The 115,343-nt window shown below is 40.6% G+C and carries 94 protein-coding genes and 1 other annotated feature (1 of these 95 running past the window's edge); of the genes, 58 read left to right on the top strand and 36 right to left on the bottom strand.

The window, feature by feature from the left end; all coding sequences use genetic code 11:
- From serB to nadR, 3 genes are all read left to right on the top strand, one after another.
- Nucleotides 1–20: the final stretch of a phosphoserine phosphatase gene (serB, locus tag ACIPUA_RS11875; protein ID WP_042847010.1), read on the top strand. The gene continues 958 nt to the left of window position 1, outside the view; only the last 20 of its 978 coding nucleotides appear in the window; its start codon lies beyond the left edge, outside the window; the stop codon is at nt 18–20.
- Nucleotides 21–610: 590 nt separating this feature from the next.
- On the top strand, nt 611–1,996 hold the full coding sequence (radA, locus tag ACIPUA_RS11870) for a DNA repair protein RadA (RefSeq protein ID WP_042847009.1): 1,386 nt from the start codon (nt 611–613) through the stop codon (nt 1,994–1,996).
- Between the two features lie 31 nt (nt 1,997–2,027).
- On the top strand, nt 2,028–3,263 hold the full coding sequence (gene nadR, locus ACIPUA_RS11865) for a multifunctional transcriptional regulator/nicotinamide-nucleotide adenylyltransferase/ribosylnicotinamide kinase NadR (protein ID WP_042847008.1): 1,236 nt from the start codon (nt 2,028–2,030) through the stop codon (nt 3,261–3,263).
- 189 nt (nt 3,264–3,452) lie between these two features.
- On the opposite strand, the gene ettA is transcribed toward nadR, so the two are convergent.
- The gene (gene ettA, locus ACIPUA_RS11860; protein ID WP_042847007.1) at nt 3,453–5,120 is read right to left on the bottom strand and encodes an energy-dependent translational throttle protein EttA; all 1,668 of its coding nucleotides are present in this window, start codon (nt 5,118–5,120) and stop codon (nt 3,453–3,455) included.
- A 669-nt stretch (nt 5,121–5,789) separates the two neighbouring features.
- Here ettA and sltY point away from each other — a divergent pair.
- Nucleotides 5,790–7,703: a murein transglycosylase gene (sltY, locus tag ACIPUA_RS11855; protein ID WP_042847006.1), complete on the top strand. Its 1,914-nt coding sequence runs from the start codon at nt 5,790–5,792 to the stop codon at nt 7,701–7,703.
- A gap of 343 nt (nt 7,704–8,046) precedes the next feature.
- Nucleotides 8,047–8,364: a trp operon repressor gene (trpR, locus tag ACIPUA_RS11850; protein ID WP_042847005.1), complete on the top strand. Its 318-nt coding sequence runs from the start codon at nt 8,047–8,049 to the stop codon at nt 8,362–8,364.
- A 626-nt stretch (nt 8,365–8,990) separates the two neighbouring features.
- Here trpR and yjjX read toward each other — a convergent pair.
- Nucleotides 8,991–9,527, bottom strand: coding sequence for an inosine/xanthosine triphosphatase (gene yjjX, locus ACIPUA_RS11845; RefSeq protein WP_004914743.1), 537 nt, complete (start codon nt 9,525–9,527; stop codon nt 8,991–8,993).
- A gap of 52 nt (nt 9,528–9,579) precedes the next feature.
- On the opposite strand from yjjX, the gene gpmB reads away from it, so the two are divergent.
- A complete protein-coding gene (gene gpmB, locus ACIPUA_RS11840; protein WP_042847004.1) occupies nt 9,580–10,227 on the top strand; it encodes a 2,3-diphosphoglycerate-dependent phosphoglycerate mutase GpmB in 648 nt (215 codons plus the stop codon).
- Between the two features lie 44 nt (nt 10,228–10,271).
- Here the strand turns inward: gpmB and robA are convergent, their stop codons facing one another.
- On the bottom strand, nt 10,272–11,186 hold the full coding sequence (gene robA / locus ACIPUA_RS11835; protein ID WP_042847003.1) for an MDR efflux pump AcrAB transcriptional activator RobA: 915 nt from the start codon (nt 11,184–11,186) through the stop codon (nt 10,272–10,274).
- 184 nt (nt 11,187–11,370) lie between these two features.
- Between robA and creA the strand changes: the two genes are divergently transcribed.
- The gene (gene creA, locus ACIPUA_RS11830; protein WP_042847002.1) at nt 11,371–11,847 is read left to right on the top strand and encodes a protein CreA; all 477 of its coding nucleotides are present in this window, start codon (nt 11,371–11,373) and stop codon (nt 11,845–11,847) included.
- A gap of 118 nt (nt 11,848–11,965) precedes the next feature.
- Here creA and arcA read toward each other — a convergent pair whose 3' ends face one another.
- Nucleotides 11,966–12,682 (bottom strand): two-component system response regulator ArcA, encoded by a 717-nt coding sequence (gene arcA / locus ACIPUA_RS11825; protein ID WP_004905684.1) that lies wholly within the window; start codon nt 12,680–12,682, stop codon nt 11,966–11,968.
- A 1,154-nt stretch (nt 12,683–13,836) separates the two neighbouring features.
- Here arcA and thrL point away from each other — a divergent pair.
- The 4 genes from thrL (at nt 13,837) to thrC (ending at nt 18,681) form a co-directional block, all read left to right on the top strand.
- Nucleotides 13,837–13,905, top strand: coding sequence for a thr operon leader peptide (gene thrL, locus ACIPUA_RS11820; RefSeq protein WP_071548816.1), 69 nt, complete (start codon nt 13,837–13,839; stop codon nt 13,903–13,905).
- Nucleotides 13,844–13,965 (top strand) — a sequence feature (Thr leader region). It overlaps the preceding gene by 62 nt.
- Nucleotides 13,966–13,989: 24 nt before the next feature.
- Nucleotides 13,990–16,449, top strand: coding sequence for a bifunctional aspartate kinase/homoserine dehydrogenase I (gene thrA / locus ACIPUA_RS11815; RefSeq protein ID WP_042847001.1), 2,460 nt, complete (start codon nt 13,990–13,992; stop codon nt 16,447–16,449).
- A 3-nt stretch (nt 16,450–16,452) separates the two neighbouring features.
- Nucleotides 16,453–17,382: a homoserine kinase gene (gene thrB / locus ACIPUA_RS11810; protein ID WP_048608446.1), complete on the top strand. Its 930-nt coding sequence runs from the start codon at nt 16,453–16,455 to the stop codon at nt 17,380–17,382.
- Between the two features lie 3 nt (nt 17,383–17,385).
- Complete coding sequence (gene thrC / locus ACIPUA_RS11805) at nt 17,386–18,681, top strand: threonine synthase (RefSeq protein ID WP_048608444.1); 1,296 nt, start codon at nt 17,386–17,388, stop codon at nt 18,679–18,681.
- An 81-nt stretch (nt 18,682–18,762) separates the two neighbouring features.
- Here the strand turns inward: thrC and ACIPUA_RS11800 are convergent, their stop codons facing one another.
- The 3 genes from ACIPUA_RS11800 to ACIPUA_RS11790 form a co-directional block, all read right to left on the bottom strand.
- On the bottom strand, nt 18,763–19,230 hold the full coding sequence (locus ACIPUA_RS11800) for a hypothetical protein (protein WP_048608443.1): 468 nt from the start codon (nt 19,228–19,230) through the stop codon (nt 18,763–18,765).
- 129 nt (nt 19,231–19,359) lie between these two features.
- Nucleotides 19,360–20,748, bottom strand: coding sequence for a Cu(+)/Ag(+) sensor histidine kinase (locus ACIPUA_RS11795; protein WP_166686982.1), 1,389 nt, complete (start codon nt 20,746–20,748; stop codon nt 19,360–19,362).
- Complete coding sequence (locus ACIPUA_RS11790) at nt 20,741–21,424, bottom strand: heavy metal response regulator transcription factor (protein ID WP_048608439.1); 684 nt, start codon at nt 21,422–21,424, stop codon at nt 20,741–20,743. The genes ACIPUA_RS11795 and ACIPUA_RS11790 overlap by 8 nt, the downstream gene beginning before the upstream one ends.
- Nucleotides 21,425–21,586: 162 nt before the next feature.
- Between ACIPUA_RS11790 and ACIPUA_RS11785 the strand changes: the two genes are divergently transcribed.
- The 5 genes from ACIPUA_RS11785 to ACIPUA_RS11765 are packed head-to-tail and all read left to right on the top strand — an operon-like array spanning nt 21,587 to nt 28,218.
- Nucleotides 21,587–22,981, top strand: coding sequence for an efflux transporter outer membrane subunit (locus ACIPUA_RS11785; protein WP_048608437.1), 1,395 nt, complete (start codon nt 21,587–21,589; stop codon nt 22,979–22,981).
- A gap of 2 nt (nt 22,982–22,983) precedes the next feature.
- Nucleotides 22,984–23,325, top strand: coding sequence for a copper-binding protein (locus ACIPUA_RS11780; RefSeq protein WP_042846995.1), 342 nt, complete (start codon nt 22,984–22,986; stop codon nt 23,323–23,325).
- 17 nt (nt 23,326–23,342) lie between these two features.
- The gene (locus ACIPUA_RS11775) at nt 23,343–24,611 is read left to right on the top strand and encodes an efflux RND transporter periplasmic adaptor subunit (RefSeq protein WP_042846994.1); all 1,269 of its coding nucleotides are present in this window, start codon (nt 23,343–23,345) and stop codon (nt 24,609–24,611) included.
- A 3-nt stretch (nt 24,612–24,614) separates the two neighbouring features.
- A complete protein-coding gene (locus tag ACIPUA_RS11770) occupies nt 24,615–27,752 on the top strand; it encodes an efflux RND transporter permease subunit (protein WP_048608436.1) in 3,138 nt (1,045 codons plus the stop codon).
- A gap of 43 nt (nt 27,753–27,795) precedes the next feature.
- Complete coding sequence (locus ACIPUA_RS11765) at nt 27,796–28,218, top strand: DUF411 domain-containing protein (RefSeq protein ID WP_042846992.1); 423 nt, start codon at nt 27,796–27,798, stop codon at nt 28,216–28,218.
- Between the two features lie 54 nt (nt 28,219–28,272).
- On the opposite strand, the gene ACIPUA_RS11760 is transcribed toward ACIPUA_RS11765, so the two are convergent.
- Together ACIPUA_RS11760 and yaaA are read right to left on the bottom strand one after the other, a co-directional pair.
- Nucleotides 28,273–29,268, bottom strand: coding sequence for an aldo/keto reductase (locus tag ACIPUA_RS11760; RefSeq protein ID WP_042846991.1), 996 nt, complete (start codon nt 29,266–29,268; stop codon nt 28,273–28,275).
- Nucleotides 29,269–29,455: 187 nt separating this feature from the next.
- Complete coding sequence (gene yaaA / locus ACIPUA_RS11755) at nt 29,456–30,232, bottom strand: peroxide stress protein YaaA (protein WP_048608432.1); 777 nt, start codon at nt 30,230–30,232, stop codon at nt 29,456–29,458.
- A gap of 353 nt (nt 30,233–30,585) precedes the next feature.
- Here yaaA and tal point away from each other — a divergent pair, with 353 nt between their 5' ends.
- Both tal and mog read left to right on the top strand, forming a co-directional pair.
- Nucleotides 30,586–31,539, top strand: coding sequence for a transaldolase (tal, locus tag ACIPUA_RS11750; protein ID WP_042846989.1), 954 nt, complete (start codon nt 30,586–30,588; stop codon nt 31,537–31,539).
- 187 nt (nt 31,540–31,726) lie between these two features.
- Complete coding sequence (gene mog, locus ACIPUA_RS11745; protein ID WP_042847030.1) at nt 31,727–32,308, top strand: molybdopterin adenylyltransferase; 582 nt, start codon at nt 31,727–31,729, stop codon at nt 32,306–32,308.
- A 94-nt stretch (nt 32,309–32,402) separates the two neighbouring features.
- On the opposite strand, the gene satP is transcribed toward mog, so the two are convergent.
- Nucleotides 32,403–32,969, bottom strand: coding sequence for an acetate uptake transporter (gene satP / locus ACIPUA_RS11740; protein ID WP_042846988.1), 567 nt, complete (start codon nt 32,967–32,969; stop codon nt 32,403–32,405).
- A gap of 336 nt (nt 32,970–33,305) precedes the next feature.
- Here satP and dnaK point away from each other — a divergent pair, with 336 nt between their 5' ends.
- Both dnaK and dnaJ read left to right on the top strand, forming a co-directional pair.
- Nucleotides 33,306–35,222, top strand: coding sequence for a molecular chaperone DnaK (dnaK, locus tag ACIPUA_RS11735; protein WP_048608428.1), 1,917 nt, complete (start codon nt 33,306–33,308; stop codon nt 35,220–35,222).
- A gap of 105 nt (nt 35,223–35,327) precedes the next feature.
- Nucleotides 35,328–36,461, top strand: coding sequence for a molecular chaperone DnaJ (dnaJ, locus tag ACIPUA_RS11730; RefSeq protein WP_042846986.1), 1,134 nt, complete (start codon nt 35,328–35,330; stop codon nt 36,459–36,461).
- Between the two features lie 70 nt (nt 36,462–36,531).
- Here the strand turns inward: dnaJ and ACIPUA_RS11725 are convergent, their stop codons facing one another.
- Both ACIPUA_RS11725 and ACIPUA_RS11720 read right to left on the bottom strand, forming a co-directional pair.
- The gene (locus tag ACIPUA_RS11725) at nt 36,532–37,932 is read right to left on the bottom strand and encodes an amidohydrolase (protein ID WP_449059696.1); all 1,401 of its coding nucleotides are present in this window, start codon (nt 37,930–37,932) and stop codon (nt 36,532–36,534) included.
- Nucleotides 37,933–38,107: 175 nt separating this feature from the next.
- A complete protein-coding gene (locus ACIPUA_RS11720) occupies nt 38,108–38,956 on the bottom strand; it encodes an EamA family transporter (RefSeq protein WP_129466869.1) in 849 nt (282 codons plus the stop codon).
- Nucleotides 38,957–39,346: 390 nt separating this feature from the next.
- On the opposite strand from ACIPUA_RS11720, the gene nhaA reads away from it, so the two are divergent.
- Together nhaA and nhaR are read left to right on the top strand one after the other, a co-directional pair.
- On the top strand, nt 39,347–40,522 hold the full coding sequence (gene nhaA, locus ACIPUA_RS11715) for a Na+/H+ antiporter NhaA (RefSeq protein ID WP_048608421.1): 1,176 nt from the start codon (nt 39,347–39,349) through the stop codon (nt 40,520–40,522).
- Nucleotides 40,523–40,709: 187 nt separating this feature from the next.
- Entirely contained in the window at nt 40,710–41,633 is a 924-nt protein-coding gene (gene nhaR, locus ACIPUA_RS11710) for a transcriptional activator NhaR (RefSeq protein WP_048608452.1), read from the top strand.
- 52 nt (nt 41,634–41,685) lie between these two features.
- Here nhaR and rpsT read toward each other — a convergent pair whose 3' ends face one another.
- A complete protein-coding gene (rpsT, locus tag ACIPUA_RS11705; protein WP_042846982.1) occupies nt 41,686–41,946 on the bottom strand; it encodes a 30S ribosomal protein S20 in 261 nt (86 codons plus the stop codon).
- A 588-nt stretch (nt 41,947–42,534) separates the two neighbouring features.
- On the opposite strand from rpsT, the gene ribF reads away from it, so the two are divergent.
- The 9 genes from ribF (at nt 42,535) to ACIPUA_RS11660 (ending at nt 55,437) form a co-directional block, all read left to right on the top strand.
- The gene (ribF, locus tag ACIPUA_RS11700; RefSeq protein WP_042846981.1) at nt 42,535–43,473 is read left to right on the top strand and encodes a bifunctional riboflavin kinase/FAD synthetase; all 939 of its coding nucleotides are present in this window, start codon (nt 42,535–42,537) and stop codon (nt 43,471–43,473) included.
- Nucleotides 43,474–43,501: 28 nt separating this feature from the next.
- Nucleotides 43,502–46,312, top strand: coding sequence for an isoleucine--tRNA ligase (gene ileS / locus ACIPUA_RS11695; protein WP_042846980.1), 2,811 nt, complete (start codon nt 43,502–43,504; stop codon nt 46,310–46,312).
- On the top strand, nt 46,312–46,815 hold the full coding sequence (gene lspA / locus ACIPUA_RS11690) for a signal peptidase II (protein ID WP_042846979.1): 504 nt from the start codon (nt 46,312–46,314) through the stop codon (nt 46,813–46,815). Before ileS ends, lspA begins: the two co-directional genes overlap by 1 nt.
- 83 nt (nt 46,816–46,898) lie before the next feature.
- On the top strand, nt 46,899–47,369 hold the full coding sequence (gene fkpB / locus ACIPUA_RS11685) for an FKBP-type peptidyl-prolyl cis-trans isomerase (RefSeq protein ID WP_042846978.1): 471 nt from the start codon (nt 46,899–46,901) through the stop codon (nt 47,367–47,369).
- A complete protein-coding gene (gene ispH, locus ACIPUA_RS11680; RefSeq protein WP_071547700.1) occupies nt 47,350–48,303 on the top strand; it encodes a 4-hydroxy-3-methylbut-2-enyl diphosphate reductase in 954 nt (317 codons plus the stop codon). Before fkpB ends, ispH begins: the two co-directional genes overlap by 20 nt.
- A 283-nt stretch (nt 48,304–48,586) precedes the next feature.
- A complete protein-coding gene (gene dapB / locus ACIPUA_RS11675; protein ID WP_042846976.1) occupies nt 48,587–49,408 on the top strand; it encodes a 4-hydroxy-tetrahydrodipicolinate reductase in 822 nt (273 codons plus the stop codon).
- Nucleotides 49,409–49,852: 444 nt separating this feature from the next.
- Nucleotides 49,853–51,016, top strand: coding sequence for a glutamine-hydrolyzing carbamoyl-phosphate synthase small subunit (gene carA, locus ACIPUA_RS11670; protein ID WP_048608414.1), 1,164 nt, complete (start codon nt 49,853–49,855; stop codon nt 51,014–51,016).
- Between the two features lie 14 nt (nt 51,017–51,030).
- Nucleotides 51,031–54,252: a carbamoyl-phosphate synthase large subunit gene (gene carB, locus ACIPUA_RS11665; RefSeq protein WP_042846974.1), complete on the top strand. Its 3,222-nt coding sequence runs from the start codon at nt 51,031–51,033 to the stop codon at nt 54,250–54,252.
- 159 nt (nt 54,253–54,411) lie between these two features.
- Nucleotides 54,412–55,437, top strand: coding sequence for a MerR family transcriptional regulator (locus tag ACIPUA_RS11660; RefSeq protein WP_042846972.1), 1,026 nt, complete (start codon nt 54,412–54,414; stop codon nt 55,435–55,437).
- Between the two features lie 205 nt (nt 55,438–55,642).
- Here the strand turns inward: ACIPUA_RS11660 and ACIPUA_RS11655 are convergent, their stop codons facing one another.
- The gene (locus ACIPUA_RS11655; RefSeq protein ID WP_042846971.1) at nt 55,643–56,311 is read right to left on the bottom strand and encodes a DedA family protein; all 669 of its coding nucleotides are present in this window, start codon (nt 56,309–56,311) and stop codon (nt 55,643–55,645) included.
- 173 nt (nt 56,312–56,484) lie between these two features.
- A complete protein-coding gene (gene metC, locus ACIPUA_RS11650) occupies nt 56,485–57,669 on the bottom strand; it encodes a cystathionine beta-lyase (RefSeq protein WP_129466865.1) in 1,185 nt (394 codons plus the stop codon).
- Between the two features lie 444 nt (nt 57,670–58,113).
- Here metC and exbB point away from each other — a divergent pair, with 444 nt between their 5' ends.
- The 4 genes from exbB (at nt 58,114) to yedF (ending at nt 62,559) form a co-directional block, all read left to right on the top strand.
- Nucleotides 58,114–59,058: a tonB-system energizer ExbB gene (gene exbB, locus ACIPUA_RS11645; RefSeq protein WP_042846969.1), complete on the top strand. Its 945-nt coding sequence runs from the start codon at nt 58,114–58,116 to the stop codon at nt 59,056–59,058.
- 5 nt (nt 59,059–59,063) lie between these two features.
- Entirely contained in the window at nt 59,064–59,492 is a 429-nt protein-coding gene (gene exbD, locus ACIPUA_RS11640; RefSeq protein WP_042846968.1) for a TonB system transport protein ExbD, read from the top strand.
- Between the two features lie 1,616 nt (nt 59,493–61,108).
- Nucleotides 61,109–62,323 (top strand): selenium metabolism membrane protein YedE/FdhT, encoded by a 1,215-nt coding sequence (gene yedE, locus ACIPUA_RS11635; RefSeq protein ID WP_042846967.1) that lies wholly within the window; start codon nt 61,109–61,111, stop codon nt 62,321–62,323.
- Complete coding sequence (gene yedF / locus ACIPUA_RS11630) at nt 62,320–62,559, top strand: sulfurtransferase-like selenium metabolism protein YedF (RefSeq protein WP_042846966.1); 240 nt, start codon at nt 62,320–62,322, stop codon at nt 62,557–62,559. Before yedE ends, yedF begins: the two co-directional genes overlap by 4 nt.
- A gap of 207 nt (nt 62,560–62,766) precedes the next feature.
- Here yedF and ACIPUA_RS11625 read toward each other — a convergent pair whose 3' ends face one another.
- A complete protein-coding gene (locus ACIPUA_RS11625) occupies nt 62,767–63,276 on the bottom strand; it encodes a GNAT family N-acetyltransferase (RefSeq protein WP_042846965.1) in 510 nt (169 codons plus the stop codon).
- 239 nt (nt 63,277–63,515) lie between these two features.
- Entirely contained in the window at nt 63,516–64,421 is a 906-nt protein-coding gene (gene rdgC, locus ACIPUA_RS11620; protein WP_071547702.1) for a recombination-associated protein RdgC, read from the bottom strand.
- Nucleotides 64,422–64,610: 189 nt separating this feature from the next.
- Here rdgC and mak point away from each other — a divergent pair, with 189 nt between their 5' ends.
- A complete protein-coding gene (gene mak, locus ACIPUA_RS11615) occupies nt 64,611–65,516 on the top strand; it encodes a fructokinase (RefSeq protein ID WP_042847028.1) in 906 nt (301 codons plus the stop codon).
- A 607-nt stretch (nt 65,517–66,123) separates the two neighbouring features.
- On the top strand, nt 66,124–68,073 hold the full coding sequence (locus tag ACIPUA_RS11610; protein ID WP_042846963.1) for a bifunctional 2',3'-cyclic-nucleotide 2'-phosphodiesterase/3'-nucleotidase: 1,950 nt from the start codon (nt 66,124–66,126) through the stop codon (nt 68,071–68,073).
- 204 nt (nt 68,074–68,277) lie between these two features.
- On the opposite strand, the gene ACIPUA_RS11605 is transcribed toward ACIPUA_RS11610, so the two are convergent.
- The 4 genes from ACIPUA_RS11605 to sbcD form a co-directional block, all read right to left on the bottom strand.
- The gene (locus ACIPUA_RS11605) at nt 68,278–68,577 is read right to left on the bottom strand and encodes a hypothetical protein (RefSeq protein ID WP_048608407.1); all 300 of its coding nucleotides are present in this window, start codon (nt 68,575–68,577) and stop codon (nt 68,278–68,280) included.
- 430 nt (nt 68,578–69,007) lie between these two features.
- Nucleotides 69,008–69,607 (bottom strand): nitroreductase family protein, encoded by a 600-nt coding sequence (locus ACIPUA_RS11600; protein WP_042846961.1) that lies wholly within the window; start codon nt 69,605–69,607, stop codon nt 69,008–69,010.
- Between the two features lie 607 nt (nt 69,608–70,214).
- Nucleotides 70,215–73,898, bottom strand: a complete 3,684-nt coding sequence (locus ACIPUA_RS11595; protein ID WP_449059695.1) for an AAA family ATPase — start codon at nt 73,896–73,898, stop codon at nt 70,215–70,217.
- A gap of 11 nt (nt 73,899–73,909) precedes the next feature.
- Nucleotides 73,910–75,115, bottom strand: a complete 1,206-nt coding sequence (gene sbcD, locus ACIPUA_RS11590) for an exonuclease subunit SbcD (RefSeq protein WP_042846959.1) — start codon at nt 75,113–75,115, stop codon at nt 73,910–73,912.
- 248 nt (nt 75,116–75,363) lie between these two features.
- Between sbcD and phoB the strand changes: the two genes are divergently transcribed.
- The 3 genes from phoB to brnQ all read left to right on the top strand — a co-directional run bounded on the left by phoB (nt 75,364) and on the right by brnQ (nt 79,204).
- On the top strand, nt 75,364–76,053 hold the full coding sequence (gene phoB / locus ACIPUA_RS11585) for a phosphate regulon transcriptional regulator PhoB (protein WP_042846958.1): 690 nt from the start codon (nt 75,364–75,366) through the stop codon (nt 76,051–76,053).
- 23 nt (nt 76,054–76,076) lie between these two features.
- Entirely contained in the window at nt 76,077–77,387 is a 1,311-nt protein-coding gene (gene phoR, locus ACIPUA_RS11580) for a phosphate regulon sensor histidine kinase PhoR (RefSeq protein WP_042846957.1), read from the top strand.
- 491 nt (nt 77,388–77,878) lie between these two features.
- A complete protein-coding gene (gene brnQ, locus ACIPUA_RS11575) occupies nt 77,879–79,204 on the top strand; it encodes a branched-chain amino acid transport system II carrier protein (RefSeq protein ID WP_048608400.1) in 1,326 nt (441 codons plus the stop codon).
- 116 nt (nt 79,205–79,320) lie between these two features.
- Here the strand turns inward: brnQ and ggt are convergent, their stop codons facing one another.
- The 4 genes from ggt to ACIPUA_RS11555 all read right to left on the bottom strand — a co-directional run bounded on the left by ggt (nt 79,321) and on the right by ACIPUA_RS11555 (nt 83,623).
- Nucleotides 79,321–81,087, bottom strand: coding sequence for a gamma-glutamyltransferase (gene ggt / locus ACIPUA_RS11570; RefSeq protein ID WP_449059694.1), 1,767 nt, complete (start codon nt 81,085–81,087; stop codon nt 79,321–79,323).
- 210 nt (nt 81,088–81,297) lie between these two features.
- Entirely contained in the window at nt 81,298–81,918 is a 621-nt protein-coding gene (locus tag ACIPUA_RS11565; RefSeq protein WP_042846954.1) for a hypothetical protein, read from the bottom strand.
- 270 nt (nt 81,919–82,188) lie between these two features.
- Nucleotides 82,189–82,791 carry a peroxiredoxin C gene (locus ACIPUA_RS11560; protein WP_042846953.1) on the bottom strand — a complete coding sequence of 201 codons (603 nt, stop codon included), beginning with the start codon at nt 82,789–82,791 and terminating at the stop codon, nt 82,189–82,191.
- A 223-nt stretch (nt 82,792–83,014) separates the two neighbouring features.
- Nucleotides 83,015–83,623 carry an acyl carrier protein phosphodiesterase gene (locus ACIPUA_RS11555; protein WP_042846952.1) on the bottom strand — a complete coding sequence of 203 codons (609 nt, stop codon included), beginning with the start codon at nt 83,621–83,623 and terminating at the stop codon, nt 83,015–83,017.
- Between the two features lie 483 nt (nt 83,624–84,106).
- Here ACIPUA_RS11555 and queA point away from each other — a divergent pair, with 483 nt between their 5' ends.
- From queA to pgpA, 11 genes are all read left to right on the top strand, one after another.
- Complete coding sequence (queA, locus tag ACIPUA_RS11550) at nt 84,107–85,177, top strand: tRNA preQ1(34) S-adenosylmethionine ribosyltransferase-isomerase QueA (protein ID WP_042846951.1); 1,071 nt, start codon at nt 84,107–84,109, stop codon at nt 85,175–85,177.
- A gap of 88 nt (nt 85,178–85,265) precedes the next feature.
- Nucleotides 85,266–86,393 carry a tRNA guanosine(34) transglycosylase Tgt gene (gene tgt / locus ACIPUA_RS11545; protein ID WP_042846950.1) on the top strand — a complete coding sequence of 376 codons (1,128 nt, stop codon included), beginning with the start codon at nt 85,266–85,268 and terminating at the stop codon, nt 86,391–86,393.
- A 151-nt stretch (nt 86,394–86,544) separates the two neighbouring features.
- Nucleotides 86,545–86,877: a preprotein translocase subunit YajC gene (yajC, locus tag ACIPUA_RS11540; RefSeq protein ID WP_004905542.1), complete on the top strand. Its 333-nt coding sequence runs from the start codon at nt 86,545–86,547 to the stop codon at nt 86,875–86,877.
- A 26-nt stretch (nt 86,878–86,903) separates the two neighbouring features.
- Nucleotides 86,904–88,751, top strand: coding sequence for a protein translocase subunit SecD (secD, locus tag ACIPUA_RS11535; protein ID WP_071547706.1), 1,848 nt, complete (start codon nt 86,904–86,906; stop codon nt 88,749–88,751).
- Between the two features lie 10 nt (nt 88,752–88,761).
- On the top strand, nt 88,762–89,730 hold the full coding sequence (secF, locus tag ACIPUA_RS11530; RefSeq protein WP_042846948.1) for a protein translocase subunit SecF: 969 nt from the start codon (nt 88,762–88,764) through the stop codon (nt 89,728–89,730).
- 239 nt (nt 89,731–89,969) lie between these two features.
- Entirely contained in the window at nt 89,970–90,419 is a 450-nt protein-coding gene (gene nrdR / locus ACIPUA_RS11525) for a transcriptional regulator NrdR (RefSeq protein WP_042846947.1), read from the top strand.
- Between the two features lie 5 nt (nt 90,420–90,424).
- The gene (ribD, locus tag ACIPUA_RS11520) at nt 90,425–91,540 is read left to right on the top strand and encodes a bifunctional diaminohydroxyphosphoribosylaminopyrimidine deaminase/5-amino-6-(5-phosphoribosylamino)uracil reductase RibD (protein WP_449059693.1); all 1,116 of its coding nucleotides are present in this window, start codon (nt 90,425–90,427) and stop codon (nt 91,538–91,540) included.
- Between the two features lie 90 nt (nt 91,541–91,630).
- Nucleotides 91,631–92,104 carry a 6,7-dimethyl-8-ribityllumazine synthase gene (gene ribH / locus ACIPUA_RS11515; RefSeq protein ID WP_042846945.1) on the top strand — a complete coding sequence of 158 codons (474 nt, stop codon included), beginning with the start codon at nt 91,631–91,633 and terminating at the stop codon, nt 92,102–92,104.
- Nucleotides 92,105–92,230: 126 nt separating this feature from the next.
- Nucleotides 92,231–92,647, top strand: a complete 417-nt coding sequence (gene nusB, locus ACIPUA_RS11510; RefSeq protein ID WP_042846944.1) for a transcription antitermination factor NusB — start codon at nt 92,231–92,233, stop codon at nt 92,645–92,647.
- Between the two features lie 202 nt (nt 92,648–92,849).
- Nucleotides 92,850–93,833, top strand: coding sequence for a thiamine-phosphate kinase (gene thiL, locus ACIPUA_RS11505; RefSeq protein WP_449059692.1), 984 nt, complete (start codon nt 92,850–92,852; stop codon nt 93,831–93,833).
- Between the two features lies 1 nt (nt 93,834).
- On the top strand, nt 93,835–94,353 hold the full coding sequence (pgpA, locus tag ACIPUA_RS11500) for a phosphatidylglycerophosphatase A (protein WP_042846942.1): 519 nt from the start codon (nt 93,835–93,837) through the stop codon (nt 94,351–94,353).
- A 292-nt stretch (nt 94,354–94,645) separates the two neighbouring features.
- Here the strand turns inward: pgpA and ACIPUA_RS11495 are convergent, their stop codons facing one another.
- The 5 genes from ACIPUA_RS11495 to fixA all read right to left on the bottom strand — a co-directional run bounded on the left by ACIPUA_RS11495 (nt 94,646) and on the right by fixA (nt 99,395).
- Nucleotides 94,646–95,971 (bottom strand): MFS transporter, encoded by a 1,326-nt coding sequence (locus tag ACIPUA_RS11495; RefSeq protein WP_042846941.1) that lies wholly within the window; start codon nt 95,969–95,971, stop codon nt 94,646–94,648.
- 77 nt (nt 95,972–96,048) lie between these two features.
- Entirely contained in the window at nt 96,049–96,336 is a 288-nt protein-coding gene (gene fixX, locus ACIPUA_RS11490; protein ID WP_042846940.1) for a ferredoxin-like protein FixX, read from the bottom strand.
- Nucleotides 96,333–97,619 (bottom strand): FAD-dependent oxidoreductase FixC, encoded by a 1,287-nt coding sequence (gene fixC, locus ACIPUA_RS11485; RefSeq protein WP_042846939.1) that lies wholly within the window; start codon nt 97,617–97,619, stop codon nt 96,333–96,335. The genes fixX and fixC overlap by 4 nt, the downstream gene beginning before the upstream one ends.
- A gap of 52 nt (nt 97,620–97,671) precedes the next feature.
- Nucleotides 97,672–98,613: an FAD-binding protein gene (locus tag ACIPUA_RS11480; protein ID WP_129466861.1), complete on the bottom strand. Its 942-nt coding sequence runs from the start codon at nt 98,611–98,613 to the stop codon at nt 97,672–97,674.
- Nucleotides 98,614–98,624: 11 nt separating this feature from the next.
- On the bottom strand, nt 98,625–99,395 hold the full coding sequence (fixA, locus tag ACIPUA_RS11475; protein ID WP_042846937.1) for a putative electron transfer flavoprotein FixA: 771 nt from the start codon (nt 99,393–99,395) through the stop codon (nt 98,625–98,627).
- Nucleotides 99,396–99,899: 504 nt separating this feature from the next.
- Here fixA and caiT point away from each other — a divergent pair.
- The 6 genes from caiT to caiE all read left to right on the top strand — a co-directional run bounded on the left by caiT (nt 99,900) and on the right by caiE (nt 106,998).
- Nucleotides 99,900–101,417, top strand: a complete 1,518-nt coding sequence (gene caiT, locus ACIPUA_RS11470) for an L-carnitine/gamma-butyrobetaine antiporter (RefSeq protein WP_048608388.1) — start codon at nt 99,900–99,902, stop codon at nt 101,415–101,417.
- Nucleotides 101,418–101,451: 34 nt separating this feature from the next.
- Nucleotides 101,452–102,594 (top strand): crotonobetainyl-CoA dehydrogenase, encoded by a 1,143-nt coding sequence (caiA, locus tag ACIPUA_RS11465; protein ID WP_042846935.1) that lies wholly within the window; start codon nt 101,452–101,454, stop codon nt 102,592–102,594.
- Between the two features lie 63 nt (nt 102,595–102,657).
- Nucleotides 102,658–103,878, top strand: a complete 1,221-nt coding sequence (caiB, locus tag ACIPUA_RS11460) for an L-carnitine CoA-transferase (protein ID WP_042846934.1) — start codon at nt 102,658–102,660, stop codon at nt 103,876–103,878.
- 70 nt (nt 103,879–103,948) lie between these two features.
- A complete protein-coding gene (gene caiC, locus ACIPUA_RS11455; RefSeq protein ID WP_449059691.1) occupies nt 103,949–105,508 on the top strand; it encodes a crotonobetaine/carnitine-CoA ligase in 1,560 nt (519 codons plus the stop codon).
- An 87-nt stretch (nt 105,509–105,595) separates the two neighbouring features.
- Entirely contained in the window at nt 105,596–106,381 is a 786-nt protein-coding gene (gene caiD / locus ACIPUA_RS11450) for a crotonobetainyl-CoA hydratase (RefSeq protein ID WP_449059690.1), read from the top strand.
- Nucleotides 106,382–106,404: 23 nt separating this feature from the next.
- Nucleotides 106,405–106,998 carry a carnitine operon protein CaiE gene (gene caiE, locus ACIPUA_RS11445; RefSeq protein ID WP_042846932.1) on the top strand — a complete coding sequence of 198 codons (594 nt, stop codon included), beginning with the start codon at nt 106,405–106,407 and terminating at the stop codon, nt 106,996–106,998.
- Nucleotides 106,999–107,069: 71 nt separating this feature from the next.
- Here the strand turns inward: caiE and ACIPUA_RS11440 are convergent, their stop codons facing one another.
- From ACIPUA_RS11440 to xseB, 5 genes are all read right to left on the bottom strand, one after another.
- Nucleotides 107,070–108,383: an SEL1-like repeat protein gene (locus ACIPUA_RS11440; protein ID WP_449059689.1), complete on the bottom strand. Its 1,314-nt coding sequence runs from the start codon at nt 108,381–108,383 to the stop codon at nt 107,070–107,072.
- Between the two features lie 353 nt (nt 108,384–108,736).
- Nucleotides 108,737–109,129 carry a carnitine metabolism transcriptional regulator CaiF gene (caiF, locus tag ACIPUA_RS11435; RefSeq protein ID WP_042846931.1) on the bottom strand — a complete coding sequence of 131 codons (393 nt, stop codon included), beginning with the start codon at nt 109,127–109,129 and terminating at the stop codon, nt 108,737–108,739.
- A 615-nt stretch (nt 109,130–109,744) separates the two neighbouring features.
- Nucleotides 109,745–111,610: a 1-deoxy-D-xylulose-5-phosphate synthase gene (gene dxs / locus ACIPUA_RS11430; protein WP_449059688.1), complete on the bottom strand. Its 1,866-nt coding sequence runs from the start codon at nt 111,608–111,610 to the stop codon at nt 109,745–109,747.
- Nucleotides 111,611–111,862: 252 nt separating this feature from the next.
- The gene (ispA, locus tag ACIPUA_RS11425; RefSeq protein ID WP_449059687.1) at nt 111,863–112,780 is read right to left on the bottom strand and encodes a (2E,6E)-farnesyl diphosphate synthase; all 918 of its coding nucleotides are present in this window, start codon (nt 112,778–112,780) and stop codon (nt 111,863–111,865) included.
- Between the two features lie 3 nt (nt 112,781–112,783).
- Entirely contained in the window at nt 112,784–113,035 is a 252-nt protein-coding gene (xseB, locus tag ACIPUA_RS11420) for an exodeoxyribonuclease VII small subunit (RefSeq protein ID WP_042846928.1), read from the bottom strand.
- Between the two features lie 219 nt (nt 113,036–113,254).
- Here xseB and thiI point away from each other — a divergent pair, with 219 nt between their 5' ends.
- Complete coding sequence (gene thiI / locus ACIPUA_RS11415) at nt 113,255–114,706, top strand: tRNA uracil 4-sulfurtransferase ThiI (RefSeq protein WP_042846927.1); 1,452 nt, start codon at nt 113,255–113,257, stop codon at nt 114,704–114,706.
- 69 nt (nt 114,707–114,775) lie between these two features.
- On the opposite strand, the gene ACIPUA_RS11410 is transcribed toward thiI, so the two are convergent.
- Entirely contained in the window at nt 114,776–114,919 is a 144-nt protein-coding gene (locus tag ACIPUA_RS11410) for a Hok/Gef family protein (RefSeq protein WP_004914564.1), read from the bottom strand.
- Nucleotides 114,920–115,343 lie beyond the last annotated feature (424 nt).

Below are 115,343 nucleotides of genomic sequence, written 5' to 3'. Positions count from 1 at the left end.
TGAAGCACGAGGAACGCTAAATATTCGTTATATTTCGTGCTGTGGCGGTGTTGGCTGCACTCGGCTGCTTGGGTCACATACTTTTGTATGCTCCCCAAGACATCCTCTTTTGCCGCCTAGCCACAACCCGAACTATTTTGAATATTGATATCGATATTTTATGGTTTGCGCTGTAGTGGTGTTGGCCGCGCTCGCTAACCCTAGTCACATACTGATGTATGCTCCTAGGGCTTAGCTTTACTTGCCGCCTTGCTACAACACAACCCATTTTGAATATCAAAAATATTCGTTATATTTCGTGCTGTGGCGGTGTTGGCTGCGCTCGGCTGCTTGGGTCACATACTTTTGTATGCTCCCCAAGACATCCTCTTTTGCCGCCTAGCCACAACCCGAACTATTTTGAATATTGGTATCTATATTTTATGGTTTGTGCTGTGGCGGTGTTGGCTGCACTCGGCTGCTTGGGTCACATACTTTTGTATGCTCCCCAAGACATCCTCTTTTGCCGCCTAGCCACAACCCGAACTATTTTGAATATTGGTATCTATATTTTATGGTTTGTGAGATAGCAATAATCTAAAACTAAGTTAATTATCAAGAGGAGTTTGCTGTGGCGAAAGGGGTAAAAAGGGCGTTTGTCTGTAATGAATGCGGGGCGGATTATCCACGTTGGCAAGGGCAGTGTAGTGCTTGCCATGCATGGAATACCATTACAGAAGTGCGTCTGGCCTCAACAAGCTCTTCATCACGTAATGACCGTTTAACGGGCTATGCAGGGAATGCGGCTGGGGTAAGTAAGGTTCAGAAATTATCTGAAATCAGCCTCGAAGAACTTCCTCGTTTTACTACAGGTTTTAAAGAATTTGATAGGGTGCTAGGCGGAGGCGTTGTGCCGGGTAGTGCCATTTTAATTGGCGGGAACCCGGGGGCGGGTAAAAGTACATTATTGCTACAAACCATGTGCTTGCTTTCACGTGAAATGAAAACCCTCTATGTCACTGGGGAAGAGTCATTGCAACAAGTGGCGATGCGTGCGCATCGACTTGGTTTGCCAACAGATTCGCTCAATATGCTATCCGAAACCAGTATTGAACAAATTTGTTTAACCGCGGAACAAGAACAGCCGAAACTAATGGTAATAGACTCCATCCAAGTGATGCATATGGCCGATATCCAATCATCACCGGGCAGTGTGGCGCAAGTTCGTGAAACAGCCGCGTATCTGACTCGCTTTGCGAAAACCCGCGGTGTTGCGATTATTATGGTAGGCCATGTCACAAAGGATGGTTCACTTGCGGGGCCAAAAGTCCTTGAGCACTGTATTGACTGTTCTATCATGCTTGATGGTGATGCCGATAACCGTTTTCGCACGTTACGTAGCCATAAAAACCGTTTTGGTGCCGTTAATGAACTCGGGGTATTTGCTATGACGGAGCAAGGGCTTAAAGAGGTCAATAACCCATCGGCAATTTTCTTAAGTCGTGGTGATGAAGTGACCTCTGGCAGTTCCGTTATGGTGGTCTGGGAAGGAACGAGGCCATTGCTGGTGGAGATCCAAGCCCTAGTTGACCATTCGATGATGTCTAATCCACGTCGGGTTGCTGTCGGGCTTGAACAAAACCGCTTAGCAATTTTGCTGGCCGTGTTGCACCGTCATGGTGGCTTACAAATGTCGGACCAAGATGTTTTTGTGAATGTGGTGGGTGGCGTCAAAGTGACTGAGACCAGTGCTGATTTGGCGTTATTGCTTTCTTTAGTTTCAAGTTTTCGAGACCGGCCGTTACCTAGGGATCTTGTGGTGTTTGGCGAAGTTGGGCTAGCAGGGGAAATCCGTCCGGTTCCAAGCGGGCAAGAGCGTATCTCTGAGGCGGCAAAACACGGTTTTAAACGTGCGATTGTGCCTCATGCTAATATGCCCAAAAAATCGCCGCCAGACATGAAAGTCTACGGGGTGAAAAAGTTGGCGGATGCGCTCAGCATTTTAGATGAGCTATAACGCTTATTACTAAGAGTAAAAAGGAAAATAAATGGCTGAATTTGACTATCTTAAAAACGCAATCAAACGAGCGGGTTACACTCTCCAGCAAGTGGCTGATGCGACAGATATGACCAAAGGCTACCTCAGCCAGTTGATAAACGATAAAATCAAGAGCCCAAGTGCCCAAAAAATAGCGGCTCTTCATCGTTTTTTAGGCCTTGAATATCCCAATAAGCAAAAAACGATCGGCGTGGTGTTTGGCAAATTTTACCCATTACACACAGGGCATATTTATTTGATCCAACGTGCTTGCAGCCAAGTGGATGAACTGCATGTAATCCTTTGCCATGATGAACCTCGTGATAAAGACCTGTTTATTAATAGTTCAATGTCACAACAACCAACTGTCAGTGACCGGCTGCGTTGGTTACTGCAAACCTTTAAATATCAAAAAAACATTCACATTCATTCATTTGATGAAAATGGTATAGAGCCTTATCCACACGGCTGGGAAGTGTGGAGCGATGGTATGAAAGGCTTTTTGAAAAAGCACAATATCCACCCTAGTTTTATTTATTCAGGGGAGGCAAACGATGCTCCTCGCTACAAAAAATATTTAGGTATTGAAACTGTTTTGGTTGACCCTGAGCGCACCTTTATGAATATCAGTGGTAACCAAATTCGTCAGGCACCGTTTCGCTATTGGGATTACATTCCAACGGAAGTTAAACCTTTCTTTGTCCGGAAGGTGGCGATTTTAGGAGGCGAATCAAGTGGGAAATCTACCTTAGTTAACAAATTAGCCAACATTTTTAATACCAGTAGTGCATGGGAGTATGGGCGCGATTATGTTTTTAGCCATTTAGGTGGTGACGAAATGGCATTGCAATATTCAGATTACGATAAAATCGCCTTGGGTCATGCGCAATATATTGATTTTGCAGTAAAATATGCCAATAAAGTGGCGTTTATTGATACGGACTTTGTGACAACGCAAGCCTTCTGTTTACGCTATGAAGGCAAAGAGCATCCATTCGTTCAGGCACTGATCGATGAATACCGATTTGATTTGGTGATAGTACTGGAAAATAACACGCCGTGGGTGGCTGATGGTTTAAGAAGTTTAGGAAGCGATAAAGACCGCAAAGCTTTCCAAAACTTACTCATTGAAATGCTTAAGAAAAATAATATTGAGTTTGTACGTGTAGAGTCCTCTGATTACGATACGCGTTTCTTAGAATGCGTAACCCTCGTTCAGCAGTTATTGATGTTGGATGACTTATAAATAAAGTCACCCAATAAAAAACGGCATCGAATGATGCCGTTTTGATTCTATCTATATGATATCGATCCCTTAAATAATTTGAATTATAGGTAGGCGGCAAGAGAGTGAGTCCCTAGGAGCATACACCAGTATGTGACTAGGTCTCACAAAAGCAGCCAACACCGCTATAATTCTAAATTATGACAAGGATTATTTGGTCATACGCTTATACTTCATACGATGTGGCTGCAGCGCTTCGGCACCTAATGTGCGTTTCTTGTAATCTTCATATTCAGAGAAGTTACCTTCGAAGAAGCTGATATTCCCTTCATCTTGATAATCAATGATATGTGTTGCAATACGGTCAAGGAACCAACGGTCATGGGAAATAACCATTGCGCAGCCTGGGAACTCTAATAGGGCGTTTTCCAACGCACGTAAAGTTTCTACGTCGAGGTCGTTGGTTGGTTCATCGAGTAGCAAGACGTTACCGCCCACTTGCAGTAGTTTAGCTAAGTGTAAACGACCACGTTCACCACCAGATAACTCACCGACGCGCTTACCTTGGTCAATGCCTTTAAAGTTAAAGCGGCCAACATAAGCACGGCTAGGAATTTCAAAGTTACCGATACGCATGATGTCCTGACCGTTAGAAATCTCTTCCCAAACAGTTTTGCTGTCATCCATGGAATCACGGAACTGATCAACAGAGGCAATCTTCACGGTTTCACCAACAGTGATGGAGCCAGAATCAGGCTGTTCTTGCCCTGAAATCATCCGAAATAGTGTTGATTTACCCGCACCGTTCGGCCCGATAATCCCAACAATTGCCCCTTTAGGAATGGAGAAGCTCAGGTTATCAATCAGAACGCGGTCGCCATATGATTTGCTTAGGTTTTCAACATCAATAACCTTATCACCTAAACGTGGACCTGGTGGAATAAATAGCTCACTGGTCTCGTTACGTTTTTGATATTCAACGTTATTAAGTTCTTCAAAACGCGCCAGACGCGCTTTCCCTTTCGATTGGCGGCCTTTAGGGTTTTGACGTATCCACTCAAGCTCTTTCTCGATAGACTTACGGCGAGCCGCTTCAGTTGAGGCCTCTTGGGCTAAACGAGCATCTTTTTGCTCAAGCCAAGAAGAATAGTTACCTTCCCAAGGAATGCCCTCACCACGGTCAAGCTCAAGGATCCAACCTGCTACGTTATCAAGGAAGTAACGGTCATGCGTGATAGCTACGACGGTACCTTCATAGTCGTGTAAGAAGCGCTCTAACCACGCCACAGACTCTGCGTCTAAGTGGTTGGTTGGCTCATCGAGTAACAGCATATCTGGTTTTTCTAGCAGCAGGCGGCAAATCGCCACTCGGCGGCGCTCCCCCCCAGATAGATTCTCTATTTTTGCATCCCAAGGGGGAAGACGTAATGCATCAGCAGCACGTTCTAGTTGGTTATCAAGGTTGTGGCCATCTTGCGCAGAAATAATGGCTTCTAACTCGCCTTGTTCTTTGGCCAGTTTATCAAAATCCGCGCCTTCTTCTGCATAAGCCGCATAGACTTCATCTAAGCGGGTCAATGCACGTTTAACCTCACCAACGGCCTCTTCAACGGCTTCACGCACTGTGTGTTCAAGGTTGAGTTTTGGTTCTTGTGGTAGGTAACCAATTTTTAGACCTGGTTGAGGACGCGCTTCACCCTCGATATCGGTATCAATACCTGCCATGATACGCAGTAATGTTGATTTACCCGCCCCGTTTAGACCTAAAACACCGATCTTAGCCCCCGGAAAGAAGCTCAGAGAGATATTTTTTAAAATATGACGTTTCGGTGGAACAATTTTTCCAACCCGATACATACTATAAACGTATTGAGCCAATTTATTTACCTTTTGATTTATAAAGGGAACTTTAGTTTTTTAGTTTATTTTGCTTTAACAAGCTTAGGCTGAAAAGCATTTAATAAACAGCCATATAATTTTCTAGAACTATACCTGAACATCAGGAGATCATCCATCCCTCCCTCTCAGTGAGACAAGCTTGATGACTTTCTATTATCAACTCATGGGGATGTAGTGATGTGATGCGCTATACAGGGAGTTACCCATGATAAAAAGTTTTAAACATAAAGGAATTTAATACTTTTTTAAAATGGGCGTTACGTCAGGTATTTAATCGAAACACATAACAAAATTACGAATACAACTGATTGCGCTGAATATTGCCGAGGGGCAAAGACTTTAAATCATTCATAAAGTGGCTGATACGTAAAAGACTGTAAAGTCGAAATAATCAAGAACTCTCCGCTGTTACTAAATAAAAACTTTCGGTAGCATTCATAGTATTGATATATGCTTAATATACCCGTAATCCTTCAAGTTGCAGTGGTGTTAACTGCGCTCAGCTAGCCGAGTCACATAGTTTATCTATGCTCTCTGTCTATCTTCGCTTGTCGCCTACCTACAACTCGAATTATTTGGGATATGTGTATATATAGGTTAAGGTTTTCCCTGTAGTTTGACTTTAGTTTAGCGATGGAGCGAGTGAATATGAAAGGTTGGTTAGCGGCAGTACCAGTAACAATGTTGCTGGTTTCCAGCACCGTATGGGCTGATTCCTTACAAGCGCAGCGGGAGCGCTATCAGGCAATTAAGGTTGCATGGGATGCCAATAAAATGGATGAAGTCGAGCGCTTACTGCCGACCTTGCATGATTATCCACTTTACCCTTATCTTGCTTATCGTGAGCTAACTCAAGACTTAGATATTGTATCACCTCGCCAAGTTCAGGAATTTATTAACACTTACCCGACGCTACCTGTCGCAAAAAATTTAAAAACTCGCTTTGTTAATGAATTAGCACGCCGCCAAGAATGGAAATCATTGTTGGAATTTAGTCCTGAAGCTCCAAAGCCGGCTGAAGCACAATGTAATTTTTATTTTGCAAATTGGGCAGTAGGTAACAAGCAAGTTGCTTGGCAAGGTGCAGAGAAAGCGTGGTTAAACGGCCGTTCTATGCCATCAGCGTGTGATAAGCTTTTCAATGAATGGGAAAAAGAAGGTTATTTAACCCCTGAAATGACCCTTGAGCGTATTAGTTTGGCAATTAAAGAAGGGAATACTTCGATTGCGAGCTATTTGGCTAAACGTTTACCACCGAGTTATAAAACGATAGGCGATGCGCTGATTAAACTACAAAATGACCCAGCGTCTGTTGTCACTTTTGCTAAAACAGTAACTCCTACCGACTTTACTCGCCAAGCCACGACAGCAGGCTTTAGCCGCTATGCACGTCAATCCCCAGATGCAGCTCGTGCAGTATTAAATACGGTAAGTTCTGCACAAAAAATGAATATGACAGAAAGCCAAGCGCTTAAAGATAGTATCGCATGGCAATATATGGGGGATGTCACGCCAGAACAGGCGCAATGGCGCGATGAAACTATTCAGGAAAGTCATTCATCATCATTGAAAGAACGCCGAGTCCGCCTTGCTTTAGGGGCAGGGGATAAAACCGGAGTAGCCGCGTGGCTGAGGCAATTACCTGCTGATGTGAAAAATAAAGAAGAATGGCAATACTGGCAGGCTATTACGCTCATTGATGCGGGTAAGAAAGCCGAGGGTGAAGCAAAGCTTCGTGAATTAACCAAGAAACGTGGTTTTTACCCAATGGTTGCTGCGCAGGTTTTAAATATTGAATACCCTGTCTATGTCAATACTGCCGCTAAGCCTGATGCCAGTATTAATCAGTTACCTGAAGTGCAACGCGTGCGTGAGTTAATGTACTGGGAACTGGAAAATCTTGCGCGTTCTGAATGGGTTAGCTTAGTGGCTTCTCTCCCTGCTAATCAACAAGAACAGCTTGCGCGTTATGCATTTGATAACAAGTGGCCCGATCTTAGCGTTCAAGCTACGATCACAGCAAAATTGTGGGATCACTTGGAAGAGCGCTTCCCATTGGCGTGGGATAAAGAATTTAGCCTCTATACAAAATCAAAAGATATTCCAAAGAGTTATGCCATGGCAATTGCTCGCCAAGAAAGCGCTTGGAACCCACAAGCACGCTCACCCGTAGGGGCTACAGGTTTAATGCAGTTAATGCCAGCAACAGCGAAACATACCGCTAAAAAGCAAGGTATTAATTATGTGAATACGAGTCAGTTGACTAATCCAACTACCAATATCGAGTTGGGAACTGCCTATCTTGAAGATGTATACCAGCAGTTTGGAAATAACCGTATTTTAGCCAGCGCAGCCTATAATGCAGGCCCTTCAAGGGTAACTCGTTGGTTAGGTAATAGTGGCGGACGCATTGATGCAATTGCATTTGTTGAAAGTATTCCGTTTTCTGAAACCCGTGGTTATGTGAAAAACGTTTTATCCTATGACTTGTTTTATCGCCATTTTATGGGGCAAAAAGGTATGAAGATTTTGCTTCCTAATGAATGGAATATGAAATACTAAAGATACTCTTCATATTTCGAATTGTAGGGGTGTTGGCTACGTTTGCTAACCCTAGTCACATACTTGTGTATGCTCCTAGGGCTTAGCATCACTTGCCTCCTACCTACAATCCGAACTATTTTGAGTATTCATATTTTTTATATTTCGTTTTATTGGGGCTTCGTGTTACATACAGGTGTATGCTCCCCGAGCTATCCTCGCTGATCGCCTTGCTACAGTACGAATGCTTTAGCGTATAACTCACATTATTTGGCATCTTGGCAATCGCTTTGTGTTTGGTTGATGATTTCTAATAAGAGTGTGTTATTATCTGTACTAGTTAAATAGTATGGATGGATAGACGATGACAGCAAATCAACAATATGACCCGGCTTTGACCGCGGATGAGAACGCTGACTGGCTGCGCTTTGTGAATTTATTACAATTGGCATTTGAACAAGATATCCATTTGCCAGTTCTTCAGTTATTACTTACGCCAGATGAGCGTACAGCCTTATCGACCCGAGTTAAAATAGTGCAAGAGCTAATGCGCGGCGAAATGAGCCAAAGAGAACTTAAAAATGAACTCGGAGTGGGGATAGCGACCATAACGCGAGGTTCGAATAGTTTAAAATCGGCTCCATTGGATGTGAAGGCTTGGCTCGAGTCTCAACTTCTCTAAAATACTCTTCATATTTCAAATTGTAGGGGTGTTGGCTGCGCTTGCTAACCCTAGTCACATACTTATGTATGCTCCTAGGGCTTAGCGCGACTTGCCGCCTACCTACAATTCGAACTATTTTGAGTATTGGCATTTATCTATTTTAAAATTGTAGGGGTGTTAGCTGCATTTGCTAACCCTAGTCACATACTTATGTATGCTCCTAGGGCTTAGCGCAACTTGCCGCCTACCTACAATTCGAACTATTTTGAGTATTGGCATTTATCTATTTTAAAATTGTAGGGGTGTTAGCTGCATTTGCTAACCCTAGCCACATACTTATGTATGCTCCTAGGGCTTAGCGCGACTTGCCGCCTACCTACAATTCGAACTATTTTGAGTATTGGCATTTATCTATTTTAAAATTGTAGGGGTGTTAGTTGCATTTGCTAACCCTAGCCACATACTTATGTATGCTCCTAGGGCTTAGTGCGACTTGCCGCCTACCTACAATTCGAACTATTTTGAGTATTGGCATTTATCTATTTTTAAAACAAATAGACACAAAAAAAGTATGGTTTCCCATACTTTAGTGTGAAAAGCGTGATGTTTAATCGCACATGCAATTTTAATTATTTTAAGTATAATTAGTCTTCTACTTGGTTTAGCTCTTTATAAATTTCATGCTTAATGGGAACTAAGGCCAAAATTAAGGCTTGTTGGTAAACACTTGTGCGGGTTAATACCCCGTCGGTGAAAAAACCAATAGCGCCACCTTGTTGTTTGATATTATCAATACCGGTCAAAAAGGCCATTTCATCGCCAAGTTCACGACCTTCACGAATACCTGCCAGAATTTTTTCTGGGATCATAATACTCGCAGAGCGAGACTCGCCGCGTATTTGCTTATGTTCAATAACTATCCAAGCAAAAGTCATATCATCTTCAATGCCTGCTTCGATACCGACCCAAAAGTCTGCTTCAGGGCGAACTTGTCTTGAAGCCATTACGCGTTGTCTAGCCCCTGTACGGGTTTCATTATTACCGATAGGTTGCTGTGGAACACTGCTATCGACATTAATATCTTCAATTTGATAACTGCCAGCCCCAAATACAGCATCGAAAGCTAGATGGATCGCTTTAATTTTGGCAGGATTAGTCGTTGCAGCTATAACTTGGTACATTAATTATTTTCCTTTGAACACATACTTCGAAAAGTAATAACGGAACACATCTATGTTACAGGTTTATCTTGTTCGCCATGGCGAAACTGAATGGAATTTAGCTCGTCGCATCCAGGGACAATCCGATAGCCCTCTGACAGCCACTGGACGACTGCAAGCAAGGCAGGTGGCTGAAAGGATAAAATCAGAAGGCATTACCCATATTATCACTAGTGATATGGGACGCACACTGGAAACTGCACAAATAATTGCAAGTGTATGCGGATGTGAAATTACCACAGAACCGCGTCTACGTGAACTAAATATGGGGGTTCTTGAACAAAGAGCGATTGAGTCGTTAACCTCAGAAGAAGAACAGTGGCGTAAAAGCTTGATTGACGGCACTCGTGGTGGTCGAATCCCTGAGGGGGAATCGATGGAAGAACTCTATACGCGTATGTTTGCGGCATTAAATAGTTGCTTAGATCTCCCCGAAGGGAGTCGACCCCTGCTTGTAAGCCATGGCATCGCACTAAGTACTTTAATTAGCCGTATTATGGGGGTTCCTGCGTATTCAGAGCGCCGCTTACGTTTACGTAATTGCTCATTATCTCGAGTAGACTACCAAAACAGCCCATGGCTTGCGAATGGGTGGATAGTCGAAACTGCGGGGGAAGTGACTCATTTAACGCAGCCAGCCCTTGATGAACAACAAGGCTAATTATTGAAAAGTAAGGAGTTTCAATATAATGAAACTCCCTCAGCTTAGCGTGCTTTAGTACCGTCTGCTTTGATAGGAACATAATAATCAAACGTATCGATATGCGTTTTAGGGTCATCACTTTCTGGGGTGATATTATGCAAGTCGATATTTTTTAGTCGGTAATGTTCAATATCATACCCAGGGCGACGCGTTAAATTGAGTTTGGGTAAATAAACACCATAAATTTGGTATAAAAACTCCTGTAACGCATTTCGGGTAGGCACGCCATTAAATGAAAATTTCACATACTTACCACTCGGTAATGTCAAATTGGTATACTGATTAGTATTGAAACTTGCATCTTCAGGCCTAACTGCGGTGGTATAGAACACAGTTTGCTCGTCTTCTTTTTCAGGGTTATGGATTGCATGATGCAGCCCGAACACCTCAGAAGCAATCTTGGTGGTATTATCTAAATAATAATGCCAAAACGTTTGGCGCATTTCTGAACATGCGGTTGACCATTCCTCTAAAGCATAAGAACAGCTTTGCTCCAAACCGACCAATTGCAGTTCAGGCATTTGCATAAATTCATGTTCAATATTTATATGATTATCTAAGATAATCGGTGGGCAAATCCCAGTAGCACACCACTCCTCACTACGGCGGTAGAAAGCCGGTGTCAGGTTAAACTGTTTTTTAAATGCGCGAGTAAAAGTTTGTTGCGAGTCAAAGCGATACTGTAGCGCAATATCAAGAATTGGGCGGCTTGTTAAGCGCAGTGCAACCGCAGCACGAGAAAGTCTTCTGGCTCGAATATAAGCACCAATCGCTTGGTCAGTGACTTCTTTAAACATTCTTTGTAAATGCCACTTAGAGTAGCCTGCTTTTGCGGCAACATTATCCAGCGAGAGTGGTTTATCAAGGTTGTCATCTATCCAGCGAAGCAAGTCGCGAATAATATTAGTTTGATCCATGTATATCCCCAGCCAATGCGACTTATAGTACAGATATAATCTATCAATGAATCGCTATTCTATATCAAGTTACCTTTTTCGTTTATAGTAAATGAGTTGTATTTGAGAATTAGTTAGAAAAGTGAATAATTAACCTTGTATTGATACGAGGTTTACCGATTGTGAGTTGAATAGGAAACCCAGTATGCGTTGTTCCAGATTAAAAAATATTGTTCTCGCGTCATTATTATCAGCGTTGCCTTGTATTACTTTCGCTGAAGAAATCGGTTCAGTCGATACTGTATTTAAGATTTTCGGCCCTGACCATAAAATTGTCGTGGAAGCATTCGATGACCCTGATGTTGATAACGTTACCTGTTATTTGAGTCGCTCAAAAACGGGTGGTATCAAAGGGGGGTTGGGGTTAGCGGAAGATACTTCTGATGCTGCTATTTCATGTCAGCAAGTTGGTCCGATTGAACTGAGCGACCGTGTAAAGCGTAAACCAACAAAAGGCCAAGTTGTTTTTCAAAAGCGCACATCGTTAGTTTTCAAAAAACTGCAAGTGGTTCGTTTTTATGACCCGAAACGTAACACACTGGTTTATTTAACGTATTCAGACAAAATGATCGACGGCTCACCGAAAAATGCGTTAAGTGCTGTACCGATCATGCCGTGGTGATTATGACGAGTGTTTGGGCTGCAATCCTCTGATAGTATGGATACCACTCATAAAAAAAATCCGCTGCTTAAAAGACAGCGGATTTCGATAACTATAATGCAAATAATTAGGTTGTTAATTATTCGTCTAAATCACCACAGAAACGGTAACCTTCACCGTGGATAGTGGCAATAATTTCTGGTGTGTCAGGCGTAGATTCGAAGTGCTTACGAATACGACGGATAGTCACGTCAACAGTCCTGTCATGAGGTTTTAATTCACGGCCAGTCATTTTCTTCAGTAAGTCAGCTCGAGTCTGAATTTTCCCTGGGTTTTCACAGAAATGCAGCATTGCACGGAACTCACTGCGCGGCAATTTGTAGTGTTCACCAGCAGGGCTAACTAATGAACGGCTATTAATGTCTAATTCCCAACCATTAAATTTATAGCTTTCAACCAAACGACGCTCTTCAGTACCGCCAGCCAAATTCATGGTACGTGACAGCAAGTTACGCGCACGAATAGTTAATTCGCGTGGGTTAAATGGTTTGGTGATATAGTCATCAGCACCGATTTCCAGACCGAGAATTTTATCAACTTCGTTATCACGGCCAGTTAAGAACATTAACGCAATACTTTCTTGCTCACGTAATTCACGAGCAAGTAATAAGCCATTTTTACCTGGTAAGTTAATATCCATGATGACTAAATTGATGTCATGTTCGGAGAGAACGTTGTTCATCTCTTCGCCATCAGTTGCCTCATGAACCACATAGCCTTCAGCTTCAAAGATACTTTTCAGCGTATTGCGTGTGACTATTTCGTCTTCAACAATCAAAATGTGTGGGGTCTGCATAGTTGCTACCTAAAGTATTAAAATAAAAATACTGAACTCACAAGCCGTTTTCAGTTAGGTGGTTATTATATTTTTCTCTGAAAAAACACGTTTATGAGTATAAATTTGTTTCAAAATCCAACAGTGACATTATGTTGCTTTTGCAGCAAATGGCTCTAAAAAACTAGCCAAAATATAAGCACTTTCCCAATATTGGGCTGTTAACAGCAATATAACAGCTAATACTGCATTTACCACCTAAAAAACTAACTTTTGTTGATACATATCAAAATCAATTGTAGCACGTTAACAAAAATTGTTAGGTACATAATTATATAAATTAACATGCGATTTAGATATCAGATAGTCGGTCAAAATGCAGAAGACGAATATGAGGGTTGTTGCTTTGACTTGAAATTAAAGAATTAAATCTGCAATTCCCCCAATATACCATCAAAAATAATGTCTGATTTGTGACTCATCTCGAATTTTGACAGGTTGTTTTGTTTAAATGATAGAGAGCAAACGCTTCTAAACTAGAAGTAAAGTGTCTATGCAGTAATATGATGAGTCGTTTATGATTGTAAATAAGTAAATATACTTATGTTATTTTAAGGGTGAAGAAATTTACTAACAATATTTTTACATTTAAATAAAGCATAAATTGGTGGAGATTATGCTAAACAACGAATATGAGTGTAAATGTAGAGAGTGATATCAGATATTTTCAGATTAAGCCCATATGATAACGATCAACTTTCCCGGTAAATCACAAAACCCCATGCATTGATCTACAACTAGAAATAAGTCTCTATCAGGTTAATTGGAACATGGGTTTTTTCTGACTCATCTTGGTGGAAATTCCTGTTTATTTTTAGTGGTACATAACTTTTATCAAATCCCATCATTGTATTTATTTGCTCATTTAATAAACAAATAAGCCATTAAAATCGCAAAAAATTATTCATCTGGTAATTTAAATTATTTTGGTTGTTAAAGCTGGCACTGGTGGGATTTTTGTTTTTTTATGAAGATTTTTTCCCTTTTCCTAGAGGGGTTTTTATTGAAAAACTGTTTTGTTAAAGGGGTTAGAATCAAATAAATTTGACAAATTATGCAGATTGCTTTAACCGTATAGGGAGAAACCCAAAAGATCTAAGAGACAGACAGAATTTATGCGTAATATCAGCCTGACTATTATTATTACCACCACCACCGTAACCACAGGAAACGGGGCGGGCTGACGCATCCAAAAAATAAAAATGAAAAAGCCCGCATCCCCATAAGATGCGGGCTTTTTTTTGGTGTTAATTCAGGAGAGAAATACCATGCGTGTGCTTAAATTTGGCGGTACTTCGGTTGCAAATGACGAACGGGTACTAAATGTTGCTGACATCGCTGAAAGTAAATTAGCAGATGGGCAAGTGGCACTGGTGCTATCAGCACCAGCAAAAATCACTAACCATCTGGTTGCTATGATTGAAAAAACGGTTGCAGGTCAAGATGTCATCACGCATGTAAATGATGCCGAAATGATTTTTGCTAACCTTTTAAAAGGATTGAAAGAAAAACAGCCTGGTTTCGAATATGACAAGCTGAAAAAACTTACAGAACAAGAATTCGCACAAATCAAACAAGTACTGCATGGTATTACTCTCCTAGGTCAATGCCCTGATAGCATCAACGCTACAATTATCTGCCGTGGTGAAAAGCTCTCTATTGCTATTATGGAATCTGTATTAAAAGCTCGTGGTCATAATGTGACAGTGATTAATCCAGTTGAAAGCCTATTAGCAAAAGGGCATTACCTTGAATCTACTGTTGATATAAATGAATCGACAAAACGTATTGCTGCTTTAAATATTCCCAAAGATCACTTTGTCTTAATGGCAGGTTTTACCGCTGGGAATGATAAAGGCGAACTAGTGGTGTTAGGCCGCAATGGTTCTGATTACTCCGCCGCGGTATTGGCAGCTTGCTTACGTGCAGATTGTTGTGAAATTTGGACTGATGTTGATGGTGTGTATACTTGTGACCCGCGTTTAGTACCTGACGCACGCTTATTGAAGGGGATGTCTTATCAAGAAGCCATGGAGTTATCTTATTTTGGCGCCAAAGTTCTCCATCCTCGTACAATCGCTCCTATCGCCCAATTCCAAATACCTTGCCTAATTAAAAATACCACTAACCTAAGTGCTCCCGGTACTCTGATTGGGGATGGTCAAACGGATGACAGCACACCAGTTAAGGGGATCACTAACTTAAATAACATGGCAATGATCAACGTATCGGGGCCTGGTATGAAAGGAATGGTGGGCATGGCTGCACGTATTTTCTCTGTCATGTCACGTAAAGGCATTTCAGTCGTGTTGATCACCCAATCTTCATCGGAGTACAGCATCAGTTTCTGTGTGCCACATAATGAACTACAGCGTGCTCGCGCTGCACTAGAAGATGAATTCTATTTAGAGTTGAAAGATGGCGTATTAGACCCACTGGGCGTGATGGAGCAATTAGCGATTATTTCTGTAGTCGGTGATGGCATGCGTACATTGAAAGGTATTTCAGCGCGCTTTTTCTCTGCATTGACCCGTGGCAATATCAATATTGTTGCTATTGCACAAGGCTCATCTGAGCGCTCTATTTCAGCCGTAATTGCGAACGAGGCGGGAACCACGGCGGTACGTCTTTGTCACCAAATGTTGTTCAATGCAGAGCAAGTGATTGAAGCCTTTATCATCGGAGTCGGTGGGGTGGGAAATGCATTGATTGAACAAATACACCGTCAGCAACAATGGTTGAAGCAAAAGCATATCGACCTGCGTGTGTGTGGTATCGCAAACTCACGTGCAATGTTAACGGATATGCAAGGCATTGATTTAGCTAACTGGAAAGCTGAATTAGCGGAAGCAAAAGAACCTTTTAGCTTAAGCCGTTTGATCCGTTTAGAACGCGAGTATCATTTCTTAAACCCTGTGATTATCGATTGTACTTCCAATCAAGAAATTGCAGAGCAATATGTGAATTTCTTAAAAGATGGTTTTAACGTCGTCACGCCAAATAAAAAAGCCAATACATTATCCATGGATTACTACCACCAATTGCGTGGCGCAGCAGAAAGCTCGAAACGTAAATTTCTCTATGATACAAACGTTGGTGCGGGCTTACCTGTTATTGAAAATTTACAAAATTTGCTCAATGCAGGGGATGAATTAGTTCACTTTAGTGGTATTTTATCGGGCTCACTGTCCTTTATCTTTGGTAAGCTTGATGAGGGCATGTCTTTATCTGAGGCAACGGCGCTGGCAAAAGAGAAAGGCTTTACAGAACCAGACCCTCGCGATGATTTATCCGGTATGGACGTAGCACGTAAATTATTGATTTTAGCCCGCGAAGCAGGTTATGACTTAGAGCTACAAGATATTGAAATTGAACCTGTTTTACCTATGGATTTCGATAGCAGCGGCTCTGTTGCTGAATTTATGGCTCGTTTACCACAATTAGATGTACAGTTTGCTCAGCGTATAAAAGCCGCAGAAGCAGAAGAAAAAGTGTTACGCTATGTTGGGTTAATTGAAGAAGGGCGCTGTCAGGTTAAAATTGTTGCTGTTGATGGCAATGACCCACTCTTCAAGGTTAAAAATGGCGAAAATGCACTGGCTTTCTATACACGCTATTACCAACCAATTCCTTTAGTCTTAAGGGGTTATGGCGCAGGTAATGATGTTACTGCTGCTGGTGTATTTGCAGATATGCTGCGTACCCTTTCATGGAAATTGGGAGTTTAAGAAGTGATTAAAGTTTATGCACCAGCTTCAATAGGTAATGTTAGCGTTGGGTTTGATGTCCTTGGAGCGGCGGTCTCCCCTGCGGATGGCTCATTATTAGGTGATTGTGTCACCGTTGAAGCTGCGGATACTTTCTCGCTAACGAACAAAGGTAAATTCGTTGCTAAGTTACCGAAAAAGAACGAACACAATATTGTCTACCAATGTTGGCAGCTGTTTTGTGAACGCCTTGGCAAACAGTTGAATGTTGCAATGACCCTTGAAAAAAATATGCCAATAGGTTCTGGTCTTGGTTCAAGTGCATGTTCCGTGGTTGCCGCGTTAATGGCATTAAATGAGTTTGCGGACAAGCCATTTGATGATACGCAATTATTAGGCATGATGGGCGAATTAGAAGGGCGAATTTCTGGTAGCGTGCATTACGATAATGTAGCGCCTTGTTTCTTAGGTGGGCTACAGTTGATCATCGAACAAAATGGCATTATTTCCCAACCTGTGCCTGCATTTGAAAACTGGTATTGGGTAATGGCGTATCCGGGAATTAAAGTATCGACAGCAGAAGCGCGTGCTATTCTCCCTGATAGCTACCCACGCCATGACATTGTAAATCATGGCCGGTATTTATCTGGTTTTATCCATGCATGCCATACTAACCAACCATTACTTGCTGCAACAATGATCCAAGATGTCGTGGCTGAGCCTTATCGCACTCAGCTACTGCCAGGGTTTGCAGAGGCACGTAAAAATGCCAAAGAAATTGGTGCGTTAGCATGTGGTATTTCCGGTTCGGGGCCGACACTGTTTGCCATTTGCGATGATAAACAAATCGCTGAAAATATGGCGGATTACTTGCAACAACATTATATTCAGAATGATGAAGGCTTTGTGCATATCTGCCGTTTGGATCTCGCAGGGGCAAGGACAATAGGGTAAATAATGAAACTGTATAATTTAAAAGATAATAACGAACAAGTAAGTTTTGCACAGGCAGTTAAGCAGGGGCTTGGTAAACAACAAGGCTTATTTTTTCCGCAAGACCTGCCAGAGTTTAGTGCAAGCGAAATTGAAGAACTATTAAAATTAGATTTCGTGACACGTAGTAGCCGTATTTTAAATGCCTTTATTGGTGATGAAATTCCTCAAGAAGAATTAGCTGCACGCGTGAAAGCCGCATTTGCCTTCCCTGCACCAGTGTCTAAGGTTGAGGAAGATATCGCGACTTTAGAGCTTTATCACGGCCCTACGCTAGCATTTAAAGACTTTGGTGGGCGTTTTATGGCTCAAGCTTTAGGGCAAGTCGCAGGTGACCAACCAGTTACTATCTTAACGGCAACCTCCGGTGATACAGGGGCAGCAGTTGCACATGCATTTTATCGTTTAAAAAATGTGCAGGTTGTTATTTTATACCCAGAAGGGAAAATCAGCCCGTTACAAGAAAAGCTATTCTGTACACTGGGTGACAATATTCATACCGTTGCTATCAAAGATGATTTCGATGCTTGCCAAGCATTAGTCAAACAATCATTTGATGATGAAGCACTGAAAAAGGCCCTATACCTTAACTCAGCTAACTCGATCAATATTAGCCGCTTACTGGCTCAGATTTGTTATTATTTTGAAGCCGTTGCACAGATCCCAGCTGAAAAACGTGATCAACTCGTGATCTCTGTACCAAGTGGTAACTTTGGGGATCTAACCGCAGGTTTATTAGCTAAATCAATGGGGTTACCTGTTAAGCGTTTTATTGCAGCGACTAACGTGAATGATACTGTCCCACGCTATCTTGTTGAAGGCGAGTGGAAACCACATCAAACCGTAGCTACTTTGTCGAACGCTATGGATGTTAGCCAACCAAATAACTGGCCACGCATTGAGGAATTATTCCGCCGTAAAGGCTGGTCACTGAAAGATCTTGGTTATGGCACGGTTAATGATGATGTGACAAAAGAAACCGTACGTGAATTGGATAAAAAAGGTTATCTATCAGAACCACATGCTGCTGTTGCTTATCGTGTTTTACGTGATCAGCTACAACAAGGGGAATACGGACTATTTTTAGGAACGGCTCACCCAGCTAAGTTTAAAGAAAGTGTCGAGGAAATCTTAGGTAAACAGATCCCTTTACCAAAAGAGCTTGCTGAGCGTGCTGAACTTCCGCTGTTATCGCATTTCTTACCTTCTGATTTTGCAGAGTTGCGTACATTCTTGATGAAATTAGCACCTAAGCAATAAGAGTAAATAGCATATTAATAAATAACGGAGGCTCTGGCCTCCGTTATTTATTCAAGTGAATGAACAATTAAATTTAATCTATTAATTGAGCTGCTCTAAATGACGGTTAATTTCATTTTGAATACTCGCTGAGGAACTATTTTTATTAAACTTCAGCATAGTAATTGCCTTCTCATGTTCATTCATATCGGTAAATAATGTTGAGCTCAAAGGCTTTGATTGTTGAAAATCTTTAGATTGGCTTTTGTGATTTAAAATTGCTTGCCTCATTGTTGGTGACGTATTGTTTTTAGTAAAACTAAGGGCAACAGCCGCTTTAGCATGGCTATCTAATTCAGAAAAACTTAATCCTTGGTTAATGGCTTTTTTTGTATTAATTCCAGCTTGATTAAGGTGGTTATTAATCGCCTTTTGAGTCGATGCAGATGTGCTATTCTCAGTAAATGAAAGCGCCGTTGCCGCATTTTTATGTATATTATTTTCAGGTTTTGCGTAAGCCATATTAGCAGTGACAACGATAAGCCCTAAAGTCAAAATAACTTTTTTCATGATAAATCCTTATTAAAATAAAACAGAATAACTTTCTATATGGTTATAATAAGGGTTTATTTCTGTCTAATACCTGACAGAAAAATGACAAATCTGCCATTTTTCTTTTTTAACTCTAAATGAGAAATTTTATATATTATTAGGAAGGAAAATTGTAAAACGGGTAGAATACTCATCTGAAGCAATCTGAATAGATCCTTTATGTGCAAGTATAATTGATTTCACAATCGCTAAACCAATTCCACTTCCCTCATTTTTTCTTTGCCTTGATTTATCCACCCGATAAAAGCGATCAAATAACTTAGGGAGATGTTCTTCAGGGATTTTTTTACCTGGGTTACTAATGATAATCTCAATTCCACCTTTGACATTTGCCAAATTTATACTGACGGAATCACCTTTTGGCGTATAGCGGATGCCATTCGAAATTAAATTGGTAATTGCTCGACGAAGCATGTTTTTATCTGCAAAAATAGGGTTTGCTTCACCAATAAGTTTTAATTGAATTTCATTGTCTTCTGCTAAAAACTCAAAGTAATCAAGAATTAAAGTTATTTCCTCCTTAAGATTGATCTGTTTTTTCTCTGGGATCAATCGGTTATCATCGGCTTGCGCCAGAAATAACATGTCTGAGATCATCCGTGATAGTCGATTATATTCTTCCAAGTTTGAATAAAGCACCTCGACTAATTCTTCCTTTGTTCGATTTTTATTTAAAGATATTTGTGTTTCAGTCATTAAATTAGTGATAGGAGTGCGCATTTCATGAGCTATATCCGCTGAAAAATTGGTTTGCCTGACAAAAACATCTTCAATTTTAACCAACATTTGGTTAAATGAAATAGTTAATTGTTTTAGTTCTTTAGGGACAGCGGTTGGGTCTAAGCGAATACTTAAATTCTCTGAGGTGACATTTTTTATTTCATCACTGACATCTTTAAGTGGTTTCAACCCTTTGATAACAAGAAAATAAACAATAGAAACGGTTAAAAAACATAGCAAAACCGCACTGATAATTAAATTATTTATTAGTGAATTAAGGTAATCATGATGGAAATTTAAGGATAAAGCTGTTACTAGCCGATATTTTTTTGCTTCTGAAGGGCCACTGATTTGAATATAGCTTTCTGACAGGCGGTAATTTTTAAGGTAGAGGTCTTTATTGCTTTTGTTAGGGTCATAATTTTTTAAGTGGGAAATAAGTTCTGTTGTTGCATTCGGTGATGTTAATACCTTTCCATTATTGTCACTCAAATAAACCACAATATCTTGATGTTCATTAATAATAGTTCTGATCAGTGTATATTGCTCATCTTGTGAGCCAGCATTTTCGTTTAATAAACTGTGGATCGTTAAATTAATTTGGTTGAGTGTATATTCATCTTGCTGTTTAAAATGCAAAACGACAGAGTTGATCATAAGCCAGCTAAATAATAACAATGCAAGGGAAAGGGTGATGCTGATCAAGAAAATAAGCCGAGCAGAAATAGAGATCGGGGAGCGAAATAGCTTATTCATTTTCTGGGATCTCAAGTAAATACCCCATACCCCTAATGGTATGGATCAGTTTCGGTTCGTAATTATGATCGATTTTTGATCTTAAACGCTTAATCGCGACATCAATAACATTGGTGTCGCTATCAAAATTCATGTCCCATACTTTTGATGCAATTAAAGAGCGTGATAGCACTTCGCCTTGATGTAGAACAAAAAGCTCAAGCAAAGCAAATTCTTTACTCGTTAAATTAATTTTTTCATTAGACCGAGTGACTCGTCTTTTAATTAAATCAACATGCAAATCAGCAATAGAAAATTGAGTTTTTTGAATATTATTATTTCCTCGACGTAAAAGAGTTCTAACACGAGCAAGTAATTCAGAAAAATCGAAAGGTTTTACAAGATAATCGTCAGCGCCAAGTTCAAGGCCTTTCACTCGATGCTCAACATTACCTAATGCAGTTAACATTAATATAGGAGTGTTTTTGCCAATAGTACGTAGGTTTTTCGCTATTTCCCAACCGTTAATATCAGGCAACATGACATCAAGGATGATGAGGTCATACTCTTCTGTTGTTGCCATATGAAGCCCCGTAATACCATTTTCTATCGCATCGACAATAAAACCAGATTCAGTTAAGCCTTTTGATAAATATTCTCTGGTTTTATGTTCATCTTCTACAATAAGTAATTTCACAAGTACCTCAAAGCTGAGTTGGAGCTATTTTATCCAGCTTTATTCTAAGCATTGAAACCAACAAATGTAAAATGACAAATTTGTCATTTTCATGTCATGAATCTAACAGGAGGTGTTTTTTACCATAGCAATAATTTTAATTACTAGGGGCGTGGCTATACCATGTTTTCACCAAAAATATTACTGATAGCTCATGCTCTAATTTTAACAGGGTGCGTCTCTCTCGCTCCTGAATATCAGCGCCCAAAGTCTAATGTACCAGAACAATTACATTCTGATTTAACGGCCGCTAGCAGAACAAGGGAATCGACATTTTCTATACCTAGCTGGCAAGCATTTATTCAAGACCCGCAAATGAAAAGGGTGATACAGACAGCCCTTGAAAAGAACAGTGACCTTTATCTTGCCGCATTAGATGTGGAAGAAGCTCGTGTTCGTTTTGGCTTGTCTCAGGCTGAAAAGTACCCACAAATTAGCTCATCAGCGAGTGGTGATTATAACCAGTCACTGAATTCTGATTCATCTCTGAATAAAAAATACAGTGCGGGTATTGATATTAGTTATGAGCTCGATTTTTTTGGTCGTATTAAGAATTTATCAGAAGCTGATAAAGCAAAATTCCTTTCTTCTAAAGAAATGAGCCGAGCTACACAAATTTTAACGATTAAGGCTGTCGCTGACGCATATTTAGATGTGGTATACAACCAACAACTTTTATTAATTGCTCAAGAAACAAAAAACAGTTATCTCAACAGCCAATCTATTGTGAGGCAAAAAGTTGCAGCAGGAAATGCGACACTATCAGATTTAGAGCAAGCGAAAGGGCAAGTTCAATCCATTGAAATTAGTATAGAAAAAATTAATAGTGAAATAGTAAGAAATGAAAACTTAGTCAATTTCTTGACGCATGATTACGCTGAGAAAATAAAAATAGCCTCAACGAGCTATGAGCCAAAGTATCCACTTATTATAACCCCCTCAAATATACCTTCTGAAATGTTATTAAAAAGGCCTGATATTATGGCGGCAGAGCAAAATATTATTTCAGAAAATGCGAATATTGGTGTAGCAAGAGCGGCATTCTTCCCTTCTATTTCTTTCAATACTGGCATTGAGAATAGTAATGACTCTTTGTCGGGACTATTTGATTCCTCGAATGGTATTTGGAATTTTATTCCTAAAATTACACTCCCTATTTTTACTGGTGGTACAAATAGCCGAAATTTAGAGCTAGCGACTATTCGCAAAAATAAAGCAATTGTTAATTACGAGAAAAATATCCAAGTGGCTTTTCGTGAAGTGAAAGATGCGTTGGTGATTAAATCTAGTTTAGAAAAACAAATATTCTCTCAAAAGCAGTATGTCAAAACGTTAGAACATGTATTGGCTCAAAAACAAGCTAGTTACCAATATGGCAGTTTAAGCTATTTAGATGTTCTTGAATCACAAAGAATTTTATTTACAGAACAACAGAATTTATTGATGTTGAAAATAGAGCAGCAGAAAAATGAAGTGAATTTATTCTCTGCATTAGGTGGCGGACAAATAGGATCGTAAATATGAAAAATTTGAATAAAGTTATTTTTGCCCTTTCGATAGGGATGTTCACAACGATAGGTTACGCAAATACAGCGGAGCACGATCATTCTGTTTACCCAGAAAAAGTTGCTGAGCCGGTTATTAACACAGAAGGTAAGTTAATTGCGATTGATAAAGCGAATAAAAAACTAACAATTAACCACCAAGCAATTGAAAGTATTGGTTGGCCACCAATGACTATGCGTTTTACCTATGAAGATGAAAATATGATTAAAGGTTTACAAGAGAATGATGAACTAACGTTTTCTTTTTCTCAAAAAGGCAACCTTTCCATATTGAAATCAATCGAAAAGATAAATTAAATAGATAGAGAGATGTTATGTCATTAGTCAACCTGGCCAAATTACTGCTTGTGGTTATTTTATCGAGTGCGATTTCAATTTTATTTTACCGTTATTTCTTTGTAGATGAAAAACTGGTACAGGAAACTGAAAAACAAGAGCGCACCGTTTTATATTGGTATGACCCGATGTACCCAAATACTAAATTTGAGCAGCCGGGTAAGTCTCCTTTTATGGATATGGACTTAGTACCTAAATATGCGGATGAGAATTTAGCTTCAGCAGATAGTAAAGGGGTCACTATTAACCCAACACAAACGCAAAATTTAGGTGTAAAAACAGTGGCTGTGAAATGGGGAAAATTAAACTATGACTTAACATTTCCTGCTGAAATTGTATTTAATGACCACCAATTTGCCATCGTACAAGCACGGGAAAGTGGTTTTGTCGAAAAAGTTTATCCATTTACGGTGGGCGAGCAGATCCAAAAAGGAGAAGCTATCGCTGAGTTAACCATCCCTGCATGGGTCGAAGCTCAAAGTGAATATCTCGCCTTGAAGCAGATGGGCGTTCCACAAACAGATCTTAATAGCGTGCTTGAACGCCTACGTTTAAATGGCATGCCAGAAAATTCAATTGCTCAATTTATTAAAAGTAGCAAAGTTCAAACTCGTTTTATCATCAAAGCGCCTATTTCAGGGGTGATTACAGCACTAAACCTACGCCTTGGAATGAATGTGACAAAAGAAGGAGTTATTGCTCAAATTCAAGGAACAACTCCATTATGGTTGAATGCATCTATTTCACAATCAACAGCAGAATTGTTGAATAAAGAGGTTCAATTTTCTGTTGCTATTCCTGCTTATCCTAATCACCAATTTAAAGTAAATAACTGGTTGATATTACCGAGTGCTGATGCGGCTAGCCGGACTATTAATATTCGTGCAGAAATTACAAATGGAGAAAATTTATTAAAACCTGGGATGACTGCTTATTTAAATTTAGTCGCTGAAGATAAAGAAAGTCTATTAATTCCTTCTCAGGCGATAGTGGATTCAGGTAAAGAACAACATGTGATTGCGGTAGGGAAAGACGGTGAGTTTATCCCGAAAAAAGTTCGGGTCATCAAGGAATCTCAACAAATGACAGCCATATCTGAAGGTTTACAAGTTGGAGAGCCTATAGTGACTCAAGGTATTTTCCTTATTGATTCTGAAGCCAATATTGCTGGTGCATTAGCACGAATGGAAGCACTTTCTGAGCAAGCCACACCATCTAATCATTCATCACATAAATCTCAGGAGTAGACTATGTTGGAATGGATTATAAGACGCTCAGTAGCTAATCGGTTCTTGGTATTAATGGGGGTAGTTTTTTTAGTTATTGCAGGCCTCTGGAGTATTCGCCATACACCAGTTGATGCCTTGCCTGACTTATCCGATGTTCAAGTCATTATTAAAACGACCTATCCGGGTCAGGCTCCACAGTTAGTTGAAAACCAAGTTACTTACCCAATAACTACCACGATGTTATCTGTACCAGGTGCCAAAACAGTACGAGGTTTTTCTGCATTTGGTGATTCATATGTTTATGTTATTTTTGAAGATAATACTGATTTGTACTGGGCTCGTTCAAGGGTTTTGGAGTATTTAAATCAGGTTCAAACTAAGTTACCTAAAGGGGCAGTCGCATCGATTGGACCAGATGCGACAGGGGTAGGCTGGGTTTTTGAATATGCTTTAGTCGATAAAACTGGAAAGCATAATCTAGCTGAATTACGTTCATTACAAGATTGGTTTTTGAAGTATGAATTAAAAGCGCTGCCTAATGTTTCGGAAGTAGCAACCGTTGGTGGTGTGGTGAAATCATACCAAATAGTGGTTGACCCTCTGAAGCTTGCCCAGTTCTCAATTACTTTACCTGAGATAAAACAATCGGTAGAGATGGCTAACCAAGAAGCTGGGGGCTCTTCAATTGAGATTGCTGAAGCTGAGTATATGGTTAGAGCTAGTGGCTATCTTCAGTCACTGGATGATTTTAATAAAATTTACCTGAAAACATCTGAAAGTGGCATCCCTATTTATTTACAAGATGTTGCTCGAGTACAAGAAGGCCCTGAGATGCGCCGTGGGGTCGCGGAGCTGAATGGTGAGGGGGAAGTTGTTGGTGGAATAATTTTACTTCGCTCAGGTGAAAATGCACGTGATGTTATCCAAGATGTAAAACAAAAACTTGATGATTTAAAAGCTAGCTTACCCGAAGGTATTGAAATCATCACAACCTATGATAGAAGCATATTAATTGATAATGCTATAGATAATTTAAGTTATAAATTACTGGAAGAATTTATTGTTGTAGCCCTCGTCTGTGCCGTTTTTTTATGGCACTTTCGTTCGGCATTAGTGGCTATTATTTCTTTACCGCTTGGTTTATTTATTGCTTTTATTGTAATGCGCTATCAAGGAATAAATGCAAATATTATGTCGTTAGGGGGGATTGCAATTGCGATTGGTGCGATGGTTGACGCTGCAATCGTGATGATAGAGAACGCCCATAAAAAATTAGAAAAATGGCAACACCAAAATGAAGGTAAAATACTCGATAATGCTCAGCGTTGGAAACTTATAACTGATTCCGCTGTGGAAGTTGGGCCTGCCTTATTCATTAGTTTATTAATTATCACTCTTTCTTTTATCCCTATTTTTACGTTAGAAGGGCAAGAAGGACGGTTATTTGGACCACTTGCGTTTACAAAAACCTATGCAATGGCTGGGGCAGCTGCCTTAGCATTAATAGTGATCCCCATTTTAATGGGGTATTGGATCCGCGGTAATATTCCAAATGAAAATAAAAACCCACTTAACCGTTGGCTTATCTCACTGTATAGCCCTATTTTGCTTAAGGTTTTAGCATGGCCGAAAACGACATTATTAATCGGTTTTTTAACACTATTTACCGTGATATGGCCGTTAAAGCATTTAGGCGGTGAATTCTTACCATCAATTAATGAAGGCGACTTGTTATATATGCCTTCAACATTGCCGGGGGTTTCACCCGCTCAAGCTGCATTTTTATTACAGAACACCGATAAGCTTATAAAAACCATTCCTGAAGTAGACACTGTATTTGGCAAAGTTGGTAAAGCTGAGACGGCAACAGACTCCGCTCCTATGGAAATGATTGAAACGACAATTCGTTTGAAACCACAATCACAGTGGCGAGAAGGGATGACGCTTGAAAAAATCATTGACGAATTAGATGAAACAGTTCGTTTACCAGGGGTTGCAAACCTATGGGTTCCACCAATTCGTAACCGGATCGATATGCTTTCAACGGGGGTAAAAAGCCCTATCGGGATTAAAGTTTCAGGTAAAGATCTCCAAGAAATTGATGCTTTAGCGCAAGAAATTGAAAAAGTAACTAAATCTGTGCCCGGTGTTGTTTCTGTATTAGCAGAAAGGTTGGTTGGTGGCCGCTATATTGATGTCAAGATTGATAGAGAAAAAGCCGCCCGTTATGGAATGAGTATTAGCGATGTACAAGTGTATATATCGATGGCGACAGGGGGGGAAATGATTGGTGAAACGGTAGAAGGTATTGAACGTTATCCCATAAGTCTAAGATATCCACAGGATCATCGAAATAGTGTTTCCGCATTGAAATTATTACCGATTTTAACGCCAAGTAAGCAACAAATTGTACTGAGTGATGTCGCCGATGTGGCTGTCAATATGGGGGCACCTATGTTGAAAACAGAAAATGCACGTCCAACAAGTTGGATTTATATTGACGCACGAGACCGCGATATGGTTTCTGTTATTAAAGATATTGATGCCGCAATAAAAGATAACATCCAAATGAAGCCGGGGTTGAGTTATTCATTTACAGGGCAATTTGAATTATTAGAAAGAGCTAACCAAAAGCTTATGCTAATGGTACCCGCAACTATTATGATCATTTTTGTGTTGTTGTATTTAGCTTTTAGGCGTTTCAGTGAAGCATTACTTATTTTACTCAGCCTACCTTTTGCTTTAGTCGGGGCTATTTGGTTCCTTTATTGGATGAATTTTAATTTATCCGTTGCGACGGGAACGGGGTTCATTGCATTGGCGGGCGTAGCCGCTGAGTTCGGTGTTGTTATGTTGATTTATTTAAGACATGCTATTGAAGATAAAGAAAAAGTGCAAGGAATTAACCAGTTATCAAAACAAGATTTAGATAGTGCATTATATGAAGGTGCAGTACTTAGAGTCAGACCTAAAGCCATGACGGTTGCGGTAATTTTAGCAGGTTTATTACCTATTTTATTAGGTACTGGAGTTGGCTCTGAAGTGATGAGTCGGATTGCAGCCCCCATGATTGGAGGAATGATCACTGCACCATTATTATCGTTATTTATTATTCCTGCTGCATACAAACTAATTTGTCAGGCGCGCAATAAAAAATAGATTTTTATAAATATTATTAGTGATTATTTAAAAGGTGAACTGGATGAAAAAACTAATTTTAAGTGGAATGTTATTACTGTCATTTTCGGCTTTTTCGCAAGCAGAAAGCGTACAATTGTATAAAGATGCAAACTGTGGCTGCTGCCAGTTATGGGGGGAAGCAATTAATAAAGCGGGCTATGATGTTGTTATTAATGAGATAAGTTATGATGAATTAAGCCAGTTAAATGATAAATTAAAGGTGCCTTATAATTTACGTAGCTGCCATATTGCTAAATATAAAGGGAAAGTGATTGTTGGTCATGTCCCTGTAAGTAGTCTTGACGCTATTGAATCACTCCCCGCGGATGTCGTTGGCATTTCGGTGCCGGGGATGCCAATTGGCAGTTTAGGGATGGAACAACCGGATGGCAGAACCCAGCCATATTCCGTCGTCCAATTTAAAGCGAATGGTGAATACCGTTAGTTTTTATTATTATCAAGTTGCAGATATACTCTGCAACTTGCCTTAAGAAGCAATTTATATTGAATCCTCTAAAATCAATTCAATAGTTTTAAGTTCCTGTTGCGTAAAAGCGCGATTTTTCAATATCCCCATAGCATCATCAATTTGGCTAATACGACTAGCACCAATCAATACCGAGGTGATTCGGTCATGACGAAGTAGCCATGCTAAGGCCATTTGGTTGAGTTTTTGACCTCTTTTTTCCGCAAGTTCGTTCAACTGTTTGACTTTAGATAAAACACTTGAAGTGAGCCTTTCTGGCGGTAGTGAAGGGTTACCGGCAGCCCGTGAATCGGCAGGGATACCGTTTAAATAGCGGTCAGTTAAAATTCCACCAGCCAGTGGTGAATAAGCGATAGAGCCAACCCCTTCTTCTTCCAGTAAATCAAGGAGTCCTTCTTCGGGCGTGCGTTCTAACATGGAATATTTAGGTTGATGGATAAGACATGGAGTACCTAATTTATTGAGGATACTGATGGCCTCCTTTGCTACATCTGTAGGGTAATTAGATATACCTACGTATAATGCTTTACCTTGGCGCACAATGAGGTTAAGAGCCCCCATGGTTTCTTCTAAAGGGGTGTTTGGATCAGGGCGGTGATGATAAAAAATATCGACATAATCAAGTCCCATCCGTTTCAAACTTTGATTTAGGCTTGCAATAAGATATTTTTTACTTCCCCAATCACCATAAGGGCCATCCCACATGGTATAACCTGCTTTTGAAGAAATAATCATTTCATCACGATAAGGTAGGAAATCTTGTTGTAAGATCCGACCAAATTTGCTTTCCGCAGCACCGGGTGGTGGGCCATAATTATTGGCGAGATCAAAATGGGTGATCCCAAGGTCAAATGCGTGCCGAAGCATGGCTTGGCAATTATCAAAAGGTTTGTTATCGCCGAAATTATGCCATAACCCTAATGAAATCATTGGTAAACGTAACCCGCTACGGCCACATGAACGATACTCCATTTCAGTATAGCGCTTTGATGATGCAACATAAGGCATACTTTACCTCCAAAATAGTGGGTAAAACTTAACCTATGTTGTCATAAACTGAAACCGTAAACTGAGTAATCGATGCGAATTTTTGTGAGTATGCAGGCTTTATTATTAAACTGTGATGGGGTACGAAAAAATAAAACATCTTGAAATAATCAGGTATTGACCTTATGGCAATACCTGAATTTGAGTTTTAAGGCTGTTCTGAGCGGGTAAAGACTAACTCATTACCTTTAGACTGGCTTTCATCAAATTGATAACCATCTAAATTAAAATCAGAAAGCTGATCTGTTTTCGTTAATTTATTTTGGATAATAAACCGGCTCATTAAACCACGAGCTTTCTTTGCATAAAAACTGATGACTTTATATTTACCGTTTTTTTCATCAAGAAAAATAGGTTTAATGATTTCGCCATCCAGTTTTTTAGTGTTCACTGATTTAAAATATTCATCGGATGCAAGGTTGACGAGCACTTGGTCTTTTTGCTCTGCAAGTGCTTGGTTAAGCTGTTTGGTGATAATGTCTCCCCAAAATTCATACAAATCTTTGCCACGGGTGTTTTTTAAACGAATGCCCATTTCTAAGCGATATGGCTGCATCAAATCTAAAGGCCTTAATACGCCATACAGACCAGATAAAATACGCAAGTGAGATTGGGCAAATTCAAAATCTGCTTGAGAAAAGCTTTCGGCTTGCATGCCAGTATAGACATCACCTTTAAACGCTAAAATAGCTTGCCTTGCATTGTCAGGTGTAAAATCAGCATGCCACTCTGCGAAACGAGCGGCATTGAGCCCTGCTAGCTTATCACTAATTTTCATTAAACTTGCAATATCAGCGGGGGTTAGCTTACGGCATACATTAATCAGTTTCTGTGATTCAGCCAATAGCTCGGGTTGTGTGAATTGCTGGGTTGCCAGGGGGCTTTCGTAGTCTAATGTTTTTGCAGGTGAAATAGTAATCAGCATGACTTGACCCTTTTTAAACAATGATAGCCGTTACTTTAGCAAAAATTCATCCTTAATGGCTAATTGATATAATAAGCCAAACCAATATTGTTTTTTGTTATTCTTTAATCAATGATGTTTAGCTAAAAGGATTCAGTTTTATATCAAGGGGCGAAACCGATTGCCAATCAAATAGTTGCTTCTGACTGGATTTCCTTGCTTGCAGCAATGTGGATGCATGATATTATCTGTATACGGTGCGGCTATAGCCACAATTCCTTTATAATACGCAAAGTAATTCAAATTGTAGGTAGGTGGTAAGCAAACACCACTACAGCTTGAAGTATGACGGGTATAACAACGAGATTAAAGAAATGACCGATAAACTAACCTCCTTACGTAGTCTGACAACCGTTGTTGCTGATACTGGCGACATCGAAGCGATGAAGCTATACAAACCACAAGATGCGACAACTAATCCGTCGCTGATCTTAAATGCTGCACAAATGCCTGAATACCGCAAACTAATCGATGAAGCGGTAGAGTGGGCGCGTAAGCAAAGCAGCAACCGCGAGCAACAAATTGTTGATGCTTGTGACAAACTGGCAGTTAATATCGGTCTGGAAATTCTGAAATTAGTTCCGGGTCGTATTTCTACTGAAGTTGATGCGCGTCTTTCTTATGACGAAGAAGCTTGTATTGCTAAAGCTCGTCATTTAATCAAAATGTACAACGATGCTGGCATCAGCAATGACCGTATTCTGATTAAACTCGCTTCAACTTGGCAAGGTATCCGTGCTGCGGAGAAACTAGAAAAAGAAGGCATTAACTGTAACCTAACCTTATTATTCTCTTTTGCTCAAGCTCGTGCTTGTGCGGAAGCGGGGGTTTACCTAATTTCCCCATTTGTAGGCCGTATCCTTGACTGGTACAAAGCCAATACGGATAAAAAAGAATTTGCGCCACAAGAAGACCCAGGTGTGATTTCTGTGACTGAAATCTATAACTACTACAAAGCTCATGGCTATAAAACAGTAGTGATGGGTGCAAGCTTCCGTAATGTTGGTGAAATCATCGAATTAGCAGGTTGTGACCGTCTAACAATCTCTCCGGGCTTACTGAAAGAGTTATCTGAATCACAAGGTGAATTAGTTCGTAAACTGACTGATGCGGGTAAAACTCAAGAGCCAGGTGAAAAACTGACTGAAGCTGAGTTCTACTGGCAGCATAACCAAGACCCAATGGCGGTTGATAAACTGTCTGATGGTATTCGTAAGTTTGCGGTAGACCAAGAAAAACTGGAAAAAATGATTGCAGATTTACTGTAATATTACCTTTTTCTATTCAAACCCAGCTTACGAGCTGGGTTTTTTTATGAAAATTTTTCATTGAGTTAGTTCTCAATTTCAATATATAAAATTGAGGGCGCTGTATGAAAAAACGCATCATGATATGATAAGAGCCTGTTTACCCATGAGTAAACAGCTTCTGATTGATCAATTTTTTGAGGTTTATATGAATGAATTGCGCATAGGTCTGGTTTCAGTATCTGATCGTGCTTCGAGTGGTATTTATGAAGATAAAGGTATTCCTGCATTAGAAGAGTGGTTAGCAAAAACGCTGACAACGCCTTTTCGTATTGAAACTCGCCTGATCCCTGATGAGCAAATCATGATTGAGCAAACACTGTGTGAGCTGGTGGATGAATTTGCTTGCCACTTGGTTCTAACAACAGGTGGTACTGGGCCAGCTCGCCGTGATGTGACTCCAGATGCAACTCTTGCGGTTTCAGACCGTGAAATGCCCGGGTTTGGTGAACAAATGCGCCAAATTAGTTTGAAGTTTGTCCCTACGGCGATTTTATCCCGCCAAGTTGGTGTGATCCGTAATCAAGCTTTAATTTTGAACTTGCCAGGGCAGCCGAAAGCAATTGCCGAGACTCTTGAGGGGTTAAAAGATAAAGACGGTAATGTATTAGTCTCTGGGATTTTTGCCAGTATTCCATATTGCATTCAATTACTTGACGGCCCATATGTGGAAACTGACCCTGCAATAGTCAAAGCTTTTAGGCCTAAATCGGCGATCCGGTCAGAATAGTTATCGTGAGAAGTGTCATTGAACGTAATCAGGTGAGTGTTCCCCACCTGATTAAAACGATTTAAGGTAAATAATTAAAAACTATTCTTTATCATTAACTGCGCTGCCCTATAGGTAATACTGTTTTGCCATATTGTTCATTTAAAATCTCAGCAACAGCTAAGTAAAATGCACTGGCGCCGCAGATAATGCCCTCAAAACCTGCAAATTTCAGTAATGTGGCATTGCCTGTTATATTTCCAATGGCTAATAGCGCGAATAAAACCGTTAAGCTACCAAAGACAAATTGCAGTGCTAAGTTTGCTTTAAAGGTTCCTAAGAACATAAAAAAGGTAAAGACTCCCCAAATAGCGAGAAAGACGCCTAAAAACTCAGGGGAAGTTGCTTCGGCTAACCCTAATGTTGGTAAAAATAATAAACCAACTAATGAAATCCAAAACATGCCGTAGGAGGTAAATGCGGTTGCACCAAATGTATTGCCTTTTTTATACTCAATCAGTCCAGCAATAAATTGAGCAAGCCCACCGTAGAAAATCCCCATACTTAAAATAACAGATGAAAGAGGAAAGAAACCTGCATTATGGATATTTAGCAGGATGGTTGTCATACCAAAGCCGAGTAAACCAAGCGGGCCTGGATTTGCAAGAGAGCTAGGCTGCATATAACCTCTAGTAAAATATATAAAATTCAAGTAGATATAAGTTGATTAATGCTGCCTGGTTAGCAGCAACGGCGGATCATACGCAGTTTCAATTGCTCAAACCATGATCACAAGACAGGTTTTTTTGCAATAAATGCAAATTTTTTTTAATTCCCCCCTTGATGAATGGATTTGTGACCCCATCTTTAAGACATCGACGGATATCAATCAGAATTATTGCGTATTTAAAAATAATTTTGAGCTCAGAGTGAAAACTCCCTTGAAAATGAAATATTGAGCCACATATAGATTGATATCGAAATCATAGTGAAAAGAATTCCTTTGGAGGCGTTTTAGATGGGTAAAATTATTGGTATCGACTTGGGTACAACAAACTCATGCGTTGCAATTATGGATGGTACTACAGCTCGTGTTCTGGAGAACAGCGAAGGTGATAGAACTACTCCTTCCATCATTGCGTACACTCAAGATGGTGAAATTTTAGTTGGTCAGCCAGCAAAACGTCAGGCTGTGACTAACCCTGAAAATACTTTATTTGCAATCAAACGTTTGATTGGTCGTCGTTTCCAAGACGAAGAAGTTCAACGCGACGTTTCTATCATGCCATATAAAATTATTGCGGCTGATAACGGCGACGCTTGGTTAGATGTGAAAGGCCAAAAAATGGCTCCACCACAAGTTTCAGCTGAAGTTCTGAAAAAAATGAAGAAAACAGCAGAAGACTATTTAGGTGAGCCTGTAACAGAAGCTGTTATCACTGTTCCTGCATACTTTAATGATGCACAACGTCAAGCAACTAAAGATGCGGGTCGTATCGCTGGTTTAGAAGTAAAACGTATCATTAACGAACCAACAGCTGCTGCTCTGGCCTATGGTTTAGATAGAGAAGTTGGTAACCGTACTATTGCGGTTTATGACTTAGGTGGTGGTACATTCGACTTATCAATTATCGAAATCGATGAAGTTGATGGCGAAAAAACATATGAAGTACTGGCAACCAACGGTGATACTCACTTAGGTGGTGAAGACTTCGATACTCGTTTAATCAATTACTTAGTTGAAGAATTTAAGAAAGAACAAGGTGTTGACCTGCGTAACGACCCGTTAGCAATGCAACGTCTGAAAGAATCTGCAGAAAAAGCAAAAATTGAGCTGTCTTCTGCACAACAAACTGATGTTAACCTGCCGTATATTACTGCGGATGCAACAGGTCCTAAACATATGAATATCAAAGTGACTCGTGCGAAATTAGAGTCACTGGTAGAAGATTTAGTTAAGCGTTCAATGGAGCCAGTTAAAGTTGCTCTACAAGACGCAGGTTTAAGCGTGAGTGAAATCAACGACGTTATTTTAGTTGGTGGTCAAACACGTATGCCAATGGTACAAAAAGTTGTTGCTGATTTCTTCGGTAAAGAGCCACGTAAAGACGTGAACCCAGACGAAGCAGTGGCAATGGGTGCAGCAGTACAAGGTGGTGTTTTAGCGGGTGATGTTAAAGACGTTCTGTTACTTGACGTAACGCCTCTGTCTTTAGGTATCGAAACTATGGGCGGTGTGATGACTTCGTTAATCTCGAAGAACACGACTATCCCAACGAAACACAGCCAAGTATTCTCAACCGCTGAAGATAACCAAGCTGCAGTAACTATCCATGTTCTGCAAGGTGAGCGTAAACGTGCAAGTGATAACAAATCACTGGGTCAGTTTAACTTAGATGGTATCCAAGCAGCACCACGTGGTATGCCACAAATTGAAGTTACTTTCGACATTGATGCTGATGGTATCTTGCATGTTTCTGCGAAAGATAAAAACAGTGGTCGTGAGCAAAATATCACTATTAAAGCTTCCTCTGGTCTGAATGACGAGGAAATCGAAAAAATGGTACGTGACGCAGAAGCGAACGCTGAATCTGACCGTAAATTTGAAGAGTTGGTTCAAGTTCGTAATCAAGCTGACCAACTGGTGCATGGTACTCGTAAACAAATCGAAGAAGCCGGTGATAAACTCCCAGCGGAAGATAAAGCGAATATCGAAAAAGCAACTTCTGAGTTAGAAGCAGCATCTAAAGGTGAAGATAAAGCAGATATTGAAGCGAAAATCCAAGCCTTAGTAACTGCATCTGCGAAACTTTTAGAAATTGCACAACAACAAGCTCAAGCTGGTGGCGCAGATGCAACTGGTGCTGAAGCTAAGAAAGATGATGATGTTGTTGATGCTGAATTCGAAGAAGTTAACGACAAAGACAAAAAATAATGCCCTTAGCGGGCGCAGTAGCTGTAGCAAATGATAGTTACTGATACCGGATACGGGCGTCGAGGAAACTCTACGCCCGTTCCGCATGTTAAGGGTAAATAGAGAATGGCAAAAAGAGACTTTTATGAGGTTCTAGGCCTCGAGAAAAATGCTTCCGAAAAAGATATTAAGCGGGCTTATAAGCGCTTAGCAATGAAGTATCACCCTGACCGTAATCAGGGGAATAAAGACGAATCCGAAGTCAAATTTAAAGAAATTAAAGAGGCTTACGAAGTTCTATCTGACGATCAAAAACGTGCGGCTTATGACCAATATGGCCATGCGGCGTTTGAACAAGGTGGAATGGGCGGCGGTGGTTTCGGCGGTGGTGCTGACTTTAGCGATATCTTTGGTGACGTCTTCGGTGATATTTTTGGAGGCGGCCGCAGACAGCAACGCCCAAGCCGTGGTTCTGACCTGCAATACAACATGGAACTGACTCTTGAAGAAGCCGTCCGTGGAGTGACCAAAGAAATTCGTATTCCAACACTGGAAACCTGTGATGTGTGCCATGGAAATGGTGCTAAACCAGGGACCAGTGCAGATACCTGCTCAACCTGTCATGGGATGGGGCAAGTACATATGCGCCAAGGCTTTTTCTCAGTACAACAGCCTTGCCCAACCTGTCATGGTCGCGGTAAAGTGATTAAAGACCCATGCAATAAATGTCATGGTCATGGTCGAGTTGAAAGGTATAAAACCTTATCAGTAAAAATCCCTGCAGGGGTTGATACAGGTGACCGCGTTCGCTTATCTGGCGAAGGTGAGGCCGGTGAAAATGGGGCGCCATCAGGGGATTTATTCGTTCAGGTTCATGTATTACCTCATAATATTTTTGAGCGTGATGGTAATAACTTGCATTGTGAAGTGCCTATTAACTTCGCTGACGCTGCACTTGGAGGGGAAATTGAAGTCCCAACTCTTGATGGGCGTGTGAAACTAAAAATCCCGGCAGAAACTCAGACCGGTAAAATTTTCCGCATGAAAGGGAAAGGGGTGAAATCCGTTCGTGGGGGCTTACAAGGTGATTTAATGTGCCACATTGTGGTCGAAACACCAGTCAAACTGAATGAGAAACAAAAAGCATTACTGCAAGAGTTTGGTGAGTCGTTAGGTGGAAAAGGGGGAGAAAAGAATAGCCCTCGTTCTAAAAGTTTTTTAGATGGTGTTAAAAAATTCTTTGATGATTTAACTAAATAAATAATTAGTTAATAATAAATCAAGCTGGATGGCTGACTTTACATATGGTGAAGTCAGCCATTTTTATACCTTATTTAACAACTTCTCCGCTAGCAATCACCGTTTTACGTACTTGGTTAGCAAAATCTTGGGCCTCTGCAATAATTGACCCCTCATTTGCGGTCAGTAATTGGCGATCTTTCATCAATAGCTTACCATCAACAATAGTATGGCGAACATTCGAGCCATTGGCTCCATACACTAAAGCAGCATATGGGCTATACATAGGAACCATATTTGGTGATTTAGTATCAATAACAATAATGTCTGCCAACTTACCTTCTTCAAGGGAACCTAATTTATCTTCCATATGTAGTGCTCGAGCAGAACCCATTGTTGCCATTTCAACAACGGTAATAGGTGGCATAGCAGCTCTATCTTTATTTTCGAGTTTGTGAATTTTACCGACCAAATTGAGTTCATTTAAGGTGGTTAGCGTGTTGCTCGACATCGGCCCATCGGTCCCTAGACCTACCCGAATTCCTTTTTCTAGCATAGTTGTTACGGGAGCAACTCCCTTAGCTGATTTAGTATTCGCACTAATATTATGTGCGATACCTACATCATATTGCTTTAATAAATCCATGTCTTTTTCATCGACCATAATGGCATGGGCGGCGATAACTTTATTATTCAATGCGCCAATATCAGCCATGTATTGAACAGGGCTTTTACCACCAGTGCGTTTCGCAATTTCTTCTTGTTCACGGTCTGTTTCGGCGAGGTGGATCATCACTGGCACATTCAGTTCTTGAGATAACTTAGCAATTTTCTGCAAATGTTCAGTTGAATTGGTATAGGGAGCATGAGGGGCGAAAGCTGGTGTAATACGTGGATGATTTTTATATTGGTTAATAAAGTTAACGGCATATTCAATGCCTTCATCGGCATTTTTCGCATCAGCCACAGGGAATTTGATGACTGACTCCCCTAGTACCGCCCTTAAACCAATTTTATCTACTGTTTTAGCGACTTCATCCTCAAAATAATACATATCAACGTATGTGGTAACACCACCTTTAATCATTTCGATATTGGCGAGATTTGCCCCAATACGTACCATCTCACGAGATACCATTTTGCTTTCTAATGGGAAAATATAGCGATGTAAGCGGTCAGGCACATCATCGGCTAAAGAGCGAAATACAGTCATAGAGGCGTGAGTATGGGTATTAATTAGCCCAGGCATAACAATATCACCATTAACATTTAGAACATCTGATGCTTGATAATTTTTTGCTAGCTCAGGCCCCCCAACAGCTATGATTTTGTTGTCTTTAACCACAACGGTTCCGTGGTCGATAACTTGTTTTTTATTATCCATAGTGAGGACAGTACCATCAACAATCATGATATCAGCGGGCGTAGCAGCAAAGCTGGTGAAAGAAGCGCTGATAACAGTTAGTGCTAGTAAGGATTTTGAGAATGACATTATTGCCTCATATCTAAATGAAAAATTAGCTGCGTTTTTTATATATCGTTTCAGGGTGTTTGAGAGTGAAGTTAATTGCAATCACTCTGGGTATTTTGATATACCAATGATAGTTTACAGAGACTATTATAAAAACTAATAGTTATTTTATTAGTAATATCAGTGTATTAGTATATTAGGTGCTGAGTTTAGCGAGTAAGACACCAAATAAAATAACGACACAGGCAATGACCCGCATCATATTGAACTTTTCTTTCAGAAAAACAATCGATAAAAACATGGCAAACAGAACGCTGGTTTCTCTAATGGCAGCAACGACGACAATAGGTGCTTGGCTCATTGCCCATATTGCAATCCCGTAACTGATAAGTTGCATTAACCCACCTAATAGCCCTGAACGCCAATATTGCTGAACCCCGCTCAATAAACGACGACGGTATTTAATGATGCCAGGTACGATTAATACGACCCCATTTAATAAAAATAACCAAAGTGTATACACCACAGGGTCTTCGCTAGATCGAGAACCATGACCATCTGATAGGGTATAGCAAGCCGTAAAAAAAGCGGTACATAAAGCGAAGGTGAGCGCCTTCCCATTGATATTTAAGGTGAATTTTTTCCCTGCAAAAGCAATTAAGACAACACCACTTATAATTAATAGGATGCCAATAAACCCCATTAATGGTATTAACTCATTGAATAATAAAGCACTAAGTAGAGCCGTTATTAAAGGTGCAGACCCACGAGATATTGGGTAAATCTGCCCTAGATCGCCGTATGTATAAGCCTGACTCAAAAAGTAGGTATAACCAATATGAAACAGTACCGATAACGCAAGCCAATGGATGGCCTCAGGCGAAGGTAAACCAAGCCAAAGTATTGCAGGTATGGTTAATACCCCTGAAAAAAAAGAAATCATCACAAGGCCGAAGAAACGGTCACTGCCAAATTTAACTAGGGCATTCCAAGTCGCATGGCAAAAAGCAGCGAAAAGTACGGCAAATAGTACGTAAGTTGTCATCGTTAAATAGTAATCGTTAGTGTTTTATTGGCAAATTAACCACATCGTTTTTGAGAAGCGCTTGGCAACTATTTTATTAGCAGTCTCCCACATTTAACTTTTTTGCGAAAGGAATCGAATAAAGAAAGGAGGAAGCTTTTATCAGGACATAAAGAAATGTAGATTTTGTACTGTAATAAAAGTTGAATTTATAAAGTTTATTTTTAACAAAAGTTATTATTTGTTTTTATAAAAATTGTCTATAGTAAAATTAACGTTTCTTTATCATTTAGCGTGATCATCGCCCTTAAAACATCGTCTATTCCGAGTGGTAATGGATAAATAAACGATTTTTTACGAATTAATAATTAGCATAGTATTAACATTCAAAAAAATACTGGGGTTATATATATGACAGCAATTATTCGTAAATTTTTAAGGTTAGAAGCAGCAGGGGGCTTACTTCTGATTATTGCTGCCATAGTCGCTTTAGTAATGGCTAATTCACCATTACAAGGGGCTTATCAGCAATTTTTAGATATCCCCGTGTCCATTAAAATATCAGAGTTTGGTTTGGATAAGCCATTGATATTATGGATTAATGACTTCTTAATGGCGATCTTCTTTTTGGTGGTCGGCCTTGAAGTAAAGCGTGAATTATTAGAAGGATCTCTTGCTGGACGAGATAAAGCCATATTTCCAGCAATTGCAGCACTTGGAGGAATGTTAGCACCTGCATTAATTTACCTTTTATTTAATGGCGGTGACAGTGTTACTCAACAAGGTTGGGCGATACCTGCTGCAACTGATATTGCATTTGCATTGGGAGTGATGGCGCTATTAGGAAAGCGTGTACCAACAGAATTAAAAGTGTTCTTATTAGCACTAGCCATTATTGATGATCTTGGTGTCATTGTTATTATTGCATTTTTCTATACAAGTTCTGTATCTCTGATTGCCTTAGGTTTATCAGCATTATGTATCGCCTTGTTATGTGTAATGAATTGGCGTAGGGTTGAGAATACTGCCGCATATTTGGTTATTGGTATCATACTGTGGGTGTGCATATTAAAATCAGGTGTTCATGCTACATTAGCGGGTGTTATTGTTGGCTTCTTAATTCCATTACATGGTACGAATAAGACTAAGCCTTCTGAAGAATTAGAGCATGTTTTACACCCATGGGTTGTCTATCTAATTTTACCTATATTTGCTTTTGCGAATTCGGGCGTTCAGCTACAAGGCGTCACTTTTGAAGGGTTACTCAGCCCATTGCCATTAGGTGTCGCTGCGGGGCTTATTCTCGGTAAACCAATTGGGATTTTTCTGTTTAGTTGGGTTTCGGTAAAACTTGGGTTTGCAAAATTACCTGAGTCGATTAACTTAAAGCAAGTCTTTGCTGTTTCGGTTCTATGTGGGATCGGTTTTACTATGTCTATTTTTATAACGGGTCTCGCATTTGATGGGCTTGATGAGGTGTATAGTACCTATTCACGCCTAGGGATCTTAATTGGCTCTACATTAGCAGCATTCTTAGGTTATTTTATGTTAAGGGTAGTCTTACCGAAGCAAAAAGAGTCAGTATAGTTCATACTATCGAAATAATTTTTCAAATTATTAGTAAGAATTTCCGAGCTAATACTCTATGATATGCCGCAGTATATTGTGAATATACTGCGGCATTTAAATGAAAGCTCCTGAGTTATGGGGTACAGGTAAACGTGTATAACCAGCAGCGCGGATGATTACTGTTGGCGGTGCAAAAGGAATAGATATGCGGGTTTCACATCTTAATTTTAACCACCTTTACTACTTTTGGCATGTATGCAAAGAAGGTTCTGTAGTTGGAGCAGCGGAAGCACTTTACCTGACTCCTCAAACAATTACAGGGCAAATAAAAGCACTAGAAGAGCGTTTAGGGGGGAAATTGTTTAAGCGGCAGGGGCGTGGGTTAGTTCCTTCCGAGCTTGGGCAATTAATTTTTCGCTATGCAGACAAAATGTTTATGCTTAGCCAAGAAATGTTAGATATCGTCAATTATAGTCGGGAATCTAACCTACTGTTTGATGTAGGAGTGGCAGATACACTATCAAAACAGTTAGTCAGTAAAATATTAGAAACTACAGTTGTTGAGCATGAGCAAATTCATTTGCGCTGCTTTGAGTCAACGCATGAGCTGCTATTAGAACAACTTAGTCAACATAAGCTCGATATGATTTTATCGGATTGCCCTGTTGACTCATCTCAACAAGAAGGCTTGTTCTCGGTAAAACTCGGGGAGTGCAGCATGAGCTTCTTTTGCCGTCAGCCTATCCCTAAAAAACCCTTTCCTGAATGTTTAGAAGAACGTCGTTTACTAATACCGGGACGGCGCTATCTATTAGGTCGGCATATACTCGCTTGGATACGGAATAAAAATTTACAAGTGGAAGTGTTAGGTGAGTTTGATGATGCTGCATTAATGAAAGCATTTGGTATGCATTATAATGCAATTTTTGTCGCTCCATCTCAATATACACCTGATCTTTTAGGTGGTGATGATATTGTGGAGTTAGGGCGTTTAGAAAGTGTAAAAGAAGAGTATTATGTTATTTTTGCCGAAAGGATGATCCAGCACCCTGCGGTACAACGTGTCTGTAATAAAGATTTTTCTGATCTATTCTCGGTTCCATTTAATAGCGTAGAGAAAAAAGCTTAGCAGACAAAAAAACCGGCAAAAGCCGGTTTTTTTAGCTAATCAAGAAGCAAAATTACATTGCTTTAATTTGAGCAACTAAGTTAGCTTTATGACGTGCTGCTTTATTCTTGTGGATCAGGCCTTTACTTGCATGGCGATCAACAATAGGTTGCATGTCATTGAATGCTTTCTGAGCAGCTTCTTTATCGCCAGCAGCGATAGCAAGGTAAACTTTCTTGATAAAAGTACGTACCATAGAGCGACGGCTAGCGTTGTGCTGGCGACGTTTCTCTGCCTGAACGGCACGTTTCTTAGCTGATTTGATATTAGCCAAGGTCCAACTCCCAAATGTATTCTATTGAGGACAATTCAAAGGTCGAGGAATATGCCCTTTCGCCCTTCATTTGTCAATGGATTTGTGCAAATAAACATCGTGTACTTCGATGCTAATGCGTTGTGAATGGTGCAAGATTCTATCAGCAAATATGAGAAGAATACAGATCTTAGCGTGAAAAAATGCGTAATTGATGGCAGATATTTGAAAAAAATGAAAACTAAAAAAAAATTTGGCCTATCAATCAGTGGGTAGTATGAAATTTACCCGGTTATTGGTTGCTTATTAATCGTAATCTATGTTTAGCTATAGGCATTGATGAGAAAACGATAAAAATTTAATATTTTTAGAGACCTCGGAACAAATTTGTTGTATTGATAATCCATTGGTTATCCCAACGTTTTTGATATTCGTGCCTAACAGCTCTGTTTGGGTAGCATTATAACCGACTAATCACATAAAATGGGTCGGTAATAAATCGTGTAGAGATCAAAAAAATAGGGTTTAATGAAACCTTTTGCGAACTAAGGTTAACCTTAGGCGTCGTACAAGGTATAATCCTGCAATTTCCTCGGTATTGAGCCTGTTATGGAGCTAATTCGCGGTATACAGAATATCCGGGCGTGCCATCATGGTTGCGTGCTGACTATTGGTAATTTTGACGGTGTCCATCGTGGGCATCAGGTTTTACTTCAAAATTTGAAGCTCAAAGGTGCGGAGTTAGGGCTACCAACGGTAGTGATGATTTTTGAACCACAACCTCTTGAGTTTTTTATTGGTGACAAAGCGCCTGCGCGTTTGACACGTTTGCGAGACAAAGTGAAATATCTTGCAGATAGTGGTATTGATTACCTCTTATGTGTTGAATTCAACCAGCACTTTGCGTCATTGACTCCGGCTGAGTTTGTATTGGACTTACTTGTCAACAAACTAGGCGTGAAGTACCTTGCTATTGGCGATGATTTCCGTTTTGGGAAAAATCGTATGGGTGACTTTACCTTTTTAAAACAAGCGGGTCATGAATTCGGTTTTGAGGTTGCAGATACAGAAAGCTTTTGTGATTCGGGTCTTCGTATCAGTAGCACGGCTATTAGAAAAGCGATACAAGACAATGACCTTGAATTGGCAGAAAATCTGTTAGGGCATACTTATCGTATTAGCGGGCGGGTCGTACATGGTAACCAGCTCGGTAGGACAATCGGTTTTCCCACAGCTAACTTGCCGTTAAAACGTTTAGTCACACCAGTTACAGGTGTGTATGCTGTAGAAGTTTATGGTTTAGGCGATAAGCCTTTACCTGGTGTGGCGAATATCGGCACACGACCGACTGTATCTGGAAAAGGAACGCAGTTAGAAGTTCATCTGATTGATGCAAGTATGGATTTATACGGGCGTCATATTGATGTAGTGTTACGTAAAAAATTACGTGATGAGCAGCGGTTTGCTTCGTTGGAAGCGCTTAAGGAGCAAATTGCTAATGATGTAATTGCAGCGAGAGAATATCTTACTGCAATAGGAATCAGATAATTTAGCGGAAAATTGGAACTGAGAATCGATGAGTGATTATAAAAATACCCTGAATCTACCAGAAACAGGGTTCCCAATGCGTGGCGATCTCGCTAAACGCGAACCACAGATGTTAGAGCGCTGGTACAAAGAAGGTTTGTATCAGGCAATCCGTAAAGCAAAATCGGGCAAGAAAACGTTTATTCTGCACGATGGCCCTCCATATGCGAACGGTAGTATTCATATTGGTCACTCAGTTAACAAAATTCTCAAAGATATTATTATTAAATCCAAAGGGTTGTCGGGTTATGATTCCCCGTATATTCCTGGTTGGGATTGCCACGGATTACCTATTGAACATAAAGTTGAACAAATCGTAGGTAAACCGGGCGAAAAAGTTTCTGCCGCTGAATTTCGTGCACAATGCCGTCAATATGCAAAAGAGCAAATTGAAGGGCAAAAAGCTGATTTTATACGTTTAGGGGTTTTAGGTGAGTGGGATAAACCTTACCTAACGATGGATTTTAAAACTGAGGCTCATATCATTAGGGCATTGGCAAAAACCATCGAAAATGGCCATTTAGTGAAAGGGGCTAAACCTGTTCACTGGTGTACTGCGTGTGGTTCATCACTTGCAGAAGCTGAAGTGGAATATTATGACAAAACGTCCCCTTCTATCTACGTTCGCTTCCCTGCGGTAGATGGCAAAGCCGTATGCGAAAAATTTGGCATTGTTAGTGAAAAAACACCTTCATTAGTTATCTGGACGACGACCCCTTGGACTTTGCCTGCTAACCGTGCAATTTCTTTGAATCCTGAATTCAAATACAATTTAGTTGAAGCAAATGGCGAATTAGTCATTTTAGCTGCCGACCTCGTAGAAGATGTGATGAAAACATCCGGTATCGAGTCGTGGAAAGTGTTAGGTGAGTGTGAAGGCACTGCGCTGGAATTGCTGCGCTTCCAACATCCATTTATGGGCTTTGATGTTCCAGCAATTTTGGGCGACCACGTGACATTAGACGCCGGTACAGGAGCCGTTCATACGGCGCCAGGCCACGGTCCTGAAGACTACATTGTTGGTCAAAAATATGGTTTAGAAACAGCGAACCCAGTGGGTCCAGATGGCTGTTTCCTACCAAATACCTACCCAACATTGGATGGGTTATTTATTTTTAAAGCGAATGACCTGATCGTTGAATTACTCGATGAAAAAGGGGCATTGCTCTATAAACAAGCAATTCAACATAGCTACCCATGCTGTTGGCGCCATAAAACTCCTGTTATTTTCCGTGCGACACCTCAATGGTTTATCGGTATGGATAAAAACGGCTTACGTGAACAATCATTGAAGGAAATTGATATTGTTCAATGGATTCCTGGCTGGGGTCGTGCTCGTATTGAGGCAATGGTTGAAAATCGCCCTGATTGGTGTATTTCTCGTCAGCGTACATGGGGCACACCAATGTCTCTGTTCGTTCATAAAGACACTGAAGAGTTGCACCCTCGTACATTAGAATTAATGGAAGAGGTTGCTAAGCGTGTTGAGGTCGATGGTATTCAAGCATGGTGGGATCTTGACCCAGAAGAGCTATTAGGCGCTGAAGCGGAGACTTACCGAAAAGTCCCTGACACATTAGATGTGTGGTTTGATTCTGGTTCGACACATTTTGCAGTGGTTGATGCTCGCCCTGAGTTCCACGGTAATTCAGCGGATATGTACCTTGAAGGTTCAGACCAACATCGTGGTTGGTTTATGTCTTCATTAATGCTATCAACTGCGATGAAAGGTAAAGCACCTTACCGCCAAGTTCTGACACACGGCTTTACTGTTGATGGCCAAGGCCGCAAAATGTCTAAATCGTTAGGCAATACAGTGAGCCCACAAGATGTCATGAACAAACTGGGTGCGGATATCTTACGTTTATGGGTGGCATCAACCGATTATACGGGCGAAATCGCTGTTTCTGATGAAATTTTAAAACGTGCCGCTGATTCTTATCGCCGCATTCGTAATACGGCCCGTTTCTTATTGGCTAACCTGAATGGCTTCAATCCTGAAACAGACATGGTTAAGCCTGAAGATATGGTGCTGTTAGACCGCTGGGCGGTTAGCCGTGCGCTTGAAGCTCAAGCTGAAATTACTAAAGCATATGATGAGTATGACTTCCTATCAGTCATTCAGCGTTTAATGCATTTCTGCTCCATTGAAATGGGGTCGTTCTACCTAGATATCATCAAAGACCGTCAGTATACAGCGAAAAGTGATAGCTTAGCGCGTCGTAGCTGTCAAACTGCTCTGTTCCACATTGTTGAAGCATTAGTACGTTGGGTTGCACCTGTTCTTTCTTTCACTTCAGATGAAATTTGGAACCAGTTACCAGGTAAGCGCTCACAGTTTGTTTTAACCGAAGAATGGTATGACGGTTTATTTGGTTTAGATGCGTCAAACGAAATGAACAACAGTTTCTGGGCTGAGTTGTTAGCTGTTCGTGGCGAAGTGAATAAAGTGTTAGAGCAAGCTCGTACAGATAAACACATCGGTGGTTCATTAGAAGCGGCGGTCACACTGTATGCTGATAAAGCATTAGCAAGTAAACTGCAAAGCTTAGGTGACGAACTACGTTTTGTGCTACTGACATCACAAGCTACAGTTGCAGATATTGCAACAGCGCCAGTGGATGCGCAAGAAAGTGAATTAAGCGGCCTGAAAATTGCTTTCAGCAAAGCTGTGGGTGAAAAATGCCCACGTTGCTGGCACTATGCGAGTGATATTGGTTCTTCAAGCGAACAACCTGAAATTTGTGGTCGCTGTGTGACTAACGTAGCCGGCAACGGCGAAACCCGTAAGTTTGCTTAATGAAGGCGCCAATTTGTTCGACCGGTCTGCGTTGGTTATGGTTAACCATTGTGATCATCGTTGCGGATTTAGGGATCAAGCAATTAGTGCTAAAAGATCTCAATCTGTACGAACCGCATCCTGTAATGCCGTTTTTCAACATCATGTATGCCCAAAATTTTGGTGCTGCATTTAGTTTCTTAGCGGATGAAGGCGGCTGGCAGCGTTGGTTCTTCGCTGGGATAGCGGTTGGGATCTCCATTATTTTAATGGTTATGATGTATCGCCAAAGTGCACAAAAGCGCTTATCGAATATTGCTTATGCATTAATTATTGGTGGTGCAATTGGTAATCTGAGTGACCGGTTAGTTCATGGCTTTGTTGTTGATTACCTTGACTTTTACGTCGGTAATTGGCATTGGCCAACATTTAACCTAGCTGATATGGCCATTTGTATTGGTGCAGCACTCGTCATTTTTGAAGGTTTCTTGCCAGATAAACCAAAGCAAGAAAAAGCTAAATAAATTGGCGACACAATAGGTTACAATGCAATAACTCACAGCCCAGACTTTCTGGGCTGAATTTTATGACAAAATAGGTTTGGTTTATGTCTACTCAAATACAGGCGCAGAGCTCTGTTTTACTGCATTTCACATTGAAATTGGAAGATGGCTCTACCGCAGATTCCTCACACGCACAAGGAAAGCCTGCGTTGTTTGTCTTAGGGAATGATTCTTTATCTCCAGAACTTGAAGCCCAGCTTATTGGCCTCAATGAAGGTGAAAAGAAAAACTTTTCATTACCCGGAGACACTGTTTTTGGGAAACATAACCCTGATTTAGTGCAATACTTTTCATTGCGTGATTTTACTGAAACAGGTATACCTGAAATTGGTACTATCATGTTATTTAGCGCGATGAATGGCAGTGAAATGCCAGGGGTAGTAAAATCGATTGAAGGCGAATCTATCACAGTCGATTTTAATCATCCTCTGGCAGAGCAGCAGATTAGCTTTGAAATAGAAGTGCTTGAAGTAGACCCGCAATTGGAGGATCACAATGCAAATATTAATGGCTAATCCTCGTGGATTTTGTGCAGGTGTAGACCGTGCAATTAGTATCGTAGAAAGGGCGTTGGAAATTTACGGCTCACCTATTTACGTTCGTCATGAAGTGGTTCATAACCGTTATGTTGTGGATGATCTACGGCAGCGTGGGGCTATTTTTATTGAAGAAATTTCTGAAGTGCCTGATGGTTCAATTTTAATTTTCTCGGCACATGGCGTATCACAAGCTATTCGTCAGGAAGCTCGTTCACGTGATTTAACCATGTTATTCGATGCAACTTGCCCATTGGTCACTAAAGTTCATATGGAAGTTGCACGTGCAAGCCGCAAAGGTAAAGAGGCTATTTTAATTGGGCATGCAGGCCACCCTGAAGTTGAAGGTACTATGGGGCAATACAGTAACCCTGAAGGTGGTATGTACCTTGTTGAAAGCCCTGAAGACGTTTGGAAGTTAACCGTGAAAGATGAAAATAATTTGTCTTTTATGACCCAAACAACACTCTCAGTCGATGATACATCAGATGTAATCGATGCACTGACAAAGCGTTTCCCAAGCATTGTCGGGCCGCGTAAAGATGATATCTGCTACGCAACAACTAACCGCCAAGAAGCTGCGAGAGAGCTTGCTGAACGTGCTGATATTGTCTTAGTTGTCGGTTCTAAAAACTCCTCGAACTCAAATCGCCTTGCTGAATTAGCATCTAGAATGCAAAAACCTGCATTTTTAATTGATGGCGCAGAGGATATCAAAACAGAATGGCTAGCAGGTAAAAATATTATTGGCCTAACGGCTGGGGCGTCAGCACCCGATATTCTAGTTAGGCAAGTTATTGATCGACTTAAAGAGCTAGGTGCAGATTCTGTTGTGGAATTACAGGGACGGGAAGAAAATATCGTCTTTGAAGTACCTAAAGAATTACGAGTTGAAGTCAAAGAAATCAATTAATTATTTGCTGTAAATAAGGCAGCTACATTTTCATAAAGTAGCTGCTATTTTTATTTTGTTTAAACATTCATTTCCTGTTTTTTCCTACTATTAAAACTTTTTCTGATAATCAACGCGCTCTCTATGCTTTTGTTAATATCAATGCATTTTTGCTAGCGGATTGCCGCTATGATGGTTAATCTGTATCACAATCATTTTTCAGACTGCGGGCAATATATTAATTTTGCAGCCTAAAGCAGTTTAGATTCAATTTCTTGCATTAATAATGAAAAAAGGATGAACCATGGCAAATTCAGTGGTACGTGTTGCGGTAGTCGGCGCAGGTGGTCGCATGGGGCGGCAATTAATTCAAGCGGCACAAGAGCAAGAAGGTATTCAACTAGGCGCAGCCATTGAACGTGAAGGCTCATCACTCATTGGAGCTGATGCCGGTGAGCTTGCAGGGGTTGGTAAACTAGGTGTTTCTGTTGTTGATTCACTCAACCAAGTGGTAAATGATTTTGATGTTGTGATTGATTTTACACGCCCAGAAGGCACATTACATTATTTAGCATTTTGTAAAGAGAATCAAAAAGCGATGGTCATTGGCACGACAGGCTTCGATGAACAAGGTAAGCAAGCTATTGCAGATGCTGCAACGGTGATCCCAATTGTTTTCGCGGCAAACTTTAGTGTTGGTGTTAATTTAGTACTCAAATTACTAGAAAAAGCCGCAAAAGTGATGGGAACTTACACCGATATTGAAATTGTTGAAGCCCATCATCGATATAAAGTTGATGCGCCATCAGGCACAGCTTTAGCAATGGGAGAATCTATTGCTGGTGCACTTGGTAAAGATTTAAAAGATTGTGCGGTATATGCAAGAGAAGGCTATACCGGTGAGCGTGAAGCTGGGACGATCGGTTTTGCAACTATTCGAGCTGGTGATATTGTGGGAGAGCATACCGCGATGTTTGCCGATATTGGTGAGCGAGTTGAGATCACTCATAAAGCGTCTAGCCGGATGACGTTTGCAAATGGCGCAATAAGGGCATCAGGCTGGGTAGTCGCTAAAAAACCAAGTTTATATGATATGAAAGATGTATTGTGTTTAGATGATATTTAATTTTTAAATTATAATTTTTGTTTATAATCAGGTTGATATAGTCATCAACCTGATTATATTTAATGTTCGGTGTTTTTACCTTTTCAAGTAATCATTTCTATTTGTTTTCCTGTTTTTTAGTGCTTTTTTTATCACTAATTTCTCTTTAAACTGATTTTTAGCTGAGTTATTATCATTTTTACAGTTATCTTACGTTGCAACCGTTTACTTATTCATATTGGCTATCATTTTTGGTGGTCATAACGATAAATTCAGGGTAGCTTGGCAAAAAAGTAAGGTAAAATTGTAAAAAATGCATTTTTTTCTAGACAAGACCCTATCTCATCATTAGAATGCGCGCAATTTGCCAAAAATCTGCTTAAAAACTCATTTTGGCATTGATTTAGATCGCAAAATCTGAATTAATATGCAAAAAACGTGATTTATTATTCTCCGGAGGGTGTTTTGATTAAGTCAGCTATATTGGTTCTGGAAGACGGAACCCAATTCCACGGGCATGCCATAGGCGCAGAAGGTGCCGCAGTTGGAGAAGTCGTTTTCAATACGTCAATGACCGGATATCAAGAAATAATTACAGACCCTTCCTATTCCCGCCAAATTGTTACTCTCACTTATCCCCATATTGGTAATGTCGGCACAAATGCTGATGACGAAGAATCTCCAAATGTTCATGCTCAAGGCCTAATCATTCGTGACTTACCATTGGTTTACAGCAACTTTCGTGGGCAAGAAGGGTTGTCAGAGTATCTGAAACGCCACAACGTTGTGGCTATCGCAGATATCGATACACGTAAATTGACCCGCTTATTGAGAGAAAAAGGGGCTCAGAATGGCTGCATTATCGCAGGGGATAGTCCAGATGCCGCATTGGCACTTGAAAAAGCACGTAGTTTCTCTGGGTTGAATGGATTGGATTTAGCAAAAGAAGTCTGCACTAAAGAGATTTATAGTTGGTCTCAAGGATCTTGGACACTAGAAAATGGTCAGCAAGGTGCGAAAGCCGCTGAACAGCTTCCTTTACACGTCGTTGCCTATGATTTTGGTGCTAAACGTAATATTTTACGAATGCTAGTTGACCGCGGTTGCCGCTTAACAGTTGTTCCCGCAACGACCTCGGCAGAAACGGTTCTAGCGATGGAGCCGGATGGTATTTTCCTATCTAACGGGCCTGGTGATCCTGCCCCTTGTGATTACGCAATCAATGCAATTGAAACATTTTTAACCACCAATATACCTGTTTTTGGGATCTGCTTAGGGCATCAATTATTGGCTCTGGCTAGTGGTGCAAATACCATGAAAATGAAGTTTGGTCATCATGGTGCTAACCATCCTGTGAAAGATTTAGACAACGATGTTGTTATGATCACCGCGCAAAATCATGGTTTTGCTGTCGATGAATCAACACTCCCCGATACACTGCGTGTGACGCACAAGTCACTGTTTGATGGGACATTGCAAGGTATTCACCGTACGGATAAACCAGCATTTAGTTTCCAAGGCCATCCTGAAGCAAGCTCAGGGCCACATGATGCGGCGAACTTATTCGACCATTTCATTGATTTAATCAATGAATACCGTCAAAACACACCACGTCAAAACGCAAAATAATCGGGAGCAGAAAAATGGCAAAACGTACTGATATAAAAAGCATTCTGATTTTAGGTGCGGGCCCAATCGTTATCGGCCAAGCATGCGAATTTGACTATTCAGGTGCACAGGCATGTAAAGCGTTACGTGAAGAAGGTTATCGCGTTATTTTAGTTAACTCGAACCCTGCAACGATCATGACTGACCCTGAGATGGCTGATGCTACTTATATTGAGCCAATTCATTGGGAAGTGGTTCGCAAAATCATCGAAAAAGAGCGCCCTGATGCGGTATTGCCGACGATGGGTGGGCAAACGGCACTAAACTGCGCACTTGAATTGGAACGCAAAGGGGTTTTAGCCGAATTTGGTGTAACAATGATTGGGGCTACTGCAGATGCGATTGATAAAGCAGAAGACCGTCAGCGTTTCGATAAAGCAATGAAAAAAATCGGCTTGGGTACAGCGCGTTCTGGTATCGCACATAATATGGAAGAAGCCTACGCAGTTGCTGATGATGTTGGCTTCCCATGTATTATTCGCCCATCGTTTACTATGGGCGGAACGGGGGGCGGTATTGCATACAACCGTGAAGAATTCGAAGAAATTTGTACGCGTGGTTTAGATTTATCACCAACGAATGAGTTATTAATTGATGAGTCATTAATTGGTTGGAAAGAATATGAAATGGAAGTTGTCCGCGATAAAAAAGACAACTGCATTATTGTCTGTTCAATCGAAAACTTTGATGCGATGGGGATTCATACCGGTGACTCTATCACCGTTGCACCAGCGCAGACTTTGACGGACAAAGAATACCAAATCATGCGTGATGCCTCTATGGCTGTTTTACGTGAAATTGGTGTGGAAACAGGTGGCTCTAACGTTCAATTTGCTGTAAACCCTAAAGATGGGCGCTTAATTGTTATTGAAATGAACCCGCGTGTTTCTCGTTCATCGGCGCTAGCATCAAAAGCGACAGGGTTCCCTATTGCCAAAATTGCTGCCAAATTAGCGGTCGGCTATACCCTCGATGAGTTGATGAATGATATCACTGGAGGCCGTACACCAGCTTCATTTGAGCCTTCTATCGACTATGTTGTGACAAAAATACCACGCTTTAACTTTGAGAAATTTGCAGGCACGAATGACCGCTTAACGACTCAGATGAAATCTGTGGGTGAAGTGATGGCAATTGGTCGCACATTCCAAGAATCAATGCAAAAAGCCCTACGTGGTTTAGAAGTCGGTGCGACTGGTTTTGACCCAAAAGTCTCTCAAGAAGACCCTGAAGTATTAACTCGGATCCGCCGTGAATTAAAAGATGCGGGAGCAGAGCGAATTTGGTTTATCGCAGATGCTTTCCGCGCAGGTCTTTCGGTAGATGGTGTCTTTAACCTAACGAATATCGACCGTTGGTTCTTAGTACAAATTGAAGAGTTAGTCCGTTTAGAAGAGAAAGTTGCAGAGTTAGGTGTAAATGGCCTGACAAAAGACTTTTTACGGGTATTGAAGCGCAAAGGTTTTGCAGACGCACGTCTTGCTAGCTTAGTTGGCGTCTCCGAAGCCGAGCTACGTAAATTACGCCAAGGGTATGGCTTACACCCTGTTTATAAACGAGTAGACACTTGTGCAGCAGAGTTTGCAACAGATACGGCTTATATGTATTCCACTTATGAAGAAGAGTGTGAATCAAACCCAAATAATGATAAGCCCAAAGTAATGGTATTAGGCGGTGGTCCGAACCGTATTGGCCAAGGGATTGAGTTTGACTACTGTTGTGTACATGCTTCTTTAGCACTACGTGAAGATGGTTATGAAACCATCATGGTTAACTGTAACCCTGAAACGGTTTCAACAGATTATGACACATCTGACCGCCTGTACTTTGAGCCAGTGACATTGGAAGATGTTCTTGAAATTGTTCGTATTGAACAACCACAAGGTGTGATTGTGCAATATGGCGGTCAAACTCCGCTTAAATTAGCGAGAGCACTTGAGGCAGCAGGTGTTCCTGTTATTGGTACTAGCCCTGATGCCATTGACCGCGCTGAAGACCGTGAACGGTTCCAACAAGCAGTTAATCGTTTAAATTTAAAACAACCCCAGAATGCAACGGTAACTGCTATTGAACAAGCGGTTGAAAAAGCTGCAGGAATTGGTTACCCACTGGTAGTTCGCCCATCTTATGTGCTAGGCGGTCGTGCGATGGAAATCGTGTATGATGAGGTGGATTTACGCCGTTATTTCCAAACCGCGGTGAGTGTATCGAATGATGCACCAGTACTGCTTGACCGTTTCTTAGACGATGCAGTTGAGGTGGATGTTGATGCGATTTGTGACGGTGAAATGGTATTGATTGGTGGTATTATGGAGCATATTGAGCAAGCCGGTGTGCATTCTGGCGATTCCGCATGTTCGTTGCCTGCCTATACCTTAAGCCAAGAAATTCAAGATGTCATGCGTGAACAAGTTCGTAACCTTGCATTTGAGTTACGTGTGCGTGGCTTAATGAACGTACAGTTTGCGGTGAAAAATAATGAGGTGTACTTGATTGAAGTTAACCCTCGAGCAGCAAGAACCGTCCCATTTGTGTCGAAAGCAACCGGTGTGCCATTAGCTAAAGTGGCAGCACGTGTGATGGTTGGGCAAACATTGGCTGAACAAGGTGTTACAGAAGAAATCATTCCCCCTTATTACTCAGTGAAAGAAGTTGTTCTTCCATTTAATAAATTCCAAGGCGTAGACCCGATCCTTGGGCCAGAAATGCGTTCAACGGGTGAAGTCATGGGCGTCGGGCGGACATTTGCAGAAGCATTCGCTAAAGCAATGTTAGGCAGTAGCTCAACCATGAAAAAATCAGGGCGAGCGCTCCTGTCTGTCCGTGAAGGTGATAAAACGCGCGTCGTGGATTTAGCCGCAAAATTGCTAAAACATGGTTTCGAATTAGATGCGACGCACGGAACAGCGATTGTATTAGGGGAAGCTGGGATTAACCCTAGGTTGGTGAATAAGGTTCATGAAGGTCGTCCACATATTCAAGATAGAATTAAGAATGGTGAATACGATTATATTGTAAATACAACCGCGGGGCGCCAAGCCATTGAAGATTCTAAATTAATTCGCCGTAGTGCCTTGCAGTATAAAGTACATTATGACACAACGTTAAACGGTGGGTTTGCAACGACTATGTCATTGAGTGCTGACCCAACAGAAAAAGTGATTTCAGTTCAAGAAATGCATGCGTTAATTAAGTAAATTATTCATTAGCCATTAATGAGCCCCTGCAGTTCAGTCTGCTGGGGCTTTTTTGTTTATCTGGGGATAATATGCAATTTCAATAAAAAAATGCAAAATGCTGGTTGACTCTCACGTAACGTGAGGCACTAACCTTAGTCGCAATTACAGGAGGAACGTATGCTATTTCAAGTCGGTGAAATCGCGGAAAAAACAGGGTTAACCATCCGTACACTTCATCATTATGAAGAGATTGGCTTGTTGCTTCCAACTGCAAGGACCGATGCGGGTTATCGGCTTTACAACATGCAATGTATAGAGCGTTTAACGCAAATTCAATTGTTACGGCAAGTTGGAGTCAAACTGAAAGACATCGGTGAATTACTCGATGGTCAGAGTGGGGATATCGCAAGTTTGTTGCAAGAACGTATTGCATTATTAACGGAACAAATGGAACAAATGGCAACGTTACGTTATCGATTAGAGCAATTACATAGGCAAATGCAAACAGGAGATGTTTTAACTCAGGCTGATTGGTTTTCTGTATTGGAGATGATGTCGATGTTTGATAAATATTTTACCCCCCAAGAGTTGGAACAATTGCCATTGTATACAGCACATACGCTGAAAAACCAAGAATGGCAACAGCGTATAGCAGCAGTAAGTCAGTTAATGGAGCAAGGTGCAGCACCGCAATCTACAGAGGTGCAACAAATTGCACATGAATGGATGACCGCACTAGAAAGAGATACCGGAGGGAACCCTGATTTCTTTGCTCGGCTGAATCAAATTCATTTATCCGATAATACATTAGCTTATTCATCGGGGATTTCCGTTGCAATGATCCAATATGTTGCAGAGGGTTTTAGTGAATACCAATTGTCGTTGTTTAGACCACATTTAACGGCTGCACAATTTGCTTTGGTTAGGCAGCATTATTTTGCTTCGGGGCAGGTGTGGCCCGAATTAATTGCAGGTTTATATAATGCAATGAAAGCACGTAAATCCCCAGACTCAGAGGAAGTTCAGCAGTTGGCGAAAACCTGGTTAGCGATGTTTAATCAATTCACGGGGAAAGACCCTGAACTACAGGAAAAGATCCGTATGGTATATCGAGAAGAACCAAGGATTTCTCAAGGGACGTGGATGACCCCAGAAATTGGTCAGTATTTGTTTTCAGCTATCACTGTTTTGATGGCGCAATAAGTGAAATGGCCGCTATTTAGCGGCCATTGAAGTTGCTGACGAAGCGGGATAAAAGCGTGGTTTTCCCCGCTCCGTGTTATCAGCCGAAAATCAATGAATTGATTTTCCTCGTTTATTTCAGAACCCCTAACGACTGTCGCCAAACATGATATGTTTGTCAACAGTCTGAATGGCCGCTATTTAGCGGCCATTGCTGTTATCAATTTTATTTGTTATTTGACAGGGCCTTACGGTGTTTCCAATACACGACAATTGAACCAATTAACCCACTCACGAGTAAAACAACAGGGATGATCATCAGTGCGCTGATAACAATTTGCTCATGTTCTTTTACAAAAGGAATTTGATTGAGGGCGTAACCTAAGCTCACAATTAAGCCAACCCATAATAAGCCACTTAACCAATTGAAAAATTGGAAACGACGGTGACTGAGTTCGGATAGCCCCGCGAGCAATGGTAATATTGTTCTAACAAATGCAAGAAACCGGCCTATAAGCAACGCATATAACCCTTGTTTGTTAAACATATTGTTTGCTTTAGTATGATATTCCTCAGGGATTTGGGATAACCAACGTTTGACAACGGTGGTCTCGCTTAGCCATCTTCCTTGTAGAAAACCTAGCCAACACCCTAAACTTGCCGCCACCGTTAACAATAATATGGTTGGAATAAAATGTAATACACCTTTGGCTATTAGTGCACCTGACAAGATAAGCAAGGTGTCTCCCGGTAAAAATGCAGCGGGAAGAACGCCATTTTCTAAAACAATGACAACAAAAAGCACGGTATAAATAACCCAAAGCACTTCAGGGTTGGAGAGTTTAAGGAAATCGTGGTTCCAAAGTGCCAGTACGATTTCGCGTAGGACTTCCATAATCGTTCCTGTATTTGCGTAAAAGCGAATTTCTTTATTAACTATATTACAGGAAAAATGTGCGTCGAGTTTGATTTGTTTGATGAATTAGTGATTTAGCAAATTAATTGCAGGCAACAAGCAAATGGAAACCTGCAATTTAAAATAATTAATTTATTGATTTTTAATGAAAATCAAATTCGCTCGAAAGCTAATTGTAAATCATGAATTAAATCATCAGGGTGCTCTAAGCCGATATGCACTCGGAAAAATGTCCCCTCTTTAGGTGAAAAATCATATTGGCGCATGTTTTGTAAATCCTCTTTTTGATACCCCAAAATCAGTGATTCAAACCCACCCCATGAATACCCCATTTTGAAATGAGTAAAGTTATCAAGAAATATGGTGAATTGCTCAGGAGATAATCGAGATTTTAGTTGAAAAGAGAATAAGCCATTACAGCCAGAAAAATCGCGTATGAAGTATTCATGACCGGGCGATGATGGAAGTGCAGGATGAAAAACTTGGTCGACTTCTGGCCGTTGCTGTAGCCAGTGTGCAATCTGCAAACTATTAATTTGGTGCTGTTTTAATCGAGTTGCTAGGGTATGAAGCCCTCTGTTTGCCATATAAACGGTATCAGGATCTGCGGTTTGGCCTAATAGATAAGAATTTTCACGTAATGTTTCGATACAACGTTGATTGGCAACAGCAAGACCTAACATGCCGTCAGAGTGGCCGTTAATATATTTTGTGGCAGACTGAATGGATATATCAATATCGAATAATAAGGGCTTAAGCAATACGCCAGCCGCCCAAGTATTATCAATCATAATAATAATTTCAGGTGATTTGGCACGGACTGCATGAACAATAGCCGGTAAATCATGAACTTCCATTGTAATAGAGCCGGGTGATTCTAAGAAGACGATACGAGTATTTGGCTGGATTAACTCAGCGATATCTTCCCCAATTAATGGGTCGAAATAAGTCGTTTGAACGCTTAGCTTAGTTAAAATGTTGTCGCAAAAATTCTGCGTAGGGTCATAGGCAGAGCCGGTAACAAGGATGTGCTCTCCCGCTGAAATAAAAGACAAAATAGCATTGGTAATTGCGGCTGCACCCGAAGGATAAAGCACACAGCCAGCCCCTTGTTCTAATTCGGTCATTGCTTCTTGAAAAGCAAAATGTGTTTGTGTACCCCGTCGCCCATAAAATAAAGTGTTACCTGCACGGTGACGGGTTGCGTGACGTTTTTCTTCCAGAGTGTCAAAAATAATAGATGATGCACGCTGAATAACTGGGTTTACCCCTTTTTGTGTGTACTTAGGGTTTCGACCAATATGTACTAATTGAGTTTCAGGTTTACTCTCTGCCATGATTTTTCCCTACACAGAATGTGATTTGCCGAATTCTAAGATGATTAATACTAAGACGTTAAATGATCTCGAAGGAAATGTAACCTGAGTATTCTTCAACTTTCATTTTAAATATGGGGATGAAGTAAATTTGTGGGTAATCTACCGAGTGAAAGCAACCAAGGCCGATGGTGAACTAGCTAAATTGTTAACTCAAGGCTGAAGATAAATAACCGTATCATAGAAGAGGGCTTCTTTGTCGAAGAGCAAAAAAACATAAAAAAATTGCAAATACTAATGATAATTACTATCAATTCGCGCTGTGTTTGATATTATCAGCAGCGTCTTTTTGAAAAGAATGGACAGTGCGAGTCAAATTTCGCTTTTAATGGTTAGTCGATGAATGGCACAATCATCGATATAAATTTTGTTATACAACACTAAAAAGAGAGTAAAGGCCAACTGATGCGTAAACTAACAGCTTCTATTCTATTGGCGTTCGGCTTGATGGGGACGGCAGTCGCTGAAACCACACCTGCAACAACACCAGCGGCGTCTCAAAATACATCCTCAACACCATCGGTAGAAAATTCTGCTACGCCAACCACAACGGCACCAAATGCTGAGGTTGCATCAGTACCCGCAGAGCCCATTCAAGGGGAAGGTGGAAATACATCAGCGGTTAGCGAAAATATTGAGCTGGCAACAGAGGCACCAACTGGCGGGTTTGATCAAGACTTATCTGTTTGGGGGATGTACCAAAATGCAGATAATGTGGTTAAAACCGTGATGATAGGTTTAGTCATTGCTTCAATTATTACTTGGGCACTGTTCTTTTCAAAAGGGTTAGAAATCTTAGTTGCACGTCGCCGCTTAAAAGAAGAAGCCAAAGCGATTGCAGAAGTAAAATCACTTGATGAAGCTGTCAGCATTGCAGATGGTTTCAAAGCTAATAGTGTTACCCGTATGCTATTAAATGAAGCTGTTAATGAAAGAACACTTTCTGTCAATAGTACTGACTTATCAGGGACTAAAGAGCGTACTTCGTTCCGCCTCGAAAGAGCTGTCGCTGGAATTAGCCGTTATATGGGGCGCGGAAATGGTTATTTGGCAACGATTGGCGCGATCTCTCCATTTGTCGGTTTATTTGGCACAGTTTGGGGGATCATGAACAGCTTTATTGGAATTGCTCACTCACAGACCACTAACCTTGCCGTCGTTGCACCAGGGATAGCAGAAGCATTGCTAGCGACTGCAATTGGTCTTATCGCCGCAATTCCAGCCGTTGTGATTTATAATATTTTTGCTCGGATGATCAACAACTACCGTGGTCAAGTAGGGGATGTCGCTGCTCAATCTGCATTATTATTGGGACGTGATCTCGATCTGGCAAATAGCAAAGCAAGGTAATTATTATGGCAATGCGTTTAGGTGACGAACAAGACGATAGTGGTGAAATGCATGAAATTAACGTAACGCCTTTTATTGACGTTATGTTAGTTTTATTGATTATCTTTATGGTTGCGGCACCGTTGGCAACTGTTGATATTAAAGTCAACTTACCTGCTTCGACTGCGAAGCCGCAGCCACGCCCAGAAAAACCCGTATTTCTAACTGTTAAAGCAGACAACCAACTCTTTATTGGTGATCAAGCGGTATCAAAAGATCAGCTTTCAGCAATGCTTGACCAAGCCACTAGTGCGAATAAAGATACAACAATCTTTTTTCAAGCTGATAAGAGTGTAGATTATGAAACTATGATGGATGTAATGAACGCATTACGCCAATCAGGGTATTTAAAAATCGGTCTAGTTGGTATGGAAGCGACATCCTCTTCTAAATAAGGGGAGCATCAAATCTTTCCGGCGCGTTTTATCCTTTGGGATGGAACGCGTTTTTTTATGTATAAAATTAATTGTTCAAAAATAGCTATGTAGTGTTTTGAGCTAACCTCTTTATAGTATTTCTCTTGTGCTTAATCATATTTTTTAGTGATTAACTTATTTTTAAAGCGTTTTATTCTTATTTCACACTATTTTTTCGTCAAATTTATGGGGCTATAGTTTGTTCTTCATGTTTTTTCGCCGATTTTTAGGCGGGGCGTTGGTTATAGTAATAAAAAAATAAGGGGGAACATTAAATTTTATAATGAATAGGTGTTGCTTGGCATCTGATTTTTGATGATAACGGTAAGTGATAGCTTTATTTTTCTAGAATACGCATAAGAAATGTTGATTATTGAGTTGGTTTTTTAGTTTTAAAATGCGAGTTTGTCTGGTTGTAAATGCTTTTTATTTTGTTAAAAACAATTTTAAAGATAAGTTATATATAATAAAAAATAAACCATTTTGTTAATAAGGTTTTATGTTTTTATCTTTTTTACCTGTTAATATCAATAACCATATATATGTTACGGCCATTTTATTGTTTAAAAAAAAACAAAAAATGATTGTTAATCATAGGAATAGTAGCTATTAGTTTTATTATGTAAATTTAAAATACACAGATAAGTATATCTGCTTATTTCTTTTGTTTTTTTATATGTAAGTATTATTAATGTTTATATGGGGTTTGAAATCTTAAATAATATATTTAAGTAATTATCTGTAGTGATTAAATAATATTAAAGTTATTTATTGGAAATTATTTTAAATATGTAAAATATATATTTAACGAATAAATGTAAATTGTCTGTAATATCTTAACTATAAGACTATTATTTTGTTGTTTTTCTGTGAATTTACATAACTAATTGATTTAAAATGAGAATGTTTTTTTATTTTCACGTAGGGACTCGAACAAAAAAATGCTTGCGCAACAAATGTATTACGTTATAATGCAATCAATAACATTTAGAAACACTTTTAAATACCTTGTTATATTGAAATGTTTATTTAAAATTTACTTACGCTAGGGTTAATAAAGCCATCGCTAATTTTTGAATTTTAAATTTAGCAAGTTATTAGGCTTTATCTTAAAAATAACTATAATTACTTAGTTAGATAATTCGAATAGCGGGCGTATTTATATAGTGAGATAAGTGTTATTACTGGAGTCAAATGGGCTGACTACAGACTACGCATAGCAAGCGTCGCCGTAATACGGCAATTTCATATTATACACCTCTATAGATAAAATAAGACTACACTTCCAGCGTTATCATTTCGATAACGCTTTTTTTTTGTATTCATTTCGCAGTTTAAGCTCTCATCTCTTTCTGGGATAACATAAAGAAAACAATACAAGTTAACTAAAGAATGAATTGATATAGCTAAGGGGGTGAGATATGAGAAGCATCAACCTTTTCTGTGTTTTATGATGAAATGGCTTCACGAAAAAATTTATCAGAGTATGATATTGCCTCTTCGCTGTGGGGTATCGATATAACTACTTATAAAGATAATTATACAACGGCGAATTTCTCTGCCAGGATCTGGCGTGAAACGAATTGGAAGTAACAATGACTTGGTCTGATTTTAAATCTCACTATCTCATCGGTTTTTGGAAACCATTACCTGCAGTAATTGCTGCGGGGATCTTATCAACTTATTATTTTGGCTTAACGGGCACATTTTGGGCTGTGACTGGCGAGTTCACTCGCTGGGGCGGACATGTCATGCAACTTTTTGGTGCGGAGCCTGAAACTTGGGGATATTTTAAAGTTATTGGCTTTGAAGGCACGCCATTAGACCGTATTGATGGTGTTATGATTATTGGTATGTTCGCAGGGTGTTTTGCGGCAGCCCTTTGGGCCAATAACATCAAATTACGTATGCCTCAACACCGAATCCGTATTTTCCAAGCAATATTAGGCGGTATTATTGCGGGGTTTGGGGCTCGTTTAGCTATGGGGTGTAATTTAGCCGCATTCTTTACTGGGATACCTCAATTTTCATTACATGCGTGGTACTTTGCCGTTGCCACTGCTGCTGGGTCATATTTTGGCGCCAAGTTTACACTGATGCCAATGTTTCGGATCCCCGTGAAGCTCAAAAAGGTCAATACTGCATCCCCTCTAACCCAAAACCATGATGTGGCGAAAAGACGTTTTAAACTTGGTATGGTGATTTTTACTTTAGCCATTGCTTGGGGTTTTTATACGTTGCTTGATTCTCCAGTGATGGGGTTCGCGATTTTATGTGGGATAGGTTTTGGTTTATTAATTGAGCGAGCTCAGATCTGCTTTACTTCTGCGTTTCGTGATCTTTGGATCACGGGGCGTACGCATATGGCGAAAGCAATTATTATCGGCATGGCGGTTAGTGCCGTGGGGATTTTTAGCTACGTACAATTAGGTGCTACACCTAAAATCCTATGGGCAGGCCCGAATGCAGTAATTGGTGGTCTATTATTTGGCTTTGGTATCGTTCTTGCTGGTGGTTGTGAAACGGGCTGGATGTATCGTGCTGTTGAAGGCCAAGTTCATTATTGGTGGGTTGGCTTCGGTAATATTATTGGCGCAACAGTTCTTGCTTATTATTGGGATGATTTGGGCCCTTGGTTGGCCACTGATTTTGATAAAGTTAATCTATTAGAAACTTTTGGGCCAGAAGGTGGTTTATTGGTTACTTATGCATTATTAGCGGTAGCGTTTGTGCTGATGCTGTTATGGGAAAAACACTTTTTCCGTAAACGAGAGCAAAAGTCATCGAATACATCCGTGGAGGCAGTATGAACAAGAAAGACATTATCCCTGATTACCGCTTAGATATGGTTGGAGAACCTTGTCCATATCCTGCTGTAGCAACGTTAGAGGCTATGCCATCACTGAAAAGCGGTGAAATCTTAGAAGTGGTAAGTGACTGCCCCCAGTCAATTAATAATATCCCACTAGATGCGAAAAATTATGGTTATACGGTGTTGGATATTCAACAGGATGGGCCGACTATTCGTTATCTTATCCAAAAATAACAGATACCCGTCATACTTCGCGCTGTAGCGTTGTTGACCGCTCTCACCGCCCCTAGTCACATACTTTTGTATGCTCCTAGGGTTCGGTTCGCTTGTCGCCTAGCTACGGCACAAATTATTTAAGGTATATTAGTGACTTACCATTCAATTTATTAAAATATTTAAATTGCAGATGGGTTTATGAGTAAAATATCGACAGATGTTCAGTTAATCTTCTTGCCAATTTGTAATATCAAGGACTAATTCACACTCATCGTCAATATATCCCCCTGTAGGGACAAAACCGAGCTTTTTGTAAAATTCGAATGGGCTTTCCTCCCCTTCGCCACAACTGTTATAAAGGCGCGGATAGCCTTTCTTTTTTAGATAAGCAATGACTTGAAGTAATGCTTCGCGACCAAACCCTAGTTTTTGATAGGGTTCCGCAATCATAAAGCGCCACAGCATAATGCCATCATATTCTAATTCATCATCATCTAAACCAGAGTGAAGCATGATAAAGCCAACAGGGACATCATCTGCGTAAATTCCTCGGTACCACGCACAACTAGAAAATTGTGCTTCGACCATAGAATAAGCATTATCTGCCACCATATTACGTTGTGCTTCACTAAGGGTATGACTTAGTAAGCAAATTTCAGAGAAATTATCAGCAGTGATTTTTTGCAAGGTGACCAGTGAATTTTCATCCACTTCAGGTTCGATGAGCTCTTTCATAACAATTCCTTCGATAGAATATTGACCATAGCTCCAATGATGGAGGTTATTATTTATTATTTTTGTTTAACAAACTAAGTATCAAATAAATTGGTAGTGTGGATGTAATTTAATCAACCAGAGATTGAGTGAGCAGTCAATGACTTAATTGTGGCTATGTAAGCAGGGTCTAAAAAGAAATGGCAACTTAGTTAGGTAATAAGTTGCCACCGTGAGATGAAAGGGAACCTGAAGGAAAATTAGTGCTCGGCTTCGCCACCTAACACATCAATTAAACGGGCGATCAAAGCGCTAAGTTCGCCGGTCATTAACACATAGTCCGCATCAAATTTTTGGGCGAAATCTTCTTTCGCAATATCATCGTTTTGACCTTTTAATGTATCGCTAAATTTTAACCTTTTTAGTGAGCCATCATCAGATAACATAAACTGAATTCTTTCTTCCCAATCTAACGCTAACTTAGTGACTAATTTGCCCGCTTCGATATGAGTTGTAATTTCATCAGAAATTAAATCTTGTTTTTTACAACGGATAATTCCGCCTTCTTCTAGGATGGCTTTAAGTTCTGCTTCATCCATTACCGCGAAACCTTGTGGTAATGAGCCAGAACGAACCCATTCGGTTAGTGTGAGTTCTATTGGGTCTTTAAATGTAAGTGGAACTACGGGTAAAGACCCTAAGCTTTTACGTAACAAAGCAAGGTTGTCTTCTGCACGTTTTGCACTGGCGGCATCAACAATAATTAATTGATTGACGGTGTCGATCCAAATATAGGTTTTGCTAAACTTACTGAATGCACGGGGAAGCAGAGTATGCACGACTTCATCTTTTAAGGCGTCTTTTTCTGTTTTCTTTAATTTGCGGCCTTGGTCTGCTTCTAGTTTTTCAATTTTATCCTGTACTTCTTGCTTAATTACAGGAGATGGCAGTATTTTTTCTTCTTTTTTTGCACAAATGAGAATTTGATTGCCTGCTACATGGGTCAAGGCGTCTGCGCCATTCATCGGTGCTACCCAGCCTGTTTGCATCATATCTTGGCTGCCACAAGGGTGATAGGCAAGTGAGGCAAGCTGTTTTTCCAGATCATCAGCGGAGAGTGCCAAATCCCGATTCAGGCGATAGACTAATATATTCTTGAACCACATGAAAAACCTACCTTTGTTGATAAATAGCCAATTAGAGCAAGGGGCTATGATAGCGAATTGTCCGTTATTAAGCGAAAAAAATGTGTTTAGGCTTTGTCGTCCACAATTTTAATGTCTAAGCCTTGAAAATATTGATGAAGACAAGCCATGATAACCAGATAAATGAAAAAAACATTAGAGAGCATCATTATGAGAATAGGTATTGACCTTGGTGGTACAAAAATTGAAGTGATTGCACTAGATAATAACGGTGAAACGCTATTTCGTAAGCGGGTCCCTACTCCTAGGGGGGATTATGATGCGACACTTAGGGCCATTGCAAGTTTAGTGAGTGATGCGGAAACTGCGACAGGGCAGTCAGGGAGCGTTGGCGTTGGGATCCCAGGAACATTATCCCCCGTGACAGGAAGGGTTAAAAATGCCAATTCAACATGGTTAAATGGTCAATTTTTTGATGCAGATTTAGGTCAATTACTAGGACGACCCGTTAAAATTGCTAATGATGCGAATTGTTTAGCGGTATCAGAAGCGATTGATGGGGCTGGAGCTGGCGGAAAAGTTGTTTTTGCGGTGATCATTGGTACGGGGTGTGGTGCAGGGGTGGCAATCAATGGGCAAGTTCACTCTGGCGGTAATGGTGTAGCTGGGGAGTGGGGGCATAATCCTCTACCTTGGCAAGATGACCAAGATAGGCTATTTATTGCTGAAGAGCATTGTTATTGTGGGCTAAATGGCTGTACAGAGCAGTTTGTTTCAGGGACGGGGTTTATCGCTGATTATAAAAAGTTAGCTGGAGAATCTAAGACTGGAATAGAAATTATTCAGTTGGCGCAAAATGGTAACAAGCACGCCATCAAAGCATTTGAAAATTACCAGAATCGCCTCGCGAAAGCTTTGGCTCAAGCTGTTAACATGTTAGACCCTGATGTTATTGTGCTAGGTGGGGGGATGAGCAACGTGGATGCGTTGTATGTCAATTTGCCTGAAAAAATACGCCAGTGGGTATTTGGTCGGGAGTTCGATACACCAATTCGTAAAGCCGCGCATGGCGATTCTAGTGGCGTGCGCGGTGCTGCATGGCTATTTTCCGCCTAATTCCAATATGTGTTATTGGCTACACTCTGCGAATCGGGCCATATACATTAGTATATGGCCCACGTTATCCTCTTTTGTCGCCTAACGATAAAGCAAAATTTCAGCAAATAATTTAGAGGATTAATTATAATTCAGTATTTAAATAGTTTTTATATTACTTAAATTAAATTTAGGTTAATTAAAATACTATTTAAGTTGTGATACTTATTAAGTCACGTAGGTAACATGGCTAATTATTTTATTTATCAAATTTAATAATATTTTAATGCCTATTATGTATAGAAAATAGGGAGTGATTTAAATCACAGTTCTCTTTCTCTTCAAAAAATAGATTCAGCAAAATAACTTCAATTATTTTATGTGAATTTGTCACTATTAATTCATTTTTGTGACCGATATAAAAATCAGGCTTGATAAAAAGATGAAAACCGTGATTTAGTCACAAAAAATGGTTACTGTTTGCAGTGTATTATCATTAAAGATTGATGCTATGCACATAGTGTAAATTTTTAACGCTATTTTTGTTTGTTAATTGTTCAATAGCGCGGGATGAAAATACAAATTTGAGAGGCGATTTTCTCTCAGTAATGGCAACGAAGGGGATTACATGAATAAAGTATTGAAGCTTTCAACGCTTGCTATGCTAGTCGCATTTAATGCGAATGCCGCAACGGTTGATTTACGAGTGATGGAAACATCAGATGTTCACAGTAACTTGATTGATTTTGATTATTATAGAGACAAGCCAACCGAACAGTTTGGATATGTACGTACGGCAACACTGATTAATGCCGCAAAAAAAGAAGCAACAAACTCTGTATTAGTCGATAACGGAGACTTAATCCAAGGTAGTCCACTGGCTGACTATATTGTTGGCGAAGGTTTAAAAGAGGGTGAGTCGCATCCGGCACATAAACTATTAAATACGATGGGTTACACAGTAGGTAATTTTGGTAACCACGAATTCAACTTTGGATTAGATTTCCTGCATAAAGCAATTAAAGGTGCTAAATTCCCATACATCAATGCGAATATTATTGATGCAAAAACAGGTGAAAATTACTTTAACCCATACATTATTGTTGATACACCTGTTAAAGATAGGGATGGTAAAACACACACCATCAAAATTGGTTACATCGGCTTTGTACCACCACAAATTCTAATTTGGGATAAGCCAAATCTAGAAGGTAAGGTTTTAGTGAATGATATCACTGAAACTGCGAAAAAATTTGTTCCTCAAATGAAAAAAGAGGGAGCCGATTTAGTCGTTGCTATTCCTCACTCAGGCTTCTCTCAAGAGCCTTATAAAGCAATGGCTGAAAACTCAGTGTATTACCTCAGTGAAGTTCCAGGTATCGATGCCATCATGTTTGGCCATTCACACGGTGTATTCCCAAGCAAAGACTTTAGCGATATTAAAGGTGTTGACGTTACAAAAGGTACAGTCAATGGTGTACCTGCGGTAATGCCAGGTCAATGGGGCGATCATTTAGGTGTCGTTGATTTAGTCGTAAATAATGATGATGGCGGTTGGAAAGTTGTCGATGCGACAGCTCACGCGCGCCCTGTTTATGATAAGCCTAATAAGAAAGCCCTTGTTGAGCGAGATGAATCTCTCGCTAAAATTATCGATAAAGAACACCAAGATACGCGTAAATTTGTTGGTAAACACATCGGTAAAGCATCTGAAAATATGTACAGCTATTTAGCGTTGGTTCAAAGTGACCCAACTGTACAAATTGTTAACGATGCCCAAGTTGATTACACCAAAAACTTTATTCAGGGTGACCCAGACCTTGCTGATTTACCTGTTTTAGCAGCTGCTGCACCATTTAAAGCGGGTGGACGTAAAAATTCTCCAACTGAGTTTATTGAAGTTGAAAAAGGGGATTTAACCTTCCGTAATGCGGCAGATTTATATTTATATCCGAACACACTTGTTGTTGTTAAAGCAACTGGTGCAGATGTTGTGGAATGGTTAGAATGTTCTGCGGGGATGTTTAATCAAATTGACCCACAATCAACAGCACCACAAAGCTTACTAAATTGGAATGGTTTCAGAACTTATAATTTTGATACTATCAGCGGTGTAAATTACCAAATCGACCTGACGCAGCCTGCAAAATATGATGTTGATTGCCAAACGATTAATAAAGATGCTAACCGAATCAAAAATGTAACCTATCAAGGTAAACCAATTGATCCTAAAGCAACTTTCTTAGTGGCAACGAATAACTATCGTGGCTACGGCGGTAAATTTGCGGGAACAGGTGAGAATAATATTGCATTTGCTTCCCCTGATGAAAACCGTTCTATTTTAGCTGCATATATCGCTAAAGAGTCTAAAGATAAAGGGCAAATCGCTACCAAGGCGGCTAATAATTGGTCATTTACACCAATTAAAACAGACAAAAAGCTGGATGTACGTTTTGAAACTGCGCCAAGTGAAAAAGCAGCAAACTTTATCAAAGAAAATGCTCAGTACCCAATGAAACAGGTTGGTACTGATGAGATTGGCTTTGCTATTTACCAAGTTGATTTAACAGCTAAGTAATTATTCAAGTAGTTATCTGAGTTTAAGCCTACCGTTTGGTGGGCTTTTTTATATTTATAAATTGGTTAATATAGAGATAATATGCTTGAAGTGTTGCTAGATAAAATGAGTCTTACAAACTTGTTATTTTGGATAAATAATGCTCGGAATATTATGACTGTATTTAAATTAAATATTCCGAGCTATTTTAATATTAAAAATAAATTATTCATAAAAAACATTCAACATCGGTAGTTTTGTATTTTTGTCATATTCGACTTTAACATAATCAGACTCTACAGTTTTGCCTCCACGTAAAGAACCTGTTATTGATATATCTTTTCCTTTTCGATAACACTTAATATTGACTTGTTCTTTACTTTCCATATTTATAGAGCATTGAGGTTCATAGACATAGCCTGTAAATGTAATTGCACCTCCTGAATAATTATTACTAGCATAGGTGAAAGAAAAACTTGAAAGGATTATAGCAATAGCAGATGTTAGCAAAGATAAACATTTCATAGTCCACCCCCCCTTAATAACACAAGCCACTATTATTAGTGCTTTTGTGTTCTTATTTCAGTGTAGTTCAAATATCGGCAATGCAAAATAAAAAATGAGAATATATTGAATGTTTTTTTATTGAATTTTATATATGATTGATAATTATGTGTTTTTGTATTTTATTCTAATTGGGGGGTAAAAGGCAATGAAAGATGAAGGAGGAGAGTAGAATTGAAAATGTATCTTTTAGTTAAATGTTATTAATAGTTTTTCAATAATCATTGATAAATCTAGTTAGTTTGGATTAAGTTGCCATTTAATATTTTTGACACATTTAGAATTATTAGGTATCCCTGATGATGACGAAAATGTATTAACTTAAATTAGATTGAAAAATAACCTTCCCACAAAAATATGCAGTAGGAAGGTTATTTGAAAGTTTTGTATATTATTTGAAAACTTTAAAACGCACTTCGTCAGCCATAAAGTCTTTATCACCAGCCGGCGCATTAATTGAGCCAAAAACAAGTTGTGCACGTAATATCCAGTTAGCTGGCACATTCCACGTTTTTTGCACATCATTATCAATTAACGGGTTGTAGTGTTGTAATGAAGCACCAATATTTTCTTGTGATAATGCCGTCCATACTGCAAATTGTGCTATACCGCTAGCTTGTTCAGACCAAATGGGGAAATTATCTGCATATAATGGGAATTGTTCTTGTAAACCAGTCACAATATCTTGATCTTCGAAGAAAAGAACCGACCCCGCACCAGCAGCAAAACTATCAATTTTTTGTTCTGTTGCAGCAAAAGCCTGTTCAGGAACAATTTTACGTAATGCTTCTTTAGTTATGTTCCATAATTTTTTATGTTCCGCACCAAATAAAATCACAACACGTGAAGTTTGGGAGTTAAAGGATGATGGAGAATGTTTTACTGCTTCTTTAATCAATTTTGTAACATGCTCTTCAGACACCGGCAAAGCATCGCCAAGGTTATAAATAGTACGGCGATTTTTAATCATTTCGATAAATGCATTAGACATTTTGGTCTCCTAGCTTTTCATTAGCGCACGGCATTATTATGGAATAAATTTAAGAAGCCGTAGTTTGTTTCAATGGTTATTACTATAACGGGCTAGAGATAAAATCATAGAAAAAAAATTTAACGATAAGGTTCAAAATTTTGATTTAAGTTTTAAATATTATTATTTTCAATAATATCAATTGATTAGGTGTTGTTTTTTGTTGGTCGTAGGAATATTATGGAATATAAATAGGAAAAATAAATTAAATTGAAAGAAAAAAATTGAGAGAGTAGAAAGACCATCAATAATATATAAGTTCAAAAGAAAAACCCAATGGGGTGGCGTAAGACCCCACTAGGTAAAGTGATAAATAATTAAGCTCAATCTAGCTAGTTAAGGCCTTTGGTCATTTAAAATTTTGAGCCACCAAAGTTATCATTGATATATTTTTTGACTCATTCAGTGTGGTACAGTTTTGTTGGTTTAGCAAATTTAAGGTCAGCTTATTGCTCGTTGTTACAACCAATAAGCTGATACTATGGTTAATTGTTTTGTCATGCTCTCTCTGTATGGCTTAGCCTAGGATTTCAACAAATTAAGTGTGTACTCACTATCATAAAGGCAGTCAATTTACCCGGTACTGTGCAGGGAGTTCGCTAAAGCCAAGCCCATTGGCCTTTTTTACTGCAATTTGAACGGGAATGCGTTCTTTCATTGCTTCAATATGGCTAATTACACCGATGGTTTTACCAGATGCGTTTAAACTTTCTAATGCATCAAGAGCAATATCTAAGGTTTCAGCATCTAAAGTGCCAAAGCCTTCATCTAAAAAGAGTGATTCTAATTGTGTGCGGTTACTCACCATGTCCGATAACGCTAGTGCTAACGCTAAACTGACTAAGAAACTTTCCCCTCCAGATAAGGTTTTAATATCCCTCACGGTATCAGCTTGCCAGCCATCGATGACTTGCAACTCAAGGTTAGACTGATGATTCCGCTGTAATAAATAGCGGCCATGTAGTTTATCAAGTTGTTGATTAGCAAGAGACACTAAACAGTCTAAAGTCAATCCTTGTGCATAACGACGGAATTTATCCCCTTCGGCGGAACCAATCAGCCCACTTAAGTAGCTCCAATCATCATAGCTTAATTGGCTTTTTTCTATTTCCTGTAGCAAACCTTGCTGCTGCTGGCGTAGTTGCTTGTCCATCCCTAACTGGTTAATAATTTGGCCTTGTTCTTGGTTTAACTGTTTAATTTCTTCATCAAGAGCAATAATAGTGGTGTGTATTTGCTCTTCAGGGATATCAGAAAAACCCGTAATCACTTGTTGCTTTAGCGCTTCTATCGCGAGTTGGCATTCTTTATGGCGTGTTTGATTTTGTAAAAGGTTTTGATTGACGCGTTGCTTTAATTCTTCTAACAGTTGTTTTTCCTCTGAGGTTAATAAAGCATCGAGGAATTTTTGTTGTCTGCTAAATGGGCTGTTCTCCAGCGCTTGTGTGAATTGCGACTCAGCCTGATCCCGCGCTGTGGTGGTCTTACGGGTTATTTCAATTAATTCTTGGTAACTTCCATTCATTACAGAAATTGCATTATCAATCTCATTGAGTTGCTTATGCAGTGCTTCCTGTGCTTGGGAAAGCATTTCCTGTTTTGTATTCAATCGCTGAATATATTGACTCACAGGGAGCCCTGAAAGGTGTGTTTTTCGCAAAGTAGATTTCTGTTCTAAATCGATTTCAATGCGTTTTAATTGATGTTTATCGTTATCGAGCTGTTGGTTAAGCTTGTTTAGCTGGTTGGACTCTGATTGTAATGTCGCATTACTAACATCAATTTGTTGGCTGAGTGTTTGTGCCAACATTTTTTGAGTATTAAAAAACTCACCCCGTTGAGTGACTTCAGTTAGCCATGTATCAAATGTTTCGCTTTCCGGTAAGTTGAGGTCAAAAGGGGCTAATGCTAATTGTAGTTGACCTATTTGTTCGCGTTCGCGCTGTTGTATCTGGCATTGTTCTTTTTGGGTTTCATCAAATAACTGTGTTTGGTATTTCAGGCGTTCCTCGATTAATAATTGGTCAGCCTGTAATTGGTTAAAACTGGCTTGTAGTTCATGTTGCTGGTGTTTTGCTTGTTGGTATTCGTGTTCCAACGTCGCAAAATCGGCAACGATTTTTTGTTGGGAGGCCAGTTGGCAAGTCAACTCATCAATTAATTTGGTTACGGATTGTTCGTTCTGAGCAAGTTTTGGTGTAAGTGCTTGCTCACATGTTTTTTGCCAATGGTGAGTAAGTTCTTCTAATTGCGTTTTAACTTTCTGCTGTTGTTGTATGTTTTCGCTTTGGCGTTGGTTTTGTGTTGCTAATAATGATACCAGCCCAGCATGATGTTGTTTGAGGTTATCCATTTTTTCGGTTAACTCGTTCAACTGACTTTGTGTTTCGCTCAGATGAATAGATTTATATTTATCGACTGCTGGGTGTTCAGTTGCTCCACATAATGGGCAAGGTTCACCGGCGATAAGGTGTTGGCGTTCATTTTCTAAACTGACAATTTTCCGCTCTAGCTGCAACTTTTCATTTGTTAGTTTAATGAGTGGGGTTAACTCATTAATTTTTACCTTGGTTATATCTAGCTCTTTTTCAGATTGAGCGAGAGCTTGTGCTATTTCAGCTTGCTGTAGGTGGTGTTGCTGGAACTGTGCCTGAGTTGCGAGGTATTGGGATAACATTAATGGCAGCAACTTAGCGTGTTGTAGGCGGTTCTGTATTTGCTCAATGCGTTGAGTGTTAACCTTAATGTCTTGTTCTTGTTTGCTATTTTTGTAGCGTTCTTCTAATTGACGAAATACCGCCGTGTGTTGTTCTAGTTCGGCACGTTTTTGGGTTAGTTGTTGTGAGTGCTGTTGGTTGTTTTTTTGTAATTGCTGAGTTTCATGTGCGAGCGTTTGTTGTTTTTGAGTTAAATTAGCCCGTTTGTCGGCTAATTCAAAGACAAACTGGCTCTGTTGTTTCCAACTACCTATTTGCGTATGAATGTCGGCATCTTTATGTTTTTCTTCTAAAAATATATGCAACTGCGCTAATTCTTGGGTTGCGCTTTGAATATGATTTTGCGCTTCAATGACTTGTTGTTGCTTCAGCGTAAAAGAAGCTTGCTGCTCTGTTATTTGTTTAGTAAATTCAACCTGTTGCTGCTTTAATTGCGCAATTTGATTGTCAAGTGGGCGAACAATTTCCTCAATGAGTTGGTGCTGTTGTTTCGTGAAATTAATATGTTGTTGATAATCATTTTGGGCTTGTATTAATTTTTGTTGAACAGGGGTTCGTTCACCTTGTTTTATCGTTAAGGCATTATGCAGGCGAGTTTGTTTCTCCATTTGTTCAGTGAGTAGTTGCTGTTGGCGCTCGATATCTTGCCATAAGGGGCGAAGAAGCTCTGCTGGGCTATTGTCAGCTAATTTTTTCAATTGGGGTTGTGCATTCTCTAGCGCCAACTCAGCATTTTTTAATTCGCTGTCTAATGATTGCATTCGTTGAGTGAGCTGATGGAATTGCTTCCACCAATTAATGGCTTGCTGGTGGTGGTCACGCTTTTGTTTGAGTTGCGTTTCTTGTTGTAATAGCCCTGTTTGTTTTTCTAGCAGTGATTGATGTTCAGATACGCTAAGTAAATTAATAGCTTGAGCTTTAGCTTTCAGTAGGTCTAAATCAATTTTGGCTTGCTTATGTTGATTAAAAATATATATCGAGATTTGGCTATAGATTTCAGTGCCAGTAATTTCTTCGAGTAAGTCGGCTCGTTCTTTTTCAGATGCGTTTAAAAAGGCGGCAAAATCCCCTTGGGAGAGCAATATAGATTTAGTAAAGCGTTCATAATCTAGGCCTGTAATTTGGGCGATTAAATCTTTTATTTCAGTTATTTTTACTGTCAGTATTTGGTTGTCAGCAACGGTAGCGAGTTCTGCTTTTGGTTGTTGTAGATTCCCATCGGGTTTGCCTCCTGCCCGCCGTTGGCTCCAAAAGGCACGATAAGCTTTGCCTTTTACCTCAAACTCGACCTCTGTTAGGCACTCTCCAGTATGACGGGTCATTAGCTCATTTTGTGAGTTAGAAATGGTCTTTAAGCGAGGAGTTCGGTGGTATAAAGCTAAGCAAATTGCATCAAGTAGGGTGGTTTTACCTGCACCTGTTGCGCCGGTGATCGCAAATAACCCATTGCTAGCGAAAGGCTCTTGGGTAAAGTCGATTTTCCATTCACCTTTGAGGGAGTTAATATTTTTTAGGCGTAAACTTAAAATTTTCATATTGCTCCTTGCTACTCTTGGCGTAATGCGTCGTAAGATTGTTTAAATAGTTGGATAAGACGCTGCTCACGTTCAGGGTCGTCTAATTCCCCTTCAGCCAGACGACGTAAGAAAACGTCCTCGACACTGAGTTCACTCAGAGTTTCATTAGCTAAAGTGGTTGATTGCCCTTGTCGTAGTTTACGAGCGCGACGTAGCAAAACAATTTCAACGGGTAGGTTGTGTGTTAGAGATTCAATACGTTGTTGAATATCAGCAAGGTAATCTTGGGAAGCGACCTCGATATCTAGCCAAACGGGCTTATCGCCTTGGTAATTTCCCCATGCTTCGAGTTGTTTTTCTATGTCTTTTAATGACCCTTTAATGCTTTGCAGTGGTTGAATAATAGGGATTTCTAGTTGTGTGATTTGAGTGAGTTTAGCGCCATTGAATTCGACCAAACAAATACTTTTTTGCTGGGATGTCTCATCAAAACTTAGTGCGATGGGGGAACCACAGTAACGAATATGTTGGTTCCCGCCAATAACCTGAGGGCGATGAATATGCCCAAGAGCGATATAATCTGCGGGGGGAAATGCCCCTGATGGGAAAGCATCTAAAGTACCGATATAAATATCACGAACAGAATCCGTTAAAGCGGCACCGACAACGGTTAGGTGCCCTGTTGCGATAATAGGAAGATCTAACCCCATTGTTGTACGCTGTTCAAGGGCTAGTTGATAACTGACTTGGTAATGGTTATGGATCGCTGTTTGCAATGATTGTTGTTTTTCTTCAATACTTTGCCCCGCAATACTTAGTTGAATATCGCGTGGTCGCAGAAATGGAATTGCACACACTAAAGCGGCTGGCTGTGACTGTTTATCGTACAAGGTAATAACATTGGGTTCACTACTTGAAGTTATAACGTGAGTATTAAGATAGCTAAGCAATGCGCTAGACTCATTGAGCACAGAGACGGAATCGTGGTTGCCACTTAATATCACTAATTGGCACCCTGTTTTTTGCAAATTAACAATAAACTTATTGTATAACTCACGTGCATAGCTTGGTGGTGAGCCTGTATCAAAAATATCGCCAGCAACAATGATGGCATCAACTTGGTATAATTCGACTTGTTCAACGAGCCAATTTAAGAAGTGTTGGTGCTCAGGCGCACGGCTTTTGGTAAAAAAGTACTGACCAAGGTGCCAGTCAGAAGTATGAATAATGCGCATGAGTAATCAGTTCCTATCATCATTAAGAGCTATGAATATTCTACAAATCAGTATACCTGATCCCGCTAATTCATAGGGGAAAGTCAATTAATTTCTCATCTATTGCGGAAATATTTCACTTAGATGACATTTAACCGCTAAAATATAGAGGAATGTGTACTATATAGATTGATATTCATAATTCTGTCATAAAAGTGACGCATAATGCGTTCACATTAAAAATGTCTTCTTAGTTTACAGGAACAATCATGGCAAGACGCATTCTAGTTGTTGAAGATGAAGCGCCCATCCGAGAAATGGTTTGTTTTGTGTTAGAACAGAATGGTTTTCAGCCTATTGAAGCTGATGATTATGACAGTGCCATCGCTCAGATGGTCGACCCTTTACCTGATTTAGTATTACTTGATTGGATGATCCCCGGTGGTTCTGGTATCCAAGTGATTAAACACATGAAGCGTGATAGCGCCACGCGTGATGTTCCAGTCATGATGTTGACGGCTCGGGGAGAAGAGGAAGATCGCGTAAAAGGTTTAGAAGTTGGCGCTGATGACTATTTGATTAAGCCGTTTTCCCCAAAAGAATTAATTGCCCGAGTGAAGGCGATTTTACGTCGCATTTCACCAATGGCAACAGAAGATATTATTGAAATGAATGGGTTAACGCTAGATCCAACTTCCCATCGTGTGACCAGTAATGAGACGCCTATTGATATGGGGCCGACAGAGTATAAGCTCTTACATTTCTTTATGACCCACCCAGAGCGTGTATATAGCCGTGAACAGTTATTGAATTATGTCTGGGGGGCTAATGTGTATGTGGAAGATAGAACTGTAGATGTGCATATTCGGCGTTTGCGAAAAGCGTTGGAAATTGGTGGGCATGATAAAATGGTTCAAACTGTGCGCGGTACAGGTTATCGTTTCTCGGTTCGTTATTGAAAACTACCTAAAGAGAGGCATGCGTGCTTGAACGCTTATCCATTAAACAGCTGATTTTAGGGCTGTTTTTATTTATCTTACCAGCACTGATATTATCAGTTTTTATTGGCCACTTACCTTGGTTATTGGTGATATCACTGCTGGCCGCGCTGGTTTGGCATGGGTATAATTTATTAAAACTTTCCTATTGGCTCTGGTTAGATAAAAGTATGCTGCCACCGGAAGGGCGTGGAGGTTGGGAGCCTATCTTTTACGGTATCTACCAGATGCAGCAACGTAACCGTAAGCGCCGTCGTGAATTAGGCCAATTAATTAAACGTTTTCGAAGTGGTGCTGAATCCTTACCTGATGCGGTAGTCATGATGACAACCGAAGGGACGATTTTTTGGTGTAATCGTCACGCCCAAGCTTTACTGGGTTTTCGCTGGCCAGAAGATAATGGCCAACATATTTTTAATTTGTTGCGTTACCCTGATTTTAGCCGTTATTTTTCCATTAAAAATTACGAGCAAGCGCTAACTATTGAGCTTAATAGTGGTGAGATTGTTGAGTTTCGTATCTTACCTTATACCGAAGGGCAGTTATTGATGGTGGCACGAGATGTCACAGAAAAACGCCGTTTGGAAAAGGCTCGTAGGGATTTTTTTGCGAATGTAAGCCATGAATTACGTACTCCTCTTACCGTTATTCAGGGTTATCTTGAAGTGATGGATGACCAAGAAGGGGTATCTGCAGTTAATAAAAAAGCCTTGCATGTTATGCAAGAGCAAACGCAGCGGATGGATAATTTAGTTAAGCAACTGTTGCAGTTATCCCGTATTGAAATTGCCCCACAAATCAACCTTGATGAACAAGTTAATATCCCATTGATTCTCAAAATGATTGAGCAAGAAGCTCTGAGTTTAAGTCAGGGGCGTCATCAGTTTGTGTTTAATATTGATGAAAAACTGCGGGTTCATGGCAATGAAGAGCAGTTACGTAGCGCGGTTGCAAACTTAGTGTATAACGCAATAAGTCATACACCGGAAGGGTCAAAGATTTGGGTTGATTGGCAAAGAAATTATAGTGGTGCACGTTTTAGCGTGAGGGACAATGGCCCAGGTATCCCTGCAGAACATATTCCACGCCTCACTGAGCGGTTTTATCGGGTAGATAAAGCGCGTTCACGGCAAGGCGGCGGTGGGACAGGTCTTGGGTTAGCTATCGTCAAACATGCGGTTCAACATCATAGTAGCCAATTAGTGGTGACTAGCCAGATTGGTAAAGGGAGTGAATTTTCATTTACTTTACCAACGGTGTTAATTGTTGATGATAAAAACCTTAAAAAGTCATAAATAACTCCACTTTATTAATAGAATCAAAATATTAATAAAGTGGATTCTTTTTATTAATCGATTGATTAATTCTATTAATTCATTTTTTTTATATTTTATCCCACCAACTGTTCATTTTGAAAAAATATATCCTGAAAATTATCGAAATATGGGGGTGACAAAATGATGGGTTGTTTATTTTTCGAGCAAATCATATAACGGGGATTGTGATTTTACTGAAAGGAATCACTGGTTCTGAAAATTAGTTTAGTGATTTACTCTTGTTTTCACGTTTGCTATTGCCTTTTTGCCCTATAAAAGTTCTACTTGTTGTCAGTTATTGGCGAATTTTTCTGTTTATTAATTTTTCATTTTGTCAAATGCAAAAGAACATACCTTTTTGTATTGTTAATAGTATGTTTCTCAGAATTCTATCTCGCTATATATATTTCAAAGGGTTGCTAAGTGTAAACCCATAACTTTCTATTTTCGTCACTAAAAATTAACATAATATGGCTCATCGTTTATCATCTAGAGATATCATCGCATTAGGTTTTATGACCTTTGCGTTATTTGTTGGGGCTGGGAATATTATCTTCCCGCCTATGGTTGGTTTGCAGGCAGGGGAACAAGTTTGGACGGCAGCACTTGGGTTTCTTGTTACAGGTGTCGGTCTACCCGTTTTAACCGTTATTGCCCTTGCTAAAGTGGGTGGGGGGATTGAAGCCCTTAGTACCCCAGTGGGGAAAACGGCAGGGTTACTACTCGCGGTTATTGCTTATCTATCTGTCGGCCCTCTTTTCGCTACACCAAGAACGGCAACAGTGTCCTATAAAGTCGGTATCGCACCATTATTTGGTGGTGAATCTGACATGTTGTTACTGATCTACAGCCTAGTGTACTTTGTCTTAGTTATTGGTATTTCACTGTATCCGGGTAAATTACTAGATAGCGTAGGGCACATCTTGGCCCCTGTAAAAATGCTTGCTTTAGCTATTTTAGGCGTGGCTGCGGTAATGTGGCCTGCAGGCGACCCAATCCCTTCAACGGTAGATTACCGTGAAATGGCTTTCTCCAATGGTTTCATTAATGGTTATTTGACCATGGATACTCTTGGTGCCATGGTATTTGGTATTGTCATTGTTAATGCCGCCCGCTCAAGGGGGATTGAAAACTCTTCGTTATTGACGCGTTATACGATGTGGGCAGGTTTAATTGCTGGGGTATTATTAACGCTGGTTTATTTATCCTTATTTAAACTGGGCGAAAATAGCGGTTCTTTAATCCCTAACCCAGCAGATGGTGCAGATATTCTGCATACATATGTACAATACACTTTCGGTAACTATGGCAGTTTCTTCTTAGCCGTATTAATTTTTGTGGCGTGTATGGTTACTGCGGTTGGTTTAACCTGTGCATGTGCAGAATTTTTTAGCCGCTATGTATCTATTTCTTATCGTAAATTAGTTTTGATCCTAGGGGTTTTCTCCATGGTGATATCAAACCTTGGTTTAAGTAAACTAATTGCGTTTTCATACCCCGTGTTGGTCTCTATTTATCCACCATGTATTGTTTTGATTTTATTGAGTTTTACTCTGAAGTGGTGGAAGAATCCGACCGTGGTTATTGCCCCAACCATGTTAGTTAGTTTTGTTGTTGGTTTAATTGGCGCAGTTAAAGCCTCTGATCACTTAAAAGTGTATATCCCTGAGTGGATGACAGCAATGCCACTGTATAAGCAAGATTTAGTATGGGTATTGCCAACAATTGTTGTGTTAGTGGTTGCAATTTTGTGTGATAAATTTGTGTCACCGGCGGCGCAACATAAACAAGCGTAATCTAATTCACATGCTGATTTTTAGCTAATAAGACAAAGAGGAAAATACATTTTATCCTTCTTTGTTCGCAAGTTTAAATGCCCCCGTCATTATGGCGGGGGCATTTTTTTCAGGTATTAGTCAACCCCAACGGCACTCCCAGCAGGGCGTCGGACATCGTTAGAGCCATAAATAAAGCCTTCACGTACTTTTCCTGAAACAGCAGAATCATTGCCTGATGATTTGGCACTGACGCCAGCTCCTTCTGGAATGGCGACCATAATCAGCTCAGCTGCGCCCCAAGGGGTTTGTTCAACCATCTTGTAACCCATTTTATCAAGCAGGGCTAAGCTATCTTTAGAGACACCTCTTTGCTCATAATACACTTCATCTGGTAACCATTGATGATGGATCCTCGGTGCATTAACAGCTTCTTGTGGTGGCATACCGTGGTCAATAATATTTAATGCTGTTTGTAAGGTGATAGAAATAATTCTTGAGCCACCAGGCGAGCCTAATACTAAGAATACCTTGCCATCTTTGGTGACAATGGTTGGGCTCATTGAGGACAGGGGGCGTTTACCCGGAGCAATAGAATTGCGCTCACCTTGTACTAAACCATATAGATTTTTTTCTCCCACTTTAGTCGTAAAATCATCCATTTCATCGTTTAGAAAGAAGCCTGTCCCCGGTGGGATCACGACAGAACCAAAGCGACCATTGATAGTATAAGTAGTTGAAACTGCGTTACCTTTTTCATCAACGATAGAATAGTGCGTCGTCTCTGGTTTTTCGTGTGGTCCCATACCCGGTTGAACTTGAGTTGATGGTGTTGCTTGGTTAGGTTTTATTTCCTTACGTAATTCTTCCGCGTAAGTTTTACTCAGTAGTTTTTCTGTTGGGTTATCTACAAATTCAGGGTCACCAAGGAAGGTATTTCTATCCATATAAGCATGGCGCATAGCTTCAGTTAGCGTATGGATATAATCCGCAGAATTAAAGCCCATTTCTTTGAGGTCATAGCCTTCTAAAATATTGAGGGTTTGGCAAATGGTAACGCCTCCAGAACTTGGGGGGGGCGCCGAAATGAATTTATAACCTCTATATGTACAGCTAATAGGGGTTGTATCTGTGATGGTATAATCTGCAAAGTCTTTTGCCGTCAAAATACCACCATTTTTCTTTGAGGCTTCCTCGATAATTTTGGGGATTTCTCCCTCATAGAAGGCGGAAGGCCCATTTTTAGCAATTTTTTCTAGGGTATTGGCTAAATCACTTTGCACTAATAAATCGCCTGGTTGATAAGGGCTACCATTAGGTTTTAAGAAGATACGTGCGACTTCTGGGTCTTGTTTAAAACGCTCAGTGGTTGTGTCTAACACATCGGTATCTGCACGGGTTAGTACAAAACCTTCTCTAGCTAATTTGATAGCAGGCTCCATCACCTGTTGACGGCTCATTGTGCCATATTTTTCTAAGGCGTAGTCTAAGCCTTTGACCGTTCCCGGTACACCGGAAGCTAGGTAGCCATACAGGCTGGCATCTTTGATTAACTTACCCTCTTTATCGAGATACATATCAGCACTTGCTGCGGCAGGAGCGGTTTCTCTAAAGTTGATAAATAAATCTTTTCCATCTGCCAAATGAATGGTCATAAAGCCGCCGCCGCCAATATTACCACAGCATGGGTTCACAACCGCTTGGGCATAACCGACAGCAACAGCTGCATCTATAGCATTACCACCAGATTTGAGGATATCCGCACCAATCTGCGAGGCTAAATGTTGGGATGAAACAACCATGCCTTTCTTGGCTTCAACGGCCGGTTCTGATGCGGCAAAGAGTTGAGTTGAAAATAATAAGGAAAGTAATAAAGCAGCAGGGCGTAATGATGTTCTGATCATTAGTATCTCCCAGTTAAGGTAAGGTTTGATGTAACACAAATTAATAATATGAATGATTTGTTAATTATTTGTGTTTTTAATGTATAGCATACAATAGTGCGGAATGTTGAATATTTGAGTTAATAAGTGTTAACTTGGTAGGGTTATTTATGAATAAGCAGGGATTAAATATGGATAGGAAAAGGGCTCAAAAAGAGCCCGTAAAGTATATTATTTTTTGTTAAACAACGACATGTGGACCCAGCCATTATTGGTTAAAATGAGAGGGCTTTGTTGTGCACGCTCAGCATGTGTTTGTGCTGATTGAATTTGCGGGTAAGCCGCCATCACTTTTTCATTTTTAGCCCATGGAGCCACATCTTCCAGTTTTTGGGTATAGTTGGCTATAGAGATTTTCTGCCCACCGCGTTCAGCGGGTTCAGTAAAGTTTGTGACTTCATTGACGACTAATTTGCCAGTGCAAAAGCTACCGCGTCCCGAAAATTGAGATTGTTTTTCGTCGTAGAATTTCTCACCTTCACTAGTCAGCGTATATTCAACCCCTTCGCCAGTATGTTCCCCACTCCACATGTCTTTCATGGTGACTTGTTTTTCAGCTTTAGCTAGCAAGCCCGCATCAACTAAGGTATCGAGTTGTTCAATATTACGAGCGCTAAATTTCGTGATAAAGCCTGCTGGCATTTGACCGACATTGATGCAAATAACTTTTCTAGTATCAAGGTAGTCTTGGATGGATTTTTTGAAGTTACTTTCAGATGCGGTTTGGCTGTTGTCACAGCCAGCAAGCAATGCACTGATAATAGCCACTGAGGCTGCGAGTTTTAAGTTCATTTTCCTATACCTAGTTTTCGTTATTTTTATTTAAATTAAAGATGCGATAGTTTAATTGGAGCATCTAAAAATGATGAATTTGTAACTAAATGTCGCTAAATGTAACCATATTATAAATGGAGTAGGGTTTACAGTAAGAATGAGGGGGGAAAGTGGGGTTTTGGCGTGATTTGGGAACTTTCTGACGTAATGATATGTAGCGAACAATGGGGATTTTAGGCAAATAAAAAAGCGGGCATCTGCCCGCTTTTTAAAAACTCATATCACGGATTACAGTTTGGTAGAGTTTTTAGTCAGGTAATCAGCAACGCCTTTCGGAGATGCATTCATGCCTTCTTTACCTTTTTCCCACTGAGCTGGGCATACATCACCGTGCTCTTCGTGGAATTGTAAAGCGTCAACCATACGGATCATTTCATCGATGTTACGGCCTAATGGTAGGTCGTTAACTACTTGGTGGCGAACAATACCGTTTTTATCGACGAGGAAAGAACCACGCAGTGCAACACCTGCATCTGGGTGTTCGATGCCGTATGCTTTAATGATTTCACGTTTGATATCAGCAACCATCGGATATTTAACTTCACCAATACCACCGTTATCTACAGGGGTTTTACGCCATGCGTTATGAACAAACTCAGAGTCAAAAGAAACACCAACCACTTCAACACCACGTTTTTTGAATTCTTCGTAGCGGTGGTCAAATGCGATCAGCTCTGAAGGGCAAACGAAAGTAAAGTCCATTGGCCAGAAGAAGATGACAGCTGGACGACCGTTCAGGTGGTTTTTCAGGTTGAAGTTATCAACAATTTCACCGTTACCTAAAACAGCAGCAGCAGTAAAGTCAGGGGCTTGACGTGTTACCAGAACCATAATTTACTCCTATGAGTTTGAATTAAAGGTTTTTTGCCCTTATCCATTTTTAATCTAAACGGATATTTAGGACATAGACTTCCAAAAGAATAAGGAATTATCTTTTGATAATAAAGGCATTTAAACCAATTATTGTGATAGGTTTTGCCTATCAATCATAATGCTTTATGAAATTAATATCAATAAGATAGTTTTATTCCATTAAAGTGCAAGCTTTAATTTATTACTTTGTATTAATTGTGACATCTTGTACAAAAAAATGTTGCAGCGCGTTTGCCATCATTTGTGGGTAGAATTGGAAGAAAATATTTTCAAGCTGATTATATTGCAATAAAAAATCATCAAATGAACCACTTAGCGCCCCCAGTTTTGGCCGCCTTCTGGCCATACCATTGAGTGATTTGCCTATATAGTTTTTATCTGCATAACGAATTAGCCAGTGTTGTGGCCACAAGTATTCATTTAACTCTTGGAATTTTTCAGGAGTATGACACAGTTGAGGTTCAATTGTTTTTCGGCAATAGCGCACAAAATCTACTAGTGGCAGAGTCGGTTCAAGAGTTGACCAATGTAGCGATAAAAAATGATCCCAGACTAAATCTAATGTAATAGGGGCAACACGGCGGTACTCATCACGAAATAGGCCTTTCGCTTCTTTGACTAGCGGGTGAGTATCGGTGACCCTATCGACGGTTCGGTGCATAAATATACCCGCGACAATCTCAGGTGAGTATCGCCCAGTAGGGTTACCGCGGACGTAGTCAGCCATGATGTTACCCAATAGGGAACTATGGGCGATATGAGCGAGGTGTAGGTGTGCTAAATAATTCACTTTAAAATGTCCGTCGTCTTTCAAACCACTGGGGTGTTAGCTTTGTAAAGCCACCCGAATCACATACTCATGTATGCTCATCGGGATATCTTTACTTGCTGCCTACCTGTGATTCGAAACCCATAGGGCATGTAGCGCAGCTTAGCTAACTTTTTGATTGCTCAAACTATAGCAGTAATTACGTTTAATTCGAAACTTACAGGGCATGACTTGAAATGGAGTAAAAAACCTTTCTTAATTTGCAGCTTATAGGTATCAGTATTGAGAAACAAAAGAAAAAAGATTGAAATAAATTTGTTATGAAATCTTAGCAAAACAGAAATAATTCATTCTTTGAATGGATAAATAGTACGCAGAATTTTTTGCTAACAAAATATTTGTTAAATAATGGCGAATATTTATACTATTTTGCGCTTATTTCTTGCGCCAAAGGCGGTGCGGCACTAGACTAGTCGCCTGTTTTTTTAGATTGATGTCAATACAATGCGTGTTTCTGATTTTACTTTTCAATTACCTGAAGAACTGATTGCCCACTATCCACAGGCGGAACGTAGCGCTTGCCGCTTATTAAGTCTGGATGGAAGCTCGGGGCAGCTAACGCATGGTGTTTTTACAGATGTTCTAGAAAAATTGGAGAAAGGGGATTTACTGGTATTCAATAATACCCGCGTGATCCCAGCAAGGTTGTTTGGTCGCAAAGTCAGCGGCGGTAAAATTGAAGTTCTCATTGAGCGTATGTTAGATCAACACCGTGTATTGGCCCATGTTCGCGCATCAAAAGCACCGAAAGAGGGGGCTGAACTGTTGTTGGGTGAAGATGAAAGTGTCAAAGCCACGATGATGGCGCGTCACGGTGCCTTATTTGAACTGCGTTTTGATGATGAACGGGATGTTTTGAGCATTTTAAACCAAATTGGTCATATGCCATTACCCCCTTACATCGACCGGCCTGATGAAGAAGCGGATAAAGAGCTTTATCAAACTGTGTATAGTGAAAAACCGGGGGCTGTAGCAGCGCCAACGGCGGGTTTGCACTTTGACGAGCCTTTACTTGAAGCTTTGCGCCAAAAAGGCGTTGAAATGGCATTTGTTACCTTACATGTCGGCGCAGGTACTTTCCAACCTGTTCGTGTTGATACTATCGAAGATCACATTATGCACTCCGAATATGCGGAAGTGCCACAAGATGTGGTTGATGCGGTATTAGCCTGTAAGGCGCGTGGCAATCGCGTTGTTGCTGTAGGGACAACGTCTGTGCGCTCACTGGAAAGTGCGGCTAAAGCTAGCCAAGATGCCTTGATTGCTCCATTTTTTGATGATACCCAGATTTTTATTTATCCCGGGTATGAATATCAAGTGATAGACGCACTTATCACTAATTTCCACTTACCAGAATCAACATTAATTATGTTGGTTTCTGCGTTTGCGGGATATAAAAATACTATCAATGCGTACAAAGAGGCGGTTGAACAAAAGTATCGTTTCTTTAGTTACGGTGATGCTATGTTCATCACACCCAATGCGAATGCACCATTCGAAAAAATTGGGGAATAATCAGTTCGAGCGGTGGCGTTGGCTGCTAGCTTAGCAAATTAATATTATCGACAGCATCAGACTGTTTTTCTGATGCTTGGAGGCAAACGTGAAATATGAATTACAAACGACTAGCGGCAATGCACGTCGTGGTCGCTTAGTATTTGAGCGTGGTGTGGTAGAAACCCCCGCGTTTATGCCAGTAGGCACCTACGGTACTGTAAAAGGCATGACACCTGAAGAAGTAAAAGAAACGGGTGCTCAAATTCTTCTAGGGAATACTTTCCACCTGTGGCTGCGTCCAGGGCAAGAGGTCATGAAGCTCCATGGTGATCTTCATGATTTTATGCAATGGCAGGGGCCGATATTGACGGATTCAGGGGGGTTCCAAGTCTTTAGTCTTGGCGCTATGCGCAAAATTAAAGAGGAGGGCGTGCATTTTCGTAACCCAATAAATGGTGAGAAAATTTTCCTAAGCCCTGAAAAATCAATGGAAATTCAGTATGACCTCGGTTCAGATATTGTGATGATTTTTGACGAGTGTACGCCATATCCGGCAGATTGGGATTACGCAAAGACATCAATGGAAATGTCGTTACGTTGGGCTGCTCGTAGCCGCCAACGTTTTGACGAATTGAACAATAAAAATGCACTATTTGGCATTATCCAAGGCAGCGTTTACGAAGATTTACGAGATATTTCAGTTAAGGGGCTGGTGGAAATTGGCTTCGATGGGTACGCTGTAGGCGGCCTAGCTGTAGGCGAACCAAAAGAAGATATGCACCGCATCTTAGAGCATGTTTGCCCTCAAATTCCGGCAGATAAACCACGTTACTTAATGGGGGTGGGCAAACCGGAAGATTTAGTGGAAGGTGTTCGCCGTGGCATTGATATGTTTGATTGTGTGATGCCGACACGAAATGCACGTAATGGGCATTTATTTGTCACACATGGCGTGGTAAAAATTCGTAATGCTAAGTATAAATCAGATACATCGACATTGGATGCCGATTGTGACTGCTATACTTGTCGCCATTATAGCCGCGCTTATTTACATCACCTTGATAGGTGTAATGAAATTCTTGGTGCAAGGCTCAATACCATTCATAATTTACGTTATTATCAACGTTTGATGGCCGGTATTCGCCAAGCAATCGAAAATGGAAAATTTGAAGAGTTTGCGAAAGATTTCTACCAGAAGATTGGTAAACCCGAACCTTCATTAAATATCGAGTGAATTTAAGTGCGAAATGCTACTAATCTGTGTAGCATATCAATCTGATACTTACCATACTTTGAGGCGCATGCGCTTATTAGCTTTATGTAATTCGAAGTATTTATAGAGTATATTTTTAAATTGCTTTCAATAAAACAATGAGGAAAGTTGAATGAGTTTTTTTATTTCTGAAGCAGCAGCGTCAGCAGGTGCGCCAGCGCAAGGTAGCCCATATACTATGGTTATCATGCTTGTTGTTTTCGCTCTGATCTTCTATTTCATGATTTTGCGTCCACAGCAAAAACGTGCGAAAGAACACCGTAAATTGATGGAATCTATCACTAAAGGTGATGAAGTTTTAACAACAGGCGGTTTAATCGGGCGTGTGACTAAAGTATCTGAAACCGGTTATGTGGTTCTTGAACTGAGTGAGAACACAGAAGTAACCATCAAACGTGATTTCGTTGCTGCTGTTTTACCTAAAGGCACAATGAAAGCAATTTAATTCTGATTCTCCCGAAGGGAACTGCCGTGCTAAACCGTTATCCTTTGTGGAAGTATCTGATGTTGATCTGTGCGATCCTCATCGGTCTGCTTTATGCGCTTCCAAACCTATATGGTGAGGATCCGGCTGTTCAGATCACTGGCGTGCGGGGAACCGCCGCCAATGAACAAACGCTGATCCAAATCCAAAAATCGTTACAAGATGATAAAATTCAGAGCAAATCAATCTCTCTGGAAAATGGGGCAATTTTAGCCCGGTTCAACAACTCTGATGTTCAGTTACGTGCTCGTGAAGTGATCATGAATGCACTAGGTGATCAGTATGTTGTTGCATTAAACCTTGCACCTGCGACGCCTAAGTGGCTTGAAATGATCGGCGGTGAGCCGATGAAACTCGGCCTTGACTTGCGTGGTGGGGTTCACTTCCTGATGGAAGTTGATATGGACACTGCATTAGGTAAATTGCAGGAACAAAACATGGATGGTTTACGTAATGACCTGCGTCAAGAAGGCATTGCGTACTCTTCTATTCGTAAAGGCAATGATTATAGCGTTGAAGTCCGTTTCCGTAACGCAGATGATCGTAGCCAAGCAGAAAAAGCACTAGCACGTAAATATCCAGACTTAGTGTTTAGTGATGGTAGCGACAACACGATGATCGCTGTGATGACCGACGAGCGCTTACGTGAAGCTCGTAACTATGCGGTTTCTCAGAATATTACCATCATCCGCAACCGAGTAAACCAATTAGGGGTTGCTGAGCCACTTGTCCAACGTCAAGGTGCTGACCGTATTGTTGTTGAATTACCCGGAATTCAAGACACCGCTCGAGCAAAAGAGATTTTAGGTGCTACAGCAACATTAGAATTCCGTTTGGTGAATACCAGTGTTGATTCATCCGCTGCTGAACGTGGCCGTGTGCCAGGTGATTCAGAAGTGAAATATGACCGTGAAGGCATGCCTTATGTACTGTATAAGCGTGTTATCTTAACGGGGGATCATATTACGGATTCAACATCTGAAGCCGATGAAAATGGTGCACCACAAGTAAGCATCAGCCTTGATAGTTCTGGTGGTTCTATCATGTCCGATTTTACGCGTGATAACCAAGACAAACTGATGGCAACCCTGTTTGTTGAATACAAAGACAGTGGTAAAAAAGATGCAGCAGGCCGTTCAATTTTAGTGAAAGATGAAAAAGTCATCAACGCGGCACGTATTTCGGCTCGCTTTGGTAGCAAATTCCGTATCACAGGCATCAACAATGGTACAGAAGCTCGTCAACTTTCATTATTGTTACGTGCGGGAGCGTTGATTGCGCCAATCCAAATTGTCGAAGAGCGTACCATCGGCCCAACTTTGGGTATGCAAAATATCGAACAAGGCCTGAAAGCTTGTATCGCGGGTCTATTAGCATCAATTCTATTTATGATTATTTACTATCGTAAATTTGGCTTGATTGCCAGTAGTGCGCTGATGGCGAACTTGGTATTAATTGTTGGGGTTATGTCTCTGTTACCGGGGGCGACACTAACTATGCCAGGTATTGCTGGTATCGTCCTCACCCTTGCGGTTGCAGTCGATGCCAACGTTCTTATCAACGAACGTATCAAAGAAGAGTTGCGGAACGGAAGGTCTGTTCAACAAGCAATTCATGAAGGTTATAAAGGCGCCTTCTCAAGTATTACAGACGCAAACTTAACGACATTAATCACGGCTATTATTCTCTATGCAGTGGGTACAGGGTCGATTAAAGGCTTTGCGATTACGACAGCGATTGGTGTCGCAACCTCTATGTTTACAGCTATTGTTGGTACACGTGCAATCGTGAACCTGCTTTATGGTGGTAAACGTATTAACAAGCTGTCAATTTAAGGAGCACGTTGTGGCACAGGATTATTCTGTTGAACAATTGAACTATGGTCGTAAAGTCTATGACTTTATGCGCTGGGACAACGTTGCCTTTGGTATTTCTATCGTATTACTGATCGCTTCTTTTGTGATTATCGGCCTCAAAGGTTTTAACTGGGGGTTAGATTTCACTGGGGGGACAGTTATCGAGATCAACTTAAGTCAGCCTGCTGATTTGGATAAAATTCGAGATAGCTTGTCTAACTCGGCTCATAAAGATCCATTAATCCAGAACTTTGGTAGCAGCCGTGACATCATGATCCGTATCCCGCCAATCGAAGGCGCTGCGGGTCAAGAGGTTGGTAAAGAAATTATCACCATCATTAACCAGAGTGTAGATGATAAAGCGACGGTAAAACGCATTGAATTCGTTGGGCCGAGTGTCGGGGCCGAATTAGCGCAAACAGGGGCTTTAGCACTGTTAACTGCACTAATTTGTATCTTGGTATATGTCGGCTTTCGTTTTGAATGGCGATTAGCCGCGGGGGCTGTATTGTCTCTCGCTCATGACGTGGTGATCACATTAGGTATTTTGTCTCTGTTTCATATCGAAATAGATATGACAATCGTGGCATCACTGATGTCAGTAATTGGTTACTCACTGAACGACAGTATCGTTGTTTCTGACCGTATCCGTGAAAACTTCCGTAAAATTCGTCGTGGTACGCCGTACGAAATCATGAACGTCTCTTTAACACAAACATTGAGCCGTACCATCATGACATCGGCCACAACGTTGTTAGTGGTTCTGATGCTGTATCTGTTCGGTGGCACTATGCTGGAAGGCTTCTCATTGGTTATGTTAATCGGTGTAACCATCGGTACTATTTCATCTATCTATGTGGCTTCTGCATTAGCACTGAAGATGGGTATGAAACGCGAGCACTTGATGCAGGCGAAAGTCGAAAAAGAAGGTGCAGACCAAGAGTCATTACTGCCTTAATTTAAAACTGGCTAAGCCAATTAGCACTTCAAATAGTTGGTGCCGTGAGTTGGCTGCAAACGAGTGATATCCCGAGGAGCATAATAAACTATGTGACTAAGGATAGCGCAATGCAGCTAACAACACCCTCACAGCACGAAATATGAAGAGTTACGAGCACCCTAGGAGGCATCTTCTAGGGTGTTTTTTATTGCATAGTAGGGTAAACTATGTCTCCGTAAATAGATCCAGGAAACGTTATGCATTGTCCATTCTGCTCAGCTGTAGATACGAAAGTCATCGACTCGCGTCTGGTTGGTGAAGGCGCACAAGTCCGTAGGCGCCGCCAATGTTTGCTTTGTCATGAACGTTTCACGACCTTTGAGGTGGCTGAACTCGTGATGCCTCGGGTTATTAAAAGTGACGATGTACGCGAACCGTTTGATGAAGAAAAACTTAATCGCGGTATGCAAAAAGCGCTAGAAAAACGCCCCGTCAGCTCTGATGACATTGAACAAGCGATTATTTCAATTAAATCCCAGCTTCGTGCTACAGGAGAACGTGAAGTTCCTTCTAAACTTATTGGTAGCTTAGTCATGGATGAGTTAAAAAAACTCGATAAAGTCGCTTACATTCGTTTTGCTTCTGTTTACCGTAGTTTTGAAGATGTGCGTGAGTTTGGCGAAGAAATCGCTAAATTACAGGACTAACGCAAATGATAGAACAAGATGACATCTATATGGCTCGCGCTTTTGAGCTTGCACGAAAAGGGCGCTTTACAACATCACCGAACCCGAATGTTGGGTGTGTAATTGTACGTGACGGTGAAATTGTTGGTGAGGGTTACCACCAAAAAGCGGGTGAGCCTCATGCAGAAGTACATGCATTACGGATGGCCGGAGAAAAAGCTCAGGGGGCAACAGCCTATGTCACCCTTGAGCCATGCAGCCACCATGGTCGTACACCGCCTTGTGCGGAAGCATTAATTAATGCAGGGGTCAGTCGCGTTGTTGCTGCGATGCAAGACCCAAACCCACAAGTTGCTGGCCGTGGTTTGTATATGTTATCTCAGGCAGGGATTGAAACGCGTAGTAACGTGCTTTTAGACCAAGCTGAAGCTGCGAATCGTGGTTTCTTGAAACGTATGCGTACTGGTTTTCCTTATATCCAATTAAAGCTAGCAGCGTCATTGGATGGTAAAACAGCCCTTGAGTCAGGGGAAAGTAAGTGGATTACCAGTACTGCGGCTCGCAAAGATGTGCAGGCGTTTCGCGCACAAGCGAGCGCTATTTTATCCACTAGTAGTACGGTTATCGCCGATGACCCTTCTTTAACGGTTCGTTGGAACGAACTGCCAACGGACGTTCAGCAAATCTACCCAGAAGACCAATTACGTCAACCTATTCGCATTGTGCTGGATAACCATAATCGTGTCACCGCTAACCATAAAGTCACTCAATTAGCAGGTGAATGTTGGTTGGTGCGTTCTAATCCCTATATCGGCTGCTCATGGCAAGGGGATGTCGAGCAAATTAGCATCCCTGCACATGAAAATGGTACAGACCTCGTCATATTGATGATGCAACTTGCCAAACGGAATGTGAATAGTATTTGGGTAGAGGCAGGTGCAAAATTAGCAGGCTCATTGTTGAAACTAGGCTTAGTTGATGAATTAATTGTGTATATTGCCCCTAAATTACTTGGGAACAGTGCCCGAGGTTTGGTTGATTTACCTCCCCTCGATTCATTAATTGAAGCGCCAAAATTTGAATTTACTGATGTAGAAAAGGTCGGTGAAGACCTGCGCGTCAGGCTTCGCCCCGTATGGTAAGTGTGTTTTTTGAAAATCATACATACGGTACATGAAAGAATGTGATAAAATCCGCGCCCCGCGGGTTATAATTAATATTAGAGGAAGGCTATGGACGTAATTAAAGGTGTTGTTGCTGCGCCACAAGCGCGTATTGCTATCGCTATCGCTCGTTTTAACAACTTTATTAATGATAGTCTGCTGGATGGCGCTGTTGATGCGTTAGAACGTATTGGTCAAGTTTCGAATGACAACATTACCATTGTTTGGGTTCCAGGTGCCTATGAACTACCGTTAACGGCAAAAGCGCTGGTTGAAACAAAAAAATATGATGCCGTTATCGCGTTAGGTACTGTTATTCGTGGTGGTACAGCTCACTTTGAATATGTCGCTGGTGAATGCAGCTCAGGCTTATCTCATGTTGCAATGAATAGCGAAGTGCCCGTTACTTTTGGTGTGTTAACCACTGAAAATATCGAGCAAGCCATTGAACGAGCAGGGACTAAAGCTGGTAATAAAGGTGCTGAAGCTGCACTGACTGCATTAGAAATGATCAATGTAATTAAAGCCATTAAAGGCAAGTAATACACATTTTACTTCGGGCTATAGACTGTAGTGAAGTTAACTAATACCACTGAGTGTATTGATTAGCTTAGTTTTTTATATGCCCGAATAATTTTGTGTATCGTTTTTTATTTTAAGGGGAATCTTGTGAAACCTGCTGCTCGTCGCCGCGCTCGTGAGTGTGCTGTTCAAGCCATTTATTCATGGCAATTATCTGGCAATCCAATTGCCGAAGTCGAATATGAGTTTATTGCTGATCAGGACATGTCAGACGTTGACGTAAAATATTTTCGTGAACTGTTATCTGGTGTTGCTACTAATGCAGCTAAACTTGATCAACTAATGGCGCCTTATTTATCTCGTCAGCTCGAAGAGTTAGGGCAGGTAGAAAAAGCGATTTTGCGCGTTTCAATGTTTGAATTGAGCTTCCGTGAAGATGTTCCTTACAAAGTGGCAATCAATGAAGGTATTGAGCTTGCTAAAGTGTTCGGTGCGGAAGATAGCCATAAATTTGTTAATGGTGTATTAGATAAAGCTGCACCAGTAGTTCGTCGCAAAAAATAAAAAATCAGGGTTCCCTCCTGTAACACTACAGTAGTAAATAGGTAGGCTGGGTTCCAGTCTACCTTTGTATTTATATATTCGTGGTACTCTAAGTTTCAGGTATATTGATTCAGCTAGTTATTTGCCACTTGTATTATTAAGAGCATAAATTATTTGTTTTATTTAAAACGAAAATAGTTATAGCGAAAACGGAAAATCTACCATGTCCTATGGCGAATTTGACCTCATCGCACGTTATTTTAACCGTCAAACAACGAACCGACGTGATGTAAATATCGGTATTGGAGATGACTGTGCGTTGATGACCATCCCAGAAAAACAGCAACTTGCTGTGAGTACTGACACCCTTGTTTCTGGTGTGCATTTCCTCCCTACGATTTCACCTGCTGACCTAGCCTATAAATCATTAGCATCTAATTTAAGTGACCTTGCAGCAATGGGGGCAGACCCTGCATGGGTATCTTTAGCTATTACATTACCTTGCGTTGATTGTGATTGGTTGCAATCATTTAGTGATAGCTTATTTGAGCAATTAAATTATTACGGGATGCAGCTAATTGGCGGTGATACCACTCGTGGTCCAATGAGCCTGACTTATACTGTCCATGGGTTAGTACCACAGGGTAAAGCATTGTCTCGGGCTGGTGCACGTAATGGGGATTGGATTTATGTGACAGGGACATTAGGGGATAGCGCAGCAGGTCTTGCTATTTTACAAGATAGGCTGAATATCAAAAATACAGCGCATAAAGAATGGCTAATTAAGCGTCATTTACGTCCACAGCCACGTATTTTACAAGGTCAAGCCCTTAGGAACTTAGCGTCTTCTGCGATTGATATTTCAGACGGTCTAGTCTCTGATCTTAATCATATTTTGAAGGCAAGTGGCTGTGGCGCTCGAATTAATTTGGATGCACTGCCGCAGTCAGAGGCCTTAGTACAGAACTGTAGCGTTGAGCAAAGCCGTTTATGGTCCCTGAGTGGTGGAGAAGACTACGAGTTATGCTTTACTGTACCGGAAATTAATCGCGGGGCATTAGAAATGGCTTTAGCTCATACAGGGTCTGGTTTTACTTGTATTGGGCAAATTAAGCCGCAATCTGAAGGGATCAGCTACTTTTGCAATAACCAAGAAGTTGATGTAAACCTAAAAGGTTTCGATCATTTTGTTTCGGAAGGTGCGTAGCATGGCAAGTTGCCAAGAAAAAGCAGAAGCAAAAAAACGGCTGAATATGCGTAACCCTTGGCATTTGCTAGCAACGGGGTTTGGCAGCGGTTTATCGCCAATTGTACCTGGGACTATGGGGTCCCTTGCGGCAATACCTTTTTGGTTATTGATGGCAAATATGCCAGTGTGGAGCATATGGGTGCTCATTGTGGCGGGCTTTTGGATTGGCTGTCTAATTTGCCAACGTACCTCTGATGATATGAAAATTCATGACCACGGTAGCATCGTGTGGGATGAGTTTATCGGGATGTGGATTACCTTAATGGCAATCCCAGTGGTCGATTATGAATGGGTCATTACCGCATTCTTTATTTTCCGCATTTATGATATGTGGAAGCCATGGCCAATACGTATTTTTGACCGAAAGGTCAGCGGCGGTTTTGGTATCATGATTGATGATATTATTGCGGCGATATTTGCTTATGTGACAATTTGGTTGTTGGTTTGGTATGACATTATGCCATTCTCAACCAATTAAATACGCGTCATATTTCAAATTGTAGGGGTGTTGGCTTCGCTTATTCGCCCTAGTCACATACTGGTGTATGCTCCTAGGGTCTTATTTGCTTGCCGCCTACCTACAATCTGAACTATTTAGCGTATAAATACGTGTCATATTTTGCGCTGTGGCGTTGTTGGCTGCACTCGGTTACCCGAATCACATACTTCTGTATGCTCATCGGGATAACCTCGATTGCCGCCTAGCCACAACTCAAACTATTTAGCGTATTGGATGTGATTGCTTATCGTAGTAACTTCTTTTACTTCTTTTACTTCTTTTTGCGCCGAATACCCATCACTGAGGTTTGTGCTAGGGTTAATCCTTTGGTTTCTGGCGCAAATAGAATTGAGACAACTAGCCCAAGTAAAGAAACCCCTGCCCCCATCAATACCACCGTGCTAACACCGTATTTTGTGATAAAAATCGGTAGTGCCCATGTGGAAAAAATGGTTCCGATACGGCTGATGGACATAATGACCCCAACGGCGGATGCGCGAATATCTGTTGGAAATAACTCATTAGGGTAGAGCCACTGTAAAATCCCTGGGCCCCCAGAGAAGAATGCATAAATACCAAACATGATAATGACTAGGCAGATACCAAGGTTAGAAAATAACCCGAGTATAGTTAGCGCTGCAGTCATTAGGGCAAAGCTACCAATTAGCAGTGGTCGTCTTCCCATTTTATTTAGCCAGTACATCGCTGGTAAGCAACCTAACATAAAAAATAAGCTGATAACTACGTTGCCTAAAGCCGCATTTTTACCTTGATCCCAACCTAATTGCCCAACAATTTGTGGGCCAAAAGTATAGATGGCAAACATTGGGATCACTTGGCAGGTCCAAATAATCGCAGTAAATAATACGAAAGAAAAATGTCGTTTATTAAACAGTTGATGAAAATGTGTTTTTTTCGCTTCCTCAGCTTCAAAAACCACAGGTTGGCCAAACAGTTTTTCCATCATTTTTTCACATTCTGGAATACGTCCTTTGCGGATTAACCAAAGAGGCGATTCAGGTAGATCAAAACGGCCAATTAAAATAACGATACATGGAATGACGGCACTGCCTAGCATCCAGCGCCAACCATCTTGAACATCATAAAGCATATAGCCAACAAGATTGGCACAAGTTGCGCCAACGTACCACATGGCTGCAATAAACCCGACCGCAAACGCACGCTGTTTGGTATTGGAAAATTCGGTGATCATCGAGGTTGCGATGGGATAATCAGCACCAATGACAATGCCAATTAAAAAACGCATTATTAGTAGTTCTAAAGGGGTTGAAACAAACATAGTTGCAACAGAGATTGCCCCTATGGCCACTATATCGATTAAGAACATTTTGCGGCGACCGACTTGGTCGCAAATGTAGCCAAACAGTGAGGTACCAATGAATAAACCCGCAAGCGTTGCGGCACCTAGTAAGCCAATCCATTCACTGTTTAAACTTAATATTGGAGTGAGTTGCTCTAAAGCGACGCCGATCAGGACTAAAACATAACCGTCCAGAAAAGGCCCACCACTCCCCCAGAGCATGATCCGCCGATGAACGGAAGAAAATTGGACATCGTCAAAACTTCTTGGTTTCATTGTGCATCCCAGTGTCAGCGCAAATATGCGCTTAAAAACCCTAAAAGTTAATGGCTTTTAGGGTTATGCTAATTAAATTAGCCGTAACGAAATTCAATGCCGAATGTGCCGCGTGGGTATTCCCATTTTTCTAATGCACTATCTAAGCCTAGGATACGGCAGGTTCCGCATTCAAGGCAGCCGGCATAATCAAAACGTACGGAGCCATCTTCTTGTTTTTTATATAAGCCAGCAGGGCAGGCTTTAGTTAATATTTCGAGCACTTTCATATCCGGGTGCTCTTTGATAACAATATGTGGATTTTCTTCATCGACATTAAATTTATTAATGCCTAACTTGACATCAACATTGACTGGATCACTCATATTGCCCTCACTCCTTTAATTCCATCCTTGATTAAATTGATGAAGCCGACTTTTTTTGCCTCTTGTAGCATAGTCTTACGCAGTGGCACAGGTGCTTCATCTGAAATAGTGAAGAGTTTTTTAGCAATACCGACAGCCATTTCTGGATAAGCGGAAAACATGCGTGGGTTATCTAAAAACTCAGGCATTTTTTGGTACATTTTCATATCTCGAAGAGGGCCTTCGTTGAGTAATTTGAGGTATTCACTGAGTCCTTGTTTACTAAAGTCCTCTTTTTTCATAGCGTTAATTACTGCATTTGCCGCGGCTTCACCCGAAGCAACGGCTAAGTCCATTCCGCGGATGGTAAAGCCTAAATTCATACACATCCCAGCTGCATCCCCTGCGATTAGCACACCATCACGGACCAACTCTGATTGCATTTTCAAGCCCGCTTCTGGGACAACGTGAGCGGCATATTCAATCATTTTGCCCCCTTCAATTAATGGGGCGACCGCTGGGTGGTGTTTAAAATCTTCGAGCATTTGTGGAACCGATTTTTTGGCATCTTTAATATGATGTAAGCCACAAACTAAACCTAAAGAAATAGTATCTTCATTGGTATAAAGGAAGCCTCCCCCCATCAAGCCATCGGTAGGAGCCCCCGCAAATAGCCATGCAACCCCTTCTTTTTCCTTAAGATTAAATCGGTTAGCTAAAATATCTTTTGGCAATTCAATTAATTCTTTTACCCCAACAGCGACATGCTCAGCATTCACTCGTTTGGTCATTCCTAGTTGTTCAGCCAGTATGGAGTTCACACCATCAGCGAGGATCACCACTTTGGCTTCTAGCACATCACCATCGGCTTCAACACCTACAACTTTGCCATCCCGTTCCACTAACTTATCAACGCGAATACCTGTAATACATTGTGCGCCGGCATTTTCAGCTTGTTCGACTAACCACGGGTCAAGCTTGCCTCTCAGCACTGACCAAGAGGTTTCTTCTGGGGGTTGCTCTGCTCCATTTTGGAAATCGACTGTTACTGCACCTGTTTCTGTCATAAATGACAGCTTTTCACGCGTGATCATACGTTCAATAGGGGCATTTTGGGTAAATTCAGGAATGATACGCTCTAAGCTATGAGCATACATGCGGCCACCTGTGACGTTTTTACCGCCTGCGTAGTTTCCCCTTTCGATTAGGAGAACTTGCGCACCTTCACGGGCAAGCACCAATGCAGCCACTGAACCAGCTAGACCCGCGCCTACAATGATTGCATCAAATATATCATCGGACATAGTTTCTCCAAAGGTCACTGAAACAGTGAGGAAAACCCCACTGCTATTGAATTTATTTAGCCAGTTGTTGCGTTAAAACCGGTAAAATTTTGAATAGGTCGCCAACGATCCCATAGTCTGCAAATTGGAAAATAGGGGCGTTCTTGTCTTTATTAATGGCGACGATAGTTTGTGCGCCGTTTGCGCCAACCATATGCTGAATTTGACCAGAAATTCCTACTGCGAGATATAACTCAGGTTTCAGCATCAGGTTGGAAATACCAACGTAGCGCTCATGCTCCATCCATTTTTCGTTTTCTGCGACAGGGCGAGAACAGGCAATTTCAGCGCCGATGGTATCAGCGAGTTTTTTCGCGATAGCGATATTTTCTTGGCTTCCAATCCCCCGACCTACACTGACCACTAGACGTGCTTTATCTAGTTCAACGGAGTTACCTGCTTTTTTCTGAATCGAGGTACGTACAATAGATTGTTTTGGTTCGACCCATGGTGCAGTTTGAGCAGTACCGCTGAGTGATGCATTATTTTGCGCAGCTTCAAACGTGCCGGTGGTGAGTGTAGCGACTGAAAATGAACTGTTTAAGGTTTCTTGGCCAAAGGCTAACCCACCATAAACCATATGTTTTATTACAGGTTTTCCTGATTCTACTGTCACAGTTGCCGCATCGTTAGACACAGCAGCTTGCAGTCTTGCACCTAAGCGTGCAGCCAGTAATTTACCTCTACGGGTATTAGGTAGCAGTAATAGCCCGTTATCGCCATGCTGTTTAATTGTCGTGACAATGGTATCAGCATAGTCTTCGATGATACGGTCGTCAGGCTTACCAGACAGTTGAAAAACGTGGGTTGCGCCAAGTTGAAAGGCTTGTGAGCTTTGTGCGTCATCTAACGTTAATACATTGACTTGTTCGCCGAGAGTGAGGGCCCCACCGATAAGTTCAGGTAAACGGGAAGTCATATCACTAAATACCCAAACGGTTGATAATTTGCTCATAACTCCTCCGATTAAATGATTTTTCTTAAATGTTCAGCAAATTGTGCAATTTGCTCTTCGCCATCACCTTCAATGATGATGCGTTGACGAACTTTTTGCTTAGGTGCTGCGATAGATTGTGCGGATAATGCTGTAACGTTATCCAAGCCAATATCGGTTATTGCCCAAGCTTGAACGGGTTTTTTAGCGGCACCTAAAATGGCTTTCATTGATGGGATGACAGGGACATTAATATCGGAGGTCACTGCGATAATGGCAGGTAACGAAATGGACAATGTTTCAATTTCATCTTCTAATTCGCGTTCTACAATGAGCGTATCCGGTGTGATGGAGACAATTTTCTTTATGCCATTGATAGCGGGAACTTGCAGGGTTTCACCCATTAAGATACTAACTTGTTGAGCGTTTAAGTCTGCGGAACCATCACCACAGATAATTAAATCAAAACCAACTTTTTGAGCCGCAGAACTTAAGGCAAGTGCAGTTTGATGTGGTAAGGCGTGTTCGAGTTGATCGTCAATAACGACAACAAGTTCATCTGGACCACGAGATAATACATCTTTACGTGCTTTCATATTGGTTAGTGCTTTACCACCAACACTTAACGCAATAACTTTACTATCTGCTTGTTGCGCTTTAATTTGGTTAGCTGCTTCAATCGCATTTAAATCATATTGACTAATTTTGGTATCTGCACGTGAAAAATCTAAAGAACCATCTGAGCTATTTACAATAATATCTTGTTCATCGGGAACAGATTTATAGCATGTAATAATATTCATTACATCTCCTAAAATATAATTAATAAATATGATCCGTTTTTGTTTCGGATTATATAATTATCATGAACTGGATATTTAAAAATAAAACCTAAGTCACCAATATTGAAAACCTTGAATTAAAGTCGGTTTAAATATTCATAGTGATACACTACTCACCAATACTGTAAAAATCATCAACTTATCAATGTAATGTTCAATATTGTTATGCTAATCACCAATACTGAAGGTATTTAATAACATTAATATTACAAGATAATTTATCTATATGTATTTATTGGTTATTTTAATTATTAAAGCGTCAGATATTAGTAACAAATATTTATCACGAATAATATTGTGACCTTAATAACAGAATTGTTAATGGGGACTCGACATGATTTGAATAGTGATTGGATTAATACTTAATTAAATTTATTGAGTTTAGTAATAAATAAGTGAGATGAGGTGTTGAGACTAATATCTATTTAAAAGCTTATATATTAAATAATAAATTGGGATCGAACTATGAGCAAAGAAAATAAAAAGGGTGGAATAGAACCAAAAGTTTTTTTTCCGCCATTGATCATTGTTGGACTATTGTGTTGGTTAACCGTCCGTGACCTTGATGCTTCTAACGAAGTTATCAATCAAGTATTCAGCTATGTCACTAATGTATGGGGCTGGGCATTTGAGTGGTACATGGTGATAATGTTTGGTGGCTGGTTTTGGTTAATATTGGGTCCTTACGCCAAAAAACGTTTGGGGGATGAAAAACCTGAATTTAGCCGCGCGAGCTGGATTTTTATGATGTTCGCCTCCTGTACCTCTGCTGCGGTACTATTTTGGGGTTCTATTGAAATCTATTATTACGTCTCTGCACCTCCTTTTGGTTTTGAAGCCTATTCAACAGAGGCCAAAAATATTGGGCTTGCATACAGTTTATTCCACTGGGGACCACTACCATGGGCAACCTATAGTTTCTTATCTGTTGCATTCGGTTATTTTTTCTTTGTTCGCAAAATGGATGTTATCCGCCCAAGCAGCACCCTTGTCCCATTAGTGGGTCAAAAACATGTAAATGGCTGGTTCGGTACCATCGTTGATAATTTTTACTTGGTCGCTTTGATATTAGCCATGGGGACCAGCTTAGGGTTAGCTACACCACTCGTTACTGAGTGTATTCAATACTTATTTGGTATTCCTCATACCTTACAACTTGATGCCATCATTATCTTCTGCTGGATCATCCTAAATGCAATCTGCGTGGCTTTTGGTTTGCAAAAAGGGGTGAAAATTGCCAGTGACGTCCGTAGTTACTTGAGTTTCTTGATGCTGGGGTGGGTATTTATTGTTGGCGGCGCCAGCTTCATTGTGAACTATTTCACCGATTCTATCGGGGTTTTAATGATGTATATGCCACGCATGCTGTTTTATACAGATGCAGTGGGTAAAGGCGGTTTCCCACAAGGTTGGACCGTATTCTATTGGGCGTGGTGGGTAATCTATGCCATCCAAATGTGTATTTTCCTCGCCCGTATCTCTAAAGGCCGTACCGTCCGTGAGCTGTGTATCGGCATGGTAGCAGGCTTGACGGCAGGGACAACGTTAATTTGGACCATCCTAGGCAGTAATACATTACAACTCGTTGACCAAAATATTATTAACATTCCAAAGCTGATTGAAGAATTCGGCGTTGCACGCGCCATTATTGAAACATGGGCAGCCTTACCTTTGAGCACTGCAACAATTTGGGGCTTCTTCATCCTCTGCTTTATCGCCACCGTCACACTCATCAACGCTTGTTCATACACTCTCGCTATGTCGACTTGTCGCGCAGTGAAAGATGGCGATGAGCCACCGTTATTGGTGCGTATCGGTTGGTCTGTTTTAGTCGGTGTTATCGGTATCGTATTACTGGCTCTAGGCGGATTGAAACCGATTCAAACAGCGATAATTGCCGGAGGATGCCCACTTTTTTTCGTCAACATTATGGTAACGCTCTCCTTTATTAAAGATGCAAAAGTGCATTGGAAAAATAATTAATTTATTCAGAAACAACATTTAAGAGGTTATTAATATGGATTTTAGATTGAATGATGAGCAGGAGCTGTTTGTCGCAGGGATCCGTGAGCTGATGGCCAGTGAAAACTGGGAAAGCTATTTTGCACAATGCGACCGCGACAGTATGTATCCTGAACGTTTTGTTAAAGCCTTGGCGGACATGGAAATTGATAACCTGTTGATCCCAGAAGAGCATGGCGGTTTAAACGCTGGGTTTATTACAGTCGCTGCGGTATGGATGGAGCTGGGTCGCCTTGGCGCACCAACGTATGTGTTGTACCAATTACCGGGGGGGTTTAATACCGTACTCAGAGAAGGGACCCAAGAACAAATTGATAAAATTATGGCATTTCGCGGTACAGGTAAACAAATGTGGAACTCTGCGATTACGGAGCCCGGCGCGGGTTCTGATGTAGGGAGTTTACAAACAACTTACCAACGCCGTAATGGCAAAGTTTATCTCAATGGTAGCAAATGTTTTATCACCAGTAGTGCTTACACACCATACATTGTGGTGATGAGTCGTGATGCAGATTCTCCTGATAAACCTGTTTTCACCGAGTGGTTTTTAGATATGAGCAAACCCGGTATCAAGGTCAATAAACTTGAGAAACTGGGCCTACGTATGGATAGCTGCTGCGAAATTACCTTTGATAACGTTGAACTGGATGAAAAAGATATGTTTGGCCGTGAAGGTAACGGCTTTAACCGTGTGAAAGAAGAGTTTGACCATGAGCGTTTCTTAGTCGCATTGACTAACTATGGAACTGCAATGTGTGCATTTGAAGATGCAGCCCGTTACGCCAATCAACGTGTTCAGTTTGGTGAAGCAATTGGCCGTTATCAATTAATTCAAGAAAAATTTGCACATATGGCGATCAAGCTCAATTCAATGCGTAACATGTTATATGAAACTGCTTGGAAGAGTGACAACGGATTGATTACCTCTGGTGATGCAGCAATGTGTAAATACTTCTGTGCGAATGCGGCATTTGAAGTCGTAGACTCTGCGATGCAGGTACTGGGTGGTGTAGGTATTGCTGGTGAGCATCGAATCGCACGTTTCTGGCGTGACTTGCGTGTAGACCGTGTATCTGGTGGTTCAGATGAAATGCAAATACTGACATTAGGCCGCAGTGTACTGAAACAGTACCGCTAATAGCTGAATGTTTATTGGTTGGCTTTTTAAGAAGGCCAGCCAAATTTAACAGGAGATTAGAACATGGCAGAGCATTTACCAATGCCAGAATTTGGCCCATTAGCAGGGGTCAGAGTGGTGTTTTCAGGGATTGAAATAGCCGGTCCATTTGCAGGGCAAATGTTTGCAGAATGGGGCGCGGAAGTGATTTGGATAGAGAACGTAGCTTGGGCAGACACTATCCGTGTTCAACCCAATTACCCACAGCTATCAAGGCGTAATTTACGCGCATTATCATTGAATATCTTTAAGGATGAAGGGCGTGAGGCATTTCTAAAATTAATGGAAACAACGGATATATTCATTGAGGCGAGTAAAGGACCTGCATTTGCCCGTAGAGGGATCACCGATGAAGTACTTTGGCAACATAACCCTAAATTGGTTATCGCCCATTTATCAGGCTTCGGGCAATACGGTGACCCTCAATACACTAACCTAGCTGCCTACAATACTATTGCACAGGCTTTTAGTGGTTATCTTATCCAAAATGGTGATAAAGACCAGCCAATGCCAGCCTTTCCTTATACTGCTGATTATTTTTCAGGCATGACAGCTACAACAGCGGCTCTAGCTGCATTGTATAAAGCCCGTGAAACGGGGAAAGGAGAAAGTATTGATATTGCCATGTATGAAGTCATGCTACGAATGGGGCAATACTTCATGATGGATTACTTCAATGGTGGTGAAATCTGCCCGCGGATGACCAAGGGGAAAGACCCCTATTACGCAGGTTGCGGCCTTTATAGTTGTAATGATGGCTATATTGTGATGGAAATCGTCGGTATCACACAAATCCAAGAAATATTTAAAGATATTGGCCTTGCTCATCTTCTTGGTACACCAGAAATACCGGAAGGCACACAGCTTATTCATCGTATTGAGTGCCCCTATGGGCCTTTAATGGAAGAAAAACTTGATGAATGGTTAGGTGCTCGCTCAATTGATGAGGTGCTAGCGAGATTAGCCGAACTCAACATTGCAAGCGCCAAAGTTTTAACCATTCCTGAATTAGAAACCAACCCACAATATCTGGCTCGTGAGTCGATCACCAGTTGGCAGACTATGGATGGAAAAACCTGTCGTGGCCCAAATGTGATGCCAAAATTCAAAAATAATCCAGGGCAAATTTGGCGTGGTATGCCATCACATGGCATGGATACGACAGAGATACTAAAAAATATTGGATATAGCGAAATTGATATTCGGGGGTTAGTCGACAAAGGATTAGCCAAAATAGTTGATTAATTGAATGGGTAGTCAGGTCAATTAATCCAACTGGCCTGATATTCATTAGGGAAATGATGGGAAACAATTAATGGATGTAATCGGTAAACAAAATTTGCGCCAAATGTGGGATGACCTAGCGTTGACCCATCGGGATAATAAGGCGCTTATCTTTGAATCCTGCGATGGAAATATTCGTGAATTCAGTTATATAGAAATGAATCAGCAAATTAATCGCACAGCAAATCTCTTTTTAGATTATGGAATACAAAAAGGGGATAAGGTTGCTTTACATTTAGATAATTGCCCAGAGTTTTTCTTTTGCTGGTTTGGCTTGGCGAAAATTGGGGCGATTATGGTCCCAGTTAACGCACGCTATAAATACCATGAAGCCGCTTGGATTATGCAAAACTGCCAACCTCGTATGGTGGTCACTTGTGCGTCTTTTTTAGATATTTATCAACGTGTACTTGATGATAAAAGTACCAGCCTTGAGCACATTTTTTTAATTTCAGATATGTCGTTTAAACCGCAGGAAGGCATTTCAAACTTTTTGCTTGAACAAGCACAAAAACCGACAGAGTTAACCCAACTTATTGAGCTTAGTGTGGGTGATACTGCGGAAATTTTATTTACCTCAGGTACCACTTCCAAACCGAAAGGGGTGGTTATTACCCATTACAACTTACGCTTTGCGGGTTATTACTCTTCTTGGCAGAACACGTTACGTTCCGACGATATTTACCTTACGGTAATGCCAGTCTTTCATATCGATTGCCAATGTACAGCATCGATGGCGGCATTTTCAGTGGGTGCAACATTTGCCTTACTTGAGAGATACAGTGCGAGACGTTTCTGGCAGCAAGTTGTGAGGCACCAAGCCACTGTTGTTGAGCTGATCCCCATGATGATCCGTACGCTTTTAAGCCAGCCGCTGGCGGATAATGAAAAAGACCATTGCTTACGTGAAGCCATGTTTTACCTCAACTTGAGTGATGAGGAAAAAGAACAGTTTATGGCTCGATTTGCTGTGAAAAGTTTTCTGACTTCTTATGGCATGACGGAAACTATTGTGGGACTAATTGGGGATAGACCTGGTGATATCCGCCGTTGGCCATCCATTGGTCGTCCTGGTTTTTGCTATAAAGCGCAAATTAGGGATAAAACCAATCAACCTGTTGCCACTGGGGTGATTGGTGAGCTTTGTGTGAAGGGAGAACGAGGTAAAACTTTATTTAAAGAGTATTACAACAACCCTGAAGCCACAGAAAAAACATTTGATGAGCAAAATTGGATGCACACAGGCGACTATGCATACCAAGATGAAGATGGATTTTTCTATTTTGTGGACAGAAGCATCAATATGATCAAACGAGGCGGTGAGAACGTCTCATGTAGTGAAATTGAAAATATTATTGCTTCACATCCTTTGATTGTTGACGTGGCGGTGATTGGTGTTGCTGATGAGATCCGTGATGAAGCGATTAAAGCCTTTATTGTGTTAGAAGAGGGTGAAACATTAACTCAGGAAGAGTTTTTCGCTTTTTGTGAAAAGCAAATGGCGAAATTTAAAGTGCCATCATGGGTTGAGGTATGTAAGGATTTACCGCGTAACTGTTCTGGAAAAGTGCTGAAAAAACATCTGCAATAATCGAATAACTCTATTAATTACGCGAACGTTTTGGCTGCAACTTTCTGTAGGCAAAATGGCAGCGCATGATGACTAAAGGATTGCACTATGAGCGAATCATTAAAAATTACCCGTAATGGCTCCATTTTGGAAATCGTACTTGATAGACCTAAAGCAAATGCGATAGATGCAAAAACCAGTTTTAAAATGGGGGAAGTTTTCCTTAATTTCCGCGATGATCCTTCGCTGCGTGTCGCCATTATAACAGGAGCAGGAGAGCGATTTTTCTCTGCGGGTTGGGACTTAAAATCTGCGGCAGAAGGTGAAGCACCTGATGCCGACTTTGGTCCCGGTGGCTTCGCCGGACTCACTGAAATTTTCAATTTAAACAAACCAGTGATTGCTGCTGTTAATGGTTATGCGTTTGGTGGAGGCTTTGAACTAGCTTTAGCGGCAGATATGATCATTTGCTCTGAAAATGCCAGTTTTGCCTTACCAGAGGCCCAACTTGGTATTGTGCCTGATAGCGGCGGTGTCTTGCGTTTACCTAAAATCTTACCAGCACCGATCGTGAATGAAATGGTGATGACGGGAAGGCGTATGGATGCTCAGGAAGCATTACGCTGGGGGATCGCTAATGAAGTAGTACCAATGGAAAGTTTAATGGAAAAAGCACGTGAACTCGCAGAAAAAATCACTCAAAGTGCACCACTTGCGGTTGCGGCCTTGAAAGAAATTTTTCGCGCAACCGGAGAGCTTACTGTTGAAGAGGGTTATAAGCTTATACGCAGCGGTGTGCTGACAAACTACCCCGCGGTTTTACACTCCGAAGATGCAACAGAAGGTCCGCTGGCGTTTGCCGAAAAACGTTCACCAAGTTGGAAAGGGCGCTAGTTCATTTAGCAAAGAGGTGAATTTTGAGTTTTTACGCTTTTGAAGGGGTGATCCCAGTTGTTCACCCTACCGCATATGTACATCCATCAGCGACGGTGATTGGTGATGTGATTATCGGTGAAGGGGTATTTGTTGGGCCTAACGCTTCTTTACGTGGAGACTATGGCCGTTTGATCATAGAAAAAGGCGCCAATATTCAGGATTGTTGCATTATGCATGGTTATAGCGATGTCGAAACCATTGTCCACGAGTGTGGGCATATAGGCCACGGAGCTATTTTGCATGGATGTATTATTGGTCGTGATGCATTAGTGGGAATGAACAGTGTGATTATGGATGGAGCCCTGGTTGGTGAACAAAGTATTGTTGCGGCGATGAGCTTTGTTAAAGCTGGGTTTCAAGGTGAACCTCGCCAATTACTGGTTGGCAGCCCTGCACGTTTTGCTCGTCATATTCGTGAGGAAGAATTGCATTGGAAGCAGCTCAATACGAAAGAATATCAAGACTTAGCCATTCGATACCGACAAGGATTACATGAAACGTTACCCTTGATAGAAATAGAGTTGAATAGGCCAAGGCTCATGGGGACAACGGATGTCAAACCTAAAGGCCAGTAATTAATCTTTGAACGCCCAGTTAAAAGCTGGGCGTTTTCATTATCGACAGTGATTATTATGAAAAAATGAGGTTAGTTATTTTTTTGCTGTTCAGCTTTTTGAAACCACTCTTGAGCCACGCTTTCATTTTTTTCAACGCCATCACCATTTTTATACATCACACCGAGATTAAATTGTGCGGAAGCATTATTTTGTTCCGCGGCTTTGAGAAACCATTCTTTTGCAAGAGTATAACTCTGCGGCGTGCCAATTCCTTTTAGATACAATATGGCAAGCTGATTTTGCGCGGGCGCATAGTTTAGCTCAGCGGCTTTTTGATACCACTCTTTCGCTAAGCTATGATTTTGGTGGTTATCTTTTTCATCTTGGTACAATAATCCAAGATTATATTGTGCGGATGGGTAATTTTGTTCAGCGGCCTTTTGTAGCCATTTTATTGCCATTTCTTTATTTTTAATGCCGCCATCACCATTTTTATACATCATGCCAAGATTATATTGTGCAATGACGTAATCTTGTTCTGCTGCCCTTTGAAACCATTCTCTGGCGGAGGTATAATCTGGTTGTTTTTCAGTGTTTTGAATATAGATAAGCCCTAAATTGCTTTGAGCGGGTGCATGCCCTCGTTGTGCAGATTTTAGATACCATTCTTTTGCTAGTGAATTGTTGGGGGGAGTGCCTAACCCGTCTTGATGCATTAAACCTAAATTGTACTGAGCAGCCGCGTTTCCTTGCTCAGCGGCTTTTTGAAACCACCACAACGCTTCTTGATAGCTTTGTTCGGTACCCAAGCCGTCTAAGTATATAAGTGCAAGGTTGAATTGTGCGTTTGCATTTCCTTTGTCTGCGGCACTTTGAAGCCACTTTAAGGCGAGGGGATAGTTTTTCTGGGTTCCGTCACCGTTTAAGTACATTTCACCGAGTTGGCTTTGTGCGTCAATATAGCCTTTATCAGCAGCTTGTTGAAACCACTCTTTTGCTTGAGCAAGATCCTTCTTGGTTCCTTCCCCTTTTTTATGCATTATTCCAAGGTTATATTGAGCTTGCGCGTATCCCTGTTCAGCCGATTTCTGGAGCCAGCCCTTTGCCAGAGTATAACTTTGCTGAGTTCCCAAACCTTGTAAATAAATTATCCCAAGATTGCTTTGTGCAGCGTCATATCCTTGTTCAGCGGCTTTTTGAAACCACTTTATTGCCTTAACATAGTCTTGCTTGGAGCCAGAACCGTTGAAATACATGATCGCGAGTTGATTTTGAGCCTCAATATTGCCTTGTTCTGCTAATATTTTTGTTTGCTCAAAGTTATCATTATTTAACTCTGGGTTTGAATATGCATGGCTTGCCGTTATTAACAATAGCGCGATTAGAAATAATTTATTTTTCATATTAATTATAGGTGATAAATAGCGTCCATTTTCTGCTATGAAAGTTAAGTTTTCTTAGCAACCTTTTAACCTAAACCAATATTCAGTAAATATTTCTCTCTTGGATAGGCAATATTATACAGGCTTATTTTCCCATAGATGGCTATCATGCCATAAATAATATATTTTTAGAATTATAAAGCTAGCTTTGCATCTCATTTGTTGAGTTGTATAAGTTATTGAAAGTATATGAAGAAAATTAATTTGTTGATTTTCGGCTGATAATACAAAGCGGGAAAAATACGCTTTTATCCCGCTTTGTCGACAGCCTTAACGCAGACTTGAGCCCGTGTTTTTTTGATGTGATCATTATGTTAACGGCGTTGTGCCTTTGATAGCATCCATTGCCATTTTTGCTCTCGATTTAATTCACTCGGTGGCATAGATGCCGCTTTCACTGGAGAATCAATAGTGACTTTTTCAGATTGGTGGTTTCTAAGACGTGCATAAAGTTGATTATCAATTTTTGTAACCTTAATCAGCCTTTGGCACTGACAGCCACGACCCGATAATTTATTCGGGATCATTTTAACTTCACATTGAATTTCAGCTACGTCAGATAAAATATAAGAAACAATATTAACCGCATTAGGGTGAGGGATATCAAAATTATTGGATATTTCTCTGGCGGTGATCCAGCGCCCTTGTTTCATTACCCAGTTAGCAATGGATAAATACAAAGGTTCATTAATATATTGTCCACACATAAGCGCTCCCAAATATATTTATTAAAATTGGCTAAATAAAGAGAAACTATATGCAAATTGTAGTTGGAATGCGTTTATTTGTTTCCTGGTTTTTAAATTAAGAAAACAAAATAATTAAATATTAAAGCCTGGTTAAAATTGTTAAAATCATATAGTCGTTATTATTCAGTGTTAAGCATTGAAATATAATAGGAAAAGCTTTATTGCATAATGCAATGAAAAACCAATATAAGTCAGAGCTTAAGTTACACTGTCATACAGTGACATAGTTCATATTAATGGATTTAAAAATAATTTGCATGTTTTTATTTTCAAAATTTACATTCAAGATAAATATTTTGTATATATTCTGTTTTAGAGTGAATAGAATAAATATCATTGTATATAAGTTTATTATGTTTGGTTTTTTTATTTATTATTATGATATAAAAATATAATTAAGATGTAAAAGCAGGGTTTAAAAGTGTTTTTTTTAAAAGTTGTATTGGAAATGAAATAATAGAGTTAAAGTTAACACTCTATATACTGTGTATATAAAAAGAAAATGAGAGTGATTAACTTTGTTATTTAAAAAGGCATTACATTATCATGGTAATGCCTTTTTTCGTTAACCTATTACTTGGCTAAGTAGGTATTAATTGACTTAATAATACCCGTTGCACCTAACCCGAGCTCAGCGATAAGTTCCTCTTGGCTACCTTGAGAAATAAAATAGTCTGGTAAACCAAGGTTTAAAACAGGAATGATTCTTTTTTCCTGCATTAGGAACTCATTCACACCACTACCCGCACCACCCTTAATTGCATTTTCTTCGAGTGTAACGAGCACATCATGGCTGTTTGCCACCTCAAGGATTAAGGCTTCATCTAATGGTTTAACAAAGCGCATATCAACCACAGTCGCATTTAATTGCTCAGCGGCTTCTAATGCATGACTAAGTAACGTACCAAAACACAAAATAGCAACTTTTTCCCCTTGGCGACGGATAACTCCTTTACCAATTTCTAGTGGAGCTAAAGGCTGTAGCTGTGCACCTGTCCCCGTGCCTCGCGGGTAACGAATAGCACTTGGACCATCTTGGTAATGGTAGCCAGTATGTAGCATTTGGCGGCATTCGTTTTCATCACTTGGTGCCATGATCACCATAGTAGGGATACAGCGTAGGAATGAAATATCAAATGAACCTTGGTGGGTTTGGCCATCAGCGCCAACAATGCCGGCTCGGTCAATAGCAAACATCACCGGTACTTTTTGGATAGCCACGTCATGGATGACTTGATCATAACCCCGTTGTAAGAAGGTCGAATAGATAGCGACAATGGGTTTATAGCCCCCAATAGCAAGACCAGCTGCAAAGGTGACAGCATGCTGCTCTGCGATCGCGACATCGAAGTATTGATCAGGGAATTCTTTAGAAAACCGAACCATACCAGAGCCTTCGCGCATAGCTGGCGTAATTGCCATTAGCTTGTCATCATCTTTGGCTTCTTCGCACAGCCAATCCCCAAAGATTTTAGAGAATGTCGGTCCCGTCTCTTTGCTTTTGGGTAAAGTGAATGTGCTTGGGTCAAATTTTGGTACTGCGTGCCAACTGATCGGGTCCTTTTCGGCAGGTTCATAACCACGACCTTTTTTAGTCATGATATGTAAAAACTGTGGGCCTTTTAAATCACGCATGTTTTTTAAGGTTTGAACTAAGGCGACGACGTCATGTCCATCAACAGGGCCAATATAGTTAAAGCCTAATTCTTCAAACATGGTACCGGGAACAACCATACCTTTGATATGTTCTTCGGTCTTTTTCAGCAATTCTTTGATTGGCGGTAAGTTAGAGAAAACTTTTTTCCCACCTTCACGTAATGTGGTGTATAGCTTGCCAGAAAGCAGGTGAGCCAAATGGTTATTTAACGCGCCAACATTTTCGGAGATAGACATTTCATTATCATTTAAGATAACAAGCATATCGGGTGCGGCGTCCCCTGCGTGGTTCATGGCTTCGAATGCCATCCCTGCGGTGATAGCTCCATCACCAATCACACAGACGGTTTTACGGTTTTGCTTTTCTTTTTCTGCCGCAATAGCCATTCCTAAACCCGCACTAATCGATGTGGATGAATGGCCAACACTTAAAATGTCATATTCACTTTCTTCACGCCATGGAAAAGGGTGCAAACCATTTTTTTGACGAATAGTATCAATACGGTCACGACGACCCGTTAAAATTTTATGTGGGTAGGCTTGGTGCCCGACATCCCAAACAAGGTTATCAAACGGGGTTTTGTAGACGTAATGTAATGCGACGGTAAGCTCAACTGCACCGAGACCAGAAGCAAAGTGACCACTAGAACGGCCAACGCTACTCAGCAAAAACTGTCTGAGTTCATCACACAGCTTAGGCAAACTTTCTTTGGGCAACAGACGAAGCTCATCTGGTGTCTCTGCCAATGCTAGCGTTGGATATTTAGCGATATCAATACTCATTAGGTACTCACTTATAATTAATAAAAAACCCACATATTGAATACTCGGTACTGAAACAGTTATCTAAGTATTGCGGTGCGTAAATTTATCTACGCATATTGTGGGTGATCCTCATTGATTGCCTTTCTATAACTCGCTTAGTGTAAGCAATAGTCTGTCTGTTTTTTGAGTTATAGAATGTTCTGAAGATTCATCAAGGTAATAAATGCCGTAATTATCGACCTTCTTGTTGCCAAAAGGCAAAGCATATTGTCAGTTTTTACGCTCAATAATGAAATTAGCTAAAGCGCTTAGCATTTCTATATTATACCCATATGACTGGATCGTCTCTAAAGCGCTTATTGCATCATGATATAGCTCACGTGCTTTTTGTTGAGCCGCTTCAAGGCCGAGTAAAGATGGGTAAGTGCTTTTTTCGTGCTCAGCATCAGTCCCTTGGCGCTTACCTGTTACCGTGCTGTCCCCGATAACATCTAGGATATCGTCTTGAACTTGAAAGGCAAGCCCGATGGACTGTGCGTATTTATCTAAAACAGGTAGTAATTGATGCCCTTTTTCGCCAGCGGCATAAGCACCAAGGCGAATAGCTGCGCGAATGAGTGCACCAGTTTTATGCAGATGAATACGTTCTAAGGATTCAAGGTCGACGTATTTCCCTTCGGCGTCTAAATCCAGAGCCTGCCCACCACACATCCCAGCAAGGCCACTTGCATAGGATAGCTCGGCTATCATTGCGATACGGTCTTTATCAGCGACATCTGGCATTGGGGCACAAGCAATTAATTGAAAGGCCAGCGTTTGTAATGCATCTCCCGCCAAGACAGCATTACCCTCACCATATTTTATATGGCAGGTTGGTTGACCTCTGCGTAAATCATCGTCATCCATAGCGGGCAGGTCGTCATGAATTAATGAATAGGCATGGATGCACTCGACAGCGGCAGCTGGTGCATCAAGGTTTTCTTGGTTCACACCAAGCATAGAGCCTACCGCATAAGTTAAAAATGGGCGTAAACGTTTCCCGCCTAATAACGTGCCATATCGCATTGCTTGTGCAAGAGGAAGGTTTGCAAAAGGCATCGCATTTAGGGCATCTAAAAGGTATTGATTGACTCTGTCATAGGTTTGTTTTTGTTGCAGCGTGAAGCTATCTAAATGTTGTTCAGACATAATTTATTCAGTATCAGGTGAAAAATCGGCAAGAGGTTTATTTTCGTCATCACTGAGCAATATTTGTACACGCTGCTCAGCTTGTTGCAGTACTTTTTGACCTTGTTTGGCAATTTGAACGCCACGTTCAAACTCATTCAGAGCGTCTTCTAGAGGGAGGTCACCGGATTCAAGACGAGCGACGATTTGCTCTAGCTCTTGAAGCGAGTTTTCAAAACTAACAGGTGCAACTTGCTGAGATTTTTCTTTAGCCATATTCTTTAGCCACTAATGTTAAATTAGTTAATTCGGGGAATGTTAAATATTTAGCAGACTAACGTAGTCTTGCCACGGTTACAATTTATTATTGGTGTTTTTAGATTCAGTCCGCAAGATAGTGTTATAATACGCCTCTTTATTGACAATTGGTAACCTATACGTGTGTCCTTGTTAAGACACGTTCGTTTGCCCCACAACCATGAACATGCAGCTATTATGAAGTTTATCATTAAGTTATTCCCAGAAATTACCATCAAAAGCCAAACTGTTAGGCTACGTTTCATTAAAATTCTGACTAGCAATATCCGTAACGTGCTAAAACCTCTTGGCGAAGAAATTTCGGTTGTCCGTAATTGGGATAATATTGAAGTGCGTGTGAAAGGGGAAACGAAGCACGACGAAATTTGTGACATGTTAGGTCGTATTCCCGGTATCCACCATATCCTTGAAGTGGAAGAAAAACCGTTTACTAGCCTGCACCATATTTATGAAATGACCCATGAATCTTATGGTGCGTCTCTCGAAAACAAAACTTTTTGTGTTCGGGTGAAACGCCGCGGTAAGCACGAATTTTCATCGATTGAAGCTGAGCGTTACATTGGTGGTGGTTTAAACCAACATATTCCTTCGGCTAAAGTTAAGCTCAAAGACCCAGATACAACCGTGCATTTGGAAATTGAAGATGACAAACTGATTTTAGTTAAATCACGTATTGAAGGTATTGGCGGGTTTCCTATAGGGACGCAAGAAGATGTTTTATCGCTAATTTCCGGTGGGTTTGACTCTGGTGTTTCTAGCTATATGTTGATGCGCCGTGGTTGCCGTGTTCATTACTGCTTTTTTAATTTAGGTGGTGCGGCACATGAAATTGGCGTGAAGCAAATTGCACATTATCTATGGAACCGTTTTGGTAGCTCCCATAAAGTGCGCTTTATTGCTGTAAACTTTGAGCCAGTTGTGGCTGAAATTTTAGAGAAAGTCGATGATGGCCAAATGGGCGTTGTACTTAAACGTATGATGGTGAGAGCTGCGTCTAAAGTTGCGGAGCGTTATGGTGTGCAGGCAATTGTTACGGGTGAAGCGCTTGGTCAAGTGTCTAGCCAAACTTTAACTAACTTGCGTCTTATTGATAATGCTTCTGATACTTTGGTGCTAAGGCCACTGATTTCTCATGACAAAGAACACATAATCAAATTAGCTCGGCAAATTGGGACTGAAGATTTTGCGAAAACCATGCCGGAATATTGTGGTGTGATTTCAAAAAGCCCAACAGTGAAAGCTGTTAAAGCACGAATTGAAGCAGAAGAGGCCAATTTTGATTTTGCTATTTTAGAGTCTGTTGTGGAGCAAGCGCAAAATATCGATATTCGACAAATTGCACAAGAAAGCCTTGAAAAAGTCCCTGAAATTGAAATGGTGAGTGAGCTTTCAATTGAAAATGAAGTGATTTTAGATATTCGTTCAATTGATGAATTTGAAGACAAGCCACTGAATGTAGATGGAATGGAAGTTAAGCACATTCCATTCTATAAATTGAGTACGCAATTTGGTGACTTACCAAAAGATAAAACCTATTTATTATATTGTGACCGTGGGGTAATGAGCCGCTTGCAAGCGCTATACCTAAAAGAGCAAGGTTATGAAAATATAAAGGTTTATCGCCCATAACTTAAAACAGGGGGCTTGTATCACCAACGTACAATTAGAGAGAAATGTGGGGGAAATTCCCCCACAAGACTAGTTATCGCAAGATAACGTCGCTTGAACCAGCGTGCTTCCGCTGCTGATACTGAAAGAGCATAGCCTTTCTTGCATTAACAATGAAAAACACAACACCGTAAGACACACGGTAACTAGCCCCAGAAGGGCAATTTTGGCCATTCCTCTTGACTCCTTTTCTAAAAGGAGACAGAATCAAATTGTGAGGGTTTGAGACTGCCTCGGATTAAGATTAACATCTAAATTCGGGGCTTTCGTCTTTTTGGCTTTGGCAAATGCTTGAACCAAAATGATCCAAGCACCCACGGCAATCATAGCAAAGATCCACTCGAAATAAATCTATTTACAGTCAGTTTTTATAATAAAAATATTTAAATTCAATTGGTTATAATGATTTTGATATCATTGGTATTATTATGATTATTGATTGAACTGAAGTAAGAATGGCAAAGAGTGTAGATTCAAAACAGGGTGCTTGTATCACCAACGCACAATTAGAGAGAAATGTGGGGGAAATTCCCCCACAAGACTAGTTATCGCAAGATAACGTCGCTTGAACCAGCGTGCTTCCGCTGCTGATACTGAA

The sequence above is a fragment of the Providencia sp. AGC89 genome, from assembly GCF_053543535.1.
This window is presented reverse-complemented; position numbering and strand designations above follow the sequence as displayed.

Coding starts and splice junctions, on each gene's coding strand:
- nadR (WP_042847008.1), top strand. CDS start 2,028: ATGGCTGAATTTGACTATCTTAAAAACGCAATCAAACGAGCGGGTTAC.
- sltY (WP_042847006.1), top strand. CDS start 5,790: ATGAAAGGTTGGTTAGCGGCAGTACCAGTAACAATGTTGCTGGTTTCC.
- trpR (WP_042847005.1), top strand. CDS start 8,047: ATGACAGCAAATCAACAATATGACCCGGCTTTGACCGCGGATGAGAAC.
- yjjX (WP_004914743.1), bottom strand. CDS start 9,527: ATGTACCAAGTTATAGCTGCAACGACTAATCCTGCCAAAATTAAAGCG.
- gpmB (WP_042847004.1), top strand. CDS start 9,580: ATGTTACAGGTTTATCTTGTTCGCCATGGCGAAACTGAATGGAATTTA.
- robA (WP_042847003.1), bottom strand. CDS start 11,186: ATGGATCAAACTAATATTATTCGCGACTTGCTTCGCTGGATAGATGAC.
- creA (WP_042847002.1), top strand. CDS start 11,371: ATGCGTTGTTCCAGATTAAAAAATATTGTTCTCGCGTCATTATTATCA.
- arcA (WP_004905684.1), bottom strand. CDS start 12,682: ATGCAGACCCCACACATTTTGATTGTTGAAGACGAAATAGTCACACGC.
- thrA (WP_042847001.1), top strand. CDS start 13,990: ATGCGTGTGCTTAAATTTGGCGGTACTTCGGTTGCAAATGACGAACGG.
- thrC (WP_048608444.1), top strand. CDS start 17,386: ATGAAACTGTATAATTTAAAAGATAATAACGAACAAGTAAGTTTTGCA.
- ACIPUA_RS11800 (WP_048608443.1), bottom strand. CDS start 19,230: ATGAAAAAAGTTATTTTGACTTTAGGGCTTATCGTTGTCACTGCTAAT.
- ACIPUA_RS11795 (WP_166686982.1), bottom strand. CDS start 20,748: ATGAATAAGCTATTTCGCTCCCCGATCTCTATTTCTGCTCGGCTTATT.
- ACIPUA_RS11785 (WP_048608437.1), top strand. CDS start 21,587: ATGTTTTCACCAAAAATATTACTGATAGCTCATGCTCTAATTTTAACA.
- ACIPUA_RS11780 (WP_042846995.1), top strand. CDS start 22,984: ATGAAAAATTTGAATAAAGTTATTTTTGCCCTTTCGATAGGGATGTTC.
- ACIPUA_RS11775 (WP_042846994.1), top strand. CDS start 23,343: ATGTCATTAGTCAACCTGGCCAAATTACTGCTTGTGGTTATTTTATCG.
- ACIPUA_RS11770 (WP_048608436.1), top strand. CDS start 24,615: ATGTTGGAATGGATTATAAGACGCTCAGTAGCTAATCGGTTCTTGGTA.
- ACIPUA_RS11765 (WP_042846992.1), top strand. CDS start 27,796: ATGAAAAAACTAATTTTAAGTGGAATGTTATTACTGTCATTTTCGGCT.
- ACIPUA_RS11760 (WP_042846991.1), bottom strand. CDS start 29,268: ATGCCTTATGTTGCATCATCAAAGCGCTATACTGAAATGGAGTATCGT.
- yaaA (WP_048608432.1), bottom strand. CDS start 30,232: ATGCTGATTACTATTTCACCTGCAAAAACATTAGACTACGAAAGCCCC.
- tal (WP_042846989.1), top strand. CDS start 30,586: ATGACCGATAAACTAACCTCCTTACGTAGTCTGACAACCGTTGTTGCT.
- mog (WP_042847030.1), top strand. CDS start 31,727: ATGAATGAATTGCGCATAGGTCTGGTTTCAGTATCTGATCGTGCTTCG.
- satP (WP_042846988.1), bottom strand. CDS start 32,969: ATGCAGCCTAGCTCTCTTGCAAATCCAGGCCCGCTTGGTTTACTCGGC.
- dnaK (WP_048608428.1), top strand. CDS start 33,306: ATGGGTAAAATTATTGGTATCGACTTGGGTACAACAAACTCATGCGTT.
- dnaJ (WP_042846986.1), top strand. CDS start 35,328: ATGGCAAAAAGAGACTTTTATGAGGTTCTAGGCCTCGAGAAAAATGCT.
- ACIPUA_RS11725 (WP_449059696.1), bottom strand. CDS start 37,932: ATGTCATTCTCAAAATCCTTACTAGCACTAACTGTTATCAGCGCTTCT.
- ACIPUA_RS11720 (WP_129466869.1), bottom strand. CDS start 38,956: ATGACAACTTACGTACTATTTGCCGTACTTTTCGCTGCTTTTTGCCAT.
- nhaA (WP_048608421.1), top strand. CDS start 39,347: ATGACAGCAATTATTCGTAAATTTTTAAGGTTAGAAGCAGCAGGGGGC.
- nhaR (WP_048608452.1), top strand. CDS start 40,710: ATGCGGGTTTCACATCTTAATTTTAACCACCTTTACTACTTTTGGCAT.
- ribF (WP_042846981.1), top strand. CDS start 42,535: ATGGAGCTAATTCGCGGTATACAGAATATCCGGGCGTGCCATCATGGT.
- ileS (WP_042846980.1), top strand. CDS start 43,502: ATGAGTGATTATAAAAATACCCTGAATCTACCAGAAACAGGGTTCCCA.
- lspA (WP_042846979.1), top strand. CDS start 46,312: ATGAAGGCGCCAATTTGTTCGACCGGTCTGCGTTGGTTATGGTTAACC.
- fkpB (WP_042846978.1), top strand. CDS start 46,899: ATGTCTACTCAAATACAGGCGCAGAGCTCTGTTTTACTGCATTTCACA.
- ispH (WP_071547700.1), top strand. CDS start 47,350: ATGCAAATATTAATGGCTAATCCTCGTGGATTTTGTGCAGGTGTAGAC.
- dapB (WP_042846976.1), top strand. CDS start 48,587: ATGGCAAATTCAGTGGTACGTGTTGCGGTAGTCGGCGCAGGTGGTCGC.
- carB (WP_042846974.1), top strand. CDS start 51,031: ATGGCAAAACGTACTGATATAAAAAGCATTCTGATTTTAGGTGCGGGC.
- ACIPUA_RS11660 (WP_042846972.1), top strand. CDS start 54,412: ATGCTATTTCAAGTCGGTGAAATCGCGGAAAAAACAGGGTTAACCATC.
- ACIPUA_RS11655 (WP_042846971.1), bottom strand. CDS start 56,311: ATGGAAGTCCTACGCGAAATCGTACTGGCACTTTGGAACCACGATTTC.
- metC (WP_129466865.1), bottom strand. CDS start 57,669: ATGGCAGAGAGTAAACCTGAAACTCAATTAGTACATATTGGTCGAAAC.
- exbB (WP_042846969.1), top strand. CDS start 58,114: ATGCGTAAACTAACAGCTTCTATTCTATTGGCGTTCGGCTTGATGGGG.
- exbD (WP_042846968.1), top strand. CDS start 59,064: ATGGCAATGCGTTTAGGTGACGAACAAGACGATAGTGGTGAAATGCAT.
- yedE (WP_042846967.1), top strand. CDS start 61,109: ATGACTTGGTCTGATTTTAAATCTCACTATCTCATCGGTTTTTGGAAA.
- yedF (WP_042846966.1), top strand. CDS start 62,320: ATGAACAAGAAAGACATTATCCCTGATTACCGCTTAGATATGGTTGGA.
- ACIPUA_RS11625 (WP_042846965.1), bottom strand. CDS start 63,276: ATGAAAGAGCTCATCGAACCTGAAGTGGATGAAAATTCACTGGTCACC.
- rdgC (WP_071547702.1), bottom strand. CDS start 64,421: ATGTGGTTCAAGAATATATTAGTCTATCGCCTGAATCGGGATTTGGCA.
- mak (WP_042847028.1), top strand. CDS start 64,611: ATGAGAATAGGTATTGACCTTGGTGGTACAAAAATTGAAGTGATTGCA.
- ACIPUA_RS11610 (WP_042846963.1), top strand. CDS start 66,124: ATGAATAAAGTATTGAAGCTTTCAACGCTTGCTATGCTAGTCGCATTT.
- ACIPUA_RS11605 (WP_048608407.1), bottom strand. CDS start 68,577: ATGAAATGTTTATCTTTGCTAACATCTGCTATTGCTATAATCCTTTCA.
- ACIPUA_RS11600 (WP_042846961.1), bottom strand. CDS start 69,607: ATGTCTAATGCATTTATCGAAATGATTAAAAATCGCCGTACTATTTAT.
- ACIPUA_RS11595 (WP_449059695.1), bottom strand. CDS start 73,898: ATGAAAATTTTAAGTTTACGCCTAAAAAATATTAACTCCCTCAAAGGT.
- sbcD (WP_042846959.1), bottom strand. CDS start 75,115: ATGCGCATTATTCATACTTCTGACTGGCACCTTGGTCAGTACTTTTTT.
- phoB (WP_042846958.1), top strand. CDS start 75,364: ATGGCAAGACGCATTCTAGTTGTTGAAGATGAAGCGCCCATCCGAGAA.
- brnQ (WP_048608400.1), top strand. CDS start 77,879: ATGGCTCATCGTTTATCATCTAGAGATATCATCGCATTAGGTTTTATG.
- ggt (WP_449059694.1), bottom strand. CDS start 81,087: ATGATCAGAACATCATTACGCCCTGCTGCTTTATTACTTTCCTTATTA.
- ACIPUA_RS11565 (WP_042846954.1), bottom strand. CDS start 81,918: ATGAACTTAAAACTCGCAGCCTCAGTGGCTATTATCAGTGCATTGCTT.
- ACIPUA_RS11560 (WP_042846953.1), bottom strand. CDS start 82,791: ATGGTTCTGGTAACACGTCAAGCCCCTGACTTTACTGCTGCTGCTGTT.
- queA (WP_042846951.1), top strand. CDS start 84,107: ATGCGTGTTTCTGATTTTACTTTTCAATTACCTGAAGAACTGATTGCC.
- yajC (WP_004905542.1), top strand. CDS start 86,545: ATGAGTTTTTTTATTTCTGAAGCAGCAGCGTCAGCAGGTGCGCCAGCG.
- nrdR (WP_042846947.1), top strand. CDS start 89,970: ATGCATTGTCCATTCTGCTCAGCTGTAGATACGAAAGTCATCGACTCG.
- ribD (WP_449059693.1), top strand. CDS start 90,425: ATGATAGAACAAGATGACATCTATATGGCTCGCGCTTTTGAGCTTGCA.
- ribH (WP_042846945.1), top strand. CDS start 91,631: ATGGACGTAATTAAAGGTGTTGTTGCTGCGCCACAAGCGCGTATTGCT.
- thiL (WP_449059692.1), top strand. CDS start 92,850: ATGTCCTATGGCGAATTTGACCTCATCGCACGTTATTTTAACCGTCAA.
- pgpA (WP_042846942.1), top strand. CDS start 93,835: ATGGCAAGTTGCCAAGAAAAAGCAGAAGCAAAAAAACGGCTGAATATG.
- ACIPUA_RS11495 (WP_042846941.1), bottom strand. CDS start 95,971: ATGAAACCAAGAAGTTTTGACGATGTCCAATTTTCTTCCGTTCATCGG.
- fixX (WP_042846940.1), bottom strand. CDS start 96,336: ATGAGTGATCCAGTCAATGTTGATGTCAAGTTAGGCATTAATAAATTT.
- fixC (WP_042846939.1), bottom strand. CDS start 97,619: ATGTCCGATGATATATTTGATGCAATCATTGTAGGCGCGGGTCTAGCT.
- ACIPUA_RS11480 (WP_129466861.1), bottom strand. CDS start 98,613: ATGAGCAAATTATCAACCGTTTGGGTATTTAGTGATATGACTTCCCGT.
- fixA (WP_042846937.1), bottom strand. CDS start 99,395: ATGAATATTATTACATGCTATAAATCTGTTCCCGATGAACAAGATATT.
- caiT (WP_048608388.1), top strand. CDS start 99,900: ATGAGCAAAGAAAATAAAAAGGGTGGAATAGAACCAAAAGTTTTTTTT.
- caiA (WP_042846935.1), top strand. CDS start 101,452: ATGGATTTTAGATTGAATGATGAGCAGGAGCTGTTTGTCGCAGGGATC.
- caiB (WP_042846934.1), top strand. CDS start 102,658: ATGGCAGAGCATTTACCAATGCCAGAATTTGGCCCATTAGCAGGGGTC.
- caiC (WP_449059691.1), top strand. CDS start 103,949: ATGGATGTAATCGGTAAACAAAATTTGCGCCAAATGTGGGATGACCTA.
- caiD (WP_449059690.1), top strand. CDS start 105,596: ATGAGCGAATCATTAAAAATTACCCGTAATGGCTCCATTTTGGAAATC.
- ACIPUA_RS11440 (WP_449059689.1), bottom strand. CDS start 108,383: ATGAAAAATAAATTATTTCTAATCGCGCTATTGTTAATAACGGCAAGC.
- caiF (WP_042846931.1), bottom strand. CDS start 109,129: ATGTGTGGACAATATATTAATGAACCTTTGTATTTATCCATTGCTAAC.
- dxs (WP_449059688.1), bottom strand. CDS start 111,610: ATGAGTATTGATATCGCTAAATATCCAACGCTAGCATTGGCAGAGACA.
- ispA (WP_449059687.1), bottom strand. CDS start 112,780: ATGTCTGAACAACATTTAGATAGCTTCACGCTGCAACAAAAACAAACC.
- xseB (WP_042846928.1), bottom strand. CDS start 113,035: ATGGCTAAAGAAAAATCTCAGCAAGTTGCACCTGTTAGTTTTGAAAAC.
- thiI (WP_042846927.1), top strand. CDS start 113,255: ATGAAGTTTATCATTAAGTTATTCCCAGAAATTACCATCAAAAGCCAA.
- ACIPUA_RS11410 (WP_004914564.1), bottom strand. CDS start 114,919: ATGGCCAAAATTGCCCTTCTGGGGCTAGTTACCGTGTGTCTTACGGTG.